Here is a 113675-nt window from a genome sequence, read left to right as displayed (position 1 = left end):
ATCTGTTTGGCACGCCGCCTGACGATCCTCCGACAGGCGGACGTGCCAGGCAGGTCGATGGCGACATCCCCACGCAGAAGCACACCGAACCTCGCACGGGCGCAGCGCGCCGCGGTGGCGTCGGCGCGGCCGACACTCCCCCTGCGATGCTGAGGCTGGGCAATCAACTGCCCGGCAACATCCGTCTGGGTACCTCGTCGTGGTCGTTTCCCGGCTGGAAAGGCATTGTCTGGGACGACGACTACAGCGACACCAAACTCTCCCGCCAAGGACTCACCGCTTACGCGCGCCATCCGGTATTGCGTTGCGTCGGCATCGACCGGTCGTTCTACAAACCGATGTCGATCGTCGAGTATCAGAAGTACGCGCAGCAAGTGCCTGACGACTTCCGCTTTCTGGTCAAGGCGCCGAGTGTCGTGACCGATGCGGTCGTGCGCGGTGAAAAAGGCGAAGGGCTGAGCGCGAACCCCTGCTTTCTCGATCCCCGAATTGCCGCCGAGCAGTTTGTCGCCCCCTGTCTGGCCGGACTCGGGCCGAAGGCTGGCGTGCTGGTGTTCCAGGTGTCGCCGTTGTCCGCCGAGTTGCTGCGTGACATTCCGGCGCTGATTCAACGCATCGAGGCTTTCTTTGCTGCCCTGCCACCCTTGCCGCCGGGGGAAGTGACTGCCGAAGGCAGCGTCGCCCCAGGGCCATGCTACGCGCTGGAAATTCGTGACGGCGCGTTGCTCACCCCCCGCCTGATGCGCGCATTGGGACAATTGGGCGTACGCTATTGCATCGGTCTGCACGCACGGATGCCTCACGTGGAACGTCAGGCCGCAGCACTCGCCATGCTCGATGAAAGCGGCGCCGGGCCGCTCGTCGTGCGTTGGAATCTGAACAGCGCGCATCGCTACGAACAAGCCAAGGCGAAATACGCACCATTCGACAAGATCGTCGATCCCGATCTGGCAACACGCGACGTGCTAGCCGCCCTTGCCACCCACTACGCCCTGGCCGGGCATCCCGTCTACGTGATCGTCAACAACAAGGCCGAAGGCTCGTCACCCCTGTCGTGTTGCGCACTGGCCGAACGGATCAACGCGTTGTCTCAGACATCGTCGGCCGCCAACGCGGATTGACGCTTAGCTTCCCGCCCCCATGAAACGACGATGGCCCGAGCCGGCAAACCGCCGGACTCGGGCCATCGTCATCGCACTGCGTGCGCAGAACTTACGCCACGAGATGCGGAATCGGCACGTCCGGATTCACGTCCGCCTCGTAATCGACACCGTCGATCTCGAAGCCGAACAGACGCAGGAACTCGTGCTTGTAGCCAACGAAATCCGTCAGTTCGTAAAGGTTCTCGTCGGTCACCTTGTCCCACAGCGCCGAGACTTCCGCCTGCACGTCCGTCGAGAGTTCCTTCTGGTCGGTGCGCACGCGGCCTTCATCATCGAGCAGAGGCGTCGCGCTATACAGGCTGTCCTTGTACAGACCGTAGATCTGCTCGATACAACCTTCGTGCGTGCCCTTGGCCTTCATGACCTTGAACAGCAGCGAGAGGTAGAGCGGCATCATCGGGATCGCCGAACTGGCCTGCGTAACGAGCGCCTTGAGCACGGCCACGCGAGCGTCGCCACCACTGGCGGCAAGCTTGGCACGAATATCCAGCACCTTCTCGTCGAGGTCCTTCTTGGCAGCGCCGATCGAACCGTTCCAGTAGATATCGTGCGTGATCTTCTCGCCGAGATACGTGAACGCCGTCGTCTTGGCGCCCGGTGCAAGCACGCCAGCGTCGGCGAGCGCGTCGATCCACATCTGCCAGTCTTCGCCGCCCATGACGGCCACCGTGTTGTCGATCTCTTCCTGCGAAGCCGGTTCGAATACCGATGCCTTGACGACTTCCTTGTCGGTATCGATGCCACGCAGCGTCACCGATTTACCGATCGGTTTGAGTACCGAGCTATACACCTGCCCCGTTTCCGGATGCGTGCGGCGCGGCGCGGCCAGGCTGTAGACGACCAGATCGACCTGACCGAGGTCGTTCTTGATCGTCTCGATCGTCTTGGCCTTGATTTCCTTGGAGAACGCGTCGCCGTTGATGCTCTTCGCGTAAAGCCCCTTCTCGGTAGCGAACTTGTCGAAGGCCGCAGTGTTGTACCAGCCGGGCGTTCCCGGCTTGGTCTCGCTGCCCGGACGTTCGAAGAACACGCCCAGCGTCGCGGCATCGGCACCGAAGGCGGCGGTAATGCGCGCGGCCAGACCATAGCCGGTCGACGCACCGATCACGAGCACCTTCTTCGGGCCGTTCGCGATCGGGCCTTGCGCCTTCACGTAATCGATCTGTTGCTTGACGTTGGCTTCGCAGCCGACAGGATGGGTGGTGACGCAGATGAAGCCGCGCACGCGTGGCTTGATGATCATGGAAACCTCGTTCACAAAATTCGTTGATGCCGGCTCACCCGGCAAACACCGCGCATTGTAAACGAGGTCGGGGCTAGCCCGGCATTTTGACGGGCTTTTGCTGGCCCTTTGCCTGGGTTTTGCGCAATTCGGCGTCGCCCGTTCGGACAACGCCGTGCCGCTCCCGGCTCATTCCGGTGCCGCCACGGCCGAACGGTCGAGGTGCTTGGGAAACTGGATTTGCCGGATGCGACGCACCAGAAACGCGGCAACGATCGCCGCAATGCCGGTGAGCAACACCCCGGCGTGGACAGCGTTCACGAGCGTCTGGCGAGCGGTTTCCACCAGCGGCGCGCCGTCGATGCCCATGGCGCGCAGATCCATCAGCAAGTCGGCACGCAAGACCGGGTCGATCAGGATACGTGGGTCGAGCGCACGCGCGACAGCATGCGCCGCAGGCGTGCCGTCGTAATTCGACACGGCACCGGCCACGCCGTTGGCGTACCAGTGATTGACCAGCGTTCCCACGATCGTGGTACCCAGCATGCCGCCAACCATACGCGTCGACTGCAGCAGCGCGGTGGTAATGCCGAATCGCTCGCGTCCGGCAATTTCCTGTCCGAACACGTTCATGTTGTTCAGAATGAAGCCAATGCCAACACCGGCACAGGCCATCATCAGCGCAAGCAGCCCATGCGACGTGTCGCGATGTGCGAGCCCCACGCCCGCCGAAGCCACCGCCAGCAGACAGAAACCGAGGATCAGCATATTGGTCGGCCGGGAGAGACGCACCACGATAGGCGTATTGATAAAGCTGCCCAGGGCGATGCATGCCGCGATGGGCGTCGCAATCAGGCCCGCGCCCTGCGGACTCAGGCCGAACCCACCCTGCAACAGCAACGGCGCGAAGAAAATCAGCGAATACATCACGAAGCCGATCAGCACGGACAGCGTGAAAAGCACAATGAGCTGCGGATGCCGGAACATGTCGAGCGGCACGATCGGGTGCGTCGCCCGGCGCTCTGTGCGCAGCAACACCCAAAACCCGAACACGACGGCCGCGATCAGCAGCAGATTCCCGAGCGATGCGCCATGCGCCGGCACGTTCTCGATGAATACCTGGAAACCACCGAGCACGACAGCGATCCACACCGCGCCGCGCCAGTCCACGCGCACCTCGCCCTGATGGGCCGGCGGGAATTTCGGCAGGTATCGCCATACGAAATACAGCGCTGCCAGACCGACCGGCAGGTTCACGAAGAACGTCGAACGCCAGCCGAAATGCTCGGAGAGCAGTCCGCCCAGCGACGGCCCCGCAGCCGTGCCAATCCCGTAAGCCGTAGTGATCACGACCTGCCAGCGTACACGCGAGCGCGCGTCGGGGAACAGGTCCGGAACCGACGCAAAGGCCGTACCCACCATCATGCCGCCACCGATCCCCTGCAACCCGCGCGCGAAGACGAGGAACGGCATGTTGGGGGCCAGACCGCATAGCAGCGAGGCGATGGTAAAGGTCAGCACCGACGCGATCACGAACTGCCGGCGGCCAAAGTAATCGCCGAGACGTCCGAAGACCGGCACGGTGACGACGGAGGCCAGCAGGTAGATGCTCGCAATCCACGCGTAATACTCGAAACCTTTGAGTTCGGCGACGATGGACGGAAGTGCGGTACTGACGACGGTCTGGTCAAGAGCGACCAGCATGTTGACGAGCGCGATGCCGATCATGGCCATCAACGCATCGCGAAAAGGCAGGGGGCGCACGGCGGACTACCTGAAGACTTCATGGAGGGAAGCCGCCATTTTATGCGAAAAATAATGAATATATGAACGTTCAGGGGGCATGCGGGTTTCCGGGGCAATCGGCCCGGAACGCCTGATGCCCGGCCATTTCCCCCCGGAGTTCCTGATGCCGGGCAGTTATGAGGGAAATTCAATGACAGGCCACATCACACTCACTTGATGCGACGCCGGCCCAGGCACGGCTTTGCCTCCGGCATCGCCAAAACAAGGCGTAGTCCGATATCACTTTCAGACGCTCCTTCAGCCCGGAAGCCCGCGCACTGGGCATCATCAACCTGGTCTGGTCGACGCCGCACGACACTGATCGACGAGCTCAGATTGCCTCCGATCCCGGCACGCCCGCCGGTATCCCTATGGCGTTGCGGCGTCGCCGGACATCGCGGGTTTCAGTGGCACGAAGCAAATTCGGCAGCGTCCCGGCCATTTTCGAAAACCGCGCCTTAATAACGGCCGCACCATCGCTCGACGCCTCAGGAAGCGTCGTCGTCACTTCTCGGGAGATACGACCATGAAAAATCGACCTGTGCGCGAAGACTATCGACGCTGGCGGGAAGCGCAGACCGTGTTGGCATCAGGCGGTGCGTCGCACGCGGCAAGCGCCGTCGCTGCGCCGCCGTCGACCCTGCCGTTTGCTGGCTACGTGGTCTGGTTTCACGTGAGCCTCACGTATCTGGACATTCGCTTCGACCATCATCGCTTCGAGATCGTCACGCAGCAGGTACAGAGTGCGGCCGAAGCCTTCTTTTTCGACAGTCTCGACGCTGCCTACGGACATGCCACCCATGTGGGAGAACCCTGCCTGATCCTGTTTGCCGCAGCCAGTGGCGCGTCTGTCAGCGTCGTGGGGTGATGGGCGATGCCGGTAGCTCACGGCAACATGGCCGTCACGCGCACGCCCATTTGCCTCCCCCCTCCTTTCACGCCTCACTTAACCGTCTCGCTTAACCGCCTCGCTTAACCGTCTCACTTAACCGCCTCGCTTAACCGTCTCACTTAACCGTCTCACTTACCCTCAGGGAGCACGACCTATGCCGTCCGTCTCATTGGCAATTCCTTCCGCACAATCCCATCCCGTTTCATACGGTGTTCACGCTCCCGCAGACCGGCACGAGATCGCTATCGATATGCAGCAGATCAGGAATCAGCCTCACGCGCTGCCGCCCGAGTCATCCGTCGCGAAGCGGCAGAATGCCCACTTTCATCGCGCCGTCTTCCAACGCAACCCTATTCCGATAAACGACTATTTTGTTAACGTGCTCGCCGAACTTGTCACGCCAAAGTCCAAGTGTGGCGCGAGGCAGTTCCCCAACAACGCTGAACTGCGTGCAGCGCTTAGCGAAATCCTGACGTTCCACCCCGCAGCAGGCAAACTCTCCATCGAGGCACACATCAAGTCACTGGGCTTGCCATCGCTGCTTCGCAACGAGCCGAAATACGTACCCGGGACCCTGACCGCATTGACCTACGACGTTGGGGCGCACAGCATCGACATCGGGCGGTTCACCTTCCCGGAGCTTGACTCGGTGCAAGAGGCTGCGTTTCTCTTCGCCGGCGAGAGCGAACTGGCGTTTCTCCACGAAGGCAATCCGCACGCCTCAAAAGTCAGGGAAGATCACGCGACGGTCCTCGGCTTCCACTACCGGGCCGCAGGCATGCGTGGACATACCACCTTGCCGCCCGCCGGATATGCCCTCTCGGCACAGGACGAAACGCACCTTTGCGATTTCACGGCCCAGTTGGCGCGATGCCGCAAACGCAACGATCTGGGTCGATCGCCGCGTTCGGCCGGCGCTCGCAACGCCACGCCCAATCCGCTCGACATGATGCAGAACGGCCCGTGCGTGATTCTGTGACGCAGAGGTGGCTTGCATCACGCCGCCGTCCCGAGTCTGCGCAAGCAGCGATTCCCGGGAACGGCGGCGGCCGCCGCGATTACGCCGCCGACTTGAGCCGGCGCGCGAACTTCTCGCGGAACTTCTTGAGCTTCGGGGCGACCACGTAGGCGCAGTAACCCTGATCAGGATGCTGGCGGAAGTAGTTCTGGTGATACGCCTCGGCCGGCCAAAACGTCTGCGTCGGCACCACTTGCGTGACGATCGGCGCGGGGTACGTCATCTCGGCCATCAGCTCGGCGATGAGGTGTTCGGCGACCTCCTTCTGCTTCTCGTCCTGATAGAAGATGGCAGAGCGATACTGCGTGCCGATGTCGTTGCCCTGCCGGTTGACGGTGGTCGGATCGTGAATCTGGAAAAACACGATCAAGAGTTCTTCGAAGGAGACGGCATCCGGGTCGTAGGTCAACCGCACCACTTCCGCGTGACCGGTTTCGCCCTCACAGACCTGCTCGTAGGTCGGGTTGTCGACATGACCGCCTTCATAACCCGAGACGACGGACTTCACGCCGTCCAACTGCTGATAGCAGGCCTCGAGACACCAAAAACAGCCACCCGCCAGCGTGGCAACTTCGGTACGGGGATCGCTCGGGGAGTTCGTCTGCTCTGTCATCATGACCTCGCTTGTCGGCTACGTTTTATGCGGCAGCGCACAAAAAAATAGGGCGGGCGATCGATGGTTCGATCGCCCGCCCTATTGTCGCGCAGAAGTCCCGCGAGCGGCGCAAATCCCCTTACGTGAGACGTGTGCCGCTCCCCCGTGCGTCAGCCCTGCAACTGTGTGATGAGCGGATGCAGGAGACGGGCGCCGACACGCGCGGTCAGGCCGTCACGGTCATACGTCGGGTTGTACTCTGCAATATCCGCGACGCGCAACTTGCCCGACCGGCGCACTACGCCGATGAGAGCTTCGACGACTTCCAGCGCGACACCATGCGCCGCCGGCGCGGACACGCCCGGCGCCTTCTCGCCCGGCAGCACGTCCATGTCGATGGTCAGGTACACATGACTCACCTGTGCGAGCTTCTTCTCGAGCCGCTCGCACATGTCAGGCAGACGGTGCGCAAGCATTGTCTCGTCGAGCCAGTAGTCCACGTTCAGCGCATCCGCACGCTCGAAAAGCGCATCGGTATTGCTGTAGCGGCTCACCCCGAGGCATGCATAATGGAACGGCGCCTGACGCCCCGCGAGCAACTGCGAGATCTGCCAGAACGGCGTACCTGAGCTGGCCGTCGGCTGCGCACGCAGATCAAAGTGCGCGTCGAAGTTGAGGATCAGAATCGGCTCGTCGCGCAGACGATCGCCGAAATGCTCGGCAATGCCCAGGAACGTACCGTAGGCAATCTCATGTCCGCCGCCCAGCACCACCGGAAGCGCACCCGCCGCCAGCACCTCGGCCACGCGGTGGCCGAGCGCGGCTTGCGCCGCTTCGAGCCGGTCGTCGGCACACACAACATTGCCGCCGTCGAACACGACGGGCGTGCCCTTCACGGGCAGGCTCGCCAGAGCGCGACGCAGCATGTCAGGGCCCGCGACCGCCCCCTGACGCCCATGATTGCGGCGCACGCCTTCGTCACTGCAAAAGCCCAGCACGACGGCGCCACCCGCCGCCTGCGATGCGTCGTAATCGCGCAGCACCTGATGCAGACGCAGGGTATGGCCGGTCTCACCGGTATCCACACGGCCTTGCCAGACCGTTCGATCAATTGTCATACGTTTGCCTGCCTTGCCTTACCGTGCAATAACCGCTTGCAGGAATTCTCGCGTACGCGCTTCGCGCGGCGCGGTGAAAATCTGCTCGGGCGCACCCGCTTCGATGATTCGGCCCTGATCCATCACGACCACGACATCGGCCACTTCTCGCGCAAAACCCATCTCGTGCGTGACGACCAGCATCGTCATACCGTCATTGGCGAGCGCCTTCATCACCTGCAGCACCTCGCCCACGAGTTCCGGATCGAGTGCCGAGGTCGGCTCGTCGAACAACATGACTTGCGGCTGCATCGCCAGCGCGCGGGCAATCGCCACACGCTGTTTCTGGCCGCCGGAAAGCGTGCCCGGGTAGACGTCGGCCTTCGCCGCCAGCCCCACCTTGGCGAGCAATTCACGGGCAAGCTTCTCGGCATCGGCGCTCTTCATGCCGCGCAGCTTGCGCGGCGCGAGCGTGACGTTATCGAGCACGGTCAGATGCGGGAACAGGTTGAACGACTGAAATACCATGCCCACTTCGGTGCGCAGATGATTGAGCGCGTTCTCGCCCATCATCTTGCCGTGATCGACGAGCCGCTTGCCGACGATCTCGATGGTGCCCTGCTCGGCTGTCTCCAGCCCGTTGCAGCAACGCAGGAACGTGCTCTTGCCCGAGCCGCTCGGGCCGATGACCACGACCACCTGACGCGCGTCGACTTCGAAATCGATGCCCTTGAGCACCTGATGGCTGCCATAGGCCTTGCCCAGTCCCTCGATCTTCAGGATCGGGGCGCCGAATTCCTTCTTCACTTCGCTCATTGCACGGCACCTCCGGCACGCAGGGACTTCTCGGCGCGCTGCAGAAGCAGCGTGGTGACACCGGTCAGAATCAGATAAACAAAGGCAATCGCCAGATACACTTCCAGCGAGCGGTACGACACGCTGATGATCTTCTGACCTTCGTGCATCACGTCATGAATCGTGAGCAGCGACACGAGGGCCGAGTTCTTGATCAGCGCAATGAATTCGTTGCCCAGCGGCGGAATCATGCGCACGATGGCCTGCGGCAGAATCACCGAACGCATGGCCTGACCGTAGGGCATGCCGAGCGAGCGTGCGGCTTCCATCTGACCGCGCTCGATCGACTGGATGGCACCGCGCACGATTTCCGAGACGTAGGCGCCGCTATAGATGCCCAGACCCAGCACACCGCACATGAATGCCGGCAGCAGAATGTTGAACTGAGGCAGGCCGAAGAACAGGATGAAGAGCTGCACCAGCAACGGCGTGCCACGGATAAAGGTAACGTAGGCCGTACAAATGCTGTAGCGAATGCGGTGCGCCGGGTTCAGGCGGCCCATGCCGACCAGCAAACCCAACACGCAGCCCAGCGCCAGTGCGCAGGCAGTTACCTCAACGGTAACGAGCGCGCCACGCGCGAGGTCCTGCCAGTTTGCCCACACCGGCGAAAAATCGAGTTCCATGCGTACTCCGTCAGTTGCTCTACTGCTTTATTGCATCGGCGGGCGCCGCCATCCCATTCAGGGTGACGGCCGCCCCGCCCGGTATTACGTTCGCGACGTACTTACTTCGCGGTACCGAAGTACTTGCTGACCAGCGCAGCGTAGGTGCCGTCTGCACGGACCTTTTCCAGCGCCTTGTTCAAATCGTTGGTCAGTTCGGTGTCGCCCTTGCGCACGGCAAAGCCATAACGCTCAACGGTCAGCGTCTTGTCGAGCACCTTCACGCCCGGGTTGGCCTTGGCGTACAGCAGCGCTGCCGGCTTGCCGGTCACGGCGGCGTCGGCACGGCCGATCTTCACGAGTTCGAACATCTGGTCGTTCTTCTCGACTTCCACGCGCTCGACCTTCGGATAGCTTTCCTTCAGGAACTGCACCGACTTCGTACCCACCTGCACCGACACCTTCTTGCCGTTCAGGTCGGCCGGTTCCTTGATGCTGGTGTTGTCAGCCTTGACCATAATCGCCAGACCGCCGGTGTAGTACGGGTGCGTGAAGTTCACGACCTTCAGTCGTTCATCGGTGATGTAGATCGCCGAAGCGGCCACGTCGACACGCTTCGACAACACGGCCGGGATCAGGCCCTTGAAATCGATGTCAGTCCACTCGACCTTCTTGCCCATGGCCTTGCCAAGCGCTTCGATCATTTCGACGTCGAAGCCGGTACGCTTACCGTTTTCCACGTATTCGAACGGCGGGAACGTCGCGTCGGTGGCAACACGCAGCACGTCGTCGGCCGCAAAAACCTTGCTCGAGCAGGTGACGGCCAGTGCCATCGTGAACAGAATGTGACGCAATTTCATCTGGTACTCCTTCGTGTAGTCTCGGTCGGGAAAAACCGGTTAAAAGTACTGCAATCGATTCGAAATACGCTCGGCTGCCGCCACCGTGAGGCGGATCAGCTCTTCGTGGCGCTGCGCCACACGCACGGCCGGTGCCATCAGGGTGATGGTGCCTTCCAGACGTTCCTTGGCGGCGAACACCGGGGCCGACACCCCCCAGACGCCGAAATCCACTTCGCTCTCGGACACCGCATACCGTTGCTTGCGGATCTCCTCAACCTGCGCGACGAGACGCTCCTGCGCCACTGGCTGGCCGGCCAATTGGCGGCCGATCAGGCTTTCACGGGTGGCTTGCGGCAGGAAAGCGAGCAGCGCCTTGGCCGAGGCACCATGCACCAGCGGGTGCGCGCGTCCCTTGGCGAAGGAGCAACGCAGCGATTGCTCGCTCTCGTGCATGTCAAGGCAGACGACCTGGCCATTGGCGGCCACGAGCAGACCGACGGTCTCGCCGGTGCGCTGCACGAGGGCGTCGATTTCCTCACGAGCCTGGGTGACAAGATGCGAGTTGTGGTCGAAACCCCACGCCAATTGCACGCCGACCGGACCCGGTTCATAGAGCGCTTCATGGGCGTGCTCCTGCACAAGGCCCCACTTCTTGAGTGGCACGAGGTGGCGGTAAACCGTGGAGAGCGGCAGGCTCGTTTGCGCGGCGATCTCGCGTGCCGCGATCGGTCGTCCATGACGCGCCACAGTCACAAGGACTTGCAGCACACGCTCAGAGACCGAATGAGCTTCGGTGGTGTCCATCGTCTTGAAACCAAAAGAAAGCAAAAGAATCAGCGGGCTAGCCGCCGATGACGACATGGGCGCTATCTTGCGACGCAATTCCCAAAGTAAAAAATTCAATTCTCATCGGATGGTAACAAATTGGGAGATTACGCATAGGGATTTTCCCTTATGCATTGCGGAAGGCGCCCATAAAAAAACGCCGAACCCTTTCCAGATAAGGGTTTCGGCGTTTTTTTGAGATAACCGAATAAAGACTCTGATTAGCAATCGACGGTTGATTTTCGCGAATCCGGCGGCATCGATAACCAGCGTATGAGAATCGGCTTCTGCACTTTCCCAAGGGCGCTTTTCGGCAGGGCGTCGAGAACGACGACCCGCCGCGGCAGTTTGAAGCGCGCGATGCGCCCGGCCAGGAAGTCGAGCACGGTCTGCGATGTGGCACTCGCCGATGGCGACGGCACGATGACGGCGACGGGCACCTCGCCCCATCGCTCGTCTGGCACGCCGACGACTGCGGCCTCGAGTACCCCCGGACAATCGACCAGTGCGTTTTCGATTTCCGCCGGATAGATGTTCTCGCCGCCCGAGATGATCATGTCCTTGCTGCGGCCCACGACCTCGAAGTAGCCGTCCTCTCGCAAACGCGCCAGATCGCCCGAGTGAAACCAGCCGTCTTCGAACGATGCGTGACCGGGCGCACGCCAGTACTCGCGCATGACGTTCGGTGCGCGCACGAGGATCTCGCCAACGTCGCCCGCAGGAACCTCCTGCCCCGCCCCGTCGGTCAGACGCACTTCCACGCCCGGGCAGGCGCGGCCCACCGCACCGGGATACGCCTTGGCCTCGCCGAAGCGCAGGGCAATCGACACCGGGCCGGTTTCCGTCGCGCCGTAGACCTGCCCGAGCGGGATGCCACGCGCATGAAACGCATCGATCGCGGACATCGGCACCACGCTGGACCCAGCCATCACGCCGCGCAACGACGACAAGTCGGTGCTCGGCCACGCCGGATGCAACTGCACGGCCCGCATCGTGGCGGGCACCATCAGCGAGAGCGTCGGGCGATGCTGCGCGACATCCGACAGCCACGCGCCCGGATCGAAACGCGGGTGCAGCGTGACAGTTGCACCGCGCAGTAGCGCGGGCAGCGTCTGGATACACAGACCGCCGACATGGAACATCGGCAGTGTCGAGAGCACATGATCGTCGGCACGCATTTCGTGCGCCCACCAACTCGCTTCGGCGTTGGCGAGCAGTCCGGCCTGCGTGTGCAGCGCGCCCTTGGGCTCTCCTGTCGTGCCGGATGTGTACGCCAGCAGGACGGGGGCGTCGGCCGTAATGTCCGGGTAGTCGACCGGCTTGGTTGACGGCACCGCAATGAGGCCCTCGATGGGCGCAATGCCGGGCGGCGGCAGGTCGGTCATGGCGTCCGTCTCGAGCGCGTCGCGAATCTGGCGAGCCGCGTCGCGATGCATCGCATCGAACCACAGCACGCGCACGCCCGCGTGGCGCACGATGGCGGCCAGTTCAGGCACGGCGAGACGGAAATTCAGCGGCAGGAAGATGGCGCCGGCGCGGGCGCACGCAAACAACAGCGCCAGTTGCAACTCGTCGTTCAGACCGAGACACGCGACGCGCTCGCCCGGCGCGATGCGCCAGGTGCTGCGCAAATGCCCGCCCACCCGCTCGACTCGTCGCCACATGGCAGCGTAGTCGGTCAGTTCCGATTCCTCGCCAATGCCGCAGCGCAGCGCCAGCCGCTCAGGCGTGGCGCGTGCGTGACGGGCAAGCGCTTCAACAAAAGGCGTCAACTGGTTCTCCGTGACAAGAGAGACGGCGAGGCGGGGGGCATGGCCATCGGTTCCTGATCGCCGCCGACGGCGCGATCCGTGAGCCTGCCTCGCTGATTCGCGATGCCGGCGCGATGCTTACTCGTCGCGCTCGCCCGGTTCGTAGAGCGCCTCACGGCCGATGCGATCGAGGCACAGCTCCGCGGTCCACGGCAGCATCAGTGCGCCGCAACGCGAATCGCGATACATGCGCTCGAGCGGCAGTGTCTTGAGCATCGACTGACCGCCGCACGTGCGAATGGCGAGACGGCACAGTTCGTTGGCATTTTCCATGATCGTGTACTGCGCCGCATAGGCCCGCAGACGCGCCTCCTTGCCCGGATCGGCACGGCCGTCCTGCAAGGCGCGAAGGAACAGCGCGCGCGTCTGTTCGAGCATGATGTGCATTTGCGCGACGGCAATCTGTTTGGTCGGATACATGCGACGCTTGACCGGCGCGCCCATGCCTTCCGCTTCCCCGCGCAGATAGCGCACAGTGAAATCGTAGGCTGCCTGAGCGATCCCCATGTACGTCGGTGCGAGCGTCATGAACATGTGCGGCCAGCGGCTCGCGGCCTGATAGTAGACGCCACGCGGCATCAGTTGCAGCTCGTCGGGAACGAACACGTCTTTGAAGAGCAGCGTGCGCGAGACGGTGCCGCGCATGCCGAGCGGGTCCCAGTCACCGGTGACGGTCACGCCCGGGGCGTCGCCCGGCACGGCGATGTAGAAGGTGTCCTTCATCGACAGTTCCGGCTTGTCCTCGGTGCACAACACGCCGTAGTAGTTCGCCGCGCCCGAGAGCGATGCGAAGATCTTGCGTCCGTTGATTTTCCAGCCGCCGTCGACCTTCGTCGCAGTCGTGCCGAACGGCGCCTTGCCTGCGGCTGCCGCGCTGCCTTCGGAGAACGGCTGCGCGTAGATCGCGCCGTCCTGAATTACGCGCGCGAAATGATGCTTGCGATAGCCTGCATGTTCGGTTCGCTGCTCAGGCGTCATGTCAAGATCGTCGGCAAGAATGCCGGTCCACATCATCGAGCACGTATGCATGTTGAACGTGAGTGCCGTGGCGCCGCAGTGGCGTCCCAGCTCGGCGGAGACCATCATGTACGTGGCGAAATCGGCGCCCAGGCCGCCGTCCGATTCGGGGATGCACAACTTCAGCAGGCCCGCGGCGCGCATGTCGTCGTAGTTCTCGAACGGGAACGACGCTTCCCGATCCCAGCGGGCAGCACGCGGCGCGAGCGACTCGCGCCCCACCTGCTCGGCCAGCGCCAGCAGGCGCCGCTGCTTGTCCGTGAGCGGGTAGTGCTCGCCGACGATCGAAGGGGGCTGATAGGCCACGGTAGTCTCCTAGAGTGTTGCGAGGAAAGCGCGCACCTCGGCGTCGAATGCCGCAGGGTGCGTCAGATTCATGAGATGCCCGGCGCCGGGCAGGCAAACGTAGCGAGCATCCGGGATGGACTCGGCCATTCGCGCCATGACCTTCGGCGGCGCGTTGGTGTCGTGTTCGCCCGCGATGAGCAACACCGGCACTGCGAGTCGGGCAAGGGCGGTGCGTTGTTCGAAGCCCACTAGCGCTTGCAGCGCTGCGCGGTAAGCGTCGGGCGTCAGGGCGCCCATGGCGTCGACGGCCAATGCGTGCGCCCCCTCACGCGCGGCGGCATCTGGCTCGCCGAGCATGCCGGGCACGATCGCTTCGGCCATCTCGCGCAGGGTTTTACCTGCATCGAGCGGCGCCGTGCGCTGCCGCACGAATTCGCGCTGAAAGTCACCATCCGGTTTGCCGAACGCGGGCGACGTGCCGCACAAGACGAGCGCCGCAATGTCACGTGTGAACGGCGCGCCACGCGCCATCAACTCCTGCGCGACCATGCCCCCCATGCTGTGGCCGACGAGTACGAATCGCGATGGCCCCAACGTGTCGAGCAACGTCCGCAGGCTGTCGGCCAGCGACGCCATGGTCGCCTCGGCCGGCATGGCGCTCTCGCCGTAACCGGGCATGTCCCAGGCCACGACGCGATAGCCCGCCGTCACGAACGTCTCGAACTGCGCGGGCCAGACGTGACGATTGCCACCGATGCCATGCAGCAGCACAAGCGTGAGCGGGCCATCGCCCGCCGTGCGGCAGGTGGGTATGGGAAGCGTCATCATGCGAACTCGCCTTGCAATTGCCCGTCGCGCACGACGACATCCCCATCAAGCGCAACCGTGCAGCGCCGTAGCGGCAAATCGAAGTGACCGAGCGTATGGCGGCCCGCGACTTCGTTAGCGCCCGTCGAATACAGAAAGTTGCCCGCAAAGGCGCGCTGCTCGGTGCCGTTGCAATCTCGCTTGTCGTAGCAGGCGAGTGCGTCCCAGCGCGAACGCGGGTTCAGGCCAAAGCCGACGTGAGAGACGGCGTACGCTTCGCGATCTCCCCATGCAGCGAAGTACTCGCGCATGAGGTCGACGTCGACACCCTCGCCGTCGATGGCAACGACGTAGTCGTCTTCGACGGTGAGCTCGATGCGATCGCGCAGATATTGTTTGAACGTCAGATTGATGTCGCCCGGGGCGAGCACGAGCCGGCCGTTCACGCTATGGGCGGCGGGGAACGCCAGCGCCAGACCGCCCGGCCAGTGGGCGACCTGCCCGGGTTTGGCGCACCAGCCCCAGACACCGCCCACGCGGGCGTCGCGAAGACCGATGCGCAGATCGGTGCCAGCGGCGGATGTGACATGCATTTGTGCTGCACCGCGCAAACGCTTGATCGCCGCGCGCACCTTCGGCTCGAGCGCCGGGTCGGTCGCACAGCGCTCCAGAATCTCGGGATGTTCGTTGGAGACCATCAGCACGCGTGCGCCGCCGCCCAGAATGTCGGGCAACTCGGGGGCGTGCAACAGGCCTTCGACGGTGCAGTCGACGACAAGCGTCGCTGCCTTGAGGGCCGCCACGACAGGGGCCAACTGACCCAGTGCGTCGCTCGCGCCCGTCGAGCGCACCGGCACCGGCGCACTGACGCGCGGACTTGGCACGATCAGCCGGAAAGGCCTGGCGCCAAGCGATTCCGCGGCAAGCTGCGCCAATTCCACGTTGACGGGCCGGGATTGCGTTTCGGCTACAATCGCCACCACATCGCCGGGTCGTATGTCGCAGCGCCGCAAGGTCTGGGCAAATACGTCGATCCACTTATGCTCGATTCGCTCGATCAGCATATCGTCTCCTGAGCGTCTGACCCTCTCGCCCGCCGGGGGCTGTTTCGCCCCGTGGCTGACCGCTGGCCGTCACGCGTCTTGTCGATCTGTTGTTCGTGCCATAGTATATGAATATTCATACAAATCAACCCGATCAAATTTGCCGGACGGGAGTGCAGGGACAGTGAACGCCAAACGCGCCGCAGTGCCAGATTTCGACAGCGCAGCTTTTCGTAGCGCGCTCGGTCAATTTGCGACCGGGGTTACGGTAATCACCACGCGTGCCGACGACGGCTCGCTCATCGGTATCACCGCCAGTTCATTCAATTCGGTGTCGCTCACGCCGCCGCTCATTCTGTGGAGTCTCGCCACGCGAGCGGGCAGCATGCCCGTCTTCCGTGAAAACTCGCACTACGCGGTGAATGTGCTCGCGGCCGATCAACTCGACATCTGCAAGCGCTTCGCCACGATGAAGGGCGACCGTTTTGCGGGCGTGCCGTACACATTGTCGGCCTCGGGCACACCGGTGCTCGATGGTGCATTGGCTTGGTTCGAATGTCACAACCGCAGCCGGTACGACGAAGGCGACCATGTCATTTTCGTTGGCGAAGTCGAGCGTTGCGGGGTTCATGCAGACGTGGGCGAGCGCATGCCGCTGATCTTCCACGCCGGCGGCTTCCACAAGCCGCAATCCCTCGGTTAAGCCGCCCCATGTCAGCCGCCGGCTCGCCGTTCGTCGACGACTATCTGGCGTATCTGCTCGCCCGTGCGAGCACGCTGGTCTCCGATGAATTTCATCGCGAAGTGGCCGCCGCCGGGCTGGGCGTGTCGGAGTGGCGAGTCCTCGCCACGCTCTCCGACGGGCGCGCGCGCACCATCAATCAACTGGCCGACATCGTGCTCGCCAAGCAGCCGACGCTCACCAAGGTCGTCGACCGGTTGGCAGCGACAGGCGATGTCGTGCGCGGCGAAAGCACGACGGATCGCCGTCAATCGCTCGTCTCGCTCACCGACGCCGGGCGCGAACGAGTCGCCCCGTTGCTCGCCAGCGCACGCCGCCACGAAGCCCGAGTGCTCGCCCGCTTCGGCACAGAGCAATCCACTTTGCTCAAAGCAACGTTGCGTCGTCTGATCGACGAAATGGCGCAGGGAACGCAGAGCCACCGATAGGCGCATTCTGATCGCTGCAAGGTCGCGTCCGAAAACGTGAATCGCCCGGCACGGCGAATCGTCAAAAATTCGACCACTTCACCATATTGTCGAATTTTCTTTCGTCAACCGACGAAAAACGCATTTCCACTATCAATTTCACACATCGCGATCCGCGAATACGCAAGCACTTGCGACGCGAATTCTTCTAAGATGCGCATATCGATTCACGCTTTGGCGCACGTCCATGACAGCACCCAGCAACCGCCCAGCCGACGCGCACAACGAGCGCCGCGTTTGGGATATCAGTGCCCCGCTCTCGAGCGACACCCCTGTCTGGCCCGGTGACACACCGTTCTCGGAGGAGGCGGTGTGGCAGATCGGACCGGGCTGCCCGGTCAATGTCGGGCGGATCACGCTGTCGCCGCACACGGGTGCGCATGCCGATGCCCCGCGTCATTACGATGACGACGGTGCCTTCATTGGCGAGGTGGCGCTCGACACGTATCTGGGGCCATGCCGCGTGATTCATTGCATCGGCGCGTCGCCGGTCGTCACGCCCGAGATGGTCGCGCCGCACCTGACGAATGTGCCGCCGCGTGTGTTGTTTCGCACGTATGAATGTGCGCCGGTGACTCGCTGGGACAACGCGTTTTGCGCGGTGGCGCCCGAGACGATCGACCTGCTCGCATCGCACGGCGTGAAGCTGGTCGGCATCGACACGCCGTCGCTCGATCCGCAGGAGAGCAAGACGATGGACGCGCACCACCGCATTCGCGCGCATCGCATGGCCATCCTCGAAGGGCTGGTGCTCGACGAGATCGCGCCGGCCGATTACGAACTCATCGCGCTGCCGCTCAAGTTCATGCGGCTCGATGCGAGCCCGGTACGCGCGGTGCTGCGGTCTCTTTGAACGGTACGGGGCGCGTCGGTCTCACGGTAAACGACTTCCTGACTTCCCTTTTTCGCATTGCTTTCACTCACATAACGCAAATCATGACGTCTTCTCGCAACGATTGCCTGGCCCTCGATGCGGCCGATCCGCTCGCCCCGCTGCGCGCGCAATTCGATCTGCCGCCGGATGTGATCTATCTTGATGGCAACTCGCTGGGCGCACGCCCGCTGGCTTCGGCCAAACGCGCGCAAGAGGTGATCACGGCCGAATGGGGCGTGGGTCTCATCCGGAGCTGGAACGAGGCGGACTGGTTCGCACTGCCCCGCACGCTGGGCGACGCGCTGGCCCCGATCATCGGTGCAGGCAAAGGCGAAGTCGTGGTGACGGACACCACGTCGAGCAACCTTTTCAAGGTGATGGCCGCCGCCCTCGATGCGCAGCGCACGCGTGCACCGCAACGCAAGGTCATCATTTCCGAGCGCAGCAACTTCCCGACCGATCTCTATATCGTGCAGGGCCTCACGCGCCTGCTCGACGACGGCTACTCGCTGCGCCTGATCGATTCGCCGGACGCACTGCCGAACGCGCTGGGCGATGACGTCGCCGTGGTATTGCTCACCCATGTGAACTACCGCAGCGGCGCCATGTACGACATGGCCGCACTTACGGCAGAGATTCATGCGGCCGGCGCACTGGCCGTGTGGGATCTGTGTCACTCCGCAGGCGCAGTGCCGGTCGACCTGAACGGCGCCAAGGCCGACTTCGCGGTGGGTTGCACGTACAAGTATCTGAATGGCGGCCCGGGTGCGCCGGCATTCGTGTGGGTCAACAAGTGTCATCAGGAAACGTTCTGGCAGCCGCTGTCGGGTTGGTGGGGCCATCGCACGCCGTTCGCGATGCAGCCGGAATACACACCGGACAACGGCATTGGCCGTTACCTGTGCGGCACGCAGCCGATCGTCTCGCTCTCGCTCGTGCAGTGCGGTCTGGACATCTTCGCGCAGACGTCGATGGAAGCGCTGCGTCGCAAGTCGCTGGCGCTGACGGACCTGTTCATCAAGCTGGTGGAAGAGCGTTGCGCTGAATTCCCGCTCACGCTGGTGACGCCGCGCGATCACGCCTCGCGGGGTTCGCAGGTGAGCTTCGAGCATCCGGAAGGGTTTGCCGTGATTCAGGCGTTGATCGCACGCGGTGTCATCGGTGACTACCGCGAGCCGAGCATCATGCGTTTCGGCATGACGCCGCTGTACACGAGCTTTGCCGATGTCTGGGATTCGGTCGAGATTCTGCGTGACGTGCTGACCACGGGCTCGTGGGACAAGCCCGAGTTTCATCGCCGCGGCGCGGTGACCTGAGAAAGGAGTCGTCAGCATGAGCAAGTCCCCCTCCTCCGCAAGCGGTCATCACGATACCCCAGTGGACACCGCGCCCGCACAGGGCGGGTGCCCGTTCGGGCATCAGAGTGCAGACACTGCTGCGGGTGACGCGAAAGCCTCGCAAAACGCGCCTGCAGACGCGACGCAATGGCACGATGCCCAGCTCGATTTTTCCAAGAGCATGAGCTATGGCGATTATCTGTCGCTCGATCCGATTCTGAATGCGCAACATCCACGCTCGACCGACCACAACGAGATGCTGTTCATCATTCAGCATCAGACGAGCGAATTGTGGATGAAGCTCGCGCTGTACGAGCTGCAGGCAGCACGCTCGGCGGTTCACAACGACGAACTGCCGCCGGCGTTCAAGATGCTCGCCCGCGTGTCGCGCATTCTCGAACAGTTGGTGCAGGCATGGAGTGTACTGGCGACGATGACGCCGTCGGAGTATTCGTCGATGCGTCCGTCACTGGGCAGCTCTTCGGGCTTTCAGTCTTATCAGTACCGCATTCTGGAGTTCATGCTGGGCAACAAGAATGCGGCGATGTTGAAGCCCCATTCGCATCGCCCCGACCTCTTCCAGCAAGTCGAAGCTGCGCTCAACGCGCCTTCGTTCTATGACGAGGTGGTGCGTCTGCTTGCGCGTCGCGGCTTTGCGATTGCCCCGTCACGACTCGAACGCGACTGGACGCAGCCGACGCCTCACGATGCGACTGTCGAGGCAGCATGGCTCGAGGTGTATCGCAACCCGTCGCAACACTGGGAGTTGTACGAGATGGCCGAGGAATTGGTCGATCTCGAAGATGCCTTCCGCCAGTGGCGCTTCCGGCATGTGACGACTGTCGAGCGCATCATCGGCTTCAAACAAGGTACTGGCGGCACCAACGGGGCGCCCTACCTGCGCAAGATGCTCGATGTCGTGCTGTTCCCTGAGCTGTGGCACGTGCGGACGTTGTTGTGATGTCTTTGCAGTAGCAACACCTCCCGCATGGCGTCGGCAAGTGCCTCTCCCTGTACCCGGGGCTGCGGCGCTTGCCCGTCCCCTGACGCCGCTCCGGTGCTTGTTAAGTCGCTACGTCAGGGGACGGACAATCACCGTCATCGTGCGCCCCGGACGCGCCGCACTCATCTCAACGATGGGTGTCGTCGGATCGATAACGGTTGCGGATCGGGTTGGGGGTCGCCCGCGGTGCGACTTAACAAGCATTGGCGTACCGCGGGCGGCCCCCAACCCGATTGACCACTGACCTAAGCCTGTCCGCTAAGACGCGCAGCCAGTTGCTTCAGACGTGGACCGATTTCCTCACGAAACACCGCATCCGGAATCGACGACGACGGCCCGCTGCAACTGATTGCCAGCCAGCGGTTCTGCCGCACGTCGCGCAACGGCACCGCCACGGCATTCACACCTTCATGCCACTCGCGAAACGAGTAGCAGCATCCCTCGCGCTTGTACGACTCGATCCCTTTATCGACGCCCGACTGCAACGCATCCCAGCCCACATTGCGCAGCGCCGCCGGATTCGTCTCATAGGCATCGCGAAGATCGGAGAGCATCCTCTCGCGCTCGGTCGGCGTCATGGCCGCCAGGTAGACGCGCCCCATCGAACTCGTCAACATCGACAGACGTGAGCCCGCCGTCAGCCCCAGCGTGAGGTGCGCCGAGTCGCTGCGGATGGTTTCGAGGTACATCATGTCGATGCCCTCGCGGCAACCGAGCGAAATGGAACACCCCATTTCCTTGGCCAACGCCCGCATATGCGGCCGGGCCAGCGTCAACATGTCGGTACCGCTCAGGAACGCGTATCCGAGGGCCAGCACGCCAGCGTCAAGCGCGTACTTGCCAAGCTCTGCGTCGTAACGCAGGTAGCCCAGTTCTGTCAGCGTATAAGCGAGGCGGCTGACGGTCGCCTTCGGCAGACCCGTGCGCGCCGCAAAGTCGCGATTACCCAGCAATACGTCGTCGGGACCAAAGGCACGCAACAGCTCGAGGCCACGGGCAAGCGCCGTGACGAACTTGCGCTCGTCGTGCGAAGGGGGCACACCATGCGCCGGCGCACCGGCAAAGGCTGACAGGGACGTTTTAACCACAACCATCGCGCACTCCGCTTCAAATGGATTCGGCCAGTGCATGCACTGGCCATTGCCTGGGAAAAAAGTTTAGTGCTAAACTAACTTCGATTTCAGAACATTGTTCCGCATTGCGGAACTTTCGTCAAGCCAATCCGCTTTCCCGGTGCCGGATGCAGCAACGTATGCCGCACAGGTGCCAAACGGGCCGACGAGGATGGCGTCAGCGTATTTTTCGAGAACATCGGAGGAGATAGGTCATGGCAGGCAATGCACAGTTTCATTGGGAAGATCCGCTGTTGCTCGACGCACAGCTCACGAGCGAAGAGCGCATGATTCGCGACGCCGCAGCTGCGTACTCGAACGACAAGCTCGCGCCGCGCGTGCTCGAGGCATTCCGTCATGAGCGCACCGACGCGGCGATCTTTCGCGAGATGGGCGAGATCGGCCTGCTCGGCCCGACGATTCCCGAGGAGTACGGTGGCCCGGGCTTGAGCTACGTGGCCTACGGTTTGATCGCACGCGAAGTCGAGCGCGTGGATTCGGGCTATCGCTCGATGATGTCGGTGCAATCGTCGCTCGTCATGGTGCCGATCTTCGAATTCGGTAGCGAAGCGCAAAAGCAGAAGTACCTGCCGAAGCTGGCCAGCGGTGAGTGGATCGGTTGCTTCGGCCTGACCGAACCGAACCACGGCTCCGATCCGGCCGGCATGACCACACGTGCGAAGAAGGTCGCGGGTGGCTACGAGTTGAGCGGCGGCAAGATGTGGATCACCAACTCGCCCATCGCTGACGTCTTCGTGGTCTGGGGCAAGCTCGCCGACGAGAATGGCGACGAGAAGATTCGCGGCTTCATTCTCGAAAAGGGCTGGAAGGGGCTGTCGGCGCCGGCGATTCACGGCAAGGTCGGCCTGCGTGCGTCGATCACCGGCGAGATCGTGATGGATCAGGTGTTTGTGCCGGAAGAGAATCTGATGCCGGGCGTCTCCGGGCTGAAAGGCCCGTTCACCTGCCTGAACTCGGCTCGCTACGGCATCGCCTGGGGCGCGCTGGGTGCCGCTGAATTCTGCTGGCATACGGCGCGTCAGTACGTGCTCGACCGTCAACAGTTCGGTCGTCCGCTGGCTGCCAATCAGTTGATCCAGAAGAAGCTCGCCGACATGCAAACGGAAATCACGCTGGGCCTGCAAGGCTGCCTGCGTCTGGGCCGCATGAAGGACGAAGGCACGGCCGCGGTCGAGATCACATCGATCATGAAGCGCAACTCGTGCGGCAAGGCACTGGACGTCGCCCGCCTCGCGCGCGACATGCTCGGCGGCAACGGCATCTCCGATGAGTTCGGCATCGCCCGTCACCTCGTGAACCTTGAAGTGGTCAACACCTACGAAGGCACCCACGACATTCACGCGCTGATTCTCGGGCGTGCGCAGACGGGCATCCAGGCGTTCTTCTGATCGATCGTCGCGATTGATCAGGTTGCATGGACCGCGCGAATCGTGAGATTCGCCGTGATTCATCTGCGGTTCATGCGACTTGTCGGGTACGCGTCGTTTCTCAGGCCGCACGTCGCGGGCCGTCAATCCCCCGGGCGACGGCGCGTACCCAACAAAAAAGCCAGCTCTCTCGAGCTGGCTTTTTTTCATCCGCGGTCGTCTGCGGCACTCGCCGGATTACTTGTTCGGCTGCGGCGTAAGACGCAGGTACGGGCGCACGGCCTTGTAACCCTTCGGGAATTTTTCCTTCAGCACGGCTTCGTCCTTGAGCGACGGAACGATCACGACGTCTTCGCCATCCTTCCAGTTGCCCGGCGTGGCAACCGAGTAGTTGTCGGTCAATTGCAGCGAGTCGATCACACGCAGGATTTCGTCGAAATTGCGGCCGGTGCTGGCCGGATACGTAATGATCAGGCGCACCTTCTTCTTCGGATCGATCACGAACAGCGAGCGAACCGTCACGGTTTCGCTGGCATTCGGATGGATCATGTCGTAGAGCTGCGAAACCTTGCGATCGCCGTCGGCCAGAATCGGGAAGTTGACCGTGGTGTGCTGAGTCTCGTTGATGTCGTTGATCCAGCCCTTGTGCGATTCGACGTCGTCGACCGACAGCGCGATGGCCTTCACACCACGCTTTTCGAACTCACCCTTGAGTTTCGCGGTCAGACCCAGTTCGGTCGTGCACACGGGCGTGTAATCGGCCGGATGCGAGAAGAGCACACCCCAACCGTCACCAAGGAATTCATGGAACTTGATTTTGCCAACCGACGAGTCCTGCTCGAAATCGGGAGCAATGTCACCCAAACGCAATGTCATTTACGGTCTCCTTGAGAACCTTCAACTCAGTGGGGTCAAGACTAAAGGATGCTAAGCTTTGCCAGAACGAATAAAAAATTGGTTGCACATAATTATTCGAAATATACGGCCATTGATGGTGTTGTTTTCTGGCAACGACTCGTTGAAAGCGTTACGATAACACTCATATTCCCCTCGCATTTTCCTCCCGCAACCGGGCAATGACTATGTGACTATGTCGCAAGTGCACACCAACAAGGAGAAGTTCATGACCGATATCAAATCCGTATTGGCCGACGCCGAAGACCTGCTCAAACAAGCCGCCAACACGACCGGTGAGCGCGCCTCCGAATTGAGCGACAAGGCGCTGACGCTGCTCAAGCAAGCCAAGGAAAAGGCATCCGACGTGCAAGTTGTCGTTGTCGAAAAGAGCAAGCGAGCCGCTCGCGCGACCGACGACTATGTTCACGACCATCCGTGGCAAGCCGTGGGCATCGCCGCCGGCATCGGTGTGGTGATCGGCCTGCTGCTCAACCGCAAGTAAGCTGCCCCGACGCAAGTCGATTTCTCGCCTATTCTGCCCAAGGCAGAGCCCATCTGACCTGTGCGACGGGTCGGATGGGCCGCTCAAAGTCCAGCCCATGACCGACAATGATCGCACGACCCCGCCGCGGCCTTCGCTACGGCGCCTCGCCGGTGCGTTGCTCGAGATCCTGCAGTCGCGCATCGAACTCATCGGCATTGAATTGACCGAAGAGAAAGAACGTCTGATGGGCGTGGCCTTCCTCGGCCTTGCTTCGATGCTCTTCGGCGTTCTCGCCCTCGTGTCGCTGACCGCGCTGGTGATCGTGATTTTCTGGGACACCTATCGCCTGCAGGCCATGACCGGCATCTTCATCGTGTATCTGTTACTCGCCGGCTGGTGCGCCTTGCGCGCACGCAATATTCTGCGCGATGCCCCGATGCCGTTCGAGGCCACGCTGGCCGAGTTCGAAAAGGACCGCGACGCTCTGCGTCCGGACTGAAGGAGATCTGCCCGTGCCGCTGGAACAGAACCGCCGTCGCCGCACGCGACCGTCACGACGCTCGCGTCACGACCTCCTCGCGATTCGCAAGGAACTCGTGCTCACGCGTATTGCCGTCGAGCGCGCCGAACTGATTCAGGCCTCGCACGTCACGCGCGAACGCCTGCGCAATTTCCGCTGGTTACGCTATTTGCTGCCCGGCGGCTTTGCCAAGCTCTCCGGTATTGGCGGAATCGCCAGTACCGGGCTCAGGCTCGGCGGACTACTGGAACGCTATCCGCTCGTGAGCTCGGTGGCTTCATTGGCGCTCACCGGTCTGTCGCATACGCCTGTCGGGCGCGTGGTACGCCGCGGTCTCAAGTGGGGCAGCCTTGGTGTTCTCGCCTGGCAAGGTATCAAGCTCTGGCAAGAATCGACGAAGCCGTCGACGCCGAATGCCAAAGCCTCCGATACGTCCGATCCTTCCGATCCTTCCGATACGTCCGATACGTCCGATACGTCCGCCACGCCTCGCACGCCGCCCGCGTCGACTCGCCCGTCGTCCAACACCCGCGCCAACGACAGCGGCTCACCACCGGTCATGTGACTGCTGCGCCTGGCTCACGCATCGCAACGTCGAGCCACGCGGGCGCGGCCGTAAGCATTGATCGTGATACAAACGCGCCGGCCGTGCCCGGCAATGCGCGCAGTCCCCGACAGCCATCCGCGTGTCTGCGTTCGCATGAAGCCGTTTTCTGCGAACGCCAGCCCCTGCGTGGCATACAGCCCCCACCGTACCTCGATGGTGACGCCATCAGCCAACGGTGCGTGTCGCCCCAGCAATTGATCTCCGGCATCGAAGCGATCGTTGCGATTCTCATCGACGAACGTCACCCAGCCGCTGCTCAGACTCGCGCCGTCGTGCGGCGCCATCGCAACGCGTCGGTGCCGCCCCAACGCCTCCGCACGTGCAGCCTGCATCGACGCCAGAAAGGCTCGCGCCGTGATGTCCACCTCCACGCGGCGGCGAACCGCCTCGATGGAAGGCGACACGGCCATCAGCGCAACGGCGAGCACAGCCATCGCGATGACACACTCCAGCATCGTGACGCCGCATGCGGGATGTCGCTCACGACGCATCGCAATTCTCACGGCGAATGCCTTGTGCGGGCGTTTCGGCAACATCTCCATGCCACGTCGCAACCTCGCGCCAACTCAGCGAGCGCGATGAGAATGACGGCGATGTCACTCCGCCAGCGGCGTTCGCCGTTCGCTGCCTGACTTCATAGATCGCCTGCAAATACACACGCGTGCCCGGTAATCGACCACACCCCATCGCACTCACTCGATACCGGCGCACCGGCGCATCGCGATCTTCCGGCGCCCCCGCCAAATAGGCAGAAAAAGCGATTCTCTCGATGAAGTAACGCGCCCGCGGCGCCGCGACAACCACCGCATTGTCATTCCATTGCACCGTCCGCCACCTCGGTACACGACGCTGATACCAGATATCACCGCGATGATTCGCCTCCAGCACGCCGTACGGCCCGGCTTCGAAAGGTGACATGGCCGCAATATCCGCCGCACGCGCCTCATGCGTCAGCCAGTTGCGTGCCTCGGTAAGTGCCTGGTCCGCCGCCGCAAATGCCCCTGCACGGTCGTTCGTATAGGCGATGAAACGGCTGGCCAATTGGCGATGGTGCATGCCGGATGCAGCGAGCGTCATCAGCGCCGCCAGCCACATCACCATAAAGACGCCAACCATTTCGCCTCCTCACCGACACCGCCATCGTTGCGACGATAGGCCACCGCGTTGAACACATGCAGATGAACGTCTCCGGCGTTGCCCAGCCGCTTGTACTCACGGCCGCCAGATGCCGCATCGAAGACTTCGACCACCCGCACGGTCCGCGGCTTGCCACCGCTTCGCGGCGCGCCGCGCAAGACCAGGGAAAACGCCACCGCTGCCACGTTCTCCCATCCCCCTTCTCCCGGTGGCGGGCTTGGCGGCTTGCGACGCACACTCCTGAGCGGCTCGGCCCAACGCAAAGCGCCGGTGCCCCCCACCCGGAACCCAAGCCGGACATACATCGCCTCCACACCGCTCACCAGCACCTGAGCCGGATGCAGATCCACCGACAGCATCTGGCGTTCGCCGTAGCGGCAGTAGAGCGATGGCGTTTCGTCTTCTCCCTTGTCGACATAGAAGAGGCTGAGATGACGATCGTCCACCCGTCCCGTGGCTCTGGTGCGCATGCCGGCGCAGTTGTGGATGGCGCCGTTGCCTTCCGACAATCCTGCCCCCTGGAACTGCACCTCCAACAGCGAGCTGCCTTGCCAACCCTGCCGGGGACAGGTGTCTGCCGTGCCCGCGCATGCGCCACTGGCCCGCACCGACGGCCAGTCACGCTTCACCTGCCCCGGCGGCCGGATCGCGCCCTCCATCGGGTCCCAGTTCCGATACCCCGCCATGCCCACGGCACGGGTGAGTTGGGTCAATGCGAAGATGGCGCGCTCGGTGACGTCGTATCGCTCCGCCTGTACCCGCCACAGCCGGATGCCCGCAAGATAGATCGCGATCGCCGCCGTCACGATCAGCAATCCGAGCGGCATCGCCAACACCCACTCGAGCAGCGTGAAGCCAGCCATGCGGCGCCTGCATGCCCCGTCACCCTCGCGCAAATGCGGCCGCCACCTCACGGGTATCGACGAACGTGCCATACCTCGCTCCCGACTTGCGTTGGCAGCGCCATCGCGGCCCTTTCTGGCGACGGTGCCAGTTCGGCAGATGACATGCCCCCCGCCGCCTGCCACTGAGCCAAGCCCTGAGCGCCAGCCATGAGCGCCGACAGCGTGAACATGACGTCGAGTAATGCCGCGCCCCGACAGCGTGTCTTGCAACGCACATCGTGCATCGGCCTCGCGTGCGCCACCTCACGTACCGGCCGAGCCGGTGCATGCGGCGTCCACTGCCGCGACCCTCGTCCTCGCCGTCGGCCCGCATCGCGCACCGGTGCCCCCCGGCCGCTTCGCGTCGGTGGATAGCGGTGATGGGCCAGTGCATCGCGAAGCGCCTGCCGGTCGGCGCGACGCCGCTGCTGTCGTCGATCCTGTTGCATGGTTCGGTCCCTCGTCTCGTGAATGACGAGTCCATGGTCGCCCACGCTCGGTAACACGCCAATCGGACGACACCGCAAAACCTACCCCGTCATGCGCCACCTCACTTTTCATACGCAACGCAACACCACTCAACGAACGCCCATAAAAAACGGCGACCGAAGTCGCCGCTTTTGGGGCCGATCACACCGAGCGGGCCCGGCGTTGCTTCAGCATCGTATGGCGGGCAACGCAGTGCCCGGCAACGTTATGCCTTCAACTCCTCGACGAGTGCGACATAAGCCTCTTGCGCCTCTTCTTTCGACTTGCCCTTGAGCATTTCCCAGGCATCGAACTTGGCGCGGCCGACGAAATCCGTCATGCCCGGACGCGTGCCGGACACATCGCCTTCGGTGCCCTGTTTGAAGAGCGCATAGATACGCAGCAACGTGAAATTGTCGGGACGTTCGGGCAGCGTCTTGGATTGGGCTACCGCGTCGTCGAAGCGGGCTTGAAGATCGCTCATGGTGTCTCTCCCTGGAAAAGCAGTCAGCTTATATGTGTCCCGTGCGCCGATCCGGCCATGTCATGAAGCGCTCACGTCGACGCTCGGGGTGTTGCGAATACAACGCAATCAAGGATAGCGACGAAGCAGTAAGCGAGGTAGAGGCGAGCGTAGAACCCTGCGTCTAATCCTCTCGGGAACTGAGCGGATCCACCGCAAAACACGACGCTTCAATACAAAACGCCCGGCGCATTGCCGGGCGTTTCGAAGTTCAAGCCTTGCGTCGCTGCGAGACATTCGTGCGGCTCAGACCGCCCGCACGTCTCACGACACGATCGACACCATCACGACGATGCCGCCGACGGCGCCGACGCCGTCCCGGCATTGGCCGGCACCGAGCGCTCTTCCCAACCGCCGCCAAGCGCCTTGTACAGCGTGACGAGGTTGGTCCAGCGCGCCAGGCGCGTGGCGATCAGCGTCTGCTGCGCCGAGTACAGCGAGCGCTGCGAGACGAGCGCGTTCAGGTAGCTGTCCACACCGTTGCGATAGCGCAGATCCGAGAGCTTGTAGCTCTCGTCGCTCGCCTTGACGAGCGACTCCTGCGCCGCGACCTGATCGTCGAGCGTGCCGCGTGCGGCCAACCCGTCGGACACTTCGCGGAACGCCGTCTGAATCGCCTTCTCGTAGTTGGCGATCTCGATACGCTTTTGCACCTTGGCCAGATCGAGGTTGGCGATGTTCTGCCCGCCCGCGAAGATCGGCAGGTTGATGGTCGGTGCGAACGACCACGCCCCTTGTCCGCCCTTGAACAGATTGCTGAGCGACGCGCTCGCCGTGCCCGCGCTCGCCGTGAGCGAGATCGACGGGAAGAACGCGGCACGTGCGGCACCGATGTTGGCGTTGGCCCCCTTGAGCGTGTGCTCGGCCGCCGTGACATCCGGACGGCGCAGCAGCAGATCCGAGGGCAACCCGGCCGGCAGGTCGGTGAGCAGACCTTGCCCATCGAGCGGACGTCCCGGCGGCAGATCGGCCGGCAACGGCTGACCGATGAGCAGCGCGAGCGCATTCTCGTCCTGCGCGACCTGACGCGTGTACTGCGCGAAATTCGCCCGCGCCGTATCGACCGGCGTTTGCGCCTGACGCAGATCCAGCCCGGAAGCCGTGCCCACGTTGAAGCTGCGCTTGGTCAGGTCGTACGACGATTCCTGGCTCTTGAGCGTGTCGGACGTGAGCTTGAGCAACTCCTGATCCGCCAGCCAGGTGAGGTACGCCGTCGCCACTTCCGAGATCAGCGTCATGTGCGCTGCCTTGGCCGTGTCCTCGCTCGCCAGATACGTCTCCAACGCCTGATCCTTCAGGCTCTGAATACGACCGAACAGATCGAGTTCATACGACGTGAAGCCCACACCCACCTGATAGCTGCGGCTGACCCCGGCGCGTCCCGACGCCGACAAATCGGCCGGAGAGCGCTGGATCGACGCCTGCCCTGCCGCCCCGACCGAGGGCAGCAGCGCCGAGCGCTGAATCTGATACTGCGCGCGCGCAGCTTCGATGTTGAGCATCGAGACTCGCAGATCGCGGTTGTTCTCCAACGCGATCTCGATCAGCTTTTGCAGGCGAGGATCGGTGAAGAAATCTCGCCAGCCCAGATCGGCGGCTGCCAGGGCATTGCTGCCGGCAGTGCCGTTCTGGTTCGCCGCCCCGGGCGTCTTGTAGGCCGGGCCAGTCGGGAACGACGTGGCCACCGGTGCCTCGGGCCGCTCATAGTGCGGCGCGAGGGTACAGCCTGCCAGGAACGCTGCCGCCAAGGCCATTGGCAATGCTTTGTGCTTCATAGTCAGTTTCCTTCCTTGGCGGGGCCGGCGTCCGGTTGCTCGTGACGCGCTTCCGGATGTTCCACGGTATCCAGATCCTCATGTGCGAAGCGCTTGCGCACCATCACGAAGAAGACTGGCACGTAGTAAATCGCGAGGAACGTTGCCGCGAGCATACCGCCGATCACGCCGGTACCGATAGCGTGCTGCGAGGCCGAGCCTGCGCCATTAGAAATCGCGAGCGGCAACACCCCGAGAACGAACGCCATCGACGTCATCAGAATCGGGCGCAGACGCAGTCGCACCGCTTCCATCGTCGCTTCCATGAGCGTGCGGCCCTGCTCCTGCAGATCCTTGGCAAATTCCACGATCAGAATCGCGTTCTTCGCCGACAGACCCACGGTGGTGAGCAGACCCACCTGGAAGTACACGTCGTTCGACAATCCGCGCAGCGTCGCTGCCAGCAGTGCGCCCAGCACACCCAGCGGCACCACGAGAATCACCGAGAACGGAATCGACCAGCTCTCATACAGCGCCGCCAGACACAAGAACACGATCAGGATCGAGAGGGCGTAGAGGGCCGGTGCCTGCGAGCCGGAAATGCGCTCTTCAAACGACAGCCCCGTCCACTCCAGACCGATACCCGGAGGCAGTTGCTTCGCAATTTCCTCCACAGCCTTCATGGCGTCACCCGACGACTTGCCCGGTGCCGGCATACCCTGAATTTCCACCGCAGGCACGCCGTTGTATCGCTCCAGACGCGGCGAGCCGTAGATCCACTTGCCGGTCGAGAAGGCCGAGAATGGCACCATCGCCCCGCTCGCGTTACGCACGAAGAGCTTGTTGATGTCCTGCGGCAGCATACGGTCCTTGGCTTCCGCCATCACGTACACCTTCTTCACACGACCACGGTCGATGAAGTCGTTCACGTAGGACGAACCCCACGAGGCCGAGAGCGTGGTGTACACGTCGGAAATCGACAGACCCAGTGCGGCGGCCTTTTCTTCGTCGACGTCCACCTTGTACTGCGGCGTGTCGTCAAGACCGTTCGGACGCATGTTCGCCAGATTCGGATTCTTCGCAGCCAAACCGAGGAGCTGATTACGAGCGGCCATCAACGCGTCGTGGCCGAGGCCTGCGCGATCCTGCAGTTCGAAGTCGATACCGCCCGCGTTACCCAGTTCGGGCACCGACGGCGGATTGATCGCGAAGATCATGGCGTCTTTCACGCTCGCGAAAGCCTGATACGAACGCGCAATCACCGCCTGCACCTTCAGATCGGACGATTGGCGATCCTCCCACGGACGCAGCATGGTGAACGCCAGACCCACGTTCTGACCACGGCCGTTGAAGCCAAAGCCCGTCACCGTGAAGATCGAACGCACGGCGTCCTTTTCCTTCTCGAGGTAGTGCTTCTCGACCTGCTTCATGACGTCGAGCGTACGCTCTTGCGTCGCGCCCGGCGGCAGTTGCACCAGGTTGAAGAAGTAGCCCTGATCTTCATCCGGCAAGAATGCCGTGGGCATGCGCACGAACAGGAAGCCCACCACGGCCACGATCACCACATAGACGATCACCAGCGGCGTGCTGCGCTTCAGAATGCGCTCGACCTGCCCCTGATACTTCTTCGAGCCCTTGTCGAACGTGCGGTTGAACCAGCCGAAGAAGCCGCGCTTCTCGTGCACTTCGCCCTTCTTGATCGGCTTGAGGATCGTCGCGCACATGGCCGGTGTGAGCACGATAGCCACCAGCACCGACAACGCCATGGCCGCCACGATCGTCAGCGAGAACTGGCGATAGATGGCCCCCGTCGAGCCGCCGAAGAACGCCATCGGCACGAACACCGCCGAGAGCACGAGCGCCACGCCCACCAGCGCGCCGACGATCTGGTCCATGGCCTTCTTCGTCGCTTCCTTCGGACTCAGCCCCTCTTCGGCCATCACCCGCTCGACGTTTTCCACCACCACGATGGCATCGTCGACGAGCAGACCGATGGCGAGCACCAGACCGAACATGGACAGCGTGTTGATCGAGAAGCCAGCCGCCCCCATGATGCCGAACGTACCGAGCAACACGACCGGAACGGCAATCGTCGGGATGATCGTTGCCCGCAGATTTTGCAGGAACAGATACATCACCAGGAACACGAGCACGATACCTTCGATGAGGGTCTTGATCACTTCTTCGATCGAGATCTTCACGAACGGCGTGGTGTCGTACGGATAGTCGACCTTCATCCCCGCCGGGAAGTACGGCTCCAGATCCGTGACCGCCTGTTTGACCGCCGTTGCCGTTTGCAGCGCGTTCGCGCCCGTGGCGAGCGTGATGGCCAGACCTGCGGCGGGCTTGCCGTTATAGCGCGCCACCACCTGGTACGATTCGCCGCCGAGCTCGACACGTGCGACGTCGCCCAGACGCACTTGCGAGCCGTCCTTGTTGACCTTGAGCAGGATCTTGCGGAATTGCTCCGGCGTTTGCAGACGGCTTTGTGCCGTCACCGTGGCATTGAGCTGCTGCCCCTTCACCGCAGGCGCACCGCCCAGCTCACCCGCCGAAATCTGAACGTTCTGCGACTGAATGGCGTTCGAGACATCGATGACCGTCAGGTTGTAGCCGTTCAGTTTCTGAGGATCGACCCAGACGCGCATCGCGTACTGCGAACCGAAGAGCTGGACCTGACCGACGCCGTTCACGCGGCTGATCGGATCCTGCACGTTAGCGGCGATGTAGTTCGCAAGGTCGATGTCGGTCATCTGACCGTCGTCGGAATACGCACCGATCACCAGCAGGAAGTTCTTGGTCGCCTTGGCCACCTTGATACCCTGCTGCTGCACCTGCTGCGGCAGCAGCGGTGTGGCAAGTTGCAGCTTGTTCTGCACCTGCACCTGTGCGATGTCCGGGTTCGTGCCCTGCGAGAAGGTCAGCGTGATCTGCGCCGTACCCGAGCCGTCAGACGTCGACGACATGTACTCGAGGTTGTCGATACCGTTCATCTGCTGCTCGATCACCTGCGTGACCGTATCCTGAACGGTCTGCGCCGAAGCGCCCGGGTAGGTCGCAGTGATCTGCACCGAAGGCGGTGCGATGGGCGGATATTGCGAGACCGGCAGCTTCAGGATCGAAAGCGCACCGGCCAGCATGATGACAATCGCGATCACCCACGCAAAAATCGGGCGATCGATAAAAAACTTTGCCATGAATGAGGCTCCGCGTTATTGAGCGTTAGCGGCCGAAGCAGCGCTCGCCTGCGAGGCAGGCGCCGCAGCCGCCGGTGCACTGGCACCTGCCGGCGCTTGCGCCCCCGGTTGTTGCGCCGGCACAGCCTTCGCCGGTGCGCCCGGGCGCACCTTCTGCAGCCCCGACACGATCACCTGATCGCCGGCAGCCAGACCCGAACTCACCAGCCACTTGTCGCCGATCGCGCGATCGGTCACCAGCTGTCGCAGCTCGACCTTGCCTTCCTTGTTCACGATCAGTGCCGTCGGCTGGCCCTTCTGGTCACGCGTGACACCCTGCTGCGGCACGAGCAAACCGCCTTCCTTCACCCCTTCCTGGAGCTTGGCGTGCACGAACATGCCCGGCAGCAACTCACGATTCGGGTTCGGGAAGATGGCGCGCACGGTCACCGAGCCGGTCGTCTGGTCGACCGTGATGTCGGCGAACTGCAGCTTGCCTTCGAGCGGGTACTTCGTGCCGTCTTCGAGCGTCAACTCCACCTTGGCGGCATTCTTGCCCGCGCTTTGCAACTGACCGTCTGCCAGCGCGCGGCGCAGACGCAACCCGTCGGCGGCCGATTGCGTCACGTCCACGTACATCGGATCGATCTGCTGAACGGTCGTCATGAGCGTAGCGGCACCCGCTTGCACATACGCACCTTCGGTCACCTGCGACAGCCCCGTGCGGCCCGAGATCGGGGCCGGCACGTCGGTATAGCCAAGGTTGATTCGCGCCGTTTCGACCGCTGCCTTGCCGGACTGCACGTCGGCGTCGGCTTGCAGCGCTGAGGCCACGGCGTTGTCGTAGTCCTGCTTCGAGACGGCTTCGACGGCGACCAGTTGCTTGTAGCGATCGGCCAGCACCTTTGTCGATGCCTGATTGGCGACGGCCTTGGCCAGCGTGGCCTTGGCGTTGTCGTAAGCGGCCTGATACGTGGCCGGATCGATCTTGTACAGACGCTGGCCTGCCTTGACGTCACCGCCTTCGGTGAAATCGCGCTTGAGCACGATACCGTCGACACGCGCCCGCACGTCGGCGACGCGGAAAGGCGAGGTGCGTCCGGGCAGATCGGTCGTCAGTGTTACGTTCTGGGGTTGCAGCGTCACGACGCCGACTTCCGGCACCATGCCCTGCGGCTGCTGCGGCTTCTTGCCGCACGCGGCCAAGGTCAATACCGCGAGTGCCACGGCCGTGACCATCCCCAGTGAACTTCTCTTGACGTGCATATACGCCCCCGATAAATGGAATGCGGTCAAACAAAATGACGATACGTTGCGACGATTGCGATTGCGATTGCGATTGCGACGATTGCCGCGGCGAGGGCCGCTATGCAATCCCGGCGCACATGACGGGCCGGCGAGTGCCTAAGGCCCGGGTGATCTGGCCTCAAATGGCTCCCTCACATCCGTGAGGTGTTTCCCTTAGACGAAGGAGCTTAAATGTTCCCTGTGCAATAGAGCAAGCGGCTGCTATTATAGATACATTCATGAATGTATGTAAATCACATTGCGTCGCCTCAAAGTGCGGCGCTGTTTACATCGCATTTCGCAAATCTTCGCCGCCCCCGTGACACGACAATGGCCCGCAGAACCAAAGAGGAAGCGATCGAGACCCGCAATCTGTTGCTCGACACCGCCGAGACGGTGTTCGCACAGAAAGGGGTGTCACGCACCTCGCTAGCCGATATCGCCGAAGCCGCCGGTCTGACCCGCGGCGCCATTTACTGGCACTTTAAGAACAAGATCGACCTGTTCAACGCCATGACGGATCGCATTCGTCTGCCGATGGAACGCATGATCGACGAGGTGTGCACCGAGCCTGAGAACGGCGATCCGATGGAGCGCATGCACGATATCTGCAAGCTCGTGCTCAAGGAGACCGCACGCAATGAGCGCCGCCGCCGCGTGCTGGACATTCTGTTTCACAAGTGCGAATACACGAACGAGATGCTTTCCGTGCTCGAGCGCCAGCGCGAAGCGCGCGTAGACGGCAAGCAGCGCATCATGCGGGACATGGAACGCGCCATTGAGCGCGATCAGTTACCCCGGAATCTCGACACACGCCGGGCAGCGATCATGCTGCACGCCCTGGTGGTCGGCATGATGTCCGACTGGTTGTTCCTGCCCGACTATGACCTCGGTGCGGAGTGCGATGCGGTGGTTGACGGCTTCTTCGACATGCTGCGCACGAGCCCGGCGATGCTGCGCTCGGGGAGCAACGCGCCGCAGGCCACGCCCGCCTGAGGCCCCGCGCCAGACAGCGCATGCGCCCCCCAAGATTTACTACATATATTAATTAGCAAGCGCCCATGACCGGGCGCTTGTTCGTTGGTGGTTCGTCCGTGCCCGATCTGGCGCACATCGTCCCGATTTTTCTGTTTCCCGACGCGCAGTTGCCGCGCCGTATCACATTCGGACGCTGTGATACGGCGTATACCTGTACAGCGTCGCAGCGTTATATATAATCCTACACAACGCGTTGCACGCACCGTGTGACCGGCAGTCCGGCCTCGCTGCCCGACTGCATCCAAGCGGTTGCTCAAGGCGATTTGCGCCGAACATCGAGCCGACCTAGCCATCCATGCTGGAGACCACATTCGTGAAAGCTGTCGTTATCGCTAGCCTCAAGTCCCAAGCCCCGCAAAAGACCGGCTCGATGTTGCGCCGCGCACTGAGCGTTGCCGCCGTCGGCGCAAGCCTGTTGTTTGCGGGCCACGCGGCGGCCCAGCAAGTGTTCGCCGCCGCCAGCATGAAGGACGCCCTCGACGATCTGTCCGCCGCTTACACCAAGGAAACCGGCAAGAAGCCGGTGCTCGTGTACGGCGCCAGTTCGACGCTGGCCCGCCAGATCGAGAAAGGCGCACCGGCCGACGTGTTCATCTCGGCCGACCAGGACTGGATGGACTACGCGCAGAAGCACGATCTGATCGATACGAGCACGCGTCGCAACCTGCTCGGCAATGAGCTGGTGCTGATTGCCCCGGCCACGACGACGGGCGACATCGATCTGAAGCCGGGCGCCGACCTCGACGCCAGGCTCGGTAACGGCAAGCTCGCCATGGGCGATCCTGCCCACGTGCCGGCCGGCCTCTACGGCAAGGCTGCGCTCGAGAAGCTCGGCATCTGGTCGAAGGTGCAAGGCAAGGTCGCCGCTGCCGACAATGTGCGTAACGCCCTGTTGCTCGTGGCACGCGGTGAAGCGCCTTACGGCATCGTGTACAAGACCGACGCCAACGCCGAGAAGCGCGTGCGCATTGCCGGCACGTTCCCGGCAGGCAGCCATGCACCGATCGTCTACCCGGTCGCCGTGACGAAGCAGGCCAACCGGGCCGACGCCGATCCGTTCTACAAATTCCTGCAAACCCCGACGGCTCAGGCCACGTTCCAGCGCTTCGGCTTCAGCCGTCCGTAACTCCGAATGTTCATGCGTCTCAGCCCGGAAGAATGGGGCATCGTCGAACTCAGCCTGCGCATTGGCTTGTGGGGCACGCTGTGCAGCCTGCCCTTTGCCTATGCCGCCGCCTGGCTGCTCGCTCGCCGGCACTTCCCCGGCAAGGCGTTGCTCGATGCCATCCTGCATTTGCCGCTTGTGCTGCCACCGGTGGTCGTCGGCTTCGCGCTGCTTGTGTTGTTCGGGGCACAGGGCGCGATCGGCAAGCTGCTGCGCGAGTGGTTCAATTTCACTTTCGCGTTTCGCTGGACAGGCGCGGCGCTCGCCGCTGGCGTGATGGGTTTCCCATTGCTCGTGCGGGCGATCCGGCAAGCGCTCGAATCGTCCGACACCAAGCTCGAGCAGGCAGCGCAAACGCTCGGTGCCGGCCCGTGGCTCACCTTCCTCACCGTAACGTTGCCACTCAGTGCTACCGGCGTGCTGCACGGCTTCGTGCTCGCCTTCGCCCGTGCGCTCGGCGAATTCGGCGCGACCATCACGTTCGTCTCGAATATTCCCGGACAGACGCAGACACTGCCGCTGGCGATCTACACGGCCACGCAGGTACCCGACGGCGACGCAATGGTCTGGCGTTTGTGCGCGATCTCGGTCGTGCTGGCCGTGGCGACGCTCATCTTCTCCGAGGTGCTGATCCGCTTCGGTAATCGCAAGGCGCTCGGCTATGACGGTTGAGGTTCGTCTCCAGCACTCGTTCGGCGACTTCAGGCTCGACGCCGAGTTCGCCGCCGGCATGGGCGTGACCGCATTGTTCGGGCCGTCGGGCAGCGGCAAGAGTACCGTCGTCAATGCGGTATCCGGCCTGCTCAAGCCCGATGCGGGACGCATCGTCGTGGGCGACGACATCCTCTTCGACAGTGCCGCAGGCGTTGCCCTGCCGACGTGGCGCCGCCGCATCGGCTACGTGTTTCAGGATGCACGCCTGTTGCCGCATCTGACGGTGCGTCAGAACCTGCTCTTCGGCCGCTGGTTGCGACGCCGCGATGTGACCGCCGCAGGCACTGGCGCGATCGCGCTGGAGCACGTGGTCGAGGTGCTGAATCTGGGGCACTTGCTGGGACGCCGTCCCGGCGCCCTGTCAGGCGGTGAGAAGCAGCGTGTGGGGATCGGTCGCGCACTGCTGTCATGCCCGCGCATGCTGCTCATGGACGAGCCGCTCGCCTCGCTCGATCACTCGCGGCGTCTTGAGGTGCTCGACTATCTGAACCGCATTCGCCACGAGTTGAAGCTGCCCGTGCTCTACGTCACGCATTCGCTCGACGAAGTGATGCGGCTGGCCGATCAGGTGGTGCTGTTCAAGGACGGCCGCACGATCTCGCAAGGCGCACCGGCCGACGTGCTCAATAGGCATCGCGACGCGTTCGACGGCGCCGCCGAAGCCCCGGGCACCCTGCTGGAGACGCGCATCGTCGCGCACGACGCAAAGTACGGGTTGACCGAGCTTGCCGTGAACGGCAGCGACGCGATCCGGCTGCGTGTGCCGCGTGCGAGCGGCGAACCGGGCGATGCCTGCCGCATTCTCGTGCGCGAGCGCGACGTTGCCGTGGCCACGGCGCCGCCCGTCGATACCAGCGTGCTGAACGTGCTGTCTGCACGTGTGACGACATTGCGCGATCTGGGCGACTCGGTGGAAGTCGGCGCCACGCTTCTCGGCGATTGCGCGGGCACCGTGCTGCGCGCACGCATCACCCGTTTCTCCGCCGATCAACTGCAACTGGTCACGGGCCGCGAAGTGTATCTGCTCGTCAAATCGGTCGCACTGACTCGCTGACGCGTCAGCAAAAAAACAAGGCGTCACACCAGCGATCCGCTGTGACGCCTTGTTGCTTCAGGCCACCCCTTCAGGCCGCCCCGCTTACTGGCTCTTGCCCATGGCGTCGCCCTTCGACATGCCATCGCCCTTCTTGCCCATGGCATCGCCCTTGCCCATCGCGTCGCCTTTCGACATCGCGTCGTGCTTGCCCATCGCGTCGCCCTTGGACATCTTCCCGCTCTTGTCCATGTCCTTGCTCATGGCGTTGTCTTTACTCATTGCGCCGCTCTTCGACATCGCGTCGCCCTTGCTCATCGCGTCCTGCGCCAACGCCGCGCCGGTGCCGAGTGCCAGTCCCAACGCCATTACCGCCAGATATCGCATCTTCATTGCCGTAATCCTCCAAGAGTGAGTGAGTCCTGCCGGAACGCCATGCAAGCGCTCCGTGAATCGGGCAGTTGCGCGGTGACGTCAACTGCCGCCGAACCAGTTATAGCCCTGGTCCTCCCAGTACCCGCCCGGATACGTGTTGGTCACGAATATCGCGCGGATATGTTTGGGATTCTTGTAGCCGAGCTTCGTCGGAATACGCAGCTTCATCGGGAAGCCGTACTGCCTCGGCAACGTCTGTCCGTCGTAGGTGAGGGCAAGCAACGTCTGCGGATGCAGCGCCGTCGGCATGTCGATGCTCGTGTAGTAGTCGTCCGCGCATTTGAAGCCGACGTAGCGCGCCGTTGTGTCGGCCCCGATGCGCCGGAGGAAGTCGGAGAACGTCACCCCTCCCCAGCGGCCGATGGCGCTCCACCCCTCCACGCACACGTGACGGGTGATCTGCTCCGCCGCACGCGGGCTGGCGAAATTGCGTAGTGCGTCGAGACGCCACGGGGCCTTGTCCGCAATCAGTCCGGACAGCTCCAACTGGTAATCGGCCTCTTCGACCACCGGCGCTTCGTCCATCGAATAGAACGCATTGAACGGGAACGGACGCGTGATGCGCGACGCCGGGAATGTCGGGGCCAGCACATCCTGACGAAACAGGGCGGCCTGCACGCGGTCGTTCCAGCGCGACATCGTGTCGAGCGCAGACGACACACCAGCGTTGTCGTCGAGCGAGCAACCCGAGAGCAATGCCACGCCACCCAGCGATAACGTGCGTGTCAGGAACGCTCTGCGAGAAGGTTCGGCCACCCGGCGCGCGATCAGCGCACGCGCTTCGTGGAGAATCGCTTCGCCGTCGCGCACGACCGGCGCGCTCGGTGGAAGGTTGCGAGGCTTTCGTTCGAGGGTCATGGCAGTTCTCTCGTAGCGGGGCGCGCTCAGCGTCCGGTGATCATCGTGCGCAGGGTGCGAGGCACCAGCGCCACCATCGCAATATGGACGGCGACGAACGCGACGAGGCCCGCCATCGCCACGAAGTGCACCAGGCGCGCGCCCTGAAATCCGCCGAACAGCGTGCAGAGCCAGCCGAGTTGCACGGGCTTCCAGACCGCAAGCCCCGACGCGACGAGCAGTACGAGGTCGAGCACCGCGAACAAATACGCCGCGCGCTGCACCTGGTTGTAATGACGGGGATCATCGTGTGCGAGACGGCCGCGCAGTGCGGCGAAGGCGTCGCGCAACACGCCGCGCAACGTCAACGGAAAGAAGCGGCGCGACATGCGGCCGCTCAGGAGATTGACCAGCAGATAGACAAGCCCGTTGGCCGCCAGCAGCCACATCGCAGCGAAGTGCCAGCGCAGCGCGCCGCCAAGCCAGCCGCCCAGGGTGATCTCGTTGGGGAAGCGAAAATCGAAGATGGGTGACGCGTTGTAGATGCGCCAGCCGCTCGTGACCATCGTGAGGACAGCCAGCACATTGAGCCAGTGGGTGACGCGCAGCCAACCCGGCTGTACCGGCCCGGGCCGCACCGGGGGCTGTGCCGCAGGCGGCATGGACTTCGTCAGAGTGGGCATGGGGACCTCCATCGCGGGGTTCGCGTCGATGGAGTCAGTGTCGCTTCAGGCCGGTGACGAAGTCCTCACAGAGAAATAACGTTTTCGTGATAATCGAGGCGGAGAAATAAGCGACTAAAAGTCGTTTTTTACACCTCGTCCGGGTCGACAGCCTTGCCGCCTTTGAGATAGGCATCGAAGGTTGGCACATGGGCGTCGAGCAGCGAGCGGATTTCCTTGATGAGGGTGTCGTAGTGCGCCGTGAGGTTCTGCGCGAACGGCGTGAGCTGCGCACCCCCACCGGATACGCCGCCGATATGCCGGCTGACGAGCGGCTCGCGGAATTCATGGTTCATCGCTTCGACGAGCAACCATGCCCGCCGGTATGACATGCCCATGCGCCGGGCTGCCGCAGAAATCGACCCCGTCGCTTCGATGGCGCGCAGCAGCGTCAGACGTCCGGGTCCAAACACGGGCGTGTCGCCATCGCGAATGCGCACCCGCAGGTCGTAGCTCGCCATGCCGGCAGGTGCCGCCGTCTTGCTTGCCGCTTCCAGCGCTTCGGCCGCTGCCAGCAACTCGCGCGCAAGCGCCTCAGCGTCATGGGCGCCGTTGGCGGAGCCGACATCCGCGTTGCCCGCACGTTCCGGCTCGCCTGCACCGCCCGCTTTCCCCTCACGACGCTCAACCGGCATGGTTGCCCCACAACACGATCAGAATCAGCACGAGCACCGCCGCCGCCCAGGGCCACCAGCGCGCCATTTTCCTGCGCGCGGAAGACATATCGCTCATGCCGGCTTGCGACGCGAGTGCGGCGGCCACTTCGGCATCGGCGGCCACCGGGTCGTTGAGTTGATGGTGCGGGGCGATGGCGGCCGTCAGGCGCCTGAAGAACTCGTCTGCTAGCTTGCGGGCTTCGCTTTCGACCGGGGGCGTGTCCAGATGGGCGGACTCAACGCCGAACTGCGCCTTCAGGTGATACGTCAGCAATGTGTTCATCGGTCCTTGTGATTGCAATGTCACCGCCGCCTTGCCGCGCGTGTGCCCGGCCGACGAGCCCAGTCCGTCGAAATTCAATGTGTATGAGATTGGCGCCACCACATCGGAGAGCGTGATACGGCCGGTCCAACGTCCGCTCACCGGGCCTAACGAGGCGGCGATGACGATCGTCCACGTCGTGTCGTCGATGCGCTCGAGCGATTCGCAGCCCGGAATACACCCGCTCAAGACGCCCGGGTCGTTCAGTGCGATCCACGCGACGTCTCGCGCCACCGGCAACTGCCGGCTGTTCTGCAGTTCCATTGCCCCTCCCCAAACGCGATGTGGCAACTCGTTGGTGTTGCGTGAGTGTTGCGGCGTTACCTCGAACCTCGAAGTATTGTGACACGAGTTACCCCGCATCCGATCACGGCTGCGACAGTGCGTCCGCCGCGCGCCTGGCTCACGGGAAGACCGTGTCGGGGCTACGCACCGCACACATGGGCGGAGTATCGGCGCAAATACAGCGCAAGCCAAGGCGCGATATACTCGCCCGATCACATCGAGCGGTGAATGGATGGCGGTGGCTTTGTGTTTTGGCCCCATCGGCCGCCGCTCGCGTATTGGCGAAGGAACCGTGCTATGGACAGTGTCGATCTGGAAGTGCTGAAGTCCGCCGTACAGTGGACCCGCGCGGGCTTTTTCGTCACGCTGGGCACTGTTGTACGCACCTGGGGCTCGGCCCCGCGTCCCGTGGGTTCAATGCTCGCGATTCGCGAAGACGGCCATATGGTCGGCTCCGTTTCGGGCGGCTGTGTCGAGGACGACCTCATCGCCCGCATTCGCGACGGCGACTGGCCACAGAACCGTCCTCAGCTCACCAGCTATGGCGTGAGCGCCGAGGAAGCGCACCGCTTCGGGCTGCCCTGCGGCGGCACGTTGCAACTGGTACTCGAACCGTTGGGCGATGCCTCGCGCATTCCCGAGCTGCTCGAGGCCATCGCGCAATTCCGCCTCGTCGTGCGCGAACTGGACATGGCCACCGGCGCGGTACGCATTGCCCCGGGTCACCACACGCCGTCGCTCGAATTCGACGGCATCCGTCTGATCACCTCGCATGGCCCGCGCCGTCGGCTGGTGGTGATCGGCGCAGGACAACTCTCGAAATACGTCGCGGGTATGGCGTGTGCGCTCGACTATCACGTGATCGTCTGCGATCCGCGCGGCGAATATGCCGACGAATGGCACGTGCCGGGCACCGAGCTTTCGCGCGAGATGCCAGACGATCTGATCGTGCGGCTGCAACTCGACTCGCACAGCGCCGTGCTCACGCTCACGCACGACCCGAAGCTCGACGACATGGCGCTGCTCGAAGCGCTCAAGTCCCCCGCGTTCTACATCGGCGCGATCGGCTCGCGTGTGAACAACGCGCGACGCCGCGAGCGGCTGTCGCTCTTCGATCTGAGTTCGACGGAAATCGAACGGCTTCATGGGCCAGTCGGCATGCACCTCGGCGCCCGAACGCCCGCAGAGATCGCCGTAGCGATTCTCGCCGAGATGACGGCAATCAAGAACGGCATCGCCGTCAAACAGACCTTTGCGGTACGCACGCCCGATGAGAACGCCGACGGCGAAGCCGCCGAGTGCCGCAGCGTCGCCTGAGCGGCGACACCCTCCGACGCAGCACAGCTCGCGTCATTTCCCGCAGCACAAAAAAAGCGCCGCCTTTCGGCGGCGCAACTCGCTCACTCGTTGCTGAGTGGTACTGCCTGGGTTACCTCGTCATCCGGAGTCCTTCACCTGACACGACCGATCGGCACATCAGTCGTGCGGCCACAGGAATGTGGCTGCGGCGTGCCCCTTGGCGGACACCTTCACATCCTTCGTCATGGGCTTGCCGTTATACGTCGCCTTCACGGTGTAGTTGCCTTCGGGCAACTTCACGAGCATGAACGGCCCTTTCGAGCGCGTATCCAGCACCGTGGTGCTGCCGTGCATGATCTGCACCTGTGCATCGGCAACGTACTCGTTCGCGCCATCACCGCGTGCTGCCATCTCGATGGACAGCGGCCAGCGTGACGCTTCACGCTTGAAAGCTCCGGATTCGTCGCTGTCGATACCGCCGGAGACATACGTGACGTTGCCCTGCTGCATCGACGGCGGCAGCATGCCACCCTGCGCATGAGCGACCGACATGCCGCCCAGACTCCCCGCCATGACTGCGGCCGTGGCGGCTGCCACCGACCAGCGTTGCCATTGTTGCCACATGTTCGACCTCCCGTTCATGTCATCACAATGCCGGATCGCACCGGTGGCGAGGCGGGCACAGTATCGCGGCCGCCACCGCACCGGCACACATCGTAGTGCGTGGCATCCCGAGGGTGTCTCGCCTGGCGCTTAGCCGAGATCGACCGGGATGAAAATCTGTTGCCCGTCGCGCTGCACGAGCAACGCGACGTTATTGCCCGCCTTCTTGAGCTTGTCGCTCAGTTGCGAAGCGCTGGTTACCGGTGTGCCGTTGAGCGACAGGATGATGTCGCCCGGCTGCACCCCTGCCTGTTCGGCCGGGCCGCCGACACGCGCCACCAGCAGACCGTTCGCCACCTGGGCGGCGCGCTTCTCGTCGGGCGAGAGCTCGCGTACCGCGAGACCCAGCCGGCCATGCGTGGCCGAGTCGTCATTGCTCGCAACGTCCTTCTGCTCACTCAGCGCCGCCACCGTCACGCTCACCTCCTGCTTCGCGCCATTGCGCCACACGGTCAGTGTCGCCTTCTGGCCCGGACGCATGTCGGCAATCTTCTCGGGCAACTGCACCGAATCGTCGATGGTCGTGCCGTTGACCGCCAGAATCACGTCGCCCGGCTTCAGATCCGACTTCGCCGCAGGGCCATTCTTGTCGATGGACGAGACCAGCGCCCCCGTAGGCTTGGGCAAGCCGAACGATTTCGCCAACGACTGGTTCACCTCCTGAATCGCCACACCGATCCGGCCGCGACTCACCTTGCCATACTGCTGGAGCTGCGACTTGACCTTCATCGCCATGTCGATCGGAATGGCGAACGACAAGCCCTGGAAACCACCGGTGCGCGAATAGATCATCGAGTTGATGCCGATGACTTCGCCATTCAGATTGAACAGCGGCCCGCCCGAGTTACCCGGATTGACCGGCACGTCCGTCTGAATGAACGGTGTGTAGTTCTCGTCGGGCAACGCGCGAGCCTTCGCCGACACGATGCCCGCCGTCACGGTGTTATCGAAGCCGTAGGGCGACCCGATGGCCACCACCCATTCGCCGGCCTTCGACTTCGACGGATCGCCAATCTTCACCGTGGGCAGATCCGTCGCGGCAATCTTGAGCAACGCCACATCGCTCGCCTTGTCACTCCCCACGACCTTGGCCTTGAACTCGCGCTTGTCGGTGAGCTTCACCGTGACCTGACTCGCATCGTCAACCACGTGTGCGTTCGTGAGGATGTAGCCGTCCGGGCTCACGATAAAGCCCGAACCGAGACTGCGTGTCGTCGCGCTGCTGCCATCGTCCCCGTCGCCGCTGCCACCGCCGCCATCATTGCCCGGCGCGCCGTAGAAGCGACGGAAGAACTGGAACAACGGATCGTTCTGATCCATGCCCGGCGGCATCGGAATCACGGCAGAACCCCGTGCCGCCGAAGGTTTCCCATCGTGCGTCACACTAATGTTGACTACGGCCGGTCCGTATTGTTCCGCCAGTTGCGAGAAGTCAGGCACCAGCATGCGCGGCGCGGTGTTCTGCGCGTTGGCGGCAGGCGTTGCCAGCGCCGCATTGGCGTCGCTGACCATCTCTGAGGCCATCGGTGCCTGCCAATGCTGGCGGCCCGCCACGTAACCACCGGTCAAGGCGACGAGCACAGCACCGGCAACCAGCGTGCGAGTGAGTTTCGAGGTCCGCATAAGTCTCTCCTTACTGACGATCACGTTTGACATGACTGTGATCGTAAGGAGGCTCCCTTAAGGCAACCTTAAGGCCCTCGAAAATGTGACGCATCGAATGCTGCCACACGCCATCCTGAGTGCCATGCGTTACGGCAGCAGGCGTTTGAAGGGACATCTCGCGTCGTTCGCCTTGCGCGCGACGCATACCGCTGCCTACGGTGGCGGAGTGGCGCAATTCCGCGTCGCAAGTTTTCGACTCCAGGAGACTCACCATGCCTACGAACGACACCACGCTTCGCCGCTATCGCTACGCAGCTCGCTGGATGGGATGGGCCGGGGCTACGCTTTGCCTGAGTTTCGCGTTTTCAGTGAACGCGGCCCCCGGCAATGGCGTAGGCACGCAAGGCCCCGCAGACTCGACGCCGACGCAAGGTCAGATGCCGGGGCAGATGCAAGGCCAGAATGGCCACTGCACGCCAGACACGCCCTCCGATCAGGCGATTGTCGGCAAGTCACTCGCGCAAGCCAAATCGATGCTGCAAGGCTGCCCGTGGCGCATTGGCATGCAAGACGGCAAGGTCATGCCGACCACGCGCGATTACCGGCCCGATCGCCGCACGCTCACGATTGAAAACGACAAGGTCACGAACGTGACGCGCGGATGAGTTCCGGCTTCCACCGAAGGCGCGGTGCGTCAATGCACCGCGCAATGTCATGCGCCGTCGGTGCGATTGCCGTCACAGCGCAACGCATCGATGTCCGGCAACGCGAGCCGGGCGCGGCACGCGCAGGGCGTCTGGCGCGCCTCGCCGCGATCGTCAAAGCGCGGGCGGCGGTGCCGATGCCACGCCACCGAAGCTCACCCGTACCCGCAGCCCTTTTCCGCTGCGCGCGTCGAACAACGCCACGTGTGCGCCATGCGCATGCGCGATGTTACGCACGATGGCGAGCCCTAATCCACTGCCCTGCGCACGCGGCCCGCCTGTGTCGTCCGGTGTCAGCGCGTCTGACGGTTGCACCGGATGCCCTTGTCCGGCCCCGTCTGCCGACGCCGCCCCTCCGCGGAAGAACCGGTCGAATACGCGCTCGCGCTCGGCCGGTGCAATGCCCGGGCCGGTATCTTCAATCTCGACGACCGGCGCCGGCGTTGCCGCCACCAGACGAACGTCCACATGACCACCGCGTGGTGTGTATTTCAGCGCGTTGTCGACGAGATTGCCGAACAGGGTCTGCAACGCGTTTGCATCGCCGCGCACGCGGCTGATCGCGGCTAACGCTTCGGGCGCATCCAGCCCGAGATCGATGCCACGGGCGACGGCCAGTGCTGCGTGGTGCGCCACGACATCCCGCAGCAGTGGGGCGAGCGGCATCTCGACGAAGGCAGCGGCGGCGCGCGTGGCGTCCGGCTCCTGTCTCGCGAGCGTGAGCAATTGCGCCACCATTTGCGAGGCACGCCGCACGCCATCTCGCAAATCGCGCATCGCCTCGGTCCGCTCCGTCTCCGTATGCGCCCTGTCGAGCAACTGCACCTGCAGTTGCAACGCAGCGAGCGGCGTGCGCAATTCGTGTGCAGCATCGGCCACGAAGGCCTTTTGCTGCATGAGCGCCTCGTCGAGCCTTCCCAGCAAGCTGTTTAGCGCGCGTACCAGCGGGCGCACCTCGTCAGGCAATCCGGCTTCGGGCAATGCCTCCAGCGCCCCCGGCGCACGCGCGTCGAGCGCTTTGGTCACACGGCGCAGCGGCTGCAAGCCACGCCCGACCACGATCCAGACGAGCAATGCCAGCAGTGGCATCGCCACTACCAGCGGCAGCAAGGTGCGTAACGCCATCGACACGGCGAGCGAATCGCGAATGACCATCGGCTGCGCCAGTTGCACGACGTTATCGCCAACCAGCGCCGCGTAGACACGCCAGTCGCCCGCTGGCGTCTGCACCGTGGTGAAGCCGAGTTCGGCGCGCGGTGGCAACGGCGCGCGCGGATGCGAGTAATACAGCTCGACACCGTTGCGGCTCCATATCTGGATGACGAGACCGCCCGGGTCACTGTGCTCGCCCGGCACGCTCGAGAAGGGCTCCGCAGGCAACGACAGCGCCATCTGCTGTAACTGGAAGTCGAACAGGGCGTTCGCCTCGGTCCGCGCCTGACGGAAGATCGCAATGCCCGCGAGCAGCAACGCCACCGCCAGCGTCATCAGCAAGCCGACGAGAAGACGACGGCGAATCGAGCGCATCAGTTCGCCTCCCGTGACGCAGGGCCGGCCGACGCCGGTGTCTGCCCCATTTGCGCGGGCATCATATAGCCGACGCCACGCACAGTGCGGATGGCATCGGCCCCCAGCTTCTTGCGTAGCCCGTGAATGTGAACTTCGACAGCGTTGCTCGCCACTTCTTCGCCCCAGCCATAGATACGTTCTTCGAGTTGTGCCTTGGACAGCACGGCGCCCGGACGGTTGAGCAGCGCTTCGAGCACCGCATACTCGCGTGCGGAAAGCGCGACGGGCGCCCCACCACACGTCACTTGTCGGGTCGCAGGGTCGAGCACGATGCCGCCGTGACGCAGCAGCGGCTCGCTGCGCCCGGCCTGACGACGCACCAGCGCACGCAGACGCGCCGCCAACTCGTCGAGATCGAACGGTTTGACGAGGTAGTCATCGGCCCCCGCATCGAGTCCTTTCACACGGTCGGCGACCGCGTCTCGTGCCGTCGCGATGAGTACCGGCAGCGTCTGACCGCGCGCGCGCAACGTCCGCAACACATCGATGCCGTCACGACGCGGCAGACCGAGGTCGAGCAGCAGTGCGTCATACGACTCGAGCGAGAGCGCATCGAGCGCACGCTGCCCGTCACCGACATGATCGACGGTCCAGCCGTCCTGGCGCAGACCTTTCACGACGGCCGCGGCAATCATCGCATCGTCTTCCACCAACAAAATTCGCATGGCTTGGGCACCGGTTGAGACCATCTCCGGGCGTCACTGGCCGCACAGGCAACATTGTTTGATGGCGTGCATGTTGCCTATGCGTGACACTCGCTGGATTTCGACCCATTGTAGCGACAGTTCGTTGCATGACCGACTTACAATGGCACGCATGCTGCCGCAATGTCAGACGCACGTTGCGGCCCGCGAACCTAAATCATCGCTTCGCCGCCGCGTCCGCATCGCTTTGCCTGGGCACCCGCTGCATTCAGGCCGAACGGTTTCGCTGCGCGCAACACTGGAGAACTTCGCCCGTCATGCGCGTCCCTCGCTTGTCCAGCAGCGCCCCACGCTCCCCCATTTCTCTGCATTCGTTGGCGTCGCCTCGTGTCATGAGCGACGTCGCGCGCGTGTGCTGCGCGGCGCTGACGCTCGTGATACTCGTGAGTGCCCCCGTGCAGGCGAAACCCGTCAAGCACGCGAAGACGCCCAAGGTGCCGGTCGCCCCGGCACGGGCCACACCGCTGCCGCCTGAGCTGTCGCGTGCGCTCGCGGCAAGCAAGGTGCCCGCTTCAAACGTGAGCGTGATCGTCGCGAAGGTCGACAATCCGCTTCAAACGCGCGGGGTGATCGCATCGCCGCTGCTCGCCGTCAATCCGAACGTGCCACGCAATCCGGCCTCGACGATGAAACTCGTCACGACGATTGCTGCGCTCGACACGCTCGGTCCCGACTACCGCTGGCGCACGCAGGCGTTCACCGACGGACAGTCTGACGGCCGCACGCTCAACGGCAACTTGTACTTCAAAGGCTCGGGAGATCCGAAGCTCGTGCCGGAAGAGATGCAGAAGCTCGTCGCGGAACTGCACAACGCAGGCGTGACGAACATCAATGGCGACCTCGTGCTCGACCGGTCGGCCTACAGCTCGGACATTGGCGCAACGGGTGCCATCGACGGTGGCGATGACCGGCCGTACAACGTCGCCCCCGATCCGTTGCTGTATTCGTTCAAGGCTGTCTCGTTCAGCTTCACCGGCAATCCGAACGGCACTGTCGACGTGGGCGTGCTGCCGCCGTTGGCGAATTTGCAGATCGCGAATGAGATGTCGTCGACCGCAGCCGGCAACTGCGGCGACTGGCTCACCCGCATTCATCCCACGCTGAACACGACCCCCGATGGCGCGTATGTCGCGCATTTCTCAGGCACATATCCGGCGTCCTGCGAAGACAAGGGCTGGAACGTGGCGGCTCCGGATCGCGATCGCTTCTTCCTCGGCGGCTTCCGCGCCTTGTGGCAAGCCTCGGGCGGACAGTTCAACGGCAGCGTGCGCACGGGCGTCGTGCCGCCGGGCGCGCGGCTGCTTGTCACGCATCGGGGCCAGACGCTGGCCGAAGTCGTGCACGACATGAACAAGTTCAGCAACAACGTGATGGCGCGTCAGTTGTTCCTGACACTCGGTCTCGCCGCCGACAACAACCGCACACCCGCGAGCCTCGCGCGCTCGCGCGATGTGCTCAACCGCTGGCTCGACAAAATCGACCTCGCCATGCCGGGGCTCGTCGTCGAAAACGGCTCGGGCCTGTCGCGCATCGAGCGCATCAGTGCCGCCGAGCTGGCGCGCCTGCTGCAACACGGCATCAATAGCCCGACCGGACAGGTTCTCGTGGAGTCGATGCCGACCGTCGGTGTCGACGGCACCATGCGCAACCGCCTGATGAACCGCGACGTGGCCGGCAATGCGCACATCAAGACCGGCACGCTTGACGACGTGAGCGCAGTGGCCGGCTATGTCGGCACGCGTTCGGGTGACATCTACGTCGTGGTCTCGCTGGTCAACGACCCACGCGCGAGCAATGCTCGAGCGTTTCACGACGCGCTCATCTCGTGGGTGTACGAAAACGGCCGCTGACCAGCACGCCGCATCGGCCCGGCGCGCGAAGACGGAGCATTTGACGTTTCCCTCTAACTGGCATGCCGACCCGCCGCATTCCGGTCAGAATAGACGTTCCATCGGTGCCACCTTCGCCCGCATCCGCCAAGAGGCGAGGGGCACCGGTTCAGATGACCCCATCGTGAGGAGACACGAGGTCATGAACGTCGAGTTGATTCTGCTGGCGCTCGCCCCGGTGTTCGTGTTGTGCATTGGCATCGAAGCCTGGTATTGGCGACGCCGCCGCCCCGGCATGTACAGCCTGAAGGACACCATCAGCAACGCCACGCTCGCCCTCATGCATCAGGGCGCGGACAAGCTGGCGTGGCTGCTGATCGTGCCGTTTTACGCGTGGCTGTATGACCATCACCGCATTTACACGATGCCGGCCGGATGGGTTGGGTTCCTGCTGCTCTTCGTCGTGCAGGACTTTCTCTACTACGTGTTTCATCGTGCCAGTCACCGTATACGGTGGATGTGGGCGGCCCACGTCGTACACCACTCGTCGGAACGGCTCAATTTGTCTACCGCGTTCCGTCAAAGCCTGATGTATCCGGTCGCAGGCATGTGGCTGTTCTGGACACCGATGGCGCTCATCGGCTTCACGCCGATACAGATCGTTGGCGTGGTGCTGCTCAATCTCGCCTTCCAGTTTTTCGTCCACACGCAGGCGATTCCGAAACTGGGCTGGCTCGAATATGTGCTGAATACACCGTCGATTCACCGTGCGCATCACGCACGCAATCCGCGTTACATCGACCGCAACTATGCGGGTGTGCTGGTCATCTGGGACCGGATGTTCGGGTCGTATGTGGAAGAAAGCGAGGCGGAGCCGTGCGAATTCGGCATCGTTGACCAGATCCATACGCACAACCCGATCACGCTGACGTTTCACGAATGGCGCACGATGGCACGCGACGTCTTCACGATGAAGGGATGGCGTAACAAGTGGATGGCATTGTTCGGGCCGCCCGAATGGCGGCACGCGTGGCAGGCGGCGCAATTGGCCACCGGACAGACCGCTACGGCATCGGAAGGCGGATTGCCGGGAAGCGTGGCGAACGCGGCGAACGTGGGAAGTGTGGGCAGCGTCGGGGCATCGCGCAAAACGCTGTGACGCGTTGCCCCGCTGCCGAATGGAAACTGACGCCCTACGCGCGCTCGAACGCCGCAGCGGCGCGGCCGAGACGGTCGCCGACTGCCGCCCACTCAGGCGTATCGGGCAGGCGCTCGAACAGGATGTGCGTCACGTTGGCGCGATCGAGCCGTCGCAGCATCGCGTAAAGGTCGGTCGCGAGTGCAGCAGGTGTCGCCGGCAGCACGATCGTCACCACATCGGCCGACGCGCCAACGCTGGCCGGTAGCGCCGCCAGCGTTGGCGCAAAGGCCACCACCGCCACGCGCTCGCCGTCAGGACGCACAGCCAGCGCCGGCGCGAATTGACTCGCGTCGCACAGATACAGCGGCGTGCGCGGCGCGTAATGCGCCTTGAGCGTGCCCGACGCGCGCGGTGCGTCGCTGTCCTGTCCGGGCAGTCGCGGCATCTCGCCCAATACCGCTGCGACCTGCTCGGGTGTGATGTGTCCGGGACGCAGCAACGCCGGGAAACCGCGCGACAAGTCCACAATCGTCGACTCGATACCCACGGCGGCCTCGCCGCCATCGAGCACATGCACGGTCACGCCCGGCAGTCCCGCGAACTCGTCGCGCACATGCTGTGCCGCAGTCGGGCTTACCTGACCGAAACGATTGGCCGACGGTGCAGCCACCCCACCCTGCCCGCCCTTGATCCGGGCAAACTCGCGCAGCAATGCCTGCGCCACCGGATGCGACGGGCAACGCAGCCCGACCGAATCCTGTCCACCGGAGACGGCATCGGGAATATGCGGTGCGCGCTTGAGAATCAGCGTGAGCGGGCCGGGCCAGAACGCGTCCATCAGCTTGCGCGCAGCAGGCGTGACGTCATCGCTCCAGTAACCGGGGTCACCTTCCGGCGAAAAGTGAACGATGACAGGATGATTCGCCGGGCGGCCCTTTGCAGCGTAGATCGCCGCGACGGCCGCCGGGTTCTCCGCATCGCCGCCGAGGCCGTAGACCGTTTCCGTCGGGAACGCGACCAGTTCACCGGCCGCGAGCTGTTCGGCCGCCTGCGTGATCGCGTCGGCTGGCGGCATCACGATGCGCGGCGCTTGGGGCGACGTCATCGCTCAGTCTTCCAACGGAATATTGAGGCTCGCCGCGGCCGTCACGCACGCCTTGCGGGCTTCGTCCAGCGACGCCCCGGCAAACGTGATGTGGCCCATCTTGCGGCCCACGCGGGCGTCTTCCTTGCCGTACAGATGCAGACGTGCCGACGGCAGCGCCACCACGTCGGCCCACGCCGGCGTGCGCGGCTGATCCTTGTGCGCGCCTTGGAACCATACGTCGCCAAGCACATTGAGCATCACAGCCGGCGAGTGTTGACGCGTCTCACCGAGCGGCAGCCCGGCCATCGCACGCACTTGCTGCTCGAACTGGCTGGCCGCACAGGCGTCGATCGTGTAGTGACCGCTGTTGTGCGGACGCGGCGCCATTTCATTGGCGACGAGCGAACCATCCTTGAGAATGAAGAACTCGACGCAAAGCACGCCCACGTAGTCCATCTTCGACGCAATCGTCGCCGCCGCAGCGCGTGCGGCGTCCGCCAGTACCGGGGCGGCGTCGGGTGCCGGGACGGTGGTCGTGGCGAGAATACCGTCGATATGCACGTTCTGTGCGAGCGGATACGTGGCAACCGAGCCATCGGCACCGCGTGCGCTCAGCACCGAGACTTCGAAGGCCAGCGCCAGGCGCTTTTCCAGCACACACGGCACGCCGCCAAGCGCCGCATAAGCGTCGCGGGCCTCGGCTACCGTGTTCACGCGCACCTGCCCCTTGCCGTCATAGCCCAGACGCGCCGTCTTCAGAATGCCAGGCAGCACCATCTCAATGGCCGCATCGCCGATGGCGGCCATCGCCTCGTTCGATTCGATGACCAGATGCGGCGCCACGGGCACACCGCAGCTTTCGATGAAACGCTTCTCTGCTACCCGATCCTGTGCAATCGCGACGCAACGCCCCGCGGGGCTCACGGTCGTGGAGGTTGCAAGGAAGTCGAGCGACTCGGCCGGCACATTCTCGAACTCGGTCGACACGGCAGGGCACAGCGCGGCCAGCTCGGAGAGCGCCGTCTCGTCGCGGTAGTCGGCGACGATCAGGCGATCGGCGACAGCACCCGCCGGACAGCGCGGGTCCGGATCGAGGACACAGACCCGATAGCCCATCGATTGCGCGGCAAAACAGAACATGCGGCCGAGTTGGCCGCCGCCCAGCATACCCAGCCATTGGCCGGGAAGGACAGGCGTAGCGGAGGCAGAATTCATCTTCGTTGAGGCGCTGACAGTAGCGGGGGACGTTCTTGTTTTTTACAGCGTGGGCAGCGACATGCCGCGCGCGGCTTCGGTCTGCTTCGCACGGAACGCGTCGAGCTTGCCGGCAAGCGTCTTGTCGTCGGCCGCGAGCATGGCGACTGCGAACAATGCCGCGTTGGCCGCGCCCGCCTCGCCGATGGCGAACGTGGCGACCGGCACGCCCTTGGGCATCTGGACGATCGAGAGCAGCGAATCTTCGCCGCGCAGATACTTGCTCGGCACCGGCACACCCAGCACCGGCACGGTCGTCTTGGCAGCGATCATGCCCGGCAGATGGGCGGCGCCGCCCGCCCCCGCGATAATCGCGACCAGGCCGCGCTCGCGGGCCGCTTCCGCATAACGGAACATGTCGTCCGGCATGCGATGCGCGGAGACAACCTGTGCCTCGTAAGGCACACCGAACTCGGCCAGAATGGCGGCCGCGTTCTTCATCACTTCCCAGTCCGAGTTGGACCCCATCACCACGCCAACGCGCGGCGCCACGGCTTGTTTCTCGCTCATGTCTTCGATGCCCCGCTCAGGCCAGTTGCTGGCCGGTCAGGCGCTCGAGCGCCTCGCGGTACTTGGCAGCCGTCTTCTCGATGACTTCGTCCGGCAGCTTCGGTGCAGGCGGCGTCTTGCCCCACGGCTGGGTCTCGAGCCAGTCACGCACGAACTGCTTGTCGAACGACGGCGGGTTGCTGCCCACAGCGTACGAATCGGCAGGCCAGAAACGCGAGGAATCGGCCGTCAGCGCTTCGTCCATGAGGTGAAGCTTGCCATCGTCGTCCAGACCGAATTCGAACTTCGTGTCGGCGATGATGATGCCACGCGTGGCCGCGTAAGCCGCCGCTTCCTTGTACAGACGAATCGAAATCTCGCGGATCTGCTCGGCGAGTTCGCGGCCGATGCGGCTCACCATGTCGTCGAAGCTGATGTTCTCGTCGTGCTCGCCCAGCTCGGCCTTGGCCGCCGGGGTGAAGATCGGCTCGGGCAGTTGCTGTGCATTTTGCAGACCAGCGGGCAACTTCACGCCGCACACGGCTCCCGTCGCCTGATAGTCCTTCCAGCCGCTGCCGGCCAGATAGCCACGCACCACGGCTTCCACGAGGATCGGTTTGAGGCGCTTGACGACGACCGCGCGGCCGGCGACCTGGCCGGCTTCGTCGGCGGACACCACCGTCTCGGGTGCCACGCCCGTCAGGTGATTCGGCACAACGTGCGCCAGCTTGTCGAACCAGAAGTTGGCCATCTGGTTGAGCACACGGCCCTTGCCCGGAATCGGCTCGCCCATGATCACGTCGAACGCCGAGAGGCGGTCCGTCGTTACGATCAGCAGCTTGTCGTCGCCGACGGCGTAGTTATCGCGCACTTTGCCGCGCGAGAGCAGCGGCAGGCTCTTGAGGGAGGATTCGTACAGGGCGTTCAGAGCGGGGGTAGTCACGGCGGGACCCAATGTCAGGAAGGGCAAAGGCGTAATTATACGCGCGTCGGGGGGCGATTCACGAAGATGTCGGCCCCCGGCGTGTCATCGGGCGGCGCGCCTGTGCCCCGACGCCGCTCCACCCGCCGGGTGTTGCCGTCGAGCCCCCGGCACCACGGCCGGTTGCCCCGCAGGACGATGACGGGCCGTCAGGCTTACCCAGCGCTGCGGCGAAATAGCGGCTCGAGCCTCGCCCTTTCGGCATCGCGCACAAGGAGCGCCACGACCGGGGCCCGTGAAATCGGGCTCGTCATCACACTGGAACGAAGACGGCATTGGCGATACCACTCGGCCACCGACGCGACATCGTAGTACTTGTTGTCGCAGGTCAGCCCTTCATCATCGACCGTCACCAACCGGATCGCGTTCTGATGGTCCGGTTCGATATCCTCCTGCGAGATCCGGTCGACATGGCCGTAGACGTAGCCGGAGTTCAGGAACCTGACACCACGCTGCACATCGAATTCATCGCAAATCCAGAGCAATGCCGTGCCGGGAGGCAAACCGCCGGAACTGAGTGCAGGCGAAACGCGGGCGAAATTGTCTTCGAGAAGTGTCGCCAGTGCACGGCGCGCAGCATCGCTGCCCCAGTCCACGCTGGCATATTGACCGGTGCTCAATTCGGGCAATCGCGCTTTGAGCAGATGGATTTTTCGCTCCTGATTGAGGTCTCCCCGCCCCGGGCTTCGAAGCAGATCGAGCAGCCTGACGAACTCGGCAATCAGATCGAAACTTCGGGCCGCCAGATTGATATGGTGATCGCTTTGACTGGCGCGTTGGCCGATGACTTGCTCGCTCAGGCGATTGCGCAGACTTGCCTCGCCCTGTTCCAGTTGCAGTGCCGCACTGGCGATCACGGCGCACGGACGGGCAATGCCGCTCTCCGAACAAACCAGTGCGATCTTGCCCGGATTCAACTGCATGAACTCCGCCACGCCCCGGCCAGCGTGCCACAGCGTCTCACTGGAAATCTGGGCATCAAAACGCTTCATGCCGGTGAATTCCATGAATCGCACGTGGGCCAGTCCGCCCTGGAGCGAGACGAGCGACTCCACCACGGCCGGGGTCTCGTCGGCGGGTTGCGCCGCCTTGGGACGCAACGTGCTGGCGATGTACCGGCTCACAGGCCGCTCCTGATAGCCCGATCCCGATGCCTGCGGCGCGGCACCTTTACCGCCATCGCTCATCGTGCCCGGCTCGACACAGAAGATTGCCCCGATCTGCGGGTTGGCCTTGAGCATACGCGTGAGCACCTGCCCCTCTGGCGGCGTTACCGAGGGCCCGACAACGAAACGGTGCCCACCCAGTTCGATCAGGCCGAAACGCGTGCATTTGCCGTCTACGCAGATCAACGCCGCCGGGTTGACGCCATGGTGTTGCGCCCAGCGCCGCGCCTCCGACCGGGGCCCCCAGTCGCGCGGCAGCTCATCGCGCCCCCAAAGGGGGATGGGCGCAGGCGTGCCATCGGACGGCGTCTTCTTTTCGTGCCAGTCGGCGGCCATGTCCAGCCGGCGAGCCGAACGACCGGACGAACCCGGCACAGGCTCAGGCGCAACGGCGGCGATGGGCGCGTTCGGAGATCGCTCAACACCGTTACGGTTCGCCATGGAAGTCATCTCCCCGGCCAGAGAAGTGCGCCCCGACGATGGTGGTGAGTTTTCGTTTGGATTGGGGGCTCCGAGACAACAGGTAACGACTTTGGGCAAGGACACGGGCATAGCGATCTCCAGGTAGCCATGAGGGCACGAGCGAATTTTCGAGGGGCTCAGGAGACTGCCACGCCGTCCGGCGCCGGACTTCGGGAATCGGCGGGTGACTGTCGTTTTGCACCGGCGTTGGCGTTTTCATGCGCTGTCGGGGCCGGGATTTCTCTGCCCCTCGACTTGCCCGGATGTTGCCTAGAATAGAAACGCTCACCCGAGCAAAGGGGACTGTCGTGACGAACGCATCGAATTCGAAAACTGTCCGGCAGCCGTGCGCCGGCCGCTTTGCCGCACGCCGTCTCGGCAACGGCCCGGGCGCCCGTCTGGGTGCCCGCCTGACGCTGGCGGCAGCCCTGACCTTCGCCAGTCTGCTCGCCTTTGCGCAGACGGCGGCGCCTGGCGCGACTGCGCCGGCGGCCACCGCCCACGCCCCGGCCCATCGGCCCGGGGCAGCGCACACATCGCCCGGCAATGCCGCGCCTCCCGCGGTCGCCGACACCACCGAGCGGCCCGTGCTACCCCGCCTCGTTGCCATCGCCCCCCCGGAGAACGACGACGATATTCCGCGCTTCGCCTTGTTCGCCGCGCGCGATATCGAGCAGTTGGGGTTGCAGTTTCCGGCGCAAAAGGGCGACACGCCAACGGATACCGAGGTCGTCATCACGATGAGCTTGCGCGACGGCGCAACCCTCCGGATGCGCGACTTCTCCCGTCAGCACATGAACGAACCGATGACGCTGATCGTCGACGGGGTGGAAATGCTCACCGCCACGATCCGCTCGGAACTGGGCGGCAAGTTCCAGTTGCAGATGCCAAAAGAAAAGGCCCGGCTTCTGTTCCAGCGCGTGCTGGCCAAAGCCGGGCCTGCGACCTGAGCAGCGTGCACGCCTGACGGGTTTGGGCCCGTCAACGCCACACCGCCCGAGCCGGGCAGCCAGCCATGCGGGACATGCCCGGCATGGCGATGATGCGTCTGATTACTTCACGATCTGAGCGAGATCGCCGCTCTTGTACTTCTCGGCCATCTTCTCGAGAGCGACCGGCTTGATCTTGCCTGCCTGCCCTTCGCAGCCGAACGACAGATAGCGTGCCTTGCAAACCAGCTTGGCCGCTTCGCGGGCCGGCTTGAGGTAATCGCGCGGGTCGAACTTGCTCGGGTTCTCGAACAGATAGCGACGGATCGCGCCGGTCATGGCCAGACGGATATCGGTATCGATGTTGATCTTGCGCACGCCGTGCTTGATGCCTTCGACGATCTCTTCGACCGGCACGCCGTACGTCTCTTTCATGTCGCCGCCAAATTCGCGGATCTCGGCGAGCAGCTCTTGCGGCACCGACGACGAACCGTGCATCACCAGGTGGGTGTTCGGAATGCGGCGGTGAATTTCCTTGATGCGGTCGATGGCGAGAATGTCGCCCGTCGGCTTGCGGCTGAACTTGTAAGCGCCGTGCGAGGTACCGATGGCAATAGCCAGCGCGTCGCACTGCGTCTGATGCACGAAGTCGGCAGCCTGATCCGGGTCAGTCAGCAGTTGCTCGCGGGTCATCGTGCCGTCGGCGCCGTGGCCGTCTTCCTTATCGCCCTTCATCGTTTCGAGCGAACCCAGCACGCCCAGCTCGGCTTCCACCGTCACGCCGATGTAGTGCGAGAACTCGACCACTTTCTTCGACACTTCGACGTTGTACTCGTAGCTGGCGACCGACTTGCCATCGGCTTCGAGCGAGCCGTCCATCATCACGCTCGAGAAACCGCTCTTGATCGCGGCCATGCACACGGCCGGCGATTGGCCGTGATCCTGGTGCATCACCACCGGAATGTGCGGGTAGGCTTCCACGGCCGCCGAAATCAGGTGACGCAGGAACGCTTCGCCAGCGTACTTACGGGCACCGGCCGAGGCCTGCATGATGACCGGCGCGCCGACTTCGTCGGCGGCGGCCATGATGGCGGAAACCTGCTCCAGATTGTTGACATTGAAGGCCGGCAGACCGTAGCCGTTTTCGGCGGCATGGTCGAGCAGCTGTCGCATAGAGACTAGGGGCATGATGTTCTCCTTGGAATCACAAAACTAAGCAAATCTTTCCTCGATCCAGAGGCGCCCCTCATGACGACGGCTCGCGGATGGCGCGACGTGTGCTAACACGCCTCGGCGCACTCGCGCGGCCCTCTTCGTCATGCCTGGCCCACCTGGACGATCTTCAACGTATTGGTGCCGCCGGGTTGCCCCATCGGCTCACCGACCGTCAGCACGATCGTATCGCCACGCTTGACCACGCCGCGCGCGAGCAGCAGTTGCTCTGCCTGCTTGAGCGCATGATCGCGGTCGAGCGTAGCGTCGGCACGCATCGCGTAGACGTTGCGGTACAGCGCCATCGTGCGATGGCTGCCGAGCTGCGACGTCAGCGCAAAAATCGGCACATGAATCCTGTGGCGAGACAGCCACAGCGCGGTCGAGCCCGACTCAGTCAGCGCCACGATCGCTTTCGCGCCAAGATGATACGCGGTAAACAGCGCGCCAGCGGCAATCGTTTGGTCAATGCGCGTAAAAGTCTGGTCGAGCCAGTCGCGATCGAGTTCCACCGTCTCCGAGCGTTCCGCTTCGACGCAGATCGCCGCCATCGTCTCGATTGTCTCGACCGGATACTTGCCCGCCGCGCTCTCGGCCGACAGCATGACGGCATCGGTACCGTCGAGTACGGCGTTGGCGACGTCCGACACTTCGGCGCGGGTCGGCACCGGGTTGTGGATCATCGACTCCATCATCTGCGTGGCCGTGATCGTGAGCTTGTTCATCTCGCGCGCGAGCTTGATCATGCGCTTTTGCAGCCCCGGTACGGCGGCATTGCCCACTTCGATGGCCAGATCGCCACGCGCGACCATGATGCAATCCGACGCAGCCAGAATCTCTTCCAGCGCAGGAATGGCTTCGGCACGCTCGATCTTGGCGATCATGCGCGGCTTGATGCCATATGGCTCGCCCGCCACATTCGCCAGACGGCGCGCCATTTCCATGTCGGTGGCGTTCTTCGGGAAGGAGACCGCGACGTAGTCGGCGCCCAGCGCCATCGCCGTCTTGATGTCTTCCATGTCCTTGGCCGTGAGCGCCGGCGCCGTCAGCCCGCCGCCCTGACGATTGATGCCCTTGTTGTTCGACAAATCGCCACCGACCTTCACGGTCGTGTGGATCTCGTTGCCCAGTACGCGCTCGACGATCAGCACGATCAGACCGTCATTGAGCAGCAGCACGTCGCCCGGACGCACATCGCGCGGCAGTTCCTTGTAGTCCAGACCGACGCGCTCGTCGTTGCCCAGTTCGCAGTCGGCGTCCAGAATGAACTTCGCGCCGGCTTCGAGCGACGTCTTGCCGTTCTCAAACTTGCCAACGCGAATCTTCGGGCCCTGCAGGTCGGCCATGATGGCCACTTCGCGGCCCGCCGCCTTGGCGGCCGCGCGCACCATCTCGGCACGCTCGATGTGATCGCGCGCCTTGCCGTGCGAGAAATTCAGCCGAACAACGTCAACGCCTGCGGCGATCATGCGCGAGAGCACTTCCGGCGTGCTCGATGCCGGACCGATGGTGGCGACGATCTTGGTGGAGCGGTTCATTACATCCATCTCTTCATCCTCTTTTGGTAACAGCGCGTTCGACATTGCTGGCGCTTAGAGGTTTGTAGCGCATTTAGGCCGTCGCAGGTTAACCAAAAAGTTCGTATTGTCCGTACGAAATCGTTTGATTCGATCTCTGATGTTCGCAATAAGACGGTCAAAACCGCCGCTTGCGAACCTGTTCCGGACCGTCGAACCGTCCTGCGCGCCCCGCTCCACCTGGCTTTACGCGATCAGTTGGCTTGCGCCGCGCGTTGTTGCAGCACGTCGACTGCCGGCAGCGTCTTGCCCTCGAGGAATTCGAGGAAAGCGCCGCCTCCCGTCGAGATATAGCTGACCTGATCGGCAATGCCGTACTTGGCGATGGCTGCGAGCGTGTCGCCGCCCCCGGCAATCGAGAAACCCTTGGCGGCGGCAATGGCGCGCGCCAGCGTCTCGGTGCCATGACCGAACTGGTCGAATTCGAACACGCCGACCGGACCGTTCCACACGATGGTGCCCGCGCCCGCCAGTTGCTCGGCGAGCTTGGCAGCCGTTTGCGGGCCGATGTCGAGGATCATGTCGTCGGCGGCCACGTCGGCGGCAGCCTTCACCGTGGCTTGCGCCGTGGCGCTGAATTCCTTGGCGCACACGACGTCGGTCGGAATCGGCACCGATGCGCCGCGTGCGGCCATGGCGTCGATGATCGCGCGGGCTTCGGCGACCAGATCGGCTTCGGCGAGCGACTTGCCGATCGGCAGGCCGGCGGCCAGCATGAACGTGTTGGCGATGCCGCCGCCCACGATCAGTTGGTCGACCTTGTCGGCGAGCGTCTTCAGGATGGTCAGTTTGGTCGACACCTTGGAACCCGCCACGATGGCCACGAGCGGGCGGGCCGGCGCGTTCAGCGCCTTGCCGAGCGCTTCGAGTTCTGCGGCGAGCAGCGGGCCGGCACAGGCGACCGGCGCGTACTTGGCGATACCGTGCGTGGTGGCTTCGGCGCGGTGGGCGGTGCCGAACGCGTCGTTCACATAGACGTCGCACAACTTGGCCATCTTCTGCGCCAGTTCGTCGTTGTCCTTCTTCTCGCCCTTGTTGACGCGGCAGTTCTCCAGCAGCACGACCGTGCCCGGCGCCACATCGAAGCCGCCGTCGACCCAGTCGGCGATCAGCTTCACGTCTCGGCCGAGCAGTTCCGACAGACGCTGCGCGACCGGTGCGAGCGAGTCGGCAGGCTTGAATTCGCCTTCGGTCGGACGCCCCAGGTGCGAAGTGACCATCACCGCAGCGCCAGCATCGAGCGCCATCTGAATAGCCGGCACCGAGGCGCGGATGCGCGTGTCTTCCGTGATGCGGCCCTCGTCGTCTTGCGGCACGTTCAAATCGGCGCGGATGAAGACACGTTTGCCTGCAAGGCGGCCCTGAGCGATCAAATCGGAAAGACGTACGACGGAAGCCATGAGAATCCGGAATAAATGGTGGAAAAAACATGCATTTTAACTGATCCGACCGTCCGGTTGCCCATTTTGAGCCTTGGGGGTTCTGCCTACAGGAACAGGCGGCCGAGTGTGTAGACCACCATGCCGATGACGATCATCTCGATCATGTTCCGGCGCCAGATGAACCAGCCCGTGGCTGCCACAGCCGCCGCCAGCTTGTGGTTCCCCAGGTGCAGTGCGAACTGGTGATCGAGCAGCAGCACTTCGGGCACCACGATCACGGCGAGCGCCGCCGCCGGGGCATAGCGCAACGCACGTTGCAACCGCTGCGGCAGCGTCACCCGGTCGCCCGCAAGCAGGAAAAAGGTACGCGTGACGATAGTGATCGCCGTCATCGCCACGAAAGCCAGCCAGATTTCGAAGGTACTCATGAGCGACGCTCCCCGTTGGCTCGAGTCTGAGGGCGCTCATGTGCGCTGTCATTGGCGCTGTCATTGGCGCTGTCGTCGTTCGCGGCCGCCTTCGGATTCGCCAGCCCAAAACGCTTCGCATGCCGTGCGGCCAGTTCGTCGCAGACCATGCCCGCCGCGAGCGCGCCGAGTACCCCGAGCACCAGATTGAGGCGATAAGGCAGATCGAACGCGAGCAGGCCGATGACCGACGCGAGGGCGACGGCCAGCATCGTCGAACGGCTGGTGATCGTGTGAACCATCATGGGAATGAGGGCGAGTGTGCCGGCGAATCCGAGGCCCCAGCTATCGGGCACGAGCGCGCCGAGCATGATGCCCAGGATCGACGACACGTGCCAGACCGCCCAGTTGCTGATCGTGATGCCGTAATACGTCCCCTCCTTACCCGGCACATACCCGCTGGCGAAGTTCTGATTCATGAACATCACAAAACCGAGATCGCCATTCACATACCCGAGCACGATGCGCCGGGGCAGCGACAGATAGGAGAAATGCGGCTGAAGTGCGGCGCTGAAGATCACGAAGCGCAGGTTGACGATGCCGACCGTGAGCAGGATCGTCCACAACGGCATGCCGGCGGCGAATAGCGGCAGCGAGGCCAACTGGGCCGAGCCTGCGTAGAGCATCAGGCTCATGCCGATGGCTTGCGGCACGGTCAGTATCGATTTGCTCATGGCGACCCCGGTCACGAGTCCCCACGAGAAAATGGCAGGCAAAAGCGGCGAAATGATGCGGAAACCGGCCGCGAACCCGTCACGTTCGGCGGCTGGCAGACGAAGCATTGGCATGGTCGGTTGGGGGGCGAGCACCGAAGCGTTCGGCGCAGTGTCTGGCATTGCGGGGCGAAGCGGTCCCGACGGCGCCCGGCACGCCCAAGATGGCCGCTAGCAGCCATGGCGCCCGCCAGGGTTGCCGGAGTGTCTCCTGAATATATTCATCATTGGCGGCGAGCGACAGGCCATTATAGCCACGGTAAATAGTTGCTTACTACGTTGCCGGCGTATATCCGTTCGTTTTTGCAGGCGCAACATGCCAGGTGTCGCATACGCGCCACGCGGTGGGTAATCCGCCGCCCCGGAACGGGCATTTGGCACGCCCACGGGCGCGGTGAGCCATCCGCAAAGGTCGGCGGCTGCTTTACAATAGCGACTTTTGGTGGGCGGTCGTCCAGCGGATTCATTCTTGGCACCGGCCCTGCAATCCCCAAAATTCCGAATACCCATCACGGTCCGAACCCCATGAGCGAAGTCAAACAAATGCCGGTCGTCGAAGTCGGCGCCGAAGATCTGCCGGTCCACTGCCCGAATCCGAAAATGGAAGCCTGGAGTGCCCATCCGCGCGTGTTCATCGATGTGACCCACGGCGAAGCGGCCTGCCCGTACTGCGGCACGCGCTATCGCGTGAAGGCGGGTGTCGTGCTCAAGGGTCACCACTGAGCCGCCTGCCGCTGCCCCAACCGGCCGGGCGCCGCGCCAAGCTGTCGCGATGCGCCGCCCGGTCGCCTGTGCGTTTCATCGCTACGCTTAACGTTTAGAGTCTCCGCCACGATGCATAAAGCCTTGGTGATCGCCCCCAACTGGATTGGGGACGCGCTGATGGCGCAGCCGTTGTTCACCCTGCTCAAGCGTCTGCATCCGCGTCTGACCATCGACGCGATCGCGCCTGGCTGGGTTGCCCCGGTTCTGGAGCGCATGCCGGAGATTTCGCGCGTCGTCGCCACCGACCTCGCGCACGGCAAATTGCAGCCGCTCGAGCGCTACCGGCTCGCGAGCGTGCTCGCCGACGAGGGTTACGACGCCGCCTATGTGCTGCCGAACTCCCTGAAGTCGGCGCTGATTCCGTGGCTGGCGCGCATTCCATTGCGCATCGGCTATAAGGGCGAGCAGCGCTACGGCCTGCTCAACGTGCGCCACGCCAATCCGCGCAAAGACGAGCGCCCACCGATGGTGCGGCACTACGCTGCGCTCGCGTTCGCGCCGGGGGCCAAGCTGCCCGAAACGCTGCCCACACCGCGCATCGAAGCCGATCTGAATGAGTCCGCGCGTGTTTTCGCGCGCTTTGGGCTGGATTTGCGTGTGCCGCTCGTGGTGTTTTGCCCGGGCGCCGAGTTCGGACCGGCCAAGCGCTGGCCGCCGGGTCACTTCGCGCAGCTTGCCCAGTTGGTCCGCCGTTCGTTCCCGTATGCGCAGATCGTCGCGCTCGGCTCGGGCAAGGACGGTGCACTGGCTCAGCAGATTGCCGCCGACGCCCCGTTCGTGCGCAATTTGTGCGGACAGACATCGCTGGCCGAGGCGTGCGCGCTGCTGGCGCGCGCCAATGCGGTGGTGAGCAACGATTCGGGCCTGATGCATGTGACGGCGGCATTGCGCCGCCCGCAGATCGCTCTGTTCGGTTCGTCCGATCCGCGCCACACTCCGCCGCTGTCCGACCAGGCGCATATCCTGTGGCTACAATTGGAATGCAGTCCGTGTTTTGCCCGCGAATGTCCGCTGGGCCATACACGTTGCCTCAACGAGCTGATGCCTGAGCATGTGTTCGCGAATGTGCGCAACATTTTGCTCACGCAGCGCTGATCCAGCCCTTCGTGGAGCCGCCTTCAGCCCGCCCCCGGTAACATTCAACGGTAAATCCTCATGCCACGTTTTGTCCGTCTGTTCGATGCCGCCAGTGAAACCATCACGGCCTTTTATGACGCGCTGCGCCGTGGGCAGACGGATCGCGTGATGTCGCTCTGGGCGAACGAGGATTTCGTCAGCTACATTCGCGCCGACGGCACCCGCTGGGACGGTCTCGAGCAGATCCGCAGCGGCCTGGTCGCCCAGTTCACGCAAAGTGTGGTGCTGATCGATTCGCTGGACACGACCGAGTACGACACCGTCGGCACGGTCGTGCATACGGCAACCGAAGCGATGCGGGTTGGCAAGGAAGACGCCGGCCAGACGACGGCCCAGCTCATTCACACGACCTATGTGCTGGTGCACGAGCAAGGCGACTGGCGCTTTGCCCATATCCACTCCAGCCCGCTGCCCCCGCATGCCGTCGAGCAATTCAGCCTGATGATGCATGCGCGTCCGGACGGACTGCACTGACCGGAACGATACGACGATGACGGCGCGTCCGGCGACGTTCCTGGCCCAGGACTATCAGTCCCCCCGGTGGCTGCCCGACGGGCACAGTCAGACGATTTACCCGGCCCTGCTGGGTCGCCGCCCGTCGGTCGAGTTCCGTCGCGAGACGTGGGACACCCCCGACGGCGACTTCGTCGACGTGGACTGGCTGGTCGCCCCGCCCGCCGCAGAGAAATCTCCGCCCGCCCCTGAGGGTCTGGTCGAAACGCCGCTGGTCGTGCTGTTTCACGGACTTGAAGGCGGCTCCGGCAGCCACTACGCGCGCACCCTGATGCGCGAAGTCGAAGCGCAGGGCTGGCGTGGCGTGATCCCCCACTTCCGCAGTTGCAGCGGCCGCATGAACCGCGCGCCGCGCTTCTATCACTCTGGCGACAGCACCGAGGTCGACTGGATGCTGCAACGGCTGCGGGCGAACACCTCGGGCCCGATCTTCACGGCGGGCGTATCGCTGGGCGGCAATGTGCTGCTGCGCTGGCTGGGTGAGCGTGAGGGGCATGCGACGCAAGTGGTGAGTGCCGCATGCGCAATTTCAGCACCGCTCGATTTGCGGGCTGGCGGGCTGGCGCTCTCGCATGGTTTCAATATGGTGTACACGCGCAACTTTCTGGGCACGCTCAAGAAGAAGGCGCTCGCCAAGCTCGACCAATACCCGGGGCTTTACGACCGTGACCTGATGATGGCCGCACGCGATCTCGGCGAATTCGATCACGTGGTGACGGCGCCGTTACACGGTTATCACAGTGCATTCGACTATTACACGCGCGCGTCGAGCAAGCCGATTCTGCCGGCCATCGAAGTCCCGACACTCGTCATCAATGCGCGCAACGACCCGTTCCAGCCGGCCAATGTGCTGCCAGGGCAAGACGATGTCGGACGCTACGTGCAGTTGCTGCAACCGGCGAACGGCGGGCACGTCGGCTTCATGAGCGGGCCGTTTCCGGGCGGCATGACGTGGATGCCGCGCACGGTCATCGCCTACTTCCGTCAATTCTTGCCGAGTGCGGCCTGAGGATACGTCATGGATGAAATCGTTCGACAGGCAATGGCCAAGTGGCCCAACGTGCCGCACTGCTACGGCTGGCTTTCGCTCGACCGGCGCGGACAGTGGCGCATGCGCGATGAGGCGGCACAGGCGGCAGGCACGTCCGGCGACCCGATCCGTCATGCGGCGCTTCTCGCGTTCATCGCACGCAACTACGCCAGCGACGACGCCGGACGCTGGTACTTCCAGAACGGGCCGCAACGCGTGTACGTCTCGCTCGCCTATGCACCGTTCGTGGTGCGGCTCACGTGGGACGCCAGCGCGAACGACGGCCGCGGCGCGCCCGTGCTGACGGACCAATTGGGGCGCGTATTCGTGCCACAGGCGTGTCTGTTGGACGAAGACGGGAATGTGGCGTTTGTCGGTGCGGCATTCGCTCACGACGGGGAAGCCGCGTCAGGGGAAAAAGCGCGGGAGAAAGCACCGATCGCGTTGCTGCACGATCACGACATCGACCTGCTCACGCAGGTGTCCGATCTCGCGCAAGCTTTCGAGATCGAGCAAACGTCCGACAACACTGCCGACGCCAAAGGCGCCGTGCGATTGCATTGGCGCAATGGCACCTCGCTGCCCTTCGCGAGCGTCCACGCTGGCACCCTGCCGCAGACTTATGGATTCGAGCGCGACCCGCAGGCCGACGACCCACGGGCATGAGCGGTTATGCCGCGACGTCCCGCTTCGTAGCCTCGGCCGCGTCAAACGCTTCGGGATATCGGTCGGCATGGAACGTCTCGACGCCCTCGCTTGCGTCGCTCGCGGCAAGTCGTCTCCACGGCTCGCAGGCGAGGCACGACGACAGTACGGCGATACCGACCAAGCCACCATACAAGCGCCATCGCCCGTCCATCGGGCTAACGGAATACGAAACGGCCTACAGCGTGAATGACAGCATGCTCGCCATCTGAGCCGTCAGCAGTGTGGCGCCGGCATCGAAATCGATTCCGAACAAGTCGAAGCGATTGATTCCCATATAGCTGACCGGATGTACGTAAACTACGCAGTACGCAACACTCACCCAAACTGCTTGTTGAAGTCTTTCTCGTCTTCTTTGTCTTCCCGGTAGCGACGTTGGAACTCGTGCAGCCGCGCGTCGATGGTCGACATCTCGTAGAAGTCTGCGTCGCCCGCGTCGCGGGCAAGTTTCAATTGGCCCACGGCGGCCATCCACTGCCCTTGCAACGCGTACTGCTCCGCCAATGCGGCGTGCTGACGCGCCCGCTTGCCATCCGCTGCCCACGCGCCCGCGAGTGCCCGCCACCAGATCGGCTCGCTACGGTAGCGCTCCACTTGTGCCTTCAGGAATTGCGTTGCCTCCGGAATCCGATGGCTCGCCACCAGTGCGTCTGCATAGGCCATATCGGCTGCCTGCGAGAGCGGGAATGCGGCGCGCGCCTGCGTGGCGACGCGCAGTGCATCCTCCGGCCTGCCCGATGCGCGCGCAATGTCCGAGGCCAATACCGCCAGACTCGGCGTGCCCGGCCCGGTGCCGCCAAACGCCGCACGCGACTTCTCCAGCGCCTCGCGTGCGGGCTCCCAGCGACGTTGCTTGTACTCCGCGAGCGCCACCGCGTACCACGCCCCGGCCACACTCGGCGCTGTCTGCGATCGGATGGCCGTGCGTTGGGTATCGGCGATCGTCGCGAAATCGCTCGCCGACTTTTGCTGCAAGACGAGCGAACGCGCGCGCACGAACACATACTCGGGCGACTGTTCGGGCTGGCGATAACCGGCGTTGCGTGAACGGTTGAGCATGTCGGCAATGCGATCGGTCGTGAGCGGGTGAGTCCGCACATATTCCGGCACACCGGCTTCGTTAATGGCGTCTGCTCGTTGCAGGCGCTCGAAGAACGTCGGCATCGCATACGTATCGAAACCCGCCGCCTGAAGCAACTGGAAACCCACACGATCCGCTTCACGTTCCGCATCGCGCGAGAACCGCAGTTGCCGGTCGATCGCCAGTCCCTGACCGCCCATTGCGATCCCCATGCCGAGGTCCGAGCTGCGTGCGCCAATCCCGGCGAGCAGACCGAGCAGCATGCCGCCAAGGGCAATCCAGGAGTTCTGCGCCTGCTGGCCGAGCATGCGCGCGATGTGATGTTGCAGAACGTGCCCTGTCTCGTGCCCGATGACCGACGCCAGTTCCGACTCGGTGCGCGTGGTCACGATCAGTCCCGTGTTGATGCCGATGAAACCGCCCGGCAGCGAGAAGGCATTGATCGCGGGGTCGCGCACGACGAAGAATTCGAAACTCTGACTGGCATCGAGCCCGACTTTGCGCGTGGCGGACACGAGCTTGCTGCCCAGTGCATTGACGTAATCGGAGAGCAGCAGGTCGGACAGATAGTCGGGATCGGCGCGAATCTCGCGCATCACGCGCTCGCCCAACTTGCGCTCCATCGCGGGCGACAGGTCGGCAGCAGAGCTTTGGCCGAGCGTAGGCAACGATTGCGCCACAGCCTGCGTCGGAACGACGGCTGCGGCGAACGTGGTTGCCGTCATGACGGGAAGCATCGCCCACGCGAAAACGCGCCGCCAGCGAGCCACGTCGCTCGTGCGACGGGGTGATTGACGCGAACGCTTCGACATCGCGTTCATACGCGCCACGAGCGATGTGACGAGGAAGGGCGAAGCATGGGAATCCTGCGCGATATGCCGGCGGCGGCGCAGAACGAACGTGACAAACGCGTCATGGAAATGGGCGCCGCGTGGCGCTGATCATTCGGGGCTGCTGCTATGATAGCAGCCAGACGTGGACGTTCCGCTGCACCGCGTTCACGTCCCAAACGCAGACGAAACCCAGCCGGATTCACGCTCGCGAACGGCGCAAGTGCGCCCCGTGCCAAGACTCTCGCAATACCTCTCAACATCGACTCATGGCAGAACTCACCCATTTCGACACCGCCGGACAGGCCCACATGGTTGACGTCGGCGGCAAGGACAGCACGCATCGCATCGCGGTCGCACGCGGCACCATCCAAATGAAACCGGAGACGCTGGCGCTGATTCGCTCCGGCACGGCCAAGAAGGGCGACGTGCTGGGCATTGCCCGCATCGCCGCCATCCAGGGCGCGAAGCGAACGGCCGATCTGATTCCGCTGTGCCATCCGCTAGCGCTCACGCGCGTGACGGTGGAGTTTCTCGTGGACGAGGGTGCGAACGCCGTACATTGCCGCGCTCAAGTCGAAACCATCGGCCGCACGGGCGTCGAGATGGAAGCGCTCACGGCCGTGCAGGTCGGCCTGCTGACGATCTATGACATGTGCAAGGCGGTCGATCGCGGCATGACCATGACCGACGTGCGTGTACTGGAAAAGCACGGCGGCAAGTCGGGAGACTGGGTGGCGCAAAACTGAGGGAGCGTCAGGAACGCGACGCCGTCCACTGCACTGCCAGAATGCTAGCGAACACCATCGCAAGCCCAACGAACGCAAAGCCCTTGATCGCCTGACCGAGCAACACCCAGCCCAACACGACGGCGGTCAACGGACTCAGCAGACCGAGCGACGACACCGCCACCGGCGCCAGGCGCGCAATCCCCCGAAACCATAACGCATAAGCCAGCAGCGCCCCCGCGATCGATAGATACAGATAGCCCAGCGTCTGCCATGTGGTGAGGGCAGGCAGGGGTGCATCGGCCAGCCAGGCAACGGGCGCGAGCATCAGTCCCCCCAGCAACAACTGCCATCCCGTGAGCGCAAGCACCGGCATGTCCAGACGCCACCGGCGCGTGAGATAAGTGCCCATCGCCATACTTGCAGCCCCCGCCAACGCCGCCAGAATGCCCACCGGTTCGAACAGCGTGCCCGGCGACAACAGCAGAACCCCCATCCCGACGACACCCGCGAGCGCTGCCCACGCCGTCGCCGCCAGCGGGCGCCGTTGCTCCACGCCCCATACCAACCCCATCACCAATAACGGCTGAATGGCGCCGACCACCGCCGCCAGTCCGCCCGGCAAACGATACGCCGCCACAAACAGCAACGCCTGAAACGCACCGATGTTCAGCGCTGAGAGCACCACCAACCGGCCCCAGTCGCGACGCGCAGGCCAACGTCGTGCGTAAAGCAACAGCAGCAGGCCAGACGGCAACACTCGAATCAGCGCCGCCGTAAACGGCCGATCCGGCGGCAACAATTGGGTCGTCACGATATAGGTCGAGCCCCAGATCATCGGCGCCAATGCCGTGAGCAACGCATCGGCCCAACGGATCGGTAATGAGGAAGTCGTAGTGGTCATAGCAATTTATCTTCAATTCAAGATAAATTGCAGTTTGGTATCATTTTGTCTTGATGTCAAGACAACTGGAGTCATACATGGGCAACCGGTCAACAGGAAATCGTACGACGCGCGCCGCGGCCGAGATCGATCCGACGGAGAAAGCCGAGGCGAGAAATGGCGATGCCGTCGATAGCATCCTCGCGCAGTGGCATCGCGAGCGTCCCGATCTGGATGTCTCGCCGATGGGCGTCATTGGCCGCCTCAAGCGCTGCGCGGCGCTCGTCCAGCAGCAACTCGACGCGACGTTCGCCGAGTTCGACATGAGTGGGTGGGAATTTGACATGCTGGCGACGTTGCGTCGCTCAGGGGCACCTTACCGGCTGGCGCCGACTGCCCTGTTTTCAGCGTTGATGGTGACGTCGGGGACGATGACGCATCGATTGCAGCGTCTGGAGGCGCGAGGTTGGATCGCCCGTGTCGCCAATCCGGATGACGCTCGCAGCACGCTCGTGCAACTCACGGATGCCGGATTCGCGCTCATCGAGCGGGCCGTCGAGGCTCACGTCGCGAACGAACATCGCATGCTGGCACCACTGCCGAAAGCGACCCTCGCGGACATCGAGTCCGGCCTGAGCACCTGGTTGCGCGCGCTCGAAGCCGGACATTGAGGAGGGCGCGACAGCGTCGCACGGCGCGCCGCCCTCGCGTCACATCACGCTGCGGCTGCTTTTCCGACGCTCTGGCGTTGCGGCCAGAAGTACCACAACGCCCCCAGCACCTGGAGCACGATCAGCACCATCCACGCGGAGAAATGCGCCTGCGCGCTGTGCGCCGCATAGGCACCGAGCATGGCCCCCACACCCACCTGACAAAGAAAGATCAGCAGGAAGATCACGAGGGTGAGCGACGTATTCACGCGTCCGATCAGCGTGCCGTGGAAATGTTCTGCGAGCACCGCATATGAAAGAATGCCCGTGCCGCCGAATATCCCATACGCCGCCCACAACCAGACCGGCGGAATCGGCGCGCGCATCATCAGCAGGAACTGCACCACGACGAACAACACCATGCCGGCGCCGGAAAACGCAAACACGCTCACACCACGACGTTCGAGCGAGCGCGCGGCCGCGCCGAACACCACGCTGCCAGCCATCATCGCAAGCCCCACGACCGACACCAGCGAAGCCGCCTGCACCTCGGACAGCCCTTCCACGTCGCGCATGAACGGCGCCATCCAGAGCGACTGCATCGCGTAGAACACGCCCTGCGTGATGCCGGAGAGCGACGTCACTTTCCAGAACACGCCGCTTCCCAGCACCTGGCGAACGCCCTTCAGCGCCTCGGACAGGCCCCCTTGCGCGTGGGAACCCGGCTTCTCTGGCGCACCGAACCACAGCGCAATCGACATGAGGACCGTCAGCGCGGCGAGCCCGAACGACACGATGCGCCAGTCCGTCAGGCCGAGCAGCCAGTTCAGCGGCGTGCCGACCACGACCCCGCCCATGCCGCCCACGGCCATCACCAGACCGTTGAGCAACGGCAGACGCGCCACCGGAAACCACTGCGCTAGCGCCTTGAACGCGCTGCCGAGACACACCGACACGCCCACACCGATGAGCAGACGCCCCACCATCAGCGCACCAACGCCCTGCGCCAGTCCGAACAGCGCAGCGCCGGCCGCCGCCAACAGCAGCACAAGCGACGCCACACGGCGCGGGCCGAATTTGTCGAGCAATACGCCAGCAGGCAATTGCGCTCCGGCGAAGCCGAGGAAATAGAGACTCGTCAGCAAGCCGAGATCGGCGGACGACAGACCGAGTTCGCGCGTCATGAACGGCGCAAACCCAATGTTCACCCCGCGATACACGTATGACACGAAGTATCCGCAGGCGAACAGCACGAAGATGCGAAGTGCCTTCGACATGAAGCTATACCCTAGTAAATTGCTTGGGTATGAATTTTCGATGGAACAGCGCCGTGATGCCAACGAAACCTTTGCGCTCGCATTGTGAGTAGAATTTGACATCATGTTCCAACACCTCCCTCCCCTTCAGTCACTGCGCGCGCTCGAAGCCGCCGCCCGTCACCGCAGTTTTACGCGTGCAGCGGAGGAATTGAATTTGACGCACAGTGCGGTGAGCCATCATATGCGCTCGCTCGAGCAGCAGCTCGGCACGGCGCTGTTCCGCCGCGTGGGTGCGCGGATGATCCCGACAAGCGTCGGCGCGCGTCTGGCCGAGCGAGTGCGCATCGGCATGTCGGAGCTTGACGAGGCGATCGCCGAAGCACGGGCCGGCACCGCGCCCGGCGCGTTGCCGGCGACGGTGCGTCTGGAAATCAGTGTGATGACCGATCTGGCGGCGCAATGGTTGATTCCCCGGCTGAACCGCTTTAGCGAGCAGCATCCCGGCATCGATCTGATGATTCGGCTTCACGCGGATATCGCCGCCCCTGACCCGTATTCGGTCGACGTGGGCATCTGGCATCAACGTGTGGAACAGACGGGATTCGTCACGCGCAAACTGCTTGACGACTACGTGATTGCCGTATGCCACCCTGACCTGCTTGCACGCGTGCCGGGGTTCACCGTTGCGGATACGGACAAACTGCCGATGCTGCGCTTCGCCCATCGATCGTGGCGCGATTGGCAGGTCGCTGCGGGATTGCCTCCGCACGAGCCCACACGCGGACCGATTTTCGACGATTCGGGGTTACTCCTGCGGGCGGCGATTGCCGGACAGGGCGTTGCCACGACGCGCAGTTTGCTCGTACGTGATGCACTCGCCTCAGGCGAGTTGGTGCAGATCGGTGACGCGCGCATTCCGCCGAGCCTCGAATATCACGTGAACTGGCGGGAAAACCACCCGCGCGAGCGAGCGATTCACGCTTTTTGGCAGTGGATGCAGGATGAGATCGCTGCCACGACACCGCTCGTCACACCGCGCGTGCAAGGCGGCAACAGCGACATTACGCCCACGCAACCATAGATTCGGGCACAGATTCGGCCAAAAAAAACGGCAACGAATTCCGGAGAACTCGTTGCCGTTTTGGTGCGGGCGCTAACCGCCGAATCGAAGATTCAGCGGCTAAGCCCGGCGACCAGGCAGGCGGGGTGCCTTGCGGCGCCCCATCATGCAGTCTCTTGCGAGACTTACATGCCCATGCCCATGCCGCCCATACCGCCCATGTCGCCCATGCCGCCAGCCATCGGTGCATCTTCCTTCGGCAGTTCGGCAACAGCGCAGTCGGTCGTGAGCAGCAGGCCCGAGACCGATGCGGCGTTTTGCAGTGCGGTGCGGGTGACCTTCGTCGGATCCACAACGCCCATTTCCACCAGGTCGCCGTACTCGCCGGTCGACGCGTTGTAGCCGTAGTTGCCCTTACCGGCAATCACGTTGGCCACAACGACGCTGGCTTCTTCGCCACCGTTGGTGACGATCTGGCGCAGCGGCTCTTCCATGGCGCGCAGAACGATCTTGATACCGGCGTCCTGGTCAGCGTTGGCGCCCTTGATGTCGGCCACGGCCACGCGAGCGCGCAGCAGTGCAACGCCGCCGCCCGGGACAATGCCTTCTTCCACGGCAGCGCGGGTAGCGTGCAGCGCATCTTCGACGCGAGCCTTCTTTTCCTTCATTTCGACTTCGGTCGCAGCGCCGACCTTGATCACGGCAACACCGCCGGCCAGCTTGGCCACGCGCTCTTGCAGCTTTTCACGGTCGTAGTCGCTCGAAGCTTCTTCGATCTGGGCGCGGATCTGCTTGACGCGCGCTTCGATGTTGGCGGCTTCACCGGCACCGTCGATGATGATGGTGTTTTCCTTGCCGATTTCGATACGCTTGGCTTGACCCAGCTCGTTGAGCGTGGCCTTTTCCAGCGTCAGACCGATTTCTTCGGCGATGACCTGGCCGCCCGTCAGGATGGCGATGTCTTCCAGCATGGCCTTGCGGCGGTCGCCGAAGCCCGGTGCCTTGACGGCGCAGGTCTTCAGGATGCCACGGATGTTGTTCACCACCAGCGTTGCCAGGGCTTCGCCCTCGACATCTTCGGCGATGATCAGCAGCGGACGGCCAGCCTTGGCGACTTGCTCGAGCACCGGCAGCAGATCACGGATGTTCGAGACCTTCTTGTCGAACAGCAGGACAAACGGGTTCTCCAGGATCGCGACTTGCTTTTCCGGGGTGTTGATGAAGTACGGCGAGAGGTAGCCGCGGTCGAATTGCATACCTTCGACGACGTCCAGCTCGTCTTGCAGCGACTTGCCGTCTTCGACGGTGATCACGCCTTCCTTGCCGACCTTGTCCATCGCCTTGGCGATGTAGTCACCAATCGAGGTGTCGCTGTTGGCCGAGATCGAGCCGACTTGTGCGATTTCCTTGTTGGTCGTGCAGGGCTTGCTGATCTTGCGCAGTTCTTCGATGGCGGCAGCAACGGCCTTGTCGATACCGCGCTTCAGATCCATCGGGTTCATGCCCGAGGCCACGAACTTCATGCCTTCGCGCACGATCGACTGAGCCAGCACCGTAGCGGTGGTGGTACCGTCACCGGCGTTGTCGCTGGTCTTGGAAGCCACTTCCTTGACCATTTGCGCGCCCATGTTCTGGAGCTTGTCCTTGAGTTCGATTTCCTTGGCGACCGACACACCGTCCTTGGTCACGGTCGGGCCGCCGAAGCTGCGCTCGAGCACGACGTTACGGCCCTTCGGGCCCAGGGTCACCTTGACGGCATTGGCGAGAATGTTGACACCCTCGACCATCTTGGCACGAGCGGCATCGCCGAAAACGACTTCTTTAGCTGCCATTGCAATAACTCCTTGAATACTTTACGTAAGATGTCTGGGGGAGACAGACTTAGGCGGCCACGACGGCCATGATGTCTTCTTCGCGCATGACCAGCAGTTCCTGGCCATCGACCTTGACGGCCTGGCCGGCGTACTTGCCGAACAGAACACGGTCGCCCACCTTCACGTCGAGTGCGATCAACTTGCCTTGATCATCGCGCTTGCCCGGGCCGACAGCCAGGATCTCGCCCTGATCCGGCTTTTCAGCGGCGGCGTCAGGGATCACGATGCCCGATGCGGTCTTCGTTTCGTTGTCCAGGCGCTTGACAATAACGCGGTCATGCAAGGGACGAAGGTTCATTACAAGCTCCTCATTCTCTCAGTGTGAGATCGTCAAAACTAAATATGCAAACATTTGCATATGTGGTGAATTCATGGCGTTAGCACTCTGTGCCAACGAGTGCTAATTATAGGGACGGGGTTATACGATTTCAAGATGCGGGGTTTTCCCGGATGCAAAGTCTGTTGCCGATTTTTCCTGTCCGAGCATCAGGATCCGTCATGGAAACCCGCCGCGACGCCCTGTTCCACACCCTTTCCATGCGCTGCGACGGCCCCGTCACACAGAGCCGGTACAATCGCGGAAGAATTTTCTCCGGCAAATCACCTGCGATGACGTCCGCTTTACCTGTCCGATCCGTCCGTTCCGTGCTTTCCGTACGTCCCGTCCGTAGCGCACTCATGCTCATCACGCTGGCAGCAGCGCTGGCGGGCTGCGCCGGCCCGCAGCCCGCCAGCCCCCCGGCGAGCCCTGCTGCGGCAAGCCCACCGATGCCCGCGCCCTCCGGCGCTCAACCCGCCGCCGATGCGCCGCAAGCGTCTGCCCCGCTGCCGTGGTGCGTGCAGACCTCACTGCGCGAGGAAGACGATCTGATGCGCAACTTCGGCGGCATTCCCACCGGTGTTCGCCGCATCGAGGAAACGCGCTTCGTCGCCAGCTATGACCGCAATACCGGCAAAGTCGGCCCGCTCGATAACGGCAATCGCTTCGTGATGGAGTTCGACGCGCAGGGTCACCTGCTCTCGAGCACCGACCGCGGACGTTACACCTACGATGCCGATGGACGGCTGCGCAGCATTGACGGCGCCCCCGTCGATTGGCAAAGTGCCGACGCCTGGGTCGTGCGCGGCGCCACACGCCGCGGGACGTGGAAAGAGCAGGTGCGTCAGGAAAGCGACGGTCAACTGGAATGGACACGCCGCATCGTCACTTCGGCGAACGGCATGCATCATCGCCGCGCGGGCAGCCTGCAGGCGCGCCTGTTCGACGACGAATGCTTCGCGCTCTCGCGACAGTGGGAAGCACCGAATGAGGCGCGTCAGGTCATCACGGCAGACGGCAAGGTCCGTCCCGCACCGAAGGTGGTCTCCTATCGCACCTTCGCGCGCGTGGAGCGCAAGCCTGACGGCAGCCGCATCGTTCACGACAACGGCGCGGCAGCCTTCATCGACGGTCAGTGGCTCGCGCTGGCATGGGACAACGAGGTCTCGGAATACTCGCCGCGCCATGAATTGACGCGTGTGACTCGCACCGACGCGGCCACCGGCGAGCATCATGTGTCCGAGTATCACTACAAGTACGACAGCCACGGCAATATCGTGCGCGTGGTGATCACCTCACCTGCCGCCCCCGGCGAAAAGGTCGACCCGTTCGCCAACGTCTTCGTGCGCAAACTGACCTATTTCGACGCTGTGCCGACAGCATCGGCAGACAACCACATTACGTCGGCAAAGTGAAGCGGAACGTTGCGCCCTGTCCGGGCTGACCGGCAGTGCCCACCAGCGTGATACGCCGGCCATGCAGTTGCAGGATGCGATGCACGATACGCAAGCCCAGCCCGCCCTCGCGGCGGGCACCGCCCACCGTGAACGGCCGCTCGAAGAGTCCTTCGCGCGCGCTCTCGGGAATGCCCGGTCCGGTATCGCTCACGAGCACCTCGACCTCCGCGCCGACCGGTGCAACCGCCACCGTAATTTCCCCGCCTGAAGGCGTATAGCGCAACGCGTTGTCTAGAAGGTTCGTGAATACCCGTTCGATCAGACCGAGATCGGCACGCGCGGCGGGAATTTGCGGCGCGAGTCGCGCACGCAGCGTCACCCCGCGCGACTCCGCGCTCAACTCGAATTTCTGGAAGACGTCCTGTATCAGATCGGTCACGGAGAACGGCTCGGCCTCGGGCTGCACGAAACCGTGCTCAAGACGCGCCAACTCGAAAAGCGACTGCGCCAACGCCCCGACCTTGCGGCTCTGGTCGAGCGCAATCCCCAGATAACGCCGACGCTCGGCGGGCGTCAGCGTGGCGTCCTTGAGCGACAGCGTTTCGAGATAACCGTGCAGCGAGGACAGCGGCGTGCGCAAGTCGTGCGAGATGTTGGCGATGAGTTCGCGCCGTTCCTGATCCTGACGCGTCAGCGTGCGCCATTGTGTGCCCAGCCGCTCGACCATCTGCCGGAAGGCACGCTCGAGCACCACGATCTCGTCGCTCGGACGCGCCTGCTGCGACGCCAACTCGCTCGCCGACACTTCGGGCAGTGGTGGCACCGGGGCAGCATCGATATCGAAGTCGCGCACGGCATCCGTCAAACGCCGCAGCGGCCGGGCGATGAGCGCGAACGCTGCCAGACCGGCGATCAGGCACAGCGCAGCCACCAGTCCGATGGACCAAAGCGCGGTATTGAGTGCCGCGCTCGTCGCCCCACGCTCGGCGAAGCGGTCGTGCGCCTCACCGAGCAGCACAACATACACGTATCCGACTTCCCGTCCGTCCACGCGCAGGGGCGCGGCACTAAACACCTTGCGAACGTCGGTGTTACGCGGATCGTCGCCGTAGATCGGCAAGGCTTCCCCATCGAGCAGCCGGTGAACAGGCGCCAGATCGACCTGCATGCGCCGCAAATGGCCTTCGGGCGCGGCGTGACCGGTAACGCGCCCCTGCATGTCGAGCAGATAGACCTCGACGCTCGGATTCACGACCATTAGTTGACCGAACAGTCGCCGCACGGCATCGGGCTTCATACCGTTCGCATCCATCAGTTGCGCGTTGGCGGCAATGTGCTCCGCGAGCCCGCGAGAGAGCCCCTGAATCACTTCCGCCTCGTGCATGCGATTGGCGCGCACCTGCATCCACGCCGACGTGCCGCAGCACACCAGCAGCAGTACCGCGAAGACCAGCGAAAGGCGCTGCGTCAGGGTGAGATTCCAGCGGCGCATCATGCGGCTCCTGCGTCGGCACTCGGGCCGTCCGGCCCGCCGTCGGTCGCGAACTTGTAACCCCGCCCCCAAACCGTGAGGATTCGCGTCGGCTGCGCCGGATCCGCTTCGATCTTGGCACGCAGCCGATTGATGTGCGTATTGACGGCGTGCTCGTAACCCTCGTGCTGATAGCCCCAGACGGCATTGAGCAGGTCCATGCGCGAGAACACCTTGCCGGGCTGGCGGGCGAAGAAGTACAGAAGATCGAACTCACGCGGCGTGAGATCGAGCAGCTTGCCGCCGAGCGACGCCTCGCGGGCAATCGGGTCGATGAACAGCCCGGCGATCGCCAGGCTGCCCGCTTCCATGCGCGCGTTGCGGGCAAGGGCATCGACCCGCCGCATGAGCGCCTTGACCCGCGCCACCAGCTCCAGCACCGAAAACGGCTTGGCCAGATAGTCGTCCGCCCCCAGCTCCAGCCCGAGAATCCGATGCACTTCGCTGGAGCGCGCACTCGTGATGATGATGGGTGTGTAGCGGGTCATCTGGCGCGCCCGGCGACAGATTTCGAGCCCGTCGACGCCCGGCAGCATCAGATCGAGGATCAGGGCATCCCAGCCCCCCTCGGACAACCGGCGCAGGCCCTCGTCGCCGTCGGCGCAATGCACGACTTCGAATCGCTCATCGCGCAGATGCAGCGTGAGCAGGTCGGCGATATGCACGTCGTCTTCAACGAGCAAAACACGGCGCGGCGATTCCATCGGAGGGACGACTCCCGGGAAAGTGGGTCTTGGAGACCCCATTGTGCGCAGTTCAGGCACTGTGAGGTATCACGAATTGTTTAATTTTACGTGAGGACTTCGGCATCGCTGCCGCACTACGCTTGAGTCATCGATCCGGCGCGGATCCCCGCTGTGCCGTACTGCCGCCGTCCCGCTCCCCCTGAATACGTGACGGCCGGCCAGCCCCGCGCCGGATCGGCCTACTGACCGGAGGATGTCATGCGTTTGTCCAAAATCGATCCGCGCACCCCGCCCGAGCCGTCTCGGCCGCGCCGTGCGGTTGCTGCTAGCGCGAGCCCGACGCCGTCGCGCCGCGTGTTCCTGCTGAGCGCCACCGCCGCGGCCGCCGCCGTCGCCGCAGGGCTGGTGCCCCGCCTCGTGCGCCCGGCACAGGCCGACGACGCTCGCCGCGCCAGCGCCCCCGAGCAATTCGAGGTTGCCTACAGCGACGCCGAGTGGCGCAAGCGCCTGACGCCCGGGCAGTACGAAATTCTGCGTCAGGAGGGGACCGAGCGCCCCTATTCGAGCCCACTGAACGACGAACACCGTGCGGGCACCTTCGCATGCGCCGGTTGCGCGCTGCCGCTCTTCTCGTCGCGCACGAAGTTCGACAGCCACACCGGCTGGCCAAGTTTCTGGACCCCGCTAGCGCATGCCGTCGGTACGCGTAGCGACACGACTTTTGGCATGGTGCGCACCGAAGTCCATTGCCGGCGCTGCGGCGGTCACCTGGGCCACGTGTTCGACGACGGTCCGAAGCCGACAGGCCTGCGCTACTGCATGAACGGCCTTGCCATGACGTTCAATCCGCAAGCCGCCTGAGCTCGGAACCCCGCTGGCCAACGCCATCGGCAAAGTGGCTATTCCGCCCGGCCGCCAGATCCGATTCACCGCCACCCCCTTAACAACCCGCTTCGCCCGGCATTCGGGTGTTGCGTCAGGAGCGCTTCATGACCTTGCTCATCCTTGCCTATCTCGGCGGGGTTCTGACAATCGTCAGTCCGTGCATTCTGCCGGTGCTGCCCTTCGTCTTCTCGCGTGCAGGCCAATCCTTCTCGCGCAGCGTGCTGCCCATGCTCGCCGGTATGGTGCTGATGTTCGCGCTGGTCGCCACGCTCGCAGCCGTCGGCGGTAGCTGGGTCGTGCAGGCGAACCAGTACGGCCGCTGGCTCGCACTCGCGCTCGTCGCGTTCTTCGGAGCGACGCTGCTCTTGCCGAAGCTCGCCGAACGACTCACGCATCCGCTCGTGTCGCTCGGCGACCGTCTGTCGCAGTCTGCACAAGGCGACAGCGCCGCCACCGGCGCCGCGGCCACGGGCCCACGCCCCGGCGCATCGTTCCTGCTCGGCATTGCCACCGGCCTGCTCTGGGCGCCATGCGCCGGCCCGATCCTCGGTCTGGTACTCACGGGCGCGGCGTTGCAAGGCGCAAGCGTCGGCACGACACTCCTGCTGCTCGCCTACGCGGCAGGCGCTGCCACGTCGCTCGCGCTAGCGCTGCTCGTCGGCGGACGCGTCTTTACCGCCATGAAACGCTCGCTCGGCGCAGGAGAATGGATTCGCCGCGTGCTCGGCGGACTGATGCTCGCGGGCGTTGCCGCCATCGCGTTCGGTCTGGACACCGGCGTGCTCGCACAGATTTCGACAGCGTCGACGGGCGGCATCGAGCAAAAGCTCGTTGAACAGCTTGGCGCACGCCGCCACGACGCCGCCAATATCAACGCGCCCGCACCGAACGCCCCGGCAGCCGATCAGACCAATGCGGGCGGCCCTGCCATGATGGCCAGCAGCAATGCCATGATGCGCACCGCCGTCGATGCCCCCGCTCCACTGCCGGTCGAAGGCCAGTTGCCCTCGCTCGACGGTGCCGTGCAATGGCTGAACTCGCCGCCGCTAACGGCACAAGCCCTGCGCGGCAAGGTCGTGCTCATCGACTTCTGGACCTACTCCTGCATCAACTGCCTGCGCACGCTGCCGTACGTGAAGGCGTGGGCGCAGAAGTATCGCGATCAGGGCCTCGTCGTCATCGGTGTTCATGCGCCCGAGTTCGCGTTCGAACGCGACATCGGCAACGTGAAGAAGGCCGTACACGATCTGGGCGTCGACTACCCGGTCGCCATCGACAACAACTTCGCGATCTGGCGCGGCTTCAACAACCAATACTGGCCGGCGCACTACTTCATCGACGCGCAGGGCCGCGTGCGATACCACCACTTTGGCGAAGGCAATTACGCCGAATCGGAGCGCGTGATCCAGCAACTGTTGCGCGAAGCCGGTGCCAAGCAGGTCGCCGGCGGTGTTGCCGACGTGCAGGCCAATGGCATCCAGCAAGCCGCCGACATGCGCGATGTCGGTTCGCCGGAAACCTATGTCGGCTACGAACGGGCCGAGAATTTCGCCTCCCCGGGCGGCACGGTGCGCGATCAGGCCAATGACTATCGCGCCCCGGCGATGCCGTCGCTCAACCACTGGGCACTGAACGGTGGCTGGCGCGTTGGGCCGGAACAGGCCACGGCAACCCGGGCCGGCGCAAGCATCGTCTACCGCTTCCATGCCCGTGACCTGCATCTCGTGCTCGGCCCGGACGCCAGCGGCAAACCCGTGCGCTTTCGCGTGACAGTCGACGGCCAAACGCCCGGCGATGCGCACGGCTCCGACGTCGCCGCCGACGGCACGGGCATGGTGACCTCACAGCGCCTGTATCAGTTGGTGCGTCAGTCGGGCGATGTGCGCGATCGGACGTTCGCCATCGAGTTTCTCGATCCGGGCGCGTCCGCCTACGCCTTTACGTTTGGTTGAGGACGAATGCGCCAGAGAGATCACACGACCTGTCGCCGATTGTCACGAACCGGCACCGAATTTCCATTGCCGTTGCCACCGAGGCGTCTGCCGACGCCGGGAGTTTTCAAATGACCCAATTCGATCCATTCGATCCGCATCCCCGCTCGCAAGCGCACAACGACACCCCGAGCCAGCCGCCGCGCCGCGCATCGTCAGCCTCGCGGATGCGACGCGTGCTGGTCGGTGCAGCAGCCGCCGCCGCCGGGGTACTAGTCTGGCAAGTCGGCGCCTACGCGTTCGGCGGTGCCGAAGCGGCCGTCGTCATCGCCGCACCGAAGATTGACGAGCCCGCCACGGGCGCTCGCAGCGAAACGGCGGTGTTCGCCGGGGGGTGCTTCTGGGGCGTGCAAGGCGTGTTCCAGCACGTGAAGGGCGTGACGAGGGCCGTGTCCGGCTATGCCGGCGGTACCGCGAAGACCGCCGATTACGAAACGGTCAGCAGCGGCTCGACAGGCCATGCCGAATCGGTGGAGGTGACCTTCGATCCACAGCAGGTCTCCTACGGAAAGCTGCTGCAAATTTACTTCTCCGTGGCGCACAACCCGACAGAACTGAACCGTCAGGGCCCTGACAGCGGCACGCAATATCGCTCAGCCGTGTTCCCGACGAGCGATACGCAGCGCAGCGTCGCCAACGCATACATCGCCCAGCTCGACGCCTCGCACGCCTACAGCAAGCCCATCGTGACCAAGGTCGAGAAGTACACGGGGTTTTTTGCTGCCGAGACCTATCATCAGGACTTCCTGACCGAGCATCCGACGTATCCGTACATCGTCATCAACGATCTGCCGAAGGTGAACGACCTCAAACGTCTCTTCCCCTCACTGTATCGCGACACGCCGGTGCTCGTGAAGGCGGCGTCCACCAAGTAGCATCGCTGCGGCAAGGGCGACGGGCGTTGTCACGCGCCCCGCTCTGCCCCCGCCGCACATCGTTACCGATTCTCTGCGAGCTTGTACACGCGCAACCGGTGTCCATCGAGGTCGGATGCCACGAACGTGCGACCGAAGTCCATGGTCGTTGGCGCCTGCACGATGGTGATGCCCCGGGCGCTCCAGTCTTCCCACGTGGCATCGACGTGTGCGTTGGACGCCACCGGCATCACAATTTCGCTGCCGCCCGGCGGGGCGATCACCGTCGGCGCCACGGCAAAGCGCGCCCACAGTCCGAGCTTCATTCCCGAGGGGAATTCGAACAGCGCAAACCCGGGCGACGCTTCGACCGGTTCCAGGTCGAACAGATCGGCGTAAAACGCCGCACTCTCGGGGGGACTCGCAACATACAGATTGACCATGTTCGGATGCAGCATGACTAGCTCCTAGCGCTTGTTATGAATGACACATCGCCTCGTCGGCCGCCGAACTTCCGGGGCCGCCGCGCGCTGTCATGGGTGCCATCGTACGAAGGGATGCTGTCAGTTTTTGTCAGCAGTCGAACGCCTATTTGAACGGAGTGCCAACGGTCGGAAATCGCTATCTGTCAATCGTTTCGCGCCACGTCTTGAGCAACGCGCGCCGCCCGCGCGGGTAGCGCGTTCCGGTCACGGTCATCGCTTCGATGCGATCCGCGCGGAAATGGCGGAAGCCGTCACGTAGTTCGCACCACGCGACGATCATGCGAACCCGCTCGAAGAAGCCGAGTGCGAACGGCCAGATGACGCGCTCGGACACACGACCGGCCTCATCACGGTAGGACAAGTGGAGTTTGCGCTCGGCACGAATGGCCTCGCGAATGACGGTCAGGTCGACAATCATCGGCGGCAACGGATCGCCCGGACCGATGAGCAGTGTCGACGCCTCAAGCGAGGCGCGCAGATCCGGCGGAAGCACCGCCGCGATCTTGGCCAACGCGTTTGCCGCCGCGTCGGCCAGTGCACCGTCCGTGCGCTTGGCTACCCAGCGAGAGCCCAGCACGATGGCCTCGATCTCCTCTTCCGAGAACATCAGCGGCGGCAGCAGGAAACCGGGTTTGAGCACGTAACCCAACCCCGGTGCGCCCTCGATGTGCGCGCCCTGCGCCTGCAATACGGCAATGTCCCGGTAGAGCGTGCGCAGACTCACGCCAAGCGAGTCGGCCAGCGCCGCGCCCGCCACCGGGTAACGGTGACGGCGCAGCAACTGCATCAGGGAGAAGAGGCGTTGAGTGCGAGACATGGCGCGTCATTATGCGCCATGCGGTCCCGTGAGGTGGTGCATCAGATCACTTCTGACGCAGTTGTTTGACGATCTCGGAGTTCACGTCGCCCGCCTGCCCGCCGTATGCCACGCGCAGGTAGTTGCTCAGCTCGGCAATCTGCGCGTCGGTAAGCCGTCTGTCGAACCCGGGCATGTCCTGCATCGCCTCCAGCCCTGGGAATTTCTGCGGCTCGATGCCGTCGAGAATCGCAACGATCAGATTGCGCGGATCTTTCTGACGCACCGTCGAATTCCCCAGCATCGACACGGCAACGTGCGGCTTGCCCGTGCCATCGGCGGCGTGACACCCCGCACACACAGCGAGGTAAAGATTGCGGCCCGCCGTCAGCTTGCTCGTATCGGGATTGTCCGGTAACGGTTTCGGCGCAGGCGCGGCGTCGCCAAGCAGATACGTCGAGAGCGAACGCAGATCGTCGGGCGTGAGGTATTGCGTACTCAGGTGCACCACCGGATACATTTCGCCGAACGCCGACCCTTGCGGGGCAATTCCCGTACCGAAGAACGTTTGCAGATCCTTCACCGTCCAGCCGCGCGCGGCCAGCGCCTCGGGCGTCAGATCGGGCGCCGCAATACGGGCAAGCGCCGCGCCGCCGAGCGGCTTCGCCTTGTCGAGCTGACCGAACGTACCGCGCGGCGTGTGGCACTCCGCACAGTGCCCCAGGGCGTTTGCGAGGTAGCGTCCCCGCAGCCAGTCGGCCGACTGCCCCTTGGAGGCATCGGGCAGCGTGTCCTTCAGGAACATCCAGTCCCACACGCGCATACCGAAACGCATGTTGTACGGGAACGAGAGGTCGTGCTTGCGGTTGGGCACCGCGATCGGTTTCACCGACATCAGGTACGCGTAGATGGCGTCGCTGTCCGCACGGGTCATCTGGCGATAGGACGTGTACGGCATGGCCGGGTACAGCGCCTTGTCCGGCGCGACACCGTCATGCAGTGCGCGATAGAAGTCGTCAGCCGTCCAGCCACCGATGCCGTTCGTCTTGTCCGGCGTGATGTTCGTGCCGTAGAACGTGCCAAACGGCGATTTGAGCGGCACACCGCCCGCAAACGGCGCGCCCGCTGCACTCGTATGACAGGCCGCGCAATCGGCCGCGCGCGCCAGATACTTGCCGCGAGCGATCTGTTCGGACGACGCATTCGCCGCCGGTGCGGGAGATGCAGACGTCGCGGCCGCTGCCGCACCGCTGGCCGCCGACGCCGTGGCGCCCGGCGCTTCTGCGGCCATCGCGCTCGTGACAAGCGACGGCACCATCGACGTCTTTGGCTTCGGCGCCTGCGCTGGCTCCGGAGGCTTGGGCACCGTGGCGTCGTTGCATGCCGCAACGAGCAGCACAGCGGCGACCCACGCCGCGCGCGCACTCCATCGGGTGACGCGATTCAGGCTCATGGCATATCCCTTCATTTCGCGTCCTTCATTTCGCATCCTTGATGCAGCCGGGTGTCTTGAGAATGACGTCACGCACGGCCTCGTAATAGCGCACGTAACCCGTACACCGGCAGATCTGGTCGTTAAGCCCCGCAGTGATCGCGGCTTCAAGATCGGCACGGGCAACCGGATTTCGCTTGAGCCCCTCGATGAGCACCGTCGCCGCATTCACGAAGCCCGGCGTGCAGTAGCCGCACTGGAAGCTGAAGTGATCGAGAAACGCCTGCTGAATTGGCGCGAGTGTCAGCTTGCCGTCGGCGTCGCGCGCCGCGTGACCCTCCACCGTGCGCACGGTCTTGCCGTCGAAATAGTTCGCCCCGGTAATGCAAGTGCGCACTGTCTCGCAGCCGCCGTCCGCATGGTCGACGATCACCACACAAGCGTGGCAGATGCCCTGCCCGCAGCCCAGACGCGATCCCGTCAGGCCCAGCGTCTCGTGCAGGAAATCGATCATCATCAGGCCGGCGGGCACGTCCATCGGTCCGTGCGATACGCCGTTGACCTTCACCGTCACCGGGAGTGTTTCCCACGGCTTTTTGCCATTCGACGGCACTGCCGGGGCACTCGGCGCCCCCGGCGCACTCGCGGCAGCCGGTGCCGATGCGGCGCTCGCGCCGTTCATGTCCTGTCCCGCGCCGGTCGTCGCCATGGCGTCCGACGCGGCCTGCGGTGCGCTCGAAACGTCCGTCATGCCAGTACCTCCTGGATCTTCTCCGGTGTCACCGGCAAATCCGTAAATCGATGGCCAATCGCGTGCGCGAGGCCATTCACAATCGCCCCCACCACGGGAATCATCACCACTTCGGCGATCCCCTTGGGCACATCGGTCTCGGAAATCGGCGGCAGCACCTCACCCGTTTGCGTCCACACGGCGACATCGACGGCGCGCGGCAGGTGATAACGGTTGAAATTCCACGTGCCGTTGCCCGGCCCCTCTTCATAAAGCGGCAGATACTCGTGCAACGCATGGCCAATGCCCATCGCGAGGCCGCCCTGCAATTGGCCCGAGACGAGTTGCGGCGAAATCTGGTTGCCGCACTCCATGATGGAATGGTGCGTCAGCAGCTCGACCTTGCCGGTCGCCTCATGCACCGACAGCTCGACGAGCGTGCCGACGGCGCTGTAGTACGTGACGGCAGCGTTATTACGCTGCACCGGCGGGTAATACACACGCTTGCGGTCGATCGTGCGGTAGCCGGTGCCGGGCGAGGGCGCCGTAACCTGCATGCCGGCCGTTCCCGCATTGGCTGACGGCGCGCCCTTGGCGCCCGTCGCCGCAGCGCCACTGGCAGCCGCCACTGCCGGCGACGCCGATTTCGCCGGCGCGTTGGCGCTGCGATGCGCCCCCTTGGCGACGGGCGTTTGTGCCGCAGGTGTCTGCCCGGCAGCCGCCGTGTTCGCGCCGCCCTTGCCGAAGCGCAACGCAATGCCGTCGACGGGCAGGCGCTGCGTCACACCGTCGCCCAGATCCCAATCGGCTTCCGCCCACTGCCAGCGGTTGAAGACGTGTACCGTCGCCCCAGTGACCAGCCCCAGCTCATGCGCCGTTTTGGCCAGCATGGGTAACGGTAGCGCCTCGAGCCCTGCGGCCGAGAGCTTGCCTTCGACCCAGCGCGCGTCTTCTGCGCGCACCACGAGCGGTGCCGCCTGACCGCCGCCGAGTCCGCGACGCCAGATCGACAGCGCCGCCGGCCATAGCCCCTGCAAGAACAGCAACCGCGCGGCTTCGCGTGTGCTGTGCGTGAAATAGAAAGCGGAGTTCGTCGCGCTCGACGGCGACGCGTACCCCGGCGACCAACGCGGATTGGCCGCGAGCTTGTCCTGCTCTGCCTGCGACATCAGATACGGATCGCCGCTCGTCACCACCGGCAGTTCCGGCCAGTCGGTGATCGCGATATGCACGTCGGTTGCGGGCATGCCGAGCCACTTCGCCACGGCCACCGCCTGCGAGGTCGATGTGCCCGTGCCGATCTCGGCGGCCGTGTGATGCAACGAGATCTTGCCGGTCTCGTCGATCTCCACCCGCGCGAACGAGGTCTCGGCCCCCGTGCCGAAGTCCTTTTGCACGCACGCAAATCCCACACCGTAACGACGTCCCGGATGCGCGGCCTCGTACGCCGCCTTCTTCTTGTCGCGCTGCGTCCACAGCGGATGCGCCTTGGCACGGGCGAGCACTTCGTCCACCCGCACGGCCCCCGCCGGAATCGCGCCTTGCGTGTTCTTCATGCCGGAGCGCAGCGCGTTCTTGAGACGGAAATCGATGGCGTCGATACCCAGTTGGGCCGCCATCTCGTCAATCATCATTTCGGTAGCCGCCATCGACTGCAACGTGCCGTAACCACGCGCCGAGCCTGCGTCGATAGCGCGCGATGCAATCGCCACACTCGCCAGATCGCTCTGCGGGAAGTAGTAGATCGACTGTGCCGCCGTTGCCCCCACCATTGCCACCGACGGCGAGAAATTCATCCGCCCCCCGCCGTTGCACTCCATGTCGGCAGCAAACGCCTGAAGCAGACCGCTGTCCTTGTCGACCCCGATGCGATAGCGCATGGTGAACGCGTGCCGCTTGAGCGACGTCTGGAACTGTTCGTAGCGATCGTTGGCCAGCCGCACAGGCAAACCGTCGCCGTACATCGCGGCGGCCAGACCATAGAACGGCATGTTGTAGTGGTCCTTCGAGCCGTAGCCCACCGTGTAGCACGGATAGACGATCAGGCGCTTGACCGGGAAGTGGCCCTTGGCCGCCATCGCCGCCGCGTTCTCGGCAACTTCGGACGGCGATTGCGTCGGCACGACCATGTGCAATGTCTGCGTGGCGGCGTCGTACCAGCAGTTGGCGTTATCCGGCTCGAGCGCTGCCGTGTCGACCGACTGGGTGCGGTACTCGCGCGACATCACCAACCAGTTGGCAGGCGGGTGCGTGAGCGACTCGCCGATTTTGCCTGCGTACGCCATGCCTTGTTCGTCGAGCTTGCCGTGGTCATTGCCGTCGGGCCAGACAGGCAAGTGCTTACGCATCATGCTCGGGAAAATCGGCGCATCCTTCAGGCTCGAGTAGACGTCATCGTCGTAAGCCGTTTTGCCCCCCACGCGCACGTAGCGGAAACTGCCCCACGGGTCGCGCTCGAGCGGGCCTGTCACGTCACCGTAGCGAATGATTTCGTCGTGGAATTTGAGCTTGTCCTTAGCAAACCGGAAGCGCGCAAAGTCGCGATAGATCAGGATCGCGACTGCGTGCCCGAGATAGGCCGGTGTCTTGCCCGCCGGCAGCAGCATATCGTCGCCGTAGAACTCGGGGAATGCCACGCCGTCGCGTGCAAGATCGTCGGCAGTCACGACACGATCCGGTTGCAGACCGCCGTCCAGACGCGAGAGATCGAAGCCGAGGTACGGGCGGTCGGCGAGCGTCGTGCGCAGCACGAAAGCATGTGCCTGCTGCGCGGGCCAGCCCGGCATGTCACGCGAACGTACGTCGCGCGCAAAGATCTTGGCGCCGGTCACTTTGGCCGTGCCATCGATGCGGAATTTGGCTTGTCCCTTGGCGGCATCCCACGCGAGCGGCGTGAGGTTCTTGTCCTCGAAGAGCGCGGCGAATGCACGGCTGCCGAGCGGTGCGATGTACACGGAGATGCCCGCAACCACCGACGCTTTGAGGAACCCGCGACGCGACATGGCGAAGCCGGGCGCTGCATCGGGACTCTGGGGTGTTCGGGAAGACTGAGGGAATTCGGAAGCGGCATCAGGACGAGCGTCGTCGCTCGACACAGCCGCAGGTGGACAGTGTTTTCTAGGCAGGCGCGGCATAAGCGTTCCGTCCGTCTTGTTTGGGGGGACGTCTCACGATCACAAAGCTCGCGAACCACAAAACAGCACTGCAACGCTCACGGGGCCGCGACGTCGGACTTCACGTCATCGACCCACGATGCATGTTCACAATGCGTGACATTCACCTGCCGTGATGCGCTCGTGAAGTTCTATATGAACACGCTTCATGAGTGACATCGGACGTGCCAAGGCTACACGCCACCTCCAGGAATGACAAGGTTGGTCATGACGCACTGCGCGAGAATCTGCACGGCATATCACGCATTGCGCGCCACGCAGCGGGCGAGAGCGAGCGATATTCGAATGTCGTGATGTCGCCTATGCCCGATGAGAAATGCCGCTATATCTCGCGAGACATAGCGGCATCGAATTTATTGTGCAGCGCGTGTTCGCTGCACGCTCAATCGATACGCAATTCCATGCATGTGAGGTCAAGCCAGCGGCCGAATTTCGTGCCGACTTCGTTGAACGTGCCGACCACACGGAAGCCGAGTTTTTCGTGCAACCGAATCGACGGTGCGTTCTGCGCTTCGATGCTCGCGATCATCACGTGAATGTCAAGCGCACGTGCGCGGTCGATGAGTGCTCGCATGAGCGTTTCGCCGATGCCACCGCCGCGCGCATTCTTGTCCACGTAAATCGAGTGCTCGACGGTATGGCGATAGCCGTCGAATGCGCGCCAGTCACCGAACGACGCATAGCCCGCAACCGTGCCGTCGCGCTCGGCCACGATCACGGGAAAGCCTCGCGCCACACGTGCGGCCAGCCACTCGCGCCGGTTGTCGACATCGACAAGCACCTCGTTCCAGATGGCCGTGGTGTGTTCGACGGCGTCGTTGTATATGTCGCGAATGGCGAGGAGGTCGGCGTCGGTAGCGTCGCGAACGATCAGCGAGGAAGTCATTTGGGGAGTCCCGCAAGCAAAAACGCCGTAAGTGACGGCATGCACGATGCCATCTATTTTACTGGAATTTAATTTCCAGTAGACTGGACAGCATGGACATCAACGAACGCATCGCCCGCCGTGTGCGCGATCTGCGCAGCGAGCGCGGCTACTCTCTCGACACGCTGGCCGAGCGCAGCGGAGTGAGCCGCTCGAGCATCTCGCTCATCGAGCGCGCGCAGACGAGCCCGACGGCCAACGTGCTGGACAAGCTTGCCACTGCACTCGACGTCACGCTCGCTTCGTTGTTCGACGGCCCCGCACAGGATGACACACCGCCCTCGCCGCTCGCCCGCCGAGCCGATCAGCCGGTGTGGACGGACCCGGACTCGGGCTACGTGAGGCGCAACCTTTCGCCGGCACAACCGTCGCCCCTGCAATTCGTCGAAGTGCAGTTTCCAGCAGGCGAGCGTGTCGCTTACGACACCGGCGCGCGAGATAACGAAGTCTGGCAACAGATCTGGGTGATCGACGGCGCTATCGAAATTACGCTGCGCGACACCACGTGGCGGCTCGATACCGGCGATTGCCTTGCAATGCGGCTCGATCAACCGATCGGCTTCCACAACCCGACGCCGGCGAGCGCGCGCTATCTCGTCGGACTCGTGACGTTGCCGTTTGTCCCGGCAAGGAGAACACCGTGATGCCCGCTTTTTCGTCCATTGCCCTGCAACGACTCGATGGCACGCAAGCGCTTGCGGCCATCGACGCGCTTGCCGACGTTCTCATCGACTGCGTGGAAGGCGGCGCATCGGTGAGCTTCATGCTGCCGCTCACGCGTGAGCGCGCCGCCGTGTTCTGGCGCAAGGTCGCCGATAGCGTGGCACGTGGCGAACGCGCGTTGCTCGTTGCCCGTCGTCACGCCCTTGGCGAGGCGGACGATGGCGATATCGTCGGCACCGTACAACTGATTCTCGATCTGCCTGAGAACCAGCCACATCGCGCGGACGTGGCGAAGATGCTGGTCCACCGATCGGCGCGGCGGCAGGGCGTGGCACAGCGGTTGATGGCAGCCATCGACGACGTCGCACGCAACGAAGGCCGCCACGTGCTGGTGCTCGACACCGTGACCGGCGGCGACGCCGAACGGCTTTACCAGCGCAGCGGCTGGCAACGCGCAGGCGACGTGCCGAAATTCGCGCTTATGCCCGACGGCGCGTTCTGTGCGACAACGTTCTATTACAAGCACCTCTGACGCATCGCTGGAACTGGCCCGCCAGGTTAATGCAGCGCCGCCAGACCGCTGAGCAGCGCTTTATGAAACGTCGCGGGGTCCTGCATCTGCGGCGCATGGCCCAGTTCGGGGAATTCCACGAGCGTCGAGCCAGGAATGGCGGCTTGCGTCGCCTTCGCGAGCATGGGGTAATGTCCGATACGCGCCTGCACCTCCGGTGGCGAGAAGTCCTTGCCGATCGCTGTGGTGTCTTTGTCACCGATCAGCAACAGCGTGGGCACGCGAATCTGCCCCAACTCGTACACGACCGGCTGGGTGTAGATCATGTCGTAGAGCAGCGCCGAGTTCCACGCGACGATGCGCTTGCCCTGCCCGCGATACATGCCGGCCAGCATTTGCACCCACGGCTCGTAGCGATCGCTCCATTGCCCCGCGTAGTACGTCGCCTGCTCATAACGGCGAATGCCCGCCGCGGTCGTGCGTAGCTCGCGGTCGTACCACTCATCCACGCTCTTCGACGGCACGCCCAATGCCTTCCAGTCTTCGAGACCGATCGGGTTGACGAGCACGAGTTGCTGCGTCTCGTTCGGATACATCAACGCGTAGCGCGCGGCCAGCATTCCGCCCGTGGAATGCCCCACGACAGTCGCCGCCTTGATACCCAGCGAGACCAGCAACGCATGCGTGTTGTTCGCCAACTGCTGGAAGCTGTATTGATATTGGGCCGGTTTGCTCGACTTGCAGAAGCCCACCTGATCCGGCGCGATCACGCGATACCCCGCACCGGTCAGGGTGTCGATGGTCTCTTGCCACGTGGCGGCGCAGAAGTTCTTGCCGTGCAGCAGCACGACAGTTCGCCCGTTGGCCTGCGCGGGCTTCACGTCGAGATACGCCATATGCAGCGGCAGGCGCTGCGACGTGAAGTCGAATCGATTGACCGGATACGGATAGTCGAAGCCTTGCAACTCGGGACCATAGGCCGGACCGGCGTTGCTCTGGGCGTTGTCCGATGCTGCATCGGCGGCGCGCGCCGGCGTGACCATCAGGAGGGCGCCCAGAACAATGAGGGAGATGAGGCTGACGAAGGCGCCTGCGCGCAGCGTCGCAACGGCATGTTGCGATATATGGCGCATGCGCTGACTAAGCTGACTAAGCTGACTAAGCTGACTAAGCTGACTAAGCTGACTAAGCTGACTAAGCTGACTAAGCTGACTAAGCGGGCTGAGCGGGCTGAGCGGGCTGAGCGATGACGTCATGAGAGAGAAGCGTGCGGGAACACGGAAAGTGGCACAAGGCGGAATGGGACGATTGTGCCACGCGGTCTTCGCACGTGAGCGGCACGCTGCGGCGCCCTCGATATCGGGGCCGCCGGCGTGCCGTGGTCCGGCTTAGTTACCGAAGTAGGTCGTGCCGGCGCGTTGCAGGCCACCGACCGAACCGGCCGTTACCCGTGCCGCCGGCGCTGCCGGTTGGGCGCTCGGCGCGGCCTTCGGATACACGGTATCGTGTTGAACCACGAGGCCTGCCTTCTGCGCCTGAATCAATTCTTCACGAACCTGAGCGCGAGTGAGTACGCTGGTCTGGGGCACCCACGAGAATTCCGACGGACCGTCGAAAGCGTCGCTGGCAAATGCCGAACCGGCCGAAACGGCCAACATGGTGGAAATCAAGGCCGAGGTAATAAGAGTGCGCTTCATGATCTTTCTCCTGTCTATCGAGGGGGGGGGCGATGCTTAATTCATCGTCGACAGTGACAGTCTATTAGCGCGCAAATTAGCGATAAATAAGATTATTTATAATCTTTTATTTCTAATTTAGAAATAATTGGACACAAGGGGAGCGAATGCGATTTCACGTCCATCACACTCATCTCTTCCCTGGCGCGCGGTTGACGGCCCTCGGTGGGCCGACAGCGCCATCCGGTGATGTGATTCTGGAATTCAGCGATGGCGCGGGCAGCGTCGGGCAATATCGGCATTTCACCGACGGCTCACTGATATTGGATGTCGCGCCGTACCGAACGGTTGCGGGCGCACAGCTTCCGGCGAAACACTGGCAACTCATGCCCGCTGGCGAACGGGATATCTGGTGCGTAGTGAAGAAACTAGATGCCCACCTATAACCATTCTGCCAAAGTGGTTATTTGCCGAGACTGCTTCATATCTTCATCAACGCCTCCAAGCCCTCACCCGACGCATGTTTCGGCACCCGCAACGCTGAGACGGTGTGTACTCACATTTCAAGTGAATCGGCACGAACCCCGTCACGATGGGCGTTATGGTACCTTTCACGCACTTTAAACAAGCGTATAAGCAAGCACTCGCTTCGGAAACCGAAAGAATTGCGCAAAATCTGACGCCATTGATGCGTTGCACGCATGGCCGCCATCACTTTGACGTTCCGGCAATGGTTTTGAAGGCGCGGAAAGAAACTCGGTAAAATCCGCTGCGGCTTGGGGTGCGCGCTCAACGCGGCCCATGCTCGATATGCCGGGTATGGCTGCGGCATATCGCCGAAGTACACGGCGCGCGCGCCGCTCAATGGAAGACAAGCATCGGATGAAAGCGCCCAGCAACCTGATCACTGGAGAAGTGCGGACCAAAATCCGCAGCATGATTCTCGCCTCGGAACTCAGACCGGGGCAGCGCCTCATCGAAGACGACCTGATTCAGAGGCTTGGCGTTGGCCGCACGCCCGTGCGCGAAGCGTTGCTTATCTTGCAAGGCGAAGGTTTCATCGCCCGCAATCGCGGCTGGGAAGTTCAGGGCGTCGATCACCTCCAAGTCCACGCAATCTTCGAGAGCCGTGTGGCCATCGAAGCCGAAACGGCACGGCTCGCCGCGCGCAAAATTACCCCCGACGCCTGCGATGCCCTGGCCACACTCATCGAACAGATGGAGCCGGGCGGTCATTTGCCGCGTCTGGCCCTCAATCGCCTGAACACGGAATTTCACGATCTGATCGTGAAGGCCGCCGATAACGCCGTGCTGGCGCAGTTTCACGAACGCACCCAGTTTTATTACTGGGCGTTGCGCATTCCCGTCATGTTCTCTGACGAACAACTGACGGCCACCAACGCCCAGCACCGGGAATTGCTCGCCGCCCTTCGCGCACACGACGAAGAGCGGGCCGAACAAGTGGCGCGAGTCCACGTCGAGACGACGATGGGCATCGTCGAGCCCGCTCTGCCTCGCTGAACGGGCACTCGCGGGCTGCGCCACCTCAGCGCACCAGATAGCCTGCCACTCTCCAGCGGCTGTCGATGCCGAAGACCATCGTCACCATTTCATGGGCGTCGGCCTTGTTCTCGAAGGCCGTGTCGTACTGAATTACCACGTACTCACCTTCGGGCTGCCCCGGAATGGTGCGCGTAAACACCGCGTCTTTGGTCTTGCGCGACTTCACCTTACCCAGCGGCGTGCGCGCAGCTTGCAGATTCTGCGCCCAGTCCTCAGCCGAGATGGCACGCTGAAACACCGGTGCGGCCTGCTCCCAGCTTTGCTGCCCACGATTGATATCCGTGAGTCCGAGCCAAAGGTTGGCGGCTTCGAGCGCGGGGCGCACGTCGCGATTGATGTCGGCCGCCGGCGCCGTTGCGCTGCTGGCGGGGGTGGCGAAAAGCGGCGGCTGTGCCGAGCGGCGCTGCATCGGCTCCTGCTGCGCCTGCACTGGCAAGGCGCTCAGGCTGACGAACACGCCGGCGGCCAGTGCCAGTACGGGCAGCAGCAGACGGAAACGACGGAAACGACGGGGACGAGGGGGACGAAGGGGACGATGTGGCGCAAAAAACTGGGTCGTCGACATTGACGCAAACTCCTGGAAACGGAAAAGACTCACCCGGCCATTCTACTGGCGTGTAACGCGCGCAGCGGCGTACATTACAATGCACAACACATGTCCGCCTCCCCCCGTTGGTCATCGCCATGTTGACGACCTCGCTGCTCGCGATCACCTCACTGCTCAGCTTCATGATGTTGCTGATCGTGGGTTCTCTTCTGCGCTCACGCGTGGCGGGCGTTCGCGAGTGGTGCCTCGCCAACGTCCTCGTGCTGATTGCCTTGCCGCTGTTCGCCCTGCGCGGCATCGTACCCGACTTCCTGTCGATTCCCATTGCCAATATCGCGCTCGCAGGCAGCCTGCTGCTTTACTACGCCGGGTGTGCCCGCTTTCTCGGCCAGCCAACGCACTGGCGAGTGCTTGGCGCGTCGCTGGGCGTGCTCGCCGCTGCGATCCTGGTCTGGTTTTACGGCACAGACAATCCGCAAATGCGCGTGATCGTCGTCTCCGCGTTTCACGCCACGATGCTGCTGGCCACGGCCCTGCTCATCGCACGGCACATCCCGCCGCGCCGCCATTCCTATCACTATTGGCTGACGGCGAGCCTTGCGATGGTATTCGCCATCGGGCATACGGTACGCGGCGTGGTCTCCGGTTGGATGAGCGCCCCCGGTTCGGAATTGTTTGCGCCGACCGCGTTCAATGTCGCGATGCTCACGATCGGCACGATTGTCATGCCCGCCATGACGATGGGCGCAGTCATGATGATCCACGACGCGATGCTCGCGACCGCCGAAGAGGCCGCCAACCGCGACTATCTGACCGGTGCGCTGTCCCGCAAGCATTTCGACCTGCTGGCGCGTCAGGAAATGGCCCGCGCGCTGGCCCGGAGCTGGCCGCTGTCGATCGTGGTCATCGATCTCGATCACTTCAAGCAGATCAACGATACGCACGGGCATGCCGGCGGCGACACGGTGCTGCGCGAGTTCGTGAAGCTCGTGCGTGACAGCCTGCGCGAAGGCGATGTCTTGGGGCGATTGGGTGGAGAGGAATTCGCGGTGTTGCTGCCGGGCACGGACACGCCCGGCGCCATCCGCATTGCCGAACGGCTGCGTACCCAGGCGAGCCGTCATCTGGTGGCTGGTCCATTCGGCGTGTGCCATTACACGCTCAGTGGCGGCGTGGCGACGTGGCACGAGCATGAAAGCCTCGAGGCCCTGTGCATGCGGGCCGACCGCGCGCTGTATGCCGCAAAGATTTCCGGACGCAATCTCGTGCTGTCCGACGTTCTCCCGAGCGACGAGACAGCGTCCGAGGCGGGCTGAGTCAGCGCCGCCTGCTTCGTTGCAGCTCAAGCGCCCGAGTCGTCTCGCGTATCGGTGAAGAACTCACGGCGCATGCGCGCCACATACGCCGTCAGGTTCGGGTACCTCTCGATCTCGTCACGCAATGGCATGCGGAAATGCGGCGACACGGCGCTCGAGATGAAACCGAAGGCCGTGGCATCGGCACCGCAAGGCGCATCCCCGAAAAAGTACGGCTTGTCACCCAGCAATTGGGCGGCGGCCTGCGCGCCACGCTTGAGCAGTTGTGCTTGCTCCTGCGGCGTATAGCGTCCGGTGCCCTGCCCATGCAGCGTGTTGCGGATCTTGCGACGGATGAATGCCTGCGCGAGCGGGCGTACCGGCCAGGGAATCGCTTTGAAGAACGAGGCCGGGCCTTTGGCGAAGTTCTCCTCGTCACACCAGCGCGCCTGCACCACATGCCAATAGAAATGATCCTCCAGCGCCTTCTCGAACATCCACGCGGCACCCCGTTGTTCGGGCGTGAGGTCCGCGTCGAAATCAAACCCGTATTTGCGTTCGATGTGCAGCCGGATCAGTGTCGAGTCCGCCACGATCTCGCCATTGTCATCGATATAGGGCAGCTTGCCCTTGGGCGCGCGCCGAAAGCCACCGCGATTCGTCTGATACGGCAGTCCGGCCAGCTTGAGCAACATTTCCGCCTTGACGACGAACGGGCTGGCGTCCGGAAGCCCGAATGCCGGGCCGAAAGTGTACAGGGTCAACATCGAGGGCAGGCTCCTGCGCGATAGGAATGGCGCAGAGTATTACATGCGGCGACGGCGGCGGCGACCCCGGCACATTCAGGGTGCCGCAGGCAATCATCAGCCTCGTCTTTGCGTTGTTGCGGTTGACGTCCTGCCATCCGCTGGGGCCTTGGCAGGCACCGAACGCACCTTCGACGACCTCACGCCCGACTGTGCGTTTCACCTGACATCACACCGCCATCTCCGCCTCGATACACTCGCCGCCAACTTTATCCAGTGCATTGAGCAAACCTGCGCGAAGCGTGCTCAACGCGTGACTCTTTTCGTCAAGCGCTTTGAGCTTTGCCTGCAGACAAGCGGCCTTTTGCGCCACGCCAAAGCTCGGGCTATCCCACACCTCGATAACTTCACGAATTTCCGCCAGTGTGAAGCCCAGCGCCTTGGCGTGGACGATCAGTCGTATCCGCTGCAACGAAAGCGCGGAGTAGTGCTTGTAGGTATTCGTTATGTGAGGTTGGGTGGCCTTGTCGAGCAGTCCCATTTTCTCGTAGTAGCGAACGGTATCGCGAGAAACGCCCGCGTGCCTGCAGAGTTCGCCAATGCGCATGCTGTCTCCATCCGAAGTGGTGAACCGATATTAGGGCTTGACCGTTGTCCATAGTCAACGGTTTACAGTGCCGCTCGTCTTTTACTCTCTGAGCACGCCATGCCAACCCGCTTTGATTTCCGTGGAAAAACAGCACTCGTTACGGGCGCCTCGTCCGGTATCGGACGTGCGTTTGCTTACGCACTGGCCAAACAAGGGGCCAACCTGCTGCTGCTGGCGCGCTCACGCGACACGTTGCGCGACCTATCAGAGGAGTTGCGGCGCGATTATGCGTGCGACGCCGATTTTCTGACCGTCGACTTGAGCACTTCCGGTGCCTTAGCCGCAGTTGCCGATCACCTGAGGGATACCGGAACGGTGGTAGATGTCCTGGTCAACAACGCCGGCTTTGCCACGTATGGACGCTTCGAAACCATTCCGTTGGCCCGTCAACGCGACGAAGTGCTGGTGAATTGCATGGCTGCCGTCGAGCTGACGCATCTTGTGTTGCCTGGCATGCTGGCGAAATCCAACGGGGTCGTCATCAACGTTGCGTCGACGGCAGCGTTTCAGCCCGATCCATACATGGCCATCTACGGTGCCACGAAGGCATTTCTCCTTTCATTTTCCGAGGCCGTTTGGGCGGAGAACCGGCATCGGGGTGTGCGTGTTGTCGCGCTATGTCCGGGAGCAACGCAAACCGCCTTCTTTGACGTCGTTGGCGCAAAAGAGGCTGCCGTCGGCACGCCGATGCCCGTTGCGAGGGTGATCCAGGAGGCACTTCGGGCGGTGGATCGCAATAAGAGCCACCGGGTCGTGGGCGCGAATAACCGGCTGCTTGCGACCCTGCAGAGACTATTGAGCCGTCAAAGTGCTGCGCTGCTCGTTGAGAAGATCCTCAGGCCAAGGCACGCTCAGGAACTTGCGACCGGGGCATGCAAGTCGCCAGATGCGTTGCGATAAATAACAATACGCTGTGCGCCTGATTCGATTATTCGGCGCGCCGGGGCCGCCCATTTTCGGGTGCGATGCTCGGATCGATAGGCTTGGGCTTCATGCAGATGAGACGGCGTCTCTCGCGAACTGTGATTTTATACAGTATTATGTACCCCAATCGAGGAACGTCTTATGGAAACCATCGACTGGGATCAACTGGCGCTGAGCGCCGCCGAACGCGACCTTGCCGGCATCGTGCGCGAGATCGCCGCGCGTTACGAGCATCATGGGCATGACGCACAGCAGCGCCGGCGCATGGCCGATGCCGTGTCACCGCTCGCCGCAACGGAAAGCGCAAGCGAGTCCAACGGCTTGGGCGAAATGCACGAAACGGCATCGGCATTGACACTGGACTGGCGCACGCTGCTGGCCATTGCCGACGAGGCAGAGGCCGATATTGGGCTGCACGCACGTCATGAGCCATGGGTGCTGGCGCGACTGCTGCGTCTGCCGGGTGACGAGGCCTTGCGGCGCGACGGCGAACTCCCCTCGCTCGACGCCCCCTTCGATCTGCACTGGCCGGATACCCCGGCACCGGCGGTGTTTCACGCCATCGCCGCCGCGTTCGCCGGCGACGATGGCCACAGTGACGACAGCACGTCATTCGCGGCGGGGCCGTCTGCGCGTTCCGTCGCTGCACGGACCCATGGTCCGGCGTGTGCGGCCTGACGGCCGTCAAAGTCCCAGGATCCACGAGGTTTACGAAGTGCCTGAAATCGCCGTCGAGGACGCTAACGCGCAAGTCATCCCCGAGGTGATGGACCCGGATGCGCTTGCCCGCTCCCTGCCTGCGCCGATGGTCTTCGTCGATCTGGAGACGACCGGCGGCAACGCGCTCGACGACCGTATCACGGAGATCGGCGTCGTCGAAGTCGGCCCGCAGGGTATCGAACAGTGGAGCACCCTGCTCGATCCGGCCGAGCCGATCCCGCCATTCATCCAGCAGTTGACGGGGATCACGAACGAGATGGTGCGCGGCCAGCCGTCGTTCGAGACGCTGGCCCACGGACTGGCGGAACGTCTGCACGGCAAACTGTTCGTCGCCCACAATGCGCGCTTCGACTACGGCTTCCTCAAGAACGAATTCCGGCGTGCCGGCATCCGTTTTCAGGCGGACGTCCTTTGCACGGTGCGGCTCTCGCGCCTGCTGTTTCCCTCGGCGGCCCGCCACGGGCTGGACGCCTTGATCGCACGCTTCGGCCTCGCACCGCTGGGCCGTCACCGCGCACTCGCCGATGCCGATCTGCTCTGGCAGTTCTGGCAGAAACTCCACACGATTTACGCGCCTGAGCTGATCGGGCAAGCGGTGCAGCGCGTCACCAAACGCTCGAGCCAGCCGCCACAGTTACCGGACGAAGCGATCGACGCGCTGCCGGACAGCCCCGGCGTTTACCTTTTCTACGGTGAGGGCGACACGCTGCTTTACGTCGGCAAGAGTGTCGATATCCGGTCGCGCGTGCGCTCACACTTTTCCAGCGATCACCAGGTCGCGAAGGACCTGCGCATCTCGCAGGAAATCCGGCGCGTTGAGGCCCGTCGCACGGCGGGTGAACTTGGCGCGTTGCTGCTCGAGTCGCAATTGGTCAAGCAACTGCAGCCGGTGCACAACCGCCAGTTGCGCCGCGCGTCGAACCTCTACAGTTGGCAACTCACGGCGGATAGCGACACCCCGCAGCTCGTCAGCGCGAAGACCGTCGATTTCGCCAGTGCCGAAGCCCTGTACGGCACCTTCCCGTCGCGGGCCAGCGCTGAGAGCGCGCTGCGGGCGCTGGCCGATGAGCATCGTCTGTGCTGCGCACAACTCGGGCTGGAGAAGACAGCCGCCGGGCGCCCGTGTTTCGGATATCAGGTCAAACGGTGTGACGGTGTGTGCGTGGGTGACTTGCCGCTCGCCGCGCATACCGAGCGGGTTCTCCAGGCCCTGACGACGCTGCAACTCGACACCTGGCCCTACGACGGCCCCATCGCGATTGAAGAGCGCGGCACCCGGAGCGACGCAGCCGAAGTCGAATATCACGTCATCGACCGCTGGCAATATCTGGGGACCGTAACGTCACGCGAAGCCCTGGATGCGCTGGTCGACAGCGTGCCTGCCGTGACGGGCTTCGATCCCGACATCTACCGCCTGTTGAGTCGACGTCTCGCCGCCTCCCGGCAGGCCAGCGAGCCGGCCGCGCTCGACACGGCCGCGACACAACCTGCCGACGACGCCTCTGCACCAAAGCGCCGTCCATCCACGCCGCTGACCGTTCTGCAACTGAGCCGCCCGGCGTTTCGCCTGAGTCCGGTCGAACCGCCGGAACGTACGCCCCCCAAACGCAGTGCGGCGTTGTTGCGCCGCCGCCAACCTCCCCCCGAAGACCCGGCACAGTTTCGTCTGCCGTTCGACGCTCACTGAACCGGCGCAGGGCCAAGCGCCGGTCCGATTTTCTTCTGACCGCGTCGCCGTCATGGCCCGTGGTGATGCCCCCCCGCCCCGCCAGCCATAGGCATCTCTGGCCTGCCTGAAGGCCTCGGTATCGCCTTCTCACTCATGCAGCGCGGCTCGCGCGCCGCAGCGCCAATTTATTTCCCGCCGGCGGTCCACCTAGGCAAAACCCGCCTATCCACGCCACGGAATGAGCATATAAATATTAAGTATTTGCAAGACGCATGCTTAAGGTCAAAGAATACGCAATCCGAATACAAAGGCATTGCGACATCGGCGATCTCGGCGTCGTCGATCACCGAGGTCCGGGCGCGTGGGGTGCGCGCCAGCACCCCGTCCCCACACAGAGCCAGATGGAATTACGCCAACTCGAAGCCTTCGCGGCAGTCATGTCGACCGGTAGCATCACTGCTGCCGGGCGGCTGCTCGGGCGCTCGCAGCCTGCCATCACGCGGATGATTCAGGAGCTGGAATCCGAAATCGGCTACGCCCTGTTTGCTCGCAGCGGCCCGCGCGTCACACCGACCGAGCAGGGCTTTCTGCTCTTCGAAGATGTTGAGCATGTCCTCGCCGGCCTGCAGCAGATCCGCGCCCGTGCGGACGAAATCGCGCGTGGCCAGACCCGCCCGTTGCATATCGCCGCCACATCGGCGCTGGCCGCCGGCCTTGTGCCCGCCGCCCTCGCCTTGCCGGGGCTCGCGCACGACACCGCTCAGATTCAGATGCGCAGCACGTCGCCCGAACAGGTCGTGCATGCCGTGCTCACGGGCGCCGCCGATATCGGCGTCACCAGCCTGCCGCTCGAGCATCGCGGCATCGTCGTGCACTGGATCGGCGAAGCCGCCTGCGTCGCCGCCGTGCGCAGCGACGACCCGCTGGCCAGTCACGACCGCCTGCCGCTCGCCGCATGCGCGGGCCGTCGCATCATCACCATGCAGAACCCGTACCGGCTGCGCCGCCGCCTCGATCAGGCGTTCGCGCAAGCCGGTGTCGCCCCGGCCGGTCTCATCGAGACCAATGCATCGATCAATGCGATGACGGCGGTTCGCGCCGGACTCGGCGTCGCCGTGCTCGAACCGGTCACGGCCTACGGCCTGCCGCTCGCCGACGTTGCCGTGCGCCCGATCGATGCCGACATTCCGTTCTTCTTCGGCGTCATCACCCGCGACGCGCGCGAACCTTCGCCTGCCGCACTCGCGTTCGTCAACGCGCTTGCCGACGCCGCGCGCCAGTTGCTGCCCGATTTCGCGCAGCGCGCCGCCACCGAACACGCCCAAGTCTTGCAGTCGCTCTATGGCGACTTGCCCGCTCCCAAGGAAGCTCTGTCGTCATGACCCAGTCCCCGACACTCGCCACCGGCCTGCCCGCGCTCGAAGCGCGCCTGCGTCAGGACCTCGCCTGGCTCGAACTGCCCGCCAAGCACTGGGTGCCCGAGCGCACGCACAACGGCCAGCCCGTGCTCGACGTCGCCATCATCGGCGGCGGAATGGCCGGTCTTGCCGCGGCCGCATCGCTTACGCATCTCGGCGTAGGCGCCGTGATCTTCGATCAGTCGCCGCGCGGCTTCGAGGGGCCGTGGGCCACCACCGCGCGCATGGAAACGCTGCGCTCGCCCAAGCAACTCACCGGGCCGGCGCTCGGCTTGCCCGCGCTCACGTTCCGCGCCTGGTTCGAGGCCCAGTTCGGTCTCGAAGCGTGGGACGCCCTCGACAAGATCCCCCGCCTGCAATGGATGGATTACCTGCGCTGGTATCGCGACGTGCTCGCCATCGACGTGCGTAACGATCACCGCATCACCGCCGTGATACCTCGAGGGGCAGACGGTCTCGTCTCGCTCTCGATCACATCGCCCGATGGCGACCAGACGGTCTATGCGCGACACGTGGTGCTCGCGACCGGCCGCGACGGTCTCGGCGGCCCGACCGTACCGGCATTCGCCCGTGACTTGCCACGTCGCTTCTGGGCGCATTCGTCAGACGTGATGGACTATGCAACGCTGCGTGGCAAACGCATCGGCGTGATCGGTGCGGGCGCGTCCGCCATGGACAGCGCCGCCACCGCCCTCGAAGCCGGTGCGGCCAGCGTCGACCTGCTCATTCGCCGTGCCGATATTCCGCGCGTCAACAAGGGCAAGGGAGCGGGCAACCCGGGCCTCACGCACGGCCACATCAACCTGCCGGACGAATGGAAGTGGCGCATCCGTCACTACGTCAACGTGCAACAGGTTCCGCCGCCGCGCGGCAGCACGCTGCGCGTCTCGCGTCACGACAACGCGCGCTTCAACCTCGGCGCACCGATTCTCGACGTCACACCGGTCGGCGACGAACTGCATGTGCGCACGGCAAAGGGCACCTTCGTGCTCGACTTCCTGGTCTTCGCGACGGGCTTTCGCATCGATATCGAAGGACGTCCGGAGTTCGCCGCCTTCTCGAAATTCGTGCGCAAGTGGAGCGATCGTTACACCCCTGCGGCGGGAGATGAAGACGTTGAACTGTCCGACTCGCCCGATCTCGGTCCGGCCTTCGAATTCCTCGAGAAGACACCTGGCGATTGCCCCGGACTGGAGCGCATTCATTGCTTCTGCGCACCCGCCACGCTGTCGCACGGCGCGGTCTCGGGCGATATTCCGGCCGTGAGCGAAGGCGCGAAGCGTCTGGCACAAGGGCTCGCAGGCACCTTCTACCGTGAAGACGTCGAGCACCACTACTCGAACATGGAGACATACGCCGAGCCGGAAGTCTATGGCGACGAGTGGACGCCCGCCCCGCCGCCGCCCCCACTGAATAGCGAGACCGCCACGAAGGGCGAGGAGCGCTTCGCATGACCGCCTGGATTCTGCGCCGCGCGCTGCAAGCGGTCTTCGTGGTCTGGCTGATGACACTGATCGTGTTTGTCGGCCTGCATGCGATCGGCAATCCTGTCGACATCCTGATCGGACAGGACGTCGATCAGGTCGACCGCGCGCGCATCATTGCGCAACTCGGCCTCGACCAGCCGTTGTGGCGCCAGTACCTGTCATTCCTGGGCGGTGCGCTGCACGGCGAACTGGGCAACAGCTTCGTCTACAACGTGCCGGCCATCCAGTTGATTCTGCAACGCCTGCCCGCCACCCTGGAGCTGGCCTTCGCGGCACTCATCCTGGCCGTATTCATCGGCATTCCGCTGGGACTCTTCGCGGGTCTGTACCCGCGCAACCCGATCTCCAAGCTGCTGATGACCGGCAGCATTGTCGGCTTCTCGCTGCCGACGTTCTGGGTCGGCCTCATGCTCATCATGTTCTTCTCGGTGCATCTGGGCGTACTGCCCGCGAGCGGCCGCGGCGAGACGGTGCGTGTGTTCGGTGTGGAATGGTCGTTTCTGACGATCGACGGGCTGCGTCACCTGATTCTGCCCGCGCTCAATCTGGCGCTCTTCAAGATTTCACTGGTGCTGCGGCTGACGCGCGCCGGCGTGTCCGAAGTGCTGCCGCTGGACTTCGTGAAGTTCGCCCGCGCCAAGGGGCTTTCGCCGCTGCGCGTCGTGCTCGTTCACGTGCTGCGCAATACGCTGATTCCGCTCGTGACGGTGCTCGGGCTCGAGTTCGGCTCGACGATCGCGTTTGCCGTTGTGACGGAGAGCGTGTTCTCGTGGCCAGGCGCCGGCAAGCTCATTCTCGACAGCATCAACTCGCTCGACCGCCCCGTGATCGTGGCGTATCTCATCGTCGTGGTGTGCCTGTTCGTATCGCTCAACCTGATCGTGGACGTGCTCTACAAATGGCTCGATCCTCGTGTGCGCGTGGAGGCCGCTGCCTGATGCCGTCCAATCTGTCTCCCAACAGCAACCCCGCACCGGCGCTCGCGCCGGAGCCGATGCCCATGCGTCGCGAATCGCCGTGGCAACAGGGCCTGCGCGAGTTCGTCCGCTCGAAAAGCGCTGTGCTTGGCCTTGTCGTGCTCGTCGTGCTGATCGTTGCCGCAGTGGCGGCGCCCTGGATCACGCCGCAGAATCCGTATGACCTCATGCAGCTCGACGTGATGGACGCGCGTCTGCCGCCCGCCACGGCCAACGGCGCCGCCACCTATACGTACTGGCTCGGCACCGATGGCCAGGGCCGCGACTTGCTCTCGGGCATCATCTACGGGCTGCGTATCAGTCTGGGCGTCGGTGTCGGCTCCGCACTCATCGCAGGCATTCTCGGCACCATTCTCGGACTGGTCGCCGCTTACGCCGGCGGACGCGTCGACGCCGCCATCATGCGTCTGGTCGATTTGCTGCTGTCGTTCCCGTCGATTCTCGTGGCATTGATGATTCTGGCCTATGTGGGCAAAGGCATCGGAAACGTGGTGCTCACACTCGTCGTGCTGGAGTGGGCCTATTTCGCCCGCACAGCGCGCGGGCAAGCGCTCGTGGAGTCGCGCCGCGAGTATGTGGAAGCCGCACGCTGCCAGGCCATACCGAACTGGCGCATCGTCCTCGGTCATATCCTGCCGAACTGCCTGCCGCCGCTGATCGTCGTGGGCTCGTTGCAAGTCGCACGCGCCATCACGCTCGAAGCCACACTGTCGTTCCTCGGCCTCGGCGTACCGGTGACAGAGCCGTCGCTCGGCCTGCTCATTGCCAACGGTTATCAGACGATGCTCTCCGGCGAGTACTGGATCAGCCTGTATCCGGGCCTCGCGCTGCTCGTCACGGTCGTCGCCATCAATCTCGTGGGCGACCGCCTGCGCGATGTGTTCAATCCAAGGTTGCAGAAATGAGCGGCGCAGTATCCCCCACCTCCTCCCTCACGCTGGAAGTGCGCCATCTGCGCACGCAATTCATCACGCGCGCCGGCACATTGCCCGCCGTGGACGACGTGTCCTTCTCGCTGCCGCCGGGCCACATCATGGGCCTCGTCGGTGAGTCCGGATCGGGCAAGTCGGTGACCGGCTTCTCGATCATGGGACTGGTCGATGCGCCGGGCCGAATCGTCGGCGGCGAAGTGCTGTTTCAAGGGCGCGATCTCACGAAGCTGTCGCCGTCCGAGCTGCGTCACCTGCAAGGCAATCGCATTGCGATGATCTTTCAGGACCCGATGATGACGCTCAACCCGGTGTTGCGCGTCGACGTACAGATGATCGAAGCCGTGCGCGCCCACCAGCGCGTGTCGAAGGCGCAGGCGCGTGAACTCGCACGCGACACGCTCGGCATGATGGGCATTCCGAGCCCCGACGAGCGTCTGCGCGCCTACCCCCATCAGCTCTCCGGCGGCATGCGTCAGCGCGTGGCGATTGCCATCGCCATGCTGCACCGGCCCGATCTGATCATTGCCGACGAACCGACCACCGCGCTCGACGTCACGATTCAGGCACAGATCCTCTCGGAGGTGCAGAAGCTCGCACGTCAGCACGGCACGGCGCTCATCTGGATTACGCACGACCTCTCGGTCGTGGCCGGACTGGCCGATACGCTTGCCGTGATGTACGCGGGACGCATCGTCGAACAAGGTGCCGTCGACGCCGTCCTCGATGCGCCGCAACACCCCTACACGTCAGGCCTCATCGGCAGCCTGCCCAGTCTGAATAACCGCGGCCAGCGTCTGCGCCAGATTCCCGGCATGACGCCGAATCTGCTCGCCATGCCGGCCGGCTGCGCATTTGCGTCGCGATGCGCATACGCGAGTGCCGCCTGCGCCGAGCGCCCCGAGATGACGCAGACATCGCCGGGCCGCCTCGTGCGCTGCTTCCACCCGGGCGCTGCGTTGCAAAAGGAGATGGTATGAACACGCCGCTGCCGCAAAGCCAGACCGTCAGCCCCGGCTACGGCAAATCGAGCAGCCCGAGCGCCACGCTGCCCGCGCCCATCGTGGCGTTGCGCGGCGTGAGCAAGCGCTTTGGCGAACGACACGCCGGCCCGGCCTCACGCCTGCTCGAGCGCGTCGGGCTCGCGCATCCGCCGGCCGTCGTGCGCGCGGTCGATCACGTCGATCTCGTCGTCAAGCCGGGCGAGGTCGTGGGTCTCGTGGGTGAGTCGGGCTGCGGCAAGTCCACCCTCGGACGCATGCTCGCAGGCTTGCTCAAACCGTCGTCGGGTGAGGTGCAGATTCATGGCCGTCCCGCCGAGTCGCTCTCGGCACAGGAACAACGCGACGCGCGCCTGAAGATCCAGATGATCTTTCAGGACCCATACGCAAGCCTGAATCCGCGTCTGCGCGTCGACCGCATTGTCGGTGAAGGCGCGCTCGTGCATGGCCTGACCGACCGGGCGGGCTTCGACGACTACGTGAGCGCCCAATTGCAGCGCGCCGGGCTCGATCCGGCGCTGCGCCATCGCTATCCGCACCAGTTCAGCGGCGGACAGCGCCAGCGCATCGGTATCGCCCGCGCGCTGGCCGTCTCCCCCGACCTGCTGGTGTGCGACGAAGCGGTGGCCGCGCTCGACGTCTCGATCCAGGCGCAGATTCTCAATCTGTTCATGGATCTGCGTGAACAACTGCGCCTGACGTATGTGTTCATCAGTCATGACCTCGGCGTGGTCGAGCACTTGTCCGATCGCGTGGTCATCATGTATCTCGGCCGTATCGTGGAGAGTGCGCCCGTCGAGGAAGTCTTCCGTCGTCCGAATCATCCGTACACGCAGGCGCTGCTTGCCGAGATTCCGCGCATCGACGTGCGTCACAAGACCTTTTCCGCCATACGTGGCGAGATTCCAAGCCCCATTGCGCCGCCGGGCGGTTGCCACTTCCATCCGCGATGTCCGCACGCCATGCCGCGTTGCCGCACGGAGGTGCCGACGCTTCGCGGCGTGGCCATCAATCATGTGAGTGCGTGTCACCTGAACGACACCTGATATGCCCGCAGACGCGGCCGTCGTCACTCACGGCGGCGTCCGCCTCTTCTCTTCAACATCAACGACCAGGATTGCCAATAATGAAACGCTTCTTGTTGTCCTCGCTGGCTGCTGCACTGCTCGTCACGAGCGCGGCCGCTTCCGCCCAGACGCTGCGCATCGCCTTTGCCGACCCGCTGTCGTCGCTCGACCCGCAACTCAACAACCATGCGGGCGACCGTTCGGTCGATCTGCATTTCTGGGATCTGCTCGTCGAGAACAAGTGGAACAAGCTGCAACCGGGGCTGGCCGTGTCGTGGAAGGCCCTCGACGCCAAGACATGGGAATTCAAGCTGCGCCCGAATGTGAAGTGGCACGACGGTCAGCCCTTCACCGCCGCCGACGTCATCTATTCGTATCAGCGCGCACGTAACGTGCCGGGCAGCGTGGCCACGTTCGCGGGCTACCTGCGCACCGTCGACACGATGAGTGCGCCGGACCCGCTCACGCTCGTCGTCAAGACCAAGATTCCGAATCCGGATCTGCCGCTCAACCTCGCCTCGGTGCACATCGTTAGCAAGCACGTTGGCGAGAAGTCGAACACCGACGACTACAACGCCGGACGCGCCATGGTCGGCACAGGGCCGTTCAAGTATGTCTCCTACACGCCGGGCGACCGAGTGGAGATGGTGCGTAACGACAATTACTGGGCGGGCAAGTCGGAGTGGGAAAAGGTCGATTACCGATACATCAACAACGGTGCCGCCCGCACGGCAGCCCTGCTCGCGGGCGATGTGGACGTGATCGACAAGGTGTCGGCCTCGGACATTCCGCGTCTGAAGAAGGCGCCGAACGTGACGGTGTTTCCGTACCCTGGGCTGCGCGTGATGCTGCTGCAACCGACCTTCCGTGAAGGGTCGAATCAGTACATCACCGATAACGCCGGCAAGCCGCTCGCGAAGAATCCGCTGCTCGACGTGCGCGTGCGCCGTGCGCTCTCGCTCGCCATCAACCGCGAGGCGATCGTCACGCGCATCATGCAAGGCACGGCCAGCGTGGCCAACCAATGGATGCCGAAGGACACGTTCGGCTATAACCCGGAAGTGAAGGACATTCCGTTCGACGCCGCACAGGCCAAGAAGCTGCTCGCCGAAGCCGGTTTCCCGGAAGGCTTCAAGCTGACGATGCATGTGCCGAACGACCGCTATCCGCAAGGTCCTGAGACCGCACAGGCCGTGGCGCAATTCTGGACGCGTATCGGCGTGAAGACGCAAGTGGAAGTGGTGCCTTGGGCGGTGTACTCGGGTCGCGCGAACAAGAACGAATACGCCATGTCGATGCTCGCGTGGGGTAACGGTACGGGCGAAGCCAGCTACGCGCTGGTGAACGTGCTGGCGACGGTAGATGCCAAGAAGGGCCTCGGCGCCTCGAACTGGGGGCACTACAGCAATCCGGCCATCGACAAGGCGCTCGATGCGTCGACCGCCGAGTTCGACGAAGGCAAGCGTGAAGCGATCCTGCGTCAGTCGGTCAAGGTCGAGACGGACGACGTGGGCACGATTCCGCTGTACCACTACCAGAACATCTGGGCCGCGCGTAAGGGCCTGAAGGTCACGCCGTTCACGAGCGATCGCACCGTTGCGATGCAAGTGACCAAGGCTGCCAAGTAAGCCGGCCCGCCGCGTTATGACGTCATCGCTCATTCTCACGGCAACCCCGGCCGACGCGCTGATCGACGTGCCGCGCCACCTCGTGGTGCGCGGCGCGGCGCCTGGCGCACACGTGACGCTCACCGCCCGCACCGCGCGGGCGGGCGGCGTGGTCTGGCATGCCGAAGCCACGTTCGTCGCCGACGCCGACGGCGTTGTCGACGCGTCGCGCGACGCACCGGTCAGTGGCAGTTATCACGGTGTATCGGCGATGGGCCTGATCTGGTCGCAGGTGCCGGAAGACGGCAAGAGCCGCGATGTGTTTCCGCAGCCAGTCATGGCGCCGCTCGTCACGACGGTTGTCGCGCAAGCGGGTCATTCTGCGCAACAGGAAGGGGAAAACGTCGCGACGTCGTCCTTCGTATCGTTCACGCAGCGACTCGCCGCCGACGGGGTGACGCGACGTGAGGTGCGCGAAGACGGACTCGTCGGCACGCTGTACCTGCCGCCCGGCGACGGTCCCTATCCGGCCGTGATGATCCTCAACGGCTCGGGCGGCGGTATCAACGAGCCGCGCGCCGCGCTGTACGCGTCGCACGGTTACGCCGCCTTCGCGCTTGGGTACTTCAAGGGACCGGGGCTGCCCGACTTCATCTCCAATACCCCACTCGAGTACTTCGCGAAGGGCATGGACTGGTTGCGCCGCACGGTGAAGCCGGCGCATGACTTTGTGGCGCTCTCGGGGCAATCGCGTGGCGGCGAGTTGGTGCTGCTGCTCGGCGCCGTGTATCCGAGCGCCGTCTCTGCCGTCATCGGCTACGTGCCGAGCGCGTTGATTCACAGTGCGCAAAACGCCTGCGATCCGGCCATCGGACGCGAGGGCCCGACGTGGTTGCTCGACGGCAAACCGTTGCCGCATATCTGGGAGAACAACCGGACCGCATCGTGGGCACCGTTCGATGAAGGCCCGCCGCCGCACCGGCATGCGAAAGCGATGCTGACTGCGCTGGACGATCCCGAGGCCGTCGAGCGCGCTCGTATCCCCGTGGAAAAGATTCGCGGCCCGGTCATGCTGCTCTCGGCGCAAGACGATGGCTCATGGCCGTCGAGCCGCTACTCACGGATGGTGACGGAACGGCTCGCTGCGCATGCGCATCCATACCCGGTCGAGCATCTGGATTTCGACCACGCGGGGCACGCTATCGTGTTCCCGTATGTGCCGACGACGCAGCTCGTCTACGCGCATCCGGTCTCCGGAAAGATCAGCACCGGCGGCGGCGAGCCATACGCCAATGCCCTTGCGGACGAGCGTTCGTGGACGGCAGTGCAGACATTCCTCGCGCAGGCGGTGGCCCAGCGCGCCCAATCACAAGGACAATCATGACCGCCAATACCCCATACGACATCGATGACGATCTGGTGGATCGCGTCGCCGGTCTGACACCCGGAACGGCTACGCATACGTTGCGTCACGCACGCGATAAAGTCGCAGTGGCGACGCAGGGCAGCTACGAAGGGCTGTTCGCCCCGGCACTTGAGGGCATTTCGCTGGTGGAGCGTCTGCTCGTCGCGCTGTATGCGAGCCGTCTGACGCCCTCGCCGTCGCTTGCGGCACATTACCGCGCCGAGCTGGCCAAGCACGCTGTCGACGCCGGGCAGTTGCGGGCAGCCGAATCCGGTCAGCCGGACGATGTGACCGACACGCGTCTGCGCGCGATCCTGACGTTCACCCGCACGCTCATCGAGAATCCGGTGGCGGGAGACAAGGCCGCTTTGCTGAAGCTGCCGGCGGCCGGACTGACGACGCCCGCAGTCGTCGCCCTGGCGCAATTGATTGCGTTCCTGTCGTATCAGACGCGTCTGGTCGCGGGACTGCAGGCGCTCAAACAACTCACGCCCCAGGAGACGACAGCATGAGCGACATCATCCGTTCGCATGGATTTACCAACGAGTCGCTCGACTGGGATGCGTGGCTCGATGTTGTGGAACTTGATAAGGCAACACCGGAGCAGGTGGCGGTGTTGGAAGAGAGCCACCCGAAGGCCAAGACATCGGATTACTACCTCTTCCTCGTGCATCAGCCAGAGATCCTTCGTCAACGTTCGGCAGCGTTCAATGCGATCATGTACGCGCCGGGCGGCATGCCGCGTGCAGAGCGAGAGCTGTCGACGACGGTTGTCTCGCGTATCAATGGATGCGTGTACTGCGCGTCGGTGCATGCACAGCGGTTCGAGCAGTTGGCCAAGCGCAACGATGTGATCCGCGAAGTCTTCGACGACCCGCGCACTGCAGGCACGACGGACCGTGAGAGGGCCATCTCCCAGTTCTCGATTGCACTGACGGAGCAGCCAGGCGACGTGCGTCCGGAGCAATTGCAGGCACTTCGTGACGTGGGTCTGACCGACGCTGAGATTCTGGACCTGATTCACTCCATCGCGATCTTCGCGTGGGCGAACCGTCTGATGCTCAATCTCGGTGAGCCGGTGTTTCCGGAAACGGTAGCCGTCACCTGAAACCGGGTTAGGAAATGCGTTGGCGTGTGCCTTGAACGTCCCGACGCAACACCAACAAAAAAGCGCTGTCCGCCTGGGCAGCGCTTTTTTGTTGGGCGCGTGTTCGGTGCGTGTTCGGTGCGTGTTCGGTGCGTGTTCGGTGCGTGTTCGGTGCGTGTTCGGTGCGTGTTCGGTGCGTGTTGAGTGCGCGTTGAGTGCGTGTTGAGTGCGGCGTTGGGTGCACGTTGGGTGCACGTTGGGGTGCGTTTTGAGTGAGTGGTAAACGCTGCAACACTCCTTTCAGCTCGTTCATACAAGCATCCGTAATGACATTTACCTCGTTTTCCATCAGCCCGATCGAGGCCGATGACCCTCCTTCGTGGCGTATGTGACCTGACTGGTTTTTTCGTGCCAAAGGTGTCTAGAGATTCACGGCCCCGTGATCTGCTTGGGTTTTCCGGACCAAATCCAGAGCGAGTTTTTCGGTGTTGTGATCCGCGCGCCCGTTGGACATGTGCGCCCATTGAGACTCCTGCCGAGAGCGCGAGCACTGCATGTCTCTCGCGGCATCCAGTCATCAGACGCTCCGCGCTAAGTGTGGTCAGGCAGGATCAGCGCGCCGCGAATCAGCGTTTGGTTGGCGTTATTGAGACGGAGATTGGCTCACGCTACGAATCAAAGCCTGATGCACTTGAGAGCGGCGATCAGGATCTACGGTCGTGGCACGATCCGAATCGATGCCCAGCGGTCGATGGATCTGAGATCTTCTGGCAGGAAAGGGGCGCTTGCGGCAGCGCGGTCCGAACCGATAGCCGATGGGCTGATTACCTCTGCCGAGATCCGTACTAAATCGGGCCGGCTAGCATCATCACCACGCCGGTCTTAGTCAGCGCGCCGGCATTACCCCCGGTTGCGGGAGAAACGGGGAGCCACAAAGCAAAAACCCCTTGCTACGCGTTGTAGCAAGGGGTTTTTAGGGGAGCCTGACGATTACCTACTTTCACACGGGTATCCGCACTATCATCGGCGTGGAGTCGTTTCACGGTCCT

107 protein-coding genes and 1 pseudogene (1 of these 108 running past the window's edge) are annotated in these 113675 nt (G+C 63.7%); 50 read left to right on the top strand and 58 right to left on the bottom strand.

The features are described 5' to 3' along the window. Nucleotides 1-1121 carry the 3' portion of a DUF72 domain-containing protein gene (locus PBR20603_RS13585; protein ID WP_150560052.1) on the top strand. Its footprint begins 13 nt before the window's first position, so 1121 of the gene's 1134 nt are visible here — the last part of the coding sequence; its start codon lies beyond the left edge, outside the window; its stop codon occupies nt 1119-1121. 91 nt (nt 1122-1212) lie between these two features. Here PBR20603_RS13585 and fabV read toward each other — a convergent pair whose 3' ends face one another. Together fabV and PBR20603_RS13575 are read right to left on the bottom strand one after the other, a co-directional pair. Beyond that, nucleotides 1213-2406: an enoyl-ACP reductase FabV gene (gene fabV / locus PBR20603_RS13580; protein WP_150560051.1), complete on the bottom strand. Its 1194-nt coding sequence runs from the start codon at nt 2404-2406 to the stop codon at nt 1213-1215. Between the two features lie 168 nt (nt 2407-2574). After that, nucleotides 2575-4113 carry an MFS transporter gene (locus PBR20603_RS13575; protein ID WP_150560161.1) on the bottom strand — a complete coding sequence of 513 codons (1539 nt, stop codon included), beginning with the start codon at nt 4111-4113 and terminating at the stop codon, nt 2575-2577. Between the two features lie 583 nt (nt 4114-4696). Between PBR20603_RS13575 and PBR20603_RS13570 the strand changes: the two genes are divergently transcribed. Continuing rightward, on the top strand, nt 4697-5038 hold the full coding sequence (locus PBR20603_RS13570) for a hypothetical protein (RefSeq protein ID WP_150560050.1): 342 nt from the start codon (nt 4697-4699) through the stop codon (nt 5036-5038). Nucleotides 5039-5441: 403 nt separating this feature from the next. Further along, nucleotides 5442-6041 carry a hypothetical protein gene (locus PBR20603_RS13565; protein WP_150560049.1) on the top strand — a complete coding sequence of 200 codons (600 nt, stop codon included), beginning with the start codon at nt 5442-5444 and terminating at the stop codon, nt 6039-6041. A 79-nt stretch (nt 6042-6120) separates the two neighbouring features. On the opposite strand, the gene msrA (PBR20603_RS13560) is transcribed toward PBR20603_RS13565, so the two are convergent. The 10 genes from msrA (PBR20603_RS13560) to PBR20603_RS13515 form a co-directional block, all read right to left on the bottom strand. Beyond that, nucleotides 6121-6696, bottom strand: a complete 576-nt coding sequence (gene msrA / locus PBR20603_RS13560) for a peptide-methionine (S)-S-oxide reductase MsrA (RefSeq protein ID WP_246174645.1) — start codon at nt 6694-6696, stop codon at nt 6121-6123. A gap of 149 nt (nt 6697-6845) precedes the next feature. Then, entirely contained in the window at nt 6846-7793 is a 948-nt protein-coding gene (hutG, locus tag PBR20603_RS13555) for a formimidoylglutamase (RefSeq protein ID WP_150560048.1), read from the bottom strand. Between the two features lie 18 nt (nt 7794-7811). After that, nucleotides 7812-8588 carry an amino acid ABC transporter ATP-binding protein gene (locus PBR20603_RS13550; protein WP_150560047.1) on the bottom strand — a complete coding sequence of 259 codons (777 nt, stop codon included), beginning with the start codon at nt 8586-8588 and terminating at the stop codon, nt 7812-7814. Continuing rightward, entirely contained in the window at nt 8585-9253 is a 669-nt protein-coding gene (locus PBR20603_RS13545; protein WP_150560046.1) for an amino acid ABC transporter permease, read from the bottom strand. Before PBR20603_RS13545 ends, PBR20603_RS13550 begins: the two co-directional genes overlap by 4 nt. 101 nt (nt 9254-9354) lie before the next feature. Continuing rightward, on the bottom strand, nt 9355-10092 hold the full coding sequence (locus PBR20603_RS13540; protein WP_150560045.1) for a transporter substrate-binding domain-containing protein: 738 nt from the start codon (nt 10090-10092) through the stop codon (nt 9355-9357). Between the two features lie 39 nt (nt 10093-10131). Continuing rightward, entirely contained in the window at nt 10132-10878 is a 747-nt protein-coding gene (locus PBR20603_RS13535) for an IclR family transcriptional regulator (protein ID WP_150560044.1), read from the bottom strand. Between the two features lie 242 nt (nt 10879-11120). After that, on the bottom strand, nt 11121-12671 hold the full coding sequence (locus PBR20603_RS13530) for a class I adenylate-forming enzyme family protein (protein ID WP_150560043.1): 1551 nt from the start codon (nt 12669-12671) through the stop codon (nt 11121-11123). Between the two features lie 117 nt (nt 12672-12788). After that, nucleotides 12789-14033, bottom strand: a complete 1245-nt coding sequence (locus tag PBR20603_RS13525; protein ID WP_150560042.1) for an acyl-CoA dehydrogenase family protein — start codon at nt 14031-14033, stop codon at nt 12789-12791. 9 nt (nt 14034-14042) lie between these two features. Next, a complete protein-coding gene (locus PBR20603_RS13520) occupies nt 14043-14843 on the bottom strand; it encodes an alpha/beta fold hydrolase (RefSeq protein WP_150560041.1) in 801 nt (266 codons plus the stop codon). Beyond that, on the bottom strand, nt 14840-15886 hold the full coding sequence (locus PBR20603_RS13515) for a 2,5-dihydroxypyridine 5,6-dioxygenase NicX family protein (protein ID WP_150560040.1): 1047 nt from the start codon (nt 15884-15886) through the stop codon (nt 14840-14842). The genes PBR20603_RS13520 and PBR20603_RS13515 overlap by 4 nt, the downstream gene beginning before the upstream one ends. Before the next feature lie 163 nt (nt 15887-16049). Between PBR20603_RS13515 and PBR20603_RS13510 the strand changes: the two genes are divergently transcribed. The 5 genes from PBR20603_RS13510 (at nt 16050) to kynA (ending at nt 20246) form a co-directional block, all read left to right on the top strand. After that, the gene (locus tag PBR20603_RS13510) at nt 16050-16568 is read left to right on the top strand and encodes a flavin reductase family protein (protein WP_150560039.1); all 519 of its coding nucleotides are present in this window, start codon (nt 16050-16052) and stop codon (nt 16566-16568) included. Between the two features lie 8 nt (nt 16569-16576). Continuing rightward, nucleotides 16577-17035: a MarR family winged helix-turn-helix transcriptional regulator gene (locus PBR20603_RS13505; RefSeq protein ID WP_150560038.1), complete on the top strand. Its 459-nt coding sequence runs from the start codon at nt 16577-16579 to the stop codon at nt 17033-17035. Nucleotides 17036-17261: 226 nt separating this feature from the next. Continuing rightward, entirely contained in the window at nt 17262-17927 is a 666-nt protein-coding gene (gene kynB, locus PBR20603_RS13500; RefSeq protein WP_150560037.1) for an arylformamidase, read from the top strand. A gap of 83 nt (nt 17928-18010) precedes the next feature. Next, nucleotides 18011-19264, top strand: coding sequence for a kynureninase (gene kynU / locus PBR20603_RS13495; RefSeq protein ID WP_150560036.1), 1254 nt, complete (start codon nt 18011-18013; stop codon nt 19262-19264). Between the two features lie 16 nt (nt 19265-19280). Beyond that, complete coding sequence (gene kynA, locus PBR20603_RS13490) at nt 19281-20246, top strand: tryptophan 2,3-dioxygenase (RefSeq protein ID WP_150560035.1); 966 nt, start codon at nt 19281-19283, stop codon at nt 20244-20246. Between the two features lie 287 nt (nt 20247-20533). Here kynA and PBR20603_RS13485 read toward each other — a convergent pair whose 3' ends face one another. Beyond that, on the bottom strand, nt 20534-21382 hold the full coding sequence (locus PBR20603_RS13485; protein ID WP_246174642.1) for an IclR family transcriptional regulator: 849 nt from the start codon (nt 21380-21382) through the stop codon (nt 20534-20536). Nucleotides 21383-21615: 233 nt separating this feature from the next. On the opposite strand from PBR20603_RS13485, the gene PBR20603_RS13480 reads away from it, so the two are divergent. After that, complete coding sequence (locus PBR20603_RS13480) at nt 21616-22809, top strand: acyl-CoA dehydrogenase (RefSeq protein WP_150560034.1); 1194 nt, start codon at nt 21616-21618, stop codon at nt 22807-22809. Between the two features lie 216 nt (nt 22810-23025). On the opposite strand, the gene PBR20603_RS13475 is transcribed toward PBR20603_RS13480, so the two are convergent. Next, nucleotides 23026-23664 (bottom strand): peroxiredoxin, encoded by a 639-nt coding sequence (locus PBR20603_RS13475; protein ID WP_150560033.1) that lies wholly within the window; start codon nt 23662-23664, stop codon nt 23026-23028. Nucleotides 23665-23878: 214 nt separating this feature from the next. Here PBR20603_RS13475 and PBR20603_RS13470 point away from each other — a divergent pair, with 214 nt between their 5' ends. From PBR20603_RS13470 to PBR20603_RS13460, 3 genes are all read left to right on the top strand, one after another. Continuing rightward, nucleotides 23879-24187 (top strand): ElaB/YgaM/YqjD family protein, encoded by a 309-nt coding sequence (locus PBR20603_RS13470; RefSeq protein WP_150560032.1) that lies wholly within the window; start codon nt 23879-23881, stop codon nt 24185-24187. Between the two features lie 97 nt (nt 24188-24284). Next, nucleotides 24285-24668, top strand: a complete 384-nt coding sequence (locus tag PBR20603_RS13465) for a phage holin family protein (protein WP_150560031.1) — start codon at nt 24285-24287, stop codon at nt 24666-24668. A 13-nt stretch (nt 24669-24681) separates the two neighbouring features. Continuing rightward, nucleotides 24682-25254, top strand: a complete 573-nt coding sequence (locus tag PBR20603_RS13460; RefSeq protein ID WP_174977916.1) for a DUF3318 domain-containing protein — start codon at nt 24682-24684, stop codon at nt 25252-25254. Between the two features lie 14 nt (nt 25255-25268). On the opposite strand, the gene PBR20603_RS24275 is transcribed toward PBR20603_RS13460, so the two are convergent. The 7 genes from PBR20603_RS24275 to PBR20603_RS13425 all read right to left on the bottom strand — a co-directional run bounded on the left by PBR20603_RS24275 (nt 25269) and on the right by PBR20603_RS13425 (nt 34504). Then, on the bottom strand, nt 25269-25787 hold the full coding sequence (locus tag PBR20603_RS24275; RefSeq protein WP_281356003.1) for a GspH/FimT family pseudopilin: 519 nt from the start codon (nt 25785-25787) through the stop codon (nt 25269-25271). Then, nucleotides 25777-26412: a pilus assembly protein gene (locus tag PBR20603_RS13450; RefSeq protein ID WP_150560028.1), complete on the bottom strand. Its 636-nt coding sequence runs from the start codon at nt 26410-26412 to the stop codon at nt 25777-25779. The genes PBR20603_RS24275 and PBR20603_RS13450 overlap by 11 nt, the downstream gene beginning before the upstream one ends. Beyond that, complete coding sequence (locus PBR20603_RS13445) at nt 26391-27296, bottom strand: PilW family protein (RefSeq protein ID WP_174977915.1); 906 nt, start codon at nt 27294-27296, stop codon at nt 26391-26393. The genes PBR20603_RS13450 and PBR20603_RS13445 overlap by 22 nt, the downstream gene beginning before the upstream one ends. A gap of 715 nt (nt 27297-28011) precedes the next feature. Then, nucleotides 28012-28269 carry an acyl-CoA-binding protein gene (locus PBR20603_RS13440; RefSeq protein ID WP_150560026.1) on the bottom strand — a complete coding sequence of 86 codons (258 nt, stop codon included), beginning with the start codon at nt 28267-28269 and terminating at the stop codon, nt 28012-28014. 323 nt (nt 28270-28592) lie between these two features. Next, nucleotides 28593-30083, bottom strand: a complete 1491-nt coding sequence (gene adeC / locus PBR20603_RS13435; RefSeq protein ID WP_150560025.1) for an AdeC/AdeK/OprM family multidrug efflux complex outer membrane factor — start codon at nt 30081-30083, stop codon at nt 28593-28595. Nucleotides 30084-30085: 2 nt separating this feature from the next. Beyond that, complete coding sequence (locus tag PBR20603_RS13430; RefSeq protein WP_150560024.1) at nt 30086-33259, bottom strand: efflux RND transporter permease subunit; 3174 nt, start codon at nt 33257-33259, stop codon at nt 30086-30088. Nucleotides 33260-33274: 15 nt separating this feature from the next. Then, nucleotides 33275-34504, bottom strand: a complete 1230-nt coding sequence (locus PBR20603_RS13425; protein ID WP_150560023.1) for an efflux RND transporter periplasmic adaptor subunit — start codon at nt 34502-34504, stop codon at nt 33275-33277. Between the two features lie 351 nt (nt 34505-34855). Here PBR20603_RS13425 and PBR20603_RS13420 point away from each other — a divergent pair, with 351 nt between their 5' ends. From PBR20603_RS13420 to modC, 4 genes are all read left to right on the top strand, one after another. Continuing rightward, nucleotides 34856-35521: a TetR family transcriptional regulator gene (locus PBR20603_RS13420; protein WP_150560022.1), complete on the top strand. Its 666-nt coding sequence runs from the start codon at nt 34856-34858 to the stop codon at nt 35519-35521. A 355-nt stretch (nt 35522-35876) separates the two neighbouring features. Continuing rightward, nucleotides 35877-36689 (top strand): molybdate ABC transporter substrate-binding protein, encoded by an 813-nt coding sequence (gene modA / locus PBR20603_RS13415; protein ID WP_246174641.1) that lies wholly within the window; start codon nt 35877-35879, stop codon nt 36687-36689. A gap of 12 nt (nt 36690-36701) precedes the next feature. Continuing rightward, the gene (modB, locus tag PBR20603_RS13410) at nt 36702-37400 is read left to right on the top strand and encodes a molybdate ABC transporter permease subunit (RefSeq protein ID WP_150560021.1); all 699 of its coding nucleotides are present in this window, start codon (nt 36702-36704) and stop codon (nt 37398-37400) included. Beyond that, entirely contained in the window at nt 37390-38496 is a 1107-nt protein-coding gene (modC, locus tag PBR20603_RS13405; RefSeq protein ID WP_150560020.1) for a molybdenum ABC transporter ATP-binding protein, read from the top strand. Before modB ends, modC begins: the two co-directional genes overlap by 11 nt. A gap of 84 nt (nt 38497-38580) precedes the next feature. Here modC and PBR20603_RS13400 read toward each other — a convergent pair whose 3' ends face one another. The 5 genes from PBR20603_RS13400 to PBR20603_RS13380 all read right to left on the bottom strand — a co-directional run bounded on the left by PBR20603_RS13400 (nt 38581) and on the right by PBR20603_RS13380 (nt 41711). After that, the gene (locus PBR20603_RS13400; protein WP_150560019.1) at nt 38581-38868 is read right to left on the bottom strand and encodes a pentapeptide MXKDX repeat protein; all 288 of its coding nucleotides are present in this window, start codon (nt 38866-38868) and stop codon (nt 38581-38583) included. A gap of 81 nt (nt 38869-38949) precedes the next feature. Beyond that, nucleotides 38950-39768, bottom strand: coding sequence for a molybdopterin-dependent oxidoreductase (locus tag PBR20603_RS13395; RefSeq protein ID WP_217425963.1), 819 nt, complete (start codon nt 39766-39768; stop codon nt 38950-38952). A gap of 26 nt (nt 39769-39794) precedes the next feature. Then, on the bottom strand, nt 39795-40430 hold the full coding sequence (locus PBR20603_RS13390; protein ID WP_246174638.1) for a cytochrome b/b6 domain-containing protein: 636 nt from the start codon (nt 40428-40430) through the stop codon (nt 39795-39797). Nucleotides 40431-40558: 128 nt separating this feature from the next. Further along, nucleotides 40559-41104 carry a winged helix-turn-helix domain-containing protein gene (locus PBR20603_RS13385; protein ID WP_343041937.1) on the bottom strand — a complete coding sequence of 182 codons (546 nt, stop codon included), beginning with the start codon at nt 41102-41104 and terminating at the stop codon, nt 40559-40561. Continuing rightward, entirely contained in the window at nt 41094-41711 is a 618-nt protein-coding gene (locus PBR20603_RS13380) for an SRPBCC family protein (protein WP_174977914.1), read from the bottom strand. Before PBR20603_RS13380 ends, PBR20603_RS13385 begins: the two co-directional genes overlap by 11 nt. Before the next feature lie 318 nt (nt 41712-42029). On the opposite strand from PBR20603_RS13380, the gene PBR20603_RS13375 reads away from it, so the two are divergent. Continuing rightward, nucleotides 42030-43049, top strand: a complete 1020-nt coding sequence (locus tag PBR20603_RS13375; RefSeq protein ID WP_150560016.1) for an XdhC family protein — start codon at nt 42030-42032, stop codon at nt 43047-43049. Nucleotides 43050-43208: 159 nt separating this feature from the next. Here PBR20603_RS13375 and PBR20603_RS13370 read toward each other — a convergent pair whose 3' ends face one another. Next, nucleotides 43209-43655: a carboxypeptidase regulatory-like domain-containing protein gene (locus PBR20603_RS13370; protein WP_246174636.1), complete on the bottom strand. Its 447-nt coding sequence runs from the start codon at nt 43653-43655 to the stop codon at nt 43209-43211. A gap of 129 nt (nt 43656-43784) precedes the next feature. Continuing rightward, nucleotides 43785-45317 (bottom strand): DegQ family serine endoprotease, encoded by a 1533-nt coding sequence (locus tag PBR20603_RS13365; RefSeq protein ID WP_150560014.1) that lies wholly within the window; start codon nt 45315-45317, stop codon nt 43785-43787. 254 nt (nt 45318-45571) lie between these two features. On the opposite strand from PBR20603_RS13365, the gene PBR20603_RS13360 reads away from it, so the two are divergent. Beyond that, on the top strand, nt 45572-45964 hold the full coding sequence (locus PBR20603_RS13360) for a hypothetical protein (RefSeq protein WP_150560013.1): 393 nt from the start codon (nt 45572-45574) through the stop codon (nt 45962-45964). Nucleotides 45965-46117: 153 nt separating this feature from the next. Here PBR20603_RS13360 and PBR20603_RS13355 read toward each other — a convergent pair whose 3' ends face one another. After that, nucleotides 46118-47530 carry an ATP-binding protein gene (locus tag PBR20603_RS13355; protein ID WP_150560012.1) on the bottom strand — a complete coding sequence of 471 codons (1413 nt, stop codon included), beginning with the start codon at nt 47528-47530 and terminating at the stop codon, nt 46118-46120. Further along, entirely contained in the window at nt 47530-48237 is a 708-nt protein-coding gene (locus tag PBR20603_RS13350; protein ID WP_150560011.1) for a response regulator, read from the bottom strand. The genes PBR20603_RS13355 and PBR20603_RS13350 overlap by 1 nt, the downstream gene beginning before the upstream one ends. 371 nt (nt 48238-48608) lie before the next feature. Between PBR20603_RS13350 and dacB the strand changes: the two genes are divergently transcribed. Next, nucleotides 48609-50126: a D-alanyl-D-alanine carboxypeptidase/D-alanyl-D-alanine endopeptidase gene (dacB, locus tag PBR20603_RS13345; protein WP_174977913.1), complete on the top strand. Its 1518-nt coding sequence runs from the start codon at nt 48609-48611 to the stop codon at nt 50124-50126. A gap of 181 nt (nt 50127-50307) precedes the next feature. Then, entirely contained in the window at nt 50308-51264 is a 957-nt protein-coding gene (locus PBR20603_RS13340; protein WP_150560009.1) for a sterol desaturase family protein, read from the top strand. 34 nt (nt 51265-51298) lie between these two features. On the opposite strand, the gene PBR20603_RS13335 is transcribed toward PBR20603_RS13340, so the two are convergent. The 5 genes from PBR20603_RS13335 to PBR20603_RS13315 all read right to left on the bottom strand — a co-directional run bounded on the left by PBR20603_RS13335 (nt 51299) and on the right by PBR20603_RS13315 (nt 56665). Further along, nucleotides 51299-52351: an L-threonylcarbamoyladenylate synthase gene (locus PBR20603_RS13335; protein WP_150560008.1), complete on the bottom strand. Its 1053-nt coding sequence runs from the start codon at nt 52349-52351 to the stop codon at nt 51299-51301. A 3-nt stretch (nt 52352-52354) separates the two neighbouring features. After that, on the bottom strand, nt 52355-53548 hold the full coding sequence (locus PBR20603_RS13330) for a 5-(carboxyamino)imidazole ribonucleotide synthase (protein WP_150560007.1): 1194 nt from the start codon (nt 53546-53548) through the stop codon (nt 52355-52357). A 42-nt stretch (nt 53549-53590) separates the two neighbouring features. Next, entirely contained in the window at nt 53591-54097 is a 507-nt protein-coding gene (gene purE, locus PBR20603_RS13325) for a 5-(carboxyamino)imidazole ribonucleotide mutase (RefSeq protein WP_150560006.1), read from the bottom strand. A gap of 16 nt (nt 54098-54113) precedes the next feature. Then, nucleotides 54114-55004, bottom strand: a complete 891-nt coding sequence (locus tag PBR20603_RS13320; RefSeq protein WP_150560155.1) for a phosphoribosylaminoimidazolesuccinocarboxamide synthase — start codon at nt 55002-55004, stop codon at nt 54114-54116. 209 nt (nt 55005-55213) lie between these two features. Beyond that, nucleotides 55214-56665, bottom strand: a complete 1452-nt coding sequence (locus tag PBR20603_RS13315) for a hypothetical protein (RefSeq protein ID WP_150560005.1) — start codon at nt 56663-56665, stop codon at nt 55214-55216. A gap of 329 nt (nt 56666-56994) precedes the next feature. Between PBR20603_RS13315 and PBR20603_RS13310 the strand changes: the two genes are divergently transcribed. Then, complete coding sequence (locus PBR20603_RS13310; protein WP_150560004.1) at nt 56995-57636, top strand: hypothetical protein; 642 nt, start codon at nt 56995-56997, stop codon at nt 57634-57636. A gap of 102 nt (nt 57637-57738) precedes the next feature. On the opposite strand, the gene fba is transcribed toward PBR20603_RS13310, so the two are convergent. The 5 genes from fba to PBR20603_RS13285 all read right to left on the bottom strand — a co-directional run bounded on the left by fba (nt 57739) and on the right by PBR20603_RS13285 (nt 63035). Continuing rightward, nucleotides 57739-58803 carry a class II fructose-bisphosphate aldolase gene (fba, locus tag PBR20603_RS13305; protein ID WP_010808468.1) on the bottom strand — a complete coding sequence of 355 codons (1065 nt, stop codon included), beginning with the start codon at nt 58801-58803 and terminating at the stop codon, nt 57739-57741. Between the two features lie 128 nt (nt 58804-58931). Next, nucleotides 58932-60365 (bottom strand): pyruvate kinase, encoded by a 1434-nt coding sequence (gene pyk / locus PBR20603_RS13300; protein WP_150560003.1) that lies wholly within the window; start codon nt 60363-60365, stop codon nt 58932-58934. Between the two features lie 233 nt (nt 60366-60598). Continuing rightward, entirely contained in the window at nt 60599-61804 is a 1206-nt protein-coding gene (locus PBR20603_RS13295; protein ID WP_150560002.1) for a phosphoglycerate kinase, read from the bottom strand. Between the two features lie 86 nt (nt 61805-61890). Then, nucleotides 61891-62214, bottom strand: a complete 324-nt coding sequence (locus tag PBR20603_RS13290) for an AzlD domain-containing protein (protein WP_150560001.1) — start codon at nt 62212-62214, stop codon at nt 61891-61893. Further along, nucleotides 62211-63035, bottom strand: a complete 825-nt coding sequence (locus PBR20603_RS13285; protein ID WP_246174634.1) for an AzlC family ABC transporter permease — start codon at nt 63033-63035, stop codon at nt 62211-62213. Before PBR20603_RS13285 ends, PBR20603_RS13290 begins: the two co-directional genes overlap by 4 nt. Nucleotides 63036-63491: 456 nt before the next feature. Between PBR20603_RS13285 and PBR20603_RS13280 the strand changes: the two genes are divergently transcribed. The 6 genes from PBR20603_RS13280 (at nt 63492) to PBR20603_RS13255 (ending at nt 67328) form a co-directional block, all read left to right on the top strand. Beyond that, entirely contained in the window at nt 63492-63689 is a 198-nt protein-coding gene (locus PBR20603_RS13280; RefSeq protein ID WP_010808463.1) for a zinc-finger domain-containing protein, read from the top strand. Between the two features lie 111 nt (nt 63690-63800). Further along, nucleotides 63801-64826 carry a lipopolysaccharide heptosyltransferase II gene (waaF, locus tag PBR20603_RS13275; protein WP_150560000.1) on the top strand — a complete coding sequence of 342 codons (1026 nt, stop codon included), beginning with the start codon at nt 63801-63803 and terminating at the stop codon, nt 64824-64826. A gap of 60 nt (nt 64827-64886) precedes the next feature. Beyond that, on the top strand, nt 64887-65342 hold the full coding sequence (locus PBR20603_RS13270) for a nuclear transport factor 2 family protein (RefSeq protein ID WP_150559999.1): 456 nt from the start codon (nt 64887-64889) through the stop codon (nt 65340-65342). Nucleotides 65343-65358: 16 nt separating this feature from the next. Further along, nucleotides 65359-66390 (top strand): YheT family hydrolase, encoded by a 1032-nt coding sequence (locus PBR20603_RS13265; protein WP_150559998.1) that lies wholly within the window; start codon nt 65359-65361, stop codon nt 66388-66390. Between the two features lie 9 nt (nt 66391-66399). Continuing rightward, on the top strand, nt 66400-67077 hold the full coding sequence (locus PBR20603_RS13260; protein ID WP_150559997.1) for a DUF2946 family protein: 678 nt from the start codon (nt 66400-66402) through the stop codon (nt 67075-67077). After that, nucleotides 67074-67328 (top strand): hypothetical protein, encoded by a 255-nt coding sequence (locus PBR20603_RS13255; protein WP_150559996.1) that lies wholly within the window; start codon nt 67074-67076, stop codon nt 67326-67328. The genes PBR20603_RS13260 and PBR20603_RS13255 overlap by 4 nt, the downstream gene beginning before the upstream one ends. Nucleotides 67329-67434: 106 nt before the next feature. Here the strand turns inward: PBR20603_RS13255 and PBR20603_RS13250 are convergent, their stop codons facing one another. After that, the gene (locus tag PBR20603_RS13250) at nt 67435-69018 is read right to left on the bottom strand and encodes a M48 family metalloprotease (protein ID WP_246174632.1); all 1584 of its coding nucleotides are present in this window, start codon (nt 69016-69018) and stop codon (nt 67435-67437) included. A 278-nt stretch (nt 69019-69296) separates the two neighbouring features. Here PBR20603_RS13250 and moaC point away from each other — a divergent pair, with 278 nt between their 5' ends. Next, nucleotides 69297-69776: a cyclic pyranopterin monophosphate synthase MoaC gene (moaC, locus tag PBR20603_RS13245; RefSeq protein WP_150559995.1), complete on the top strand. Its 480-nt coding sequence runs from the start codon at nt 69297-69299 to the stop codon at nt 69774-69776. Nucleotides 69777-69783: 7 nt separating this feature from the next. Here the strand turns inward: moaC and PBR20603_RS13240 are convergent, their stop codons facing one another. Next, entirely contained in the window at nt 69784-70659 is an 876-nt protein-coding gene (locus tag PBR20603_RS13240; protein WP_174977912.1) for an EamA family transporter, read from the bottom strand. A 77-nt stretch (nt 70660-70736) separates the two neighbouring features. On the opposite strand from PBR20603_RS13240, the gene PBR20603_RS13235 reads away from it, so the two are divergent. Continuing rightward, nucleotides 70737-71309, top strand: coding sequence for a MarR family winged helix-turn-helix transcriptional regulator (locus tag PBR20603_RS13235; RefSeq protein ID WP_150559994.1), 573 nt, complete (start codon nt 70737-70739; stop codon nt 71307-71309). Nucleotides 71310-71353: 44 nt separating this feature from the next. Here the strand turns inward: PBR20603_RS13235 and PBR20603_RS13230 are convergent, their stop codons facing one another. Next, a complete protein-coding gene (locus PBR20603_RS13230) occupies nt 71354-72565 on the bottom strand; it encodes an MFS transporter (protein ID WP_150559993.1) in 1212 nt (403 codons plus the stop codon). Nucleotides 72566-72668: 103 nt separating this feature from the next. On the opposite strand from PBR20603_RS13230, the gene PBR20603_RS13225 reads away from it, so the two are divergent. Further along, the gene (locus tag PBR20603_RS13225; RefSeq protein ID WP_150559992.1) at nt 72669-73628 is read left to right on the top strand and encodes a LysR substrate-binding domain-containing protein; all 960 of its coding nucleotides are present in this window, start codon (nt 72669-72671) and stop codon (nt 73626-73628) included. Between the two features lie 164 nt (nt 73629-73792). Here the strand turns inward: PBR20603_RS13225 and groL are convergent, their stop codons facing one another. Together groL and groES are read right to left on the bottom strand one after the other, a co-directional pair. Next, nucleotides 73793-75439, bottom strand: a complete 1647-nt coding sequence (gene groL / locus PBR20603_RS13220) for a chaperonin GroEL (RefSeq protein ID WP_042112375.1) — start codon at nt 75437-75439, stop codon at nt 73793-73795. Nucleotides 75440-75488: 49 nt separating this feature from the next. After that, nucleotides 75489-75779: a co-chaperone GroES gene (gene groES, locus PBR20603_RS13215; RefSeq protein WP_010808449.1), complete on the bottom strand. Its 291-nt coding sequence runs from the start codon at nt 75777-75779 to the stop codon at nt 75489-75491. 380 nt (nt 75780-76159) lie between these two features. Here groES and PBR20603_RS13210 point away from each other — a divergent pair, with 380 nt between their 5' ends. Beyond that, a complete protein-coding gene (locus PBR20603_RS13210; RefSeq protein WP_150559991.1) occupies nt 76160-77215 on the top strand; it encodes an RHS repeat domain-containing protein in 1056 nt (351 codons plus the stop codon). Here PBR20603_RS13210 and PBR20603_RS13205 read toward each other — a convergent pair. Next, nucleotides 77199-78692, bottom strand: coding sequence for a sensor histidine kinase (locus PBR20603_RS13205; RefSeq protein WP_150559990.1), 1494 nt, complete (start codon nt 78690-78692; stop codon nt 77199-77201). The genes PBR20603_RS13210 and PBR20603_RS13205 overlap by 17 nt on opposite strands. Then, nucleotides 78689-79432 carry a response regulator transcription factor gene (locus PBR20603_RS13200; protein ID WP_150559989.1) on the bottom strand — a complete coding sequence of 248 codons (744 nt, stop codon included), beginning with the start codon at nt 79430-79432 and terminating at the stop codon, nt 78689-78691. The genes PBR20603_RS13205 and PBR20603_RS13200 overlap by 4 nt, the downstream gene beginning before the upstream one ends. Nucleotides 79433-79672: 240 nt before the next feature. Here PBR20603_RS13200 and msrB point away from each other — a divergent pair, with 240 nt between their 5' ends. From msrB to msrA (PBR20603_RS13185), 3 genes are all read left to right on the top strand, one after another. Further along, on the top strand, nt 79673-80275 hold the full coding sequence (msrB, locus tag PBR20603_RS13195) for a peptide-methionine (R)-S-oxide reductase MsrB (RefSeq protein ID WP_150559988.1): 603 nt from the start codon (nt 79673-79675) through the stop codon (nt 80273-80275). Between the two features lie 128 nt (nt 80276-80403). Beyond that, on the top strand, nt 80404-82251 hold the full coding sequence (locus PBR20603_RS13190; protein ID WP_150559987.1) for a cytochrome c biogenesis protein DipZ: 1848 nt from the start codon (nt 80404-80406) through the stop codon (nt 82249-82251). 206 nt (nt 82252-82457) lie between these two features. Further along, on the top strand, nt 82458-83165 hold the full coding sequence (gene msrA / locus PBR20603_RS13185; protein WP_246174656.1) for a peptide-methionine (S)-S-oxide reductase MsrA: 708 nt from the start codon (nt 82458-82460) through the stop codon (nt 83163-83165). A 62-nt stretch (nt 83166-83227) separates the two neighbouring features. Here the strand turns inward: msrA (PBR20603_RS13185) and PBR20603_RS13180 are convergent, their stop codons facing one another. The 6 genes from PBR20603_RS13180 to PBR20603_RS13155 form a co-directional block, all read right to left on the bottom strand. Then, nucleotides 83228-83602: a VOC family protein gene (locus PBR20603_RS13180; RefSeq protein WP_150559985.1), complete on the bottom strand. Its 375-nt coding sequence runs from the start codon at nt 83600-83602 to the stop codon at nt 83228-83230. A 163-nt stretch (nt 83603-83765) separates the two neighbouring features. After that, nucleotides 83766-84446, bottom strand: a complete 681-nt coding sequence (locus PBR20603_RS13175; RefSeq protein WP_150559984.1) for a helix-turn-helix transcriptional regulator — start codon at nt 84444-84446, stop codon at nt 83766-83768. A 46-nt stretch (nt 84447-84492) separates the two neighbouring features. Then, nucleotides 84493-85743 (bottom strand): c-type cytochrome, encoded by a 1251-nt coding sequence (locus tag PBR20603_RS13170; RefSeq protein WP_150560152.1) that lies wholly within the window; start codon nt 85741-85743, stop codon nt 84493-84495. Nucleotides 85744-85903: 160 nt separating this feature from the next. Further along, complete coding sequence (locus PBR20603_RS13165; RefSeq protein ID WP_150559983.1) at nt 85904-86608, bottom strand: (2Fe-2S)-binding protein; 705 nt, start codon at nt 86606-86608, stop codon at nt 85904-85906. Beyond that, nucleotides 86605-89589 (bottom strand): xanthine dehydrogenase family protein molybdopterin-binding subunit, encoded by a 2985-nt coding sequence (locus tag PBR20603_RS13160; RefSeq protein ID WP_150559982.1) that lies wholly within the window; start codon nt 89587-89589, stop codon nt 86605-86607. Before PBR20603_RS13160 ends, PBR20603_RS13165 begins: the two co-directional genes overlap by 4 nt. Before the next feature lie 553 nt (nt 89590-90142). Further along, nucleotides 90143-90646: a GNAT family N-acetyltransferase gene (locus tag PBR20603_RS13155; protein WP_150559981.1), complete on the bottom strand. Its 504-nt coding sequence runs from the start codon at nt 90644-90646 to the stop codon at nt 90143-90145. Between the two features lie 92 nt (nt 90647-90738). On the opposite strand from PBR20603_RS13155, the gene PBR20603_RS13150 reads away from it, so the two are divergent. Both PBR20603_RS13150 and PBR20603_RS13145 read left to right on the top strand, forming a co-directional pair. Then, nucleotides 90739-91329 carry a helix-turn-helix domain-containing protein gene (locus PBR20603_RS13150; RefSeq protein ID WP_150559980.1) on the top strand — a complete coding sequence of 197 codons (591 nt, stop codon included), beginning with the start codon at nt 90739-90741 and terminating at the stop codon, nt 91327-91329. Next, nucleotides 91329-91880, top strand: a complete 552-nt coding sequence (locus PBR20603_RS13145) for a GNAT family N-acetyltransferase (RefSeq protein WP_150560151.1) — start codon at nt 91329-91331, stop codon at nt 91878-91880. The genes PBR20603_RS13150 and PBR20603_RS13145 overlap by 1 nt, the downstream gene beginning before the upstream one ends. A 26-nt stretch (nt 91881-91906) precedes the next feature. Here the strand turns inward: PBR20603_RS13145 and PBR20603_RS13140 are convergent, their stop codons facing one another. Both PBR20603_RS13140 and PBR20603_RS13135 read right to left on the bottom strand, forming a co-directional pair. Next, nucleotides 91907-92902 carry an alpha/beta fold hydrolase gene (locus tag PBR20603_RS13140; protein ID WP_246174653.1) on the bottom strand — a complete coding sequence of 332 codons (996 nt, stop codon included), beginning with the start codon at nt 92900-92902 and terminating at the stop codon, nt 91907-91909. Between the two features lie 345 nt (nt 92903-93247). Beyond that, nucleotides 93248-93556 (bottom strand): DUF4148 domain-containing protein, encoded by a 309-nt coding sequence (locus PBR20603_RS13135; RefSeq protein ID WP_150559978.1) that lies wholly within the window; start codon nt 93554-93556, stop codon nt 93248-93250. Between the two features lie 861 nt (nt 93557-94417). Between PBR20603_RS13135 and PBR20603_RS13130 the strand changes: the two genes are divergently transcribed. Continuing rightward, a complete protein-coding gene (locus PBR20603_RS13130) occupies nt 94418-95056 on the top strand; it encodes a GntR family transcriptional regulator (RefSeq protein ID WP_174977911.1) in 639 nt (212 codons plus the stop codon). Nucleotides 95057-95081: 25 nt separating this feature from the next. Here PBR20603_RS13130 and PBR20603_RS13125 read toward each other — a convergent pair whose 3' ends face one another. Continuing rightward, nucleotides 95082-95663, bottom strand: coding sequence for a DUF4019 domain-containing protein (locus PBR20603_RS13125; protein ID WP_150559976.1), 582 nt, complete (start codon nt 95661-95663; stop codon nt 95082-95084). Nucleotides 95664-95782: 119 nt separating this feature from the next. On the opposite strand from PBR20603_RS13125, the gene PBR20603_RS13120 reads away from it, so the two are divergent. After that, entirely contained in the window at nt 95783-96961 is a 1179-nt protein-coding gene (locus PBR20603_RS13120) for a GGDEF domain-containing protein (protein ID WP_150559975.1), read from the top strand. Nucleotides 96962-96987: 26 nt separating this feature from the next. Here PBR20603_RS13120 and PBR20603_RS13115 read toward each other — a convergent pair whose 3' ends face one another. After that, nucleotides 96988-97707: a glutathione S-transferase C-terminal domain-containing protein gene (locus tag PBR20603_RS13115; RefSeq protein ID WP_150559974.1), complete on the bottom strand. Its 720-nt coding sequence runs from the start codon at nt 97705-97707 to the stop codon at nt 96988-96990. A gap of 208 nt (nt 97708-97915) precedes the next feature. Beyond that, nucleotides 97916-98293, bottom strand: a complete 378-nt coding sequence (locus PBR20603_RS13110; RefSeq protein WP_150559973.1) for a MerR family transcriptional regulator — start codon at nt 98291-98293, stop codon at nt 97916-97918. 99 nt (nt 98294-98392) lie between these two features. Here PBR20603_RS13110 and PBR20603_RS13105 point away from each other — a divergent pair, with 99 nt between their 5' ends. The 12 genes and pseudogenes from PBR20603_RS13105 (at nt 98393) to PBR20603_RS24600 (ending at nt 112647) form a co-directional block, all read left to right on the top strand. Continuing rightward, a complete protein-coding gene (locus tag PBR20603_RS13105; RefSeq protein ID WP_150559972.1) occupies nt 98393-99235 on the top strand; it encodes an SDR family NAD(P)-dependent oxidoreductase in 843 nt (280 codons plus the stop codon). 165 nt (nt 99236-99400) lie between these two features. Further along, complete coding sequence (locus PBR20603_RS13100; RefSeq protein ID WP_150559971.1) at nt 99401-99937, top strand: DUF2471 family protein; 537 nt, start codon at nt 99401-99403, stop codon at nt 99935-99937. Nucleotides 99938-99974: 37 nt separating this feature from the next. Further along, entirely contained in the window at nt 99975-101666 is a 1692-nt protein-coding gene (locus PBR20603_RS13095) for a 3'-5' exonuclease family protein (RefSeq protein WP_246174631.1), read from the top strand. Between the two features lie 383 nt (nt 101667-102049). Beyond that, nucleotides 102050-103030 carry a LysR family transcriptional regulator gene (locus PBR20603_RS13090; RefSeq protein ID WP_150559970.1) on the top strand — a complete coding sequence of 327 codons (981 nt, stop codon included), beginning with the start codon at nt 102050-102052 and terminating at the stop codon, nt 103028-103030. Beyond that, the gene (locus PBR20603_RS13085; RefSeq protein WP_150559969.1) at nt 103027-104520 is read left to right on the top strand and encodes a flavin-containing monooxygenase; all 1494 of its coding nucleotides are present in this window, start codon (nt 103027-103029) and stop codon (nt 104518-104520) included. The genes PBR20603_RS13090 and PBR20603_RS13085 overlap by 4 nt, the downstream gene beginning before the upstream one ends. Next, nucleotides 104517-105491 carry an ABC transporter permease gene (locus tag PBR20603_RS13080; protein ID WP_150559968.1) on the top strand — a complete coding sequence of 325 codons (975 nt, stop codon included), beginning with the start codon at nt 104517-104519 and terminating at the stop codon, nt 105489-105491. Before PBR20603_RS13085 ends, PBR20603_RS13080 begins: the two co-directional genes overlap by 4 nt. A 56-nt stretch (nt 105492-105547) precedes the next feature. Next, nucleotides 105548-106435, top strand: a complete 888-nt coding sequence (locus PBR20603_RS13075; RefSeq protein WP_150560149.1) for an ABC transporter permease — start codon at nt 105548-105550, stop codon at nt 106433-106435. Beyond that, complete coding sequence (locus tag PBR20603_RS13070) at nt 106432-107439, top strand: ABC transporter ATP-binding protein (RefSeq protein WP_150559967.1); 1008 nt, start codon at nt 106432-106434, stop codon at nt 107437-107439. The genes PBR20603_RS13075 and PBR20603_RS13070 overlap by 4 nt, the downstream gene beginning before the upstream one ends. Before the next feature lie 68 nt (nt 107440-107507). Continuing rightward, entirely contained in the window at nt 107508-108506 is a 999-nt protein-coding gene (locus tag PBR20603_RS13065) for an ABC transporter ATP-binding protein (RefSeq protein WP_150560148.1), read from the top strand. An 80-nt stretch (nt 108507-108586) separates the two neighbouring features. Next, a complete protein-coding gene (locus PBR20603_RS13060) occupies nt 108587-110155 on the top strand; it encodes an ABC transporter substrate-binding protein (protein WP_150559966.1) in 1569 nt (522 codons plus the stop codon). Between the two features lie 16 nt (nt 110156-110171). Next, nucleotides 110172-111518: an acyl-CoA thioester hydrolase/BAAT C-terminal domain-containing protein gene (locus PBR20603_RS13055; protein ID WP_150559965.1), complete on the top strand. Its 1347-nt coding sequence runs from the start codon at nt 110172-110174 to the stop codon at nt 111516-111518. Then, a pseudogene (locus PBR20603_RS24600) lies at nt 111515-112647 on the top strand (CMD domain-containing protein). The gene PBR20603_RS13055 and the pseudogene PBR20603_RS24600 overlap by 4 nt, the downstream one beginning before the upstream one ends. The last annotated feature ends 1028 nt before the right edge of the window (nt 112648-113675 follow it).

This window comes from Pandoraea bronchicola, assembly GCF_902459805.1.
In the GTDB taxonomy this organism is placed as follows: Bacteria; Pseudomonadota; Gammaproteobacteria; order Burkholderiales; family Burkholderiaceae; genus Pandoraea; species Pandoraea bronchicola.
The sequence above is the reverse complement of the archived record's forward strand: the minus strand, read 5'-3'. Positions and strand labels throughout refer to the sequence as shown.

Coding starts and splice junctions, on each gene's coding strand:
- fabV (WP_150560051.1), bottom strand. CDS start 2,406: ATGATCATCAAGCCACGCGTGCGCGGCTTCATCTGCGTCACCACCCAT.
- PBR20603_RS13575 (WP_150560161.1), bottom strand. CDS start 4,113: ATGATCGGCATCGCGCTCGTCAACATGCTGGTCGCTCTTGACCAGACC.
- PBR20603_RS13570 (WP_150560050.1), top strand. CDS start 4,697: ATGAAAAATCGACCTGTGCGCGAAGACTATCGACGCTGGCGGGAAGCG.
- msrA (WP_246174645.1), bottom strand. CDS start 6,696: ATGATGACAGAGCAGACGAACTCCCCGAGCGATCCCCGTACCGAAGTT.
- hutG (WP_150560048.1), bottom strand. CDS start 7,793: ATGACAATTGATCGAACGGTCTGGCAAGGCCGTGTGGATACCGGTGAG.
- PBR20603_RS13550 (WP_150560047.1), bottom strand. CDS start 8,588: ATGAGCGAAGTGAAGAAGGAATTCGGCGCCCCGATCCTGAAGATCGAG.
- PBR20603_RS13545 (WP_150560046.1), bottom strand. CDS start 9,253: ATGGAACTCGATTTTTCGCCGGTGTGGGCAAACTGGCAGGACCTCGCG.
- PBR20603_RS13540 (WP_150560045.1), bottom strand. CDS start 10,092: ATGAAATTGCGTCACATTCTGTTCACGATGGCACTGGCCGTCACCTGC.
- PBR20603_RS13535 (WP_150560044.1), bottom strand. CDS start 10,878: ATGGACACCACCGAAGCTCATTCGGTCTCTGAGCGTGTGCTGCAAGTC.
- PBR20603_RS13520 (WP_150560041.1), bottom strand. CDS start 14,843: ATGATGACGCTTCCCATACCCACCTGCCGCACGGCGGGCGATGGCCCG.
- PBR20603_RS13515 (WP_150560040.1), bottom strand. CDS start 15,886: ATGCTGATCGAGCGAATCGAGCATAAGTGGATCGACGTATTTGCCCAG.
- PBR20603_RS13505 (WP_150560038.1), top strand. CDS start 16,577: ATGTCAGCCGCCGGCTCGCCGTTCGTCGACGACTATCTGGCGTATCTG.
- kynB (WP_150560037.1), top strand. CDS start 17,262: ATGACAGCACCCAGCAACCGCCCAGCCGACGCGCACAACGAGCGCCGC.
- kynU (WP_150560036.1), top strand. CDS start 18,011: ATGACGTCTTCTCGCAACGATTGCCTGGCCCTCGATGCGGCCGATCCG.
- kynA (WP_150560035.1), top strand. CDS start 19,281: ATGAGCAAGTCCCCCTCCTCCGCAAGCGGTCATCACGATACCCCAGTG.
- PBR20603_RS13485 (WP_246174642.1), bottom strand. CDS start 21,382: ATGGTTGTGGTTAAAACGTCCCTGTCAGCCTTTGCCGGTGCGCCGGCG.
- PBR20603_RS13480 (WP_150560034.1), top strand. CDS start 21,616: ATGGCAGGCAATGCACAGTTTCATTGGGAAGATCCGCTGTTGCTCGAC.
- PBR20603_RS13475 (WP_150560033.1), bottom strand. CDS start 23,664: ATGACATTGCGTTTGGGTGACATTGCTCCCGATTTCGAGCAGGACTCG.
- PBR20603_RS13470 (WP_150560032.1), top strand. CDS start 23,879: ATGTCGCAAGTGCACACCAACAAGGAGAAGTTCATGACCGATATCAAA.
- PBR20603_RS13465 (WP_150560031.1), top strand. CDS start 24,285: ATGACCGACAATGATCGCACGACCCCGCCGCGGCCTTCGCTACGGCGC.
- PBR20603_RS24275 (WP_281356003.1), bottom strand. CDS start 25,787: ATGCGTCGTGAGCGACATCCCGCATGCGGCGTCACGATGCTGGAGTGT.
- PBR20603_RS13450 (WP_150560028.1), bottom strand. CDS start 26,412: ATGGTTGGCGTCTTTATGGTGATGTGGCTGGCGGCGCTGATGACGCTC.
- PBR20603_RS13445 (WP_174977915.1), bottom strand. CDS start 27,296: ATGGCTGGCTTCACGCTGCTCGAGTGGGTGTTGGCGATGCCGCTCGGA.
- PBR20603_RS13440 (WP_150560026.1), bottom strand. CDS start 28,269: ATGAGCGATCTTCAAGCCCGCTTCGACGACGCGGTAGCCCAATCCAAG.
- adeC (WP_150560025.1), bottom strand. CDS start 30,083: ATGAAGCACAAAGCATTGCCAATGGCCTTGGCGGCAGCGTTCCTGGCA.
- PBR20603_RS13430 (WP_150560024.1), bottom strand. CDS start 33,259: ATGGCAAAGTTTTTTATCGATCGCCCGATTTTTGCGTGGGTGATCGCG.
- PBR20603_RS13425 (WP_150560023.1), bottom strand. CDS start 34,504: ATGCACGTCAAGAGAAGTTCACTGGGGATGGTCACGGCCGTGGCACTC.
- PBR20603_RS13420 (WP_150560022.1), top strand. CDS start 34,856: ATGGCCCGCAGAACCAAAGAGGAAGCGATCGAGACCCGCAATCTGTTG.
- modB (WP_150560021.1), top strand. CDS start 36,702: ATGCGTCTCAGCCCGGAAGAATGGGGCATCGTCGAACTCAGCCTGCGC.
- modC (WP_150560020.1), top strand. CDS start 37,390: ATGACGGTTGAGGTTCGTCTCCAGCACTCGTTCGGCGACTTCAGGCTC.
- PBR20603_RS13400 (WP_150560019.1), bottom strand. CDS start 38,868: ATGAAGATGCGATATCTGGCGGTAATGGCGTTGGGACTGGCACTCGGC.
- PBR20603_RS13395 (WP_217425963.1), bottom strand. CDS start 39,768: ATGACCCTCGAACGAAAGCCTCGCAACCTTCCACCGAGCGCGCCGGTC.
- PBR20603_RS13390 (WP_246174638.1), bottom strand. CDS start 40,430: ATGCCCACTCTGACGAAGTCCATGCCGCCTGCGGCACAGCCCCCGGTG.
- PBR20603_RS13385 (WP_343041937.1), bottom strand. CDS start 41,104: ATGCCGGTTGAGCGTCGTGAGGGGAAAGCGGGCGGTGCAGGCGAGCCG.
- PBR20603_RS13380 (WP_174977914.1), bottom strand. CDS start 41,711: ATGGAACTGCAGAACAGCCGGCAGTTGCCGGTGGCGCGAGACGTCGCG.
- PBR20603_RS13375 (WP_150560016.1), top strand. CDS start 42,030: ATGGACAGTGTCGATCTGGAAGTGCTGAAGTCCGCCGTACAGTGGACC.
- PBR20603_RS13370 (WP_246174636.1), bottom strand. CDS start 43,655: ATGTGGCAACAATGGCAACGCTGGTCGGTGGCAGCCGCCACGGCCGCA.
- PBR20603_RS13365 (WP_150560014.1), bottom strand. CDS start 45,317: ATGCGGACCTCGAAACTCACTCGCACGCTGGTTGCCGGTGCTGTGCTC.
- PBR20603_RS13360 (WP_150560013.1), top strand. CDS start 45,572: ATGCCTACGAACGACACCACGCTTCGCCGCTATCGCTACGCAGCTCGC.
- PBR20603_RS13355 (WP_150560012.1), bottom strand. CDS start 47,530: ATGCGCTCGATTCGCCGTCGTCTTCTCGTCGGCTTGCTGATGACGCTG.
- PBR20603_RS13350 (WP_150560011.1), bottom strand. CDS start 48,237: ATGCGAATTTTGTTGGTGGAAGACGATGCGATGATTGCCGCGGCCGTC.
- dacB (WP_174977913.1), top strand. CDS start 48,609: ATGAGCGACGTCGCGCGCGTGTGCTGCGCGGCGCTGACGCTCGTGATA.
- PBR20603_RS13340 (WP_150560009.1), top strand. CDS start 50,308: ATGAACGTCGAGTTGATTCTGCTGGCGCTCGCCCCGGTGTTCGTGTTG.
- PBR20603_RS13335 (WP_150560008.1), bottom strand. CDS start 52,351: ATGACGTCGCCCCAAGCGCCGCGCATCGTGATGCCGCCAGCCGACGCG.
- PBR20603_RS13330 (WP_150560007.1), bottom strand. CDS start 53,548: ATGAATTCTGCCTCCGCTACGCCTGTCCTTCCCGGCCAATGGCTGGGT.
- purE (WP_150560006.1), bottom strand. CDS start 54,097: ATGAGCGAGAAACAAGCCGTGGCGCCGCGCGTTGGCGTGGTGATGGGG.
- PBR20603_RS13315 (WP_150560005.1), bottom strand. CDS start 56,665: ATGGCGAACCGTAACGGTGTTGAGCGATCTCCGAACGCGCCCATCGCC.
- fba (WP_010808468.1), bottom strand. CDS start 58,803: ATGCCCCTAGTCTCTATGCGACAGCTGCTCGACCATGCCGCCGAAAAC.
- pyk (WP_150560003.1), bottom strand. CDS start 60,365: ATGAACCGCTCCACCAAGATCGTCGCCACCATCGGTCCGGCATCGAGC.
- PBR20603_RS13295 (WP_150560002.1), bottom strand. CDS start 61,804: ATGGCTTCCGTCGTACGTCTTTCCGATTTGATCGCTCAGGGCCGCCTT.
- PBR20603_RS13290 (WP_150560001.1), bottom strand. CDS start 62,214: ATGAGTACCTTCGAAATCTGGCTGGCTTTCGTGGCGATGACGGCGATC.
- PBR20603_RS13285 (WP_246174634.1), bottom strand. CDS start 63,035: ATGCTTCGTCTGCCAGCCGCCGAACGTGACGGGTTCGCGGCCGGTTTC.
- PBR20603_RS13280 (WP_010808463.1), top strand. CDS start 63,492: ATGAGCGAAGTCAAACAAATGCCGGTCGTCGAAGTCGGCGCCGAAGAT.
- waaF (WP_150560000.1), top strand. CDS start 63,801: ATGCATAAAGCCTTGGTGATCGCCCCCAACTGGATTGGGGACGCGCTG.
- PBR20603_RS13270 (WP_150559999.1), top strand. CDS start 64,887: ATGCCACGTTTTGTCCGTCTGTTCGATGCCGCCAGTGAAACCATCACG.
- PBR20603_RS13265 (WP_150559998.1), top strand. CDS start 65,359: ATGACGGCGCGTCCGGCGACGTTCCTGGCCCAGGACTATCAGTCCCCC.
- PBR20603_RS13260 (WP_150559997.1), top strand. CDS start 66,400: ATGGATGAAATCGTTCGACAGGCAATGGCCAAGTGGCCCAACGTGCCG.
- PBR20603_RS13255 (WP_150559996.1), top strand. CDS start 67,074: ATGAGCGGTTATGCCGCGACGTCCCGCTTCGTAGCCTCGGCCGCGTCA.
- PBR20603_RS13250 (WP_246174632.1), bottom strand. CDS start 69,018: ATGAACGCGATGTCGAAGCGTTCGCGTCAATCACCCCGTCGCACGAGC.
- moaC (WP_150559995.1), top strand. CDS start 69,297: ATGGCAGAACTCACCCATTTCGACACCGCCGGACAGGCCCACATGGTT.
- PBR20603_RS13240 (WP_174977912.1), bottom strand. CDS start 70,659: ATGACCACTACGACTTCCTCATTACCGATCCGTTGGGCCGATGCGTTG.
- PBR20603_RS13235 (WP_150559994.1), top strand. CDS start 70,737: ATGGGCAACCGGTCAACAGGAAATCGTACGACGCGCGCCGCGGCCGAG.
- PBR20603_RS13230 (WP_150559993.1), bottom strand. CDS start 72,565: ATGTCGAAGGCACTTCGCATCTTCGTGCTGTTCGCCTGCGGATACTTC.
- PBR20603_RS13225 (WP_150559992.1), top strand. CDS start 72,669: ATGTTCCAACACCTCCCTCCCCTTCAGTCACTGCGCGCGCTCGAAGCC.
- groL (WP_042112375.1), bottom strand. CDS start 75,439: ATGGCAGCTAAAGAAGTCGTTTTCGGCGATGCCGCTCGTGCCAAGATG.
- groES (WP_010808449.1), bottom strand. CDS start 75,779: ATGAACCTTCGTCCCTTGCATGACCGCGTTATTGTCAAGCGCCTGGAC.
- PBR20603_RS13210 (WP_150559991.1), top strand. CDS start 76,160: ATGCTCATCACGCTGGCAGCAGCGCTGGCGGGCTGCGCCGGCCCGCAG.
- PBR20603_RS13205 (WP_150559990.1), bottom strand. CDS start 78,692: ATGATGCGCCGCTGGAATCTCACCCTGACGCAGCGCCTTTCGCTGGTC.
- PBR20603_RS13200 (WP_150559989.1), bottom strand. CDS start 79,432: ATGGAATCGCCGCGCCGTGTTTTGCTCGTTGAAGACGACGTGCATATC.
- msrB (WP_150559988.1), top strand. CDS start 79,673: ATGCGTTTGTCCAAAATCGATCCGCGCACCCCGCCCGAGCCGTCTCGG.
- PBR20603_RS13190 (WP_150559987.1), top strand. CDS start 80,404: ATGACCTTGCTCATCCTTGCCTATCTCGGCGGGGTTCTGACAATCGTC.
- msrA (WP_246174656.1), top strand. CDS start 82,458: ATGCGACGCGTGCTGGTCGGTGCAGCAGCCGCCGCCGCCGGGGTACTA.
- PBR20603_RS13180 (WP_150559985.1), bottom strand. CDS start 83,602: ATGCTGCATCCGAACATGGTCAATCTGTATGTTGCGAGTCCCCCCGAG.
- PBR20603_RS13175 (WP_150559984.1), bottom strand. CDS start 84,446: ATGTCTCGCACTCAACGCCTCTTCTCCCTGATGCAGTTGCTGCGCCGT.
- PBR20603_RS13170 (WP_150560152.1), bottom strand. CDS start 85,743: ATGGTGCCGTCGCTTGTCACGAGCGCGATGGCCGCAGAAGCGCCGGGC.
- PBR20603_RS13165 (WP_150559983.1), bottom strand. CDS start 86,608: ATGACGGACGTTTCGAGCGCACCGCAGGCCGCGTCGGACGCCATGGCG.
- PBR20603_RS13160 (WP_150559982.1), bottom strand. CDS start 89,589: ATGTCGCGTCGCGGGTTCCTCAAAGCGTCGGTGGTTGCGGGCATCTCC.
- PBR20603_RS13155 (WP_150559981.1), bottom strand. CDS start 90,646: ATGACTTCCTCGCTGATCGTTCGCGACGCTACCGACGCCGACCTCCTC.
- PBR20603_RS13150 (WP_150559980.1), top strand. CDS start 90,739: ATGGACATCAACGAACGCATCGCCCGCCGTGTGCGCGATCTGCGCAGC.
- PBR20603_RS13145 (WP_150560151.1), top strand. CDS start 91,329: ATGCCCGCTTTTTCGTCCATTGCCCTGCAACGACTCGATGGCACGCAA.
- PBR20603_RS13140 (WP_246174653.1), bottom strand. CDS start 92,902: ATGGTCACGCCGGCGCGCGCCGCCGATGCAGCATCGGACAACGCCCAG.
- PBR20603_RS13135 (WP_150559978.1), bottom strand. CDS start 93,556: ATGAAGCGCACTCTTATTACCTCGGCCTTGATTTCCACCATGTTGGCC.
- PBR20603_RS13130 (WP_174977911.1), top strand. CDS start 94,418: ATGAAAGCGCCCAGCAACCTGATCACTGGAGAAGTGCGGACCAAAATC.
- PBR20603_RS13125 (WP_150559976.1), bottom strand. CDS start 95,663: ATGTCGACGACCCAGTTTTTTGCGCCACATCGTCCCCTTCGTCCCCCT.
- PBR20603_RS13120 (WP_150559975.1), top strand. CDS start 95,783: ATGTTGACGACCTCGCTGCTCGCGATCACCTCACTGCTCAGCTTCATG.
- PBR20603_RS13115 (WP_150559974.1), bottom strand. CDS start 97,707: ATGTTGACCCTGTACACTTTCGGCCCGGCATTCGGGCTTCCGGACGCC.
- PBR20603_RS13110 (WP_150559973.1), bottom strand. CDS start 98,293: ATGCGCATTGGCGAACTCTGCAGGCACGCGGGCGTTTCTCGCGATACC.
- PBR20603_RS13105 (WP_150559972.1), top strand. CDS start 98,393: ATGCCAACCCGCTTTGATTTCCGTGGAAAAACAGCACTCGTTACGGGC.
- PBR20603_RS13100 (WP_150559971.1), top strand. CDS start 99,401: ATGGAAACCATCGACTGGGATCAACTGGCGCTGAGCGCCGCCGAACGC.
- PBR20603_RS13090 (WP_150559970.1), top strand. CDS start 102,050: ATGGAATTACGCCAACTCGAAGCCTTCGCGGCAGTCATGTCGACCGGT.
- PBR20603_RS13085 (WP_150559969.1), top strand. CDS start 103,027: ATGACCCAGTCCCCGACACTCGCCACCGGCCTGCCCGCGCTCGAAGCG.
- PBR20603_RS13080 (WP_150559968.1), top strand. CDS start 104,517: ATGACCGCCTGGATTCTGCGCCGCGCGCTGCAAGCGGTCTTCGTGGTC.
- PBR20603_RS13075 (WP_150560149.1), top strand. CDS start 105,548: ATGCCCATGCGTCGCGAATCGCCGTGGCAACAGGGCCTGCGCGAGTTC.
- PBR20603_RS13070 (WP_150559967.1), top strand. CDS start 106,432: ATGAGCGGCGCAGTATCCCCCACCTCCTCCCTCACGCTGGAAGTGCGC.
- PBR20603_RS13060 (WP_150559966.1), top strand. CDS start 108,587: ATGAAACGCTTCTTGTTGTCCTCGCTGGCTGCTGCACTGCTCGTCACG.
- PBR20603_RS13055 (WP_150559965.1), top strand. CDS start 110,172: ATGACGTCATCGCTCATTCTCACGGCAACCCCGGCCGACGCGCTGATC.